The sequence below is a fragment of the Acinetobacter sp. YH12136 genome, from assembly GCF_013418545.1.
GTDB classification, from domain to species: domain Bacteria; phylum Pseudomonadota; class Gammaproteobacteria; order Pseudomonadales; family Moraxellaceae; genus Acinetobacter; species Acinetobacter towneri.
Genome location: NZ_VPBV01000001.1, coordinates 115344 through 230686, shown reverse-complemented (window position 1 = coordinate 230686; position 115343 = coordinate 115344). Strand labels below are relative to the sequence as shown.

Below are 115343 nucleotides of genomic sequence, written 5' to 3'. Positions count from 1 at the left end.
TATGGGCAGTGAATGGTTGCCTGAAGATGATGACAAACTCACCATGCCTGAAATTTTTAGCTATCCTGCTTCACCGCATTTGGCTACACAAATTGATGGTCGTGAGATTGACTTTGCTAAAATTGAGGCTGCGACTGCGCAACTGGCAGCAAAGTATGATGCAGTATTATTAGAAGGTGCGGGTGGACTCATGGTGCCGCTGACCACAGACCTACTCACCATCGACTATATTGAGCAAAAACAATATCCTGTTATTTTGGTGAGTTCTGGGCGTTTGGGCAGTATTAACCACACTTTGCTCAGTTTGGAAGCTTTAAAAACACGTGGTTTGAATTTACATGCATTGGCATATAATTTGAACGATGAATCACAAGACCCTTTAATTTCGCAGGATACTGCCAAATATTTAAAAAATTATTTGGCAAAAAGCTTTCCAAAAGCACAGTGGATTGAAATTCCTGTATTGCCAAATATTTAATTTTTATTATTTTTTGTCCAACCAATTTGCCCAATAAAAAAGCCACACATGAACGTGTGGCTTTTTATCAATTTGGCGTATTTCAGCTTTTAGAATTTTTTAAAGCTTTTATTGCCAAACGGTTTGCGTGGTGCATTTTCGTCACGACGTTCACGGTTGCCGTAGCTGTTGCCATCCTGACGTGGTTCACGGCTGCTGTAGCTGTTACCATCCTGACGTGGTTCGCGGTTGCCATAGCTGTTACCGTCTTGGCGACGCTCACGGTTGCCATAGCTATTGCCGTCTTGGCGACGTTCGCGGTTGCCATAGCTGTTACCATCTTGACGACGCTCACGGTTGCCGTAACTGTTACCGTCTTGGCGTGGTTCGCGGTTGCCGTAACTGTTACCGTCTTGGCGTGGTTCGCGGTTGCCGTAACTGTTACCGTCCTGACGACGTTCACGCGGTGCAAAACCTGTGTTTTGTGCAGCTTCTTCGGTGTCACGACGTTGCTGACGCAAGAAACCACCACGACGTGCTGCCAATGGTTTTTCTTGCATACGCTCATTGCGACGTTTTGCCATGCCGTACAAACCTGTGCCTTGACGTGGTTTTAATTCAACTGCTTTGGCAAGGTTGTCGATGTCATTTTTATCCAATTCCATCCAGCGACCTGTACGCAATTCACGCGGTAAAATTACCGTGCCGTAACGGGTACGCAATAGACGGCTGACTTTCAGACCTTGTGATTCAAAAATACGACGAACTTCGCGGTTACGACCTTCTTTTACCACCACTTGATACCAGCGGTTAATACCATCACCGCCAATTTCAGAGAAAGATTCAAACTTGGCAGGGCCATCATCTAGCACTACGCCGCGCAGCATGTTGTTTTTCAGTTGTGGTGTCACTTCACCCATCACACGAACTGCATATTCACGTTCAATTTCGTTCGATGGGTGCATTAAACGGTTGGCTAATTCACCATCGTTGGTGAATAGCAATAAACCTGTCGAGTTAATGTCCAGACGACCAACCATTACCCAACGATCATTGGCAATTGCAGGCAGGTTATCAAATACAGTTGGGCGCTGTTCAGGGTCGTTGCGTGAGCAAATTTCGCCTTCTGGTTTGTAGTAAATCAGAACGCGACGACGAATTTCATCTTCAATTTGGAACTGAACTTTACGACCATCGATGCGAAGCTCATCACCTGGTTCGATACGTTCACCCACTTGGGCAACTTGGCCGTTGACACTCACACGACCAGCGGCAATGACTTCTTCCATATAACGGCGAGAACCCAAGCCTACTCGTGCGAGTACCTTTTGCAACTTTTCACTCATGACAGCATAACCTTAGAAATGATCATCAACAGTTTACCTATTCAAGACACAGACGCAGATGCATCGAGTGCCATGAAAGCTTCCTTGGCATCCTGTAGGGGAGGCAATTGACTTAAGGAATTCAAGCCAAACGCATTTAAAAATTGAGGCGTTGTAACCAACAACGCAGGTCTTCCTGGGAGTTCTCGGAAACCTGATTCTTTAATCCAGTTCCAATCAAACAATGTGCGTAAAATTTGACTATTGTTTGATACTCCGCGAATTTGTTCAATATCTGCTCGGGTCACAGGTTGGTGGTAGGCAATCACCGCCAGTATTTCTAGCAGTGAGGGCGAAAGTCGGGTCGGACGTTCAGGCCACACCTGTGTAATAATTGTACGATACTTTGCCCGCACCTGAAAACGGAAACCTTGTGCGGTTTCGATCAGTTCAATCGAGCGACCATGTTGTAACATGGCCAATTGTTGTAAAAACTGGCGTAATTGCGCTTTGCTATATTTATCTTGAAAAGCTTCTTTCAGACGCGCTAAAGACACAGCACTGTCACTGGCAAAAATAATTGCTTCGAGTTGCATCAGCACTTCATGCTGTTGTTCGCCTTCAGACAAGCTCGAAATTATGGGTTCTGGATTCATGCCTGCGCCCCTTGAATGCTCAATGGTGCTTCAATCCCACTGCTGATAATGCACACTTTTTGCTGGCGAGTCAGTTCTAAAATCGCCATAAAGGTCACAACCATGCCCATGCGTCCCTGACTTGGTTTTAGCAACGCATCAAAACTCAGTACTTCACCCGATGCGAGTTTGGCTTCAATAAATGCAATCCGTTCTTCAAGTAAAACAGGTTCTTGCAAAATTTGATGGGTGACAGGTTCAGGACGATTAAAAATACAGAACAAGGCATCACGTAATTGATCGGCTGCATAGCCGACATTATTGACTGCGGTATGCCCTAAGCTAACATTGGTAGCAAAAGTATCGCGTTCTAAAACAGGCATTTGCCCCAAGCGTTCAGCCGCTTGTTTGACTCTTAAATAGGTTTCTAAACGGTCAATCAGCTCTTGTTTTGGGTCTTTTTCAATACTGCTGATACTAGCAGGTTTAGGCAACAATAGGCGAGATTTTAAATCGGCCAGTAATGCCGCCATCACCATATAATCGGCAGTCAGTTCAATATTTAGCGATTTCATGGCATCCATATACGACAAATATTGCGATGCAATCGGGGCAATATCTAACTGAAGTAAATCGAAGCCATTTTTTTGAATCAAGTAAATTAAAAAGTCGAGTGGTCCTTCGAAATGCTCTAACAGAATTTCAAATGCTGCAGGAGGAATATATAAATCCTCTGGAATCGACTCTTGCCATTCATCTAACACACGAATGTGTTGGGCAGGTTCCATCGCATTGTGGAGGGATTGATTCATTACAGTATTGGGCCACGCGAATTTTCAAAAGCATGCAAACGCTATTTCCGCTTTAGATAGGAGGAGCGGTAGAGAAATAGCACAAAATTAATAGCGGCTAGTCTAAAGGATATCGTGGTTGAAATAAATCTGTTCTACAACCAAATGTCAAAAAAAAGCCAAAAATAAATAGGGGTATTTTCTTGGGTGATGATGTTACAAAGATAACAAATACAGCGTGAATAAAAGGAGTGCTTATTCAAAAGCACTCACATCACCCACACCACGACGTACAATTTGCGGGCTGTCACCCGACAAGTCCACAATACTGGTGGTGCTGAGTGTGCCTAAGCCACCATCAATCAGTACGTCTATGCGTTTGCTGAGCTGTAAATCAATCTCGTAAGGATCATCTAAAGGGTCTTCCTGACCTGGTAAAATCAGGGTGCTGGTCAGTAAAGGTTCACCCAGCTCTTTAAGCAGCATGCGACAAATGGGGTTGCTTGGAATGCGCAAACCAATGGTTTTTTTATTGGGATGCATTAAGCGGCGTGGTACTTCACTGGTCGCAGGTAAAATAAAGGTCGTGACAGCAGGGGTATTGTTTTTCAGTAGACGATACATAGCATTGTCGACTTTGGCGTAAGTGGCAATATCCGATAAATCGGCACAAATAATGGCGTATTGATGTTTTGCGCTTAAACCACGAATTTGTGAAATGCGCTCCATCGCGTTTTTATTACCAATCTGGCAACCAATTGCATAGGCAGCATCGGTTGGATAAACCACCACATCGCCTGCGCGTATGCGTTCAACCGCTTGGCTGATGAGACGCGGCTGTGGATTTTCAGGATGTACTCTTAAATGCAACATGCGAATTCCTCAGTAGCGTAAGTGTGACGTTAGGCTCATTATGAAAGGGGATTGATGTCACTTGCAATCATTGTCTTGTGCTTTATTGCATTTAATCTAGATTTTTACGTTCAAATTCTTCAATTTGTAATGTTTTGCCACCTCGGGTGCAGTAACAAATACATTCAATCAAGCGTTTTGCATCGCGTGGTAATTTGGCTTCGCCATTAAAATAACGCTGCACTTGTGCAAAGACATTGTCTTTAAAAGTGCTGCCATCTCCACCTTCACCCGTCAGGTTGTCTAAAGACACGCGGAATTTACGCCCAAACGCTTGAGCAAACAGCCATTCAATGGCTTGAGGTTTAATTTCAACCTGTTCAAATAAGGCTTGTTGTTCCTGAGTACGACCATCGGGAGCATACCAATAGCCTAAGTCTGGCAGTAAACGTCGTTGTTCGCCTGCGATGCTCCAATGGCTAATTTCATGTAAAGCGCTATTAAAGAAACCATGTGCAAATTGAATACGTGCAGGCTGTGTTGCCGTGGCAGGAAAGTACTCAGGTTCAAAGTCACCTTTGACCAAGTTCACATTTAGGTGGGAAAACCAGTGATTAAAGTGTAAGATGAGCCAGTCCACCTGTTCCGCTTCTGTATTCAGTTTGGCCCAGTCCGAGAGTTGCACTTGGGGGGGCGAAGTGTCAGAATTGGTGGTTGGAAGTGTGCTCACAAGTGATGAAAAATTCACTTCTGTTTGCGGCTGCAACAGATGCATGACTGTGTTACCCAAAATTGGTCTGTCTAAATAAGTACAAAATTGTATCTTAATCTTTGACAGAGTACTGATGAATTTGTAGAATTGCCGCCTTAATTATGTCAGCAAATACCTTTCCGGCACAGATTGAGCCGTTTAAATGGGCTGAACAGGGCTTTACATGGTCAGGTAACCTGCCATTGTCTCGCTTTGCTCGTATCGCCCGTGAAGCTGTTGGATCAATTGATGATCAATTGGTTAACATAGACTGTAAGCTATCAATGGATGCGTATCATCGCATTGCATGGCTAGATGGTCATATTGAAACGAAAGTTCCAATGGAATGCCAGCGTTGCTTGGGTTCTGTAGAAATAGACCTCGTTTCAGATTTTCATCTAGCTCTTGTGGATGATGAGTCACTGATAGAGCGCTTGGATGAGGATGCTGATTTCATTGTTTTAGGTGAAAGTGAAGCCACCTGCAAAGGCGATTATGACTCGCCAGCGACGGCTAATTTACTGACACTTATAGAAGATGAATTGTTATTGTTGTTGCCTTTATCTCCTAAGCATGATGCTTGCGAGCATAAGCATCAACCTGCCATTCAGAACATTGCTGAAGAAAAACGTGATAATCCGTTTGATGTTTTGGCAAGTTTGAAAGGTAAACTTAACTGAAAATTATGTTATAATTTCCAGTTAAGACAACTCAATTTGTTCTGATCCATTTTTTCGATCTTTGTAAGGAGCCATCATGGCCGTTCAGCAAAACCGTAAAAGTCGCTCTCGCCGTGACATGCGCCGTTCACATGACGCTTTAACCGAGAATGCATTAACTGTAGACCAAGCTACTGGTGAAACTCATCGTCGTCACCACGTAACTAAAGATGGTTTCTACCGTGGTCGTCAATTATTCGCTAAAGCAGCAGATGCTGAATAATTGGTGATGTATTAAGCGTCAAGCTTAGTAGAAAAAATGGGAGCGTAAGCTCCCTTTTTTTGTGCCCGATTTTTGTTGTATTTGGCAATTACTAAAAGCAAAATTAAGTGTTAAATTTTCGCTCCATAACTGAGCTTACATGAGAAGGTGTGGATTGTAGCTGCTAAAAACTACAATTTGCGCATCTTAATTAAAGGATTTTTTATGTCTGCTAAACGACTCGAGCAAGCAGCTCAAGCCACTAAAACTGCATTTGTCTTTCCTGGTCAAGGCTCACAAAAAGCCGGTATGTTGGCTGAGCTTGCAGAACAGTTTAGCGGTGTGCGCGAAACATTTGCAGAAGCCTCTGAAGCAATTGGCTTTGACTTATGGCACATTGCACAAAGTGGTGAAGGTTTAGACCAAACAGAATTTACTCAGCCGGTATTACTCACTGCAAGTATCGCATTATGGCGTGTGTGGTTAGAGCTGGGTGGTGTTGCACCAAAATACTTGGCAGGGCACTCATTAGGCGAATACAGCGCATTGGTTGCAGCAGGCAGCCTAAGCTTGGGCGATGCAGTCAAATTGGTGAACTTACGTGGTAAGTTAATGCAAAATGCTGTACCACAAGGGCAGGGCGCTATGGCGGCTATTTTGGGTCTTGAAGATGCCAAAGTGCTAGAGCTATGTGAACAAGTCAATGTGCAAGGTCGTGGCTCGGTAGAAGCAGCGAACTACAACGCGCAAGGCCAAGTCGTGATTGCAGGCGATAAAACTTTAGTCGAAGCTGTGATGGCATTGGCTAAAGAAAATGGTGGCAAAGCTATTGCACTGCCTGTATCTGTACCTTCGCACTGTTCATTGATGAAACCTGCGGCAGAACAGTTTGCACAAGCTTTGGAACAAACTGCCATTGAGCTACCGCGTATTCCTGTAATACAAAATGTCAACGCTGGAATCGCGGCAGATGTTGCGCAATTAGGTCAGGCACTTACTGCGCAATTGTATCAATCGGTGCAGTGGACACAAACTATGCAATACCTACAAGATCAAGGTATTGAATATATCGTGGAATGTGGCCCAGGCAACGTATTGGCGAATCTTGCGAAGCGTTTACCGAATATCGAAAAAGCATTCCCACTCGACACACAAAGTCGTATGGAAGATGCGCTAAATGCCATTTTGGTGGCAGAAGGGAAAATTGCATGACACAAGAACGTAAAGTTGCATTAGTCACAGGTGCAAGCCGAGGGATTGGTGCAGCCATCGCTCAGCAACTTATTCAAGACGGTTTTTTTGTGGTAGGTACTGCCACTTCTGAAGCGGGCGCAGAAAAATTATCGGCAAGTTTTGCAGAAAACGGTGCAGGTAAAGTATTGGATGTCCGTGATGGTGCAGCCATTGATGCATTGGTTTCTGAAATTGAACAAAGCTATGGTTCAGTTTTGGTTTTAGTTAACAATGCGGGCATTACCAAAGATAATTTGTTACTGCGTATGTCAGAAGATGATTGGGATGACATTCTCAACATTCACTTAAAGGCAGTTTACCGTTTATCTAAACGTGTCTTGAAGGGCATGACCAAAGCACGTTTTGGACGCATTATTAATATTAGTTCTGTGGTAGCACATTTTGCGAACCCAGGACAAGCCAACTATTCTGCGGCAAAAGCCGGTATTGAAGCATTCAGCCGTAGCCTTGCCAAAGAAATGGGCAGTCGTCAAATTACAGTAAACTCGGTTGCTCCGGGCTTTATTGCAACTGAAATGACAGATCAGCTAAGTGAAGAAATTCGCAAAAAAATGAGTGAGCAAGTGGCATTAAACCGTTTAGGTGATCCACAAGATATCGCAAATGCAGTGAGTTTCTTGGCTTCTGACAAAGCTGGTTACATCACTGGTACAGTGTTACACGTAAATGGTGGTTTATACATGAGCTAAGCTCAACTATAAACTTTCAAAATTTTATAGATTCAATTAAACTAACGGCATTAAAAACGCCACAAGCAATGAGGAGAATTCCTGTGAGCGATATCGAACAACGCATTAAACAAGCGGTTGCAGAACAACTTGGTCTTAAAGCTGAAGAAATCAAAAACGAAGCATCTTTTATGGATGACTTAGGTGCTGACTCTTTAGACTTAGTAGAGCTTGTAATGTCTTTCGAAAACGATTTTGACATCACAATCCCAGACGAAGATTCTAACGAAATCACAACAGTTCAATCAGCAATCGACTACGTAACTAAAAAACTTGGTTAATTGTTGATTTCAGCTCTGCTGAAATGAAAGCCACCGTAAGGTGGCTTTTTTATGCGCTGTCATTTTTGCAAATTTGCACGCGATCATGAAAAAAATGCATCTTTTTGAATGTGTGATGTGATTTACACTTTGTTACCAAGCTCGTGTCTAATCACAACCGAAGTCGCTTATTTTTTAGTTATAAATAAATCAGAACAGCAACGTGCTTATGTAAATGAGCAACGCTTTATAACAGCAGAAAAATAGGAGTATCTCATGGGTCTTTTTGATTTTGTAAAAGGGATTGGTAAGAAAAATACAGCACCTGCAGAGCCACAAGCTGCACCAAGCACACCAGTAGAACCTTCAGCACAAGAAATTGCAAATAAGCTTTTGGGGCATGTGAAAAGTTTAGGCTTACCTGTGACAGGTTTATCGGTGAGTTATAACGCAACCACTGACTTAGCGACAGTGCGTGGGCAGGTCAATAGTCAGGCAGATCGTGAAAAAATTATTCTTGCAGTGGGTAATATTGACCATGTTGCACAAGTGGATGATCAACTCACAGTTGCAACTCCTGAACCAGAAAGCAAGTTCTATACAGTAAAATCAGGCGATACCTTATCTAAAATTTCTAAAGAATTTTATGGGGATGCCAACCAATACAACAAAATCTTTGAAGCTAACCGTCCATTATTGAAAAATGCCGATGACATTTTCCCAGGGCAAGTGTTACGTATTCCTGCTTAATTTTCAGTGGTTTGAATAAAAAAAGGCGCGCGATGCGCCTTTCTTTATTTTGTTTATAGCACTGTTCTGTCTGTAGTTGTTCTGCTGCGGGATATTCAGGCGCAGTGGTCTGGTACTCCAATCCATCTTCAGGCTGCATATATGACAACATGGCTTTATAAATTTGACGTCCAAACTGTAAAGCGGTGACTTGTATGGTGCTAAAACTTGTGCTGTCACGTAAAAGTTCTGTGTGATACAGAATAGGTGCGGTGGCATCGCCAGTATAGAGAAATAAGCATGCAGGTTATACAGAGACTTAGCTGTCAAGTTTGCTGCAGCCATAATACTTTACGCCAGTAATTGCCTGCCATATACACGCGTGCCAAAGTGCGTTTGGCTTTGTCCAATAAAGTAATGTTCACTTTTTTGTTCTAACTGTAATAAGGCCAGTAAATTTTGGGTGAGGGTGGTCATATTGAGTGGTGCTTTTTATAGATTAAAATTGGGTTTTAGGGTGTTGAGTGGCTTTTTAAGTTGCTGTTTTTATGCCAATATGTGGCTATATTGTGACCACTATTATGTTAAATGATCCATCATATTAGGGTAGCTAATCCATCTGTAGCTCTTAATTTTAAACTCTCTGACATTTGTAAAATCAGACCAAATTAATTTACTGCCCTTAGTCCATTTTAGCGATTGGATACGTCGATTAACTTTTAATTTTTCTTCTTGTGTTGCAGGTCTCAAGTCCCCAAGTTCCCCATAGAGCCTTACACCAGGATAAGAACTAAATTGACCTTGAATAAATGAAGACAACCAAAATAGCTTGCTTGAATTTACAGCACTGATGCAAATATTGTTGGCTCTAGACTAGCAGAATAGATATGTTAGTCTAGAATCATGATAGAAAACAGTAAATTAAGTCACTATAAGATTAAAAAAATTATTCAGTGCTTTTGCATTGATATTCCTGCTTCTAAAACAGCCTTATTGCTTAACTTGAACCGTAATACCATCAACTATTGGTACATGCTTTTTAGAGAAGCAATCTACGATCATCAAACAGATTTAAGAGCAAAGTTTGTAGGTTCTATTGAAGTTGATGAGAGCTATTTTGGAGCAAAAAGACAACGTGGTTTTCATGGGAAATTGAAGCGAGGTCGAGGTACTTTAAAACAACCTGTATTTGGAATATTTGAAAGGAATGGTCGAGTTTATACAGAAATAGTCCCTGATTGTAAAAAGACTACATTACAACAAGTTATCTTAGGTAAAGTTGCACTTGAAAGTGTAATTTATAGTGATGGTTGGCGTGGATACAATGGTTTGGTAGATGTTGGTTACTCAAAGCATTTTAGAGTAAATCATGGAGCGAATGAATTTGCCAGAGGACAATGTCATATAAATGGAATAGAATCATTCTGGAGCTTTTGTAAAAGAAGGCTAGCAAAGTTCAACGGTATATCAAAAGAGTATTTTGATTATCATCTTAAAGAAACAGAATGGTGTTGGATGAGGGAGCCTAATGAGCTAGCAACAGAGTTGTGGGACCTCATTAGGTAAAACTAAGTGCAAATCTGCTAGTCTAGAGCCAAAACATTTTTAACTAGACTCCATTTACTTAAGTCAAGATTCATTTTTATAACCCCTTATTCTATTTATTTTTAACTTACATCTAATTTTAGTTCATTGATCAATAGAACTAATTTTATATTTTATAGAGTTTTTAAATTTAACATAATACAGCTTTAACTCCAAAAGCTGTTGGATATTATCCTTTTTGATTTTTTAAAGTAAATAAAAAATAGAGCCATTAGGCTCTATTTTTTTATTTAGCATCATCTGTCATTCAAGTTTTGCTTTCGAGTGACACGGATGTGTTGCAAATGTCATTGGATGTGTCGTTTACCGCGGTAATTATTACCAGCTCAACGCACCGCCCGTCTGATAATCAGTCACACGCGTTTCAAAGAAGTTCTTCTCTTTACGCAAGTCCATCATTTCAGACATCCATTGGAACGGGTTGTTTACGCCAACAAACTGTTCAGGTAAACCGAGCTGACTTAAACGGCGGTTACAGATGAATTTCAAATATTCTTCCATCATACCTGCGTTCATGCCCAATACACCACGTGGCATAGTGTCACGCGCATATTCAATTTCAAGCATCGTGCCTTCGAGAATCATTTGAATCACTTCTTGCTGGAATTCTGCAGTCCATAAGTGCGGGTTCTCAATCTTGATTTGGTTAATCATGTCGATACCAAAGTTCAAGTGCATAGATTCATCACGTAAAATGTACTGGAATTGCTCTGCAACACCATTCATTTTGTTACGACGACCCATCGACAAAATTTGGCTGAAACCGCAGTAGAAGAAAATACCTTCAAGTACACAATAGAATGCGATTAAGTTGCGTAGCAAAATTTGGTCGTTTTCAGGTGTACCTGTTTTGAAAGTAGGATCGCTTAAAGATTGCGTGTACTTCAAGCCCCATGCTGCTTTACGCGCAACCGATGGTACTTCGCGGTACATATTGAAGACTTCGCCTTCATCCATACCTAACGATTCGATACAGTACTGGTAAGCGTGAGTGTGAATCGCTTCTTCAAAGGCTTGACGCAAAATGTACTGGCGGCATTCAGGGTTGGTAATGTGGCGATAAATTGCCAATACCAAGTTGTTAGCAACCAATGAGTCTGCAGTAGAGAAGAAACCAAGTGAACGCATAACAATGGTGCGCTCATCTTCAGTTAAGCCATTTTCAGACTTCCACAACGCGATGTCGTGGTTCATGTTGACTTCTTGCGGCATCCAGTGGTTTGCACAACCATCTAGATATTTTTGCCATGCCCATTCGTATTTGAACGGTACAAGCTGGTTTAAGTCTGCACGACAGTTGATCATGGCTTTATCATCAACCTGTACGCGCGATGCACCCATTTCCAGTTCTTCAAGACCAGGAGCAACGTCCAATTGATCTAGAGCGTTAGATGCTCTTGCCAACGGATCGGTTGAATCTGTTGCTCCACTTCTAGGGGCTGCAGCGGGTTGTGCAGTTGCCACAGGCGTCTGTGGTTGCTCTGCATCAGATACCATCTGCGTATCATGCGCTTTTTGCGGCTCGACGGGCGCAGACTTGTGTTCAGGAGCAGCCGGTTTTTGCGAATCATCTTCGAAATCGTCCCAACTTAGGATAGACATATCAATTCTCTCTTCGTTGCTTTATATCTTTTATGGACATCCAGCTACGCTGAGATGTCTTAATATACGCTTAATTTGTGAAAGCAAAATTAAGTTTTGCTCATCTTGGTCTGAAAAATGTACATTCCGACCAATTTGCTCACGACTTATTTTGCTTTCGCTGTTGTTTTGCCGCTTGCACCCAAAAGTAAGCAATGGGTGCATAAAACAATACAACAAAGGAAATCAGCAAGACCGCAAGTCCTAACATATAGTTGTGGGTCATGTGTGGCATGGTGATTTCCTTGGTTATTCATCTGGATTGGTTGCCCTAAGTTTTAAGACAACCAAAAAATCTTATAAATTAAAAGTTGAACTCAATAATTTTGTTACTAACTCATTCTCTAACAGAATATTAATCGCTAGTAAAAGGCTTGATGTTGCTTCTACTAAATTTGCAAAACTGTTTAAAATATCAGCTAAAGCTAGTAAAAATGTAATGATTAATAAGCTCATGGTAGCTCCATTTATATTGTAAGAAGCTACTTTCATGGCGATGTGCTAGTAAAAACATCTACTAGAGTCACATTATTTGCCACGTAGGTAGCTAATAATGTTTTCTGACTTCTAGTTATTTATTTTACTGACATGCCTCACAATCAGGGTTGTCAATTGAACATGCCATTGGCACTGGCGCTGCTTGAGCAAAATCTTCATCAACTGCTGCAGCTGCTTCTGGTGCAACGGCTGCCACAGGAGCTGCAGTTACGGTTGCAGGTTTTACTGCGTTCAATGCACCTGTGTTAATGGTCGATTTCTCTGCAGAAGTCGCACCCAATGCACGTAGGTAATAAGTCGTTTTCAGACCACGTAACCATGCCATTTTATAAGTCAGGTCAAGTTTCTTACCGTTTGCACCTGCAATATACAAGTTCAACGATTGCGCCTGATCAATCCATTTTTGACGACGTGATGCTGCATCTACAATCCAACGTGGCTCAACTTCAAATGCAGTCGCGAAGATTGCTTTTAACTCTTCAGGAATACGTGAAATTTTTTGTACTGAACCTTCAAAGTGTTTCAGGTCGTTAACCATCACAGAATCCCACAAATCACGCGCTTTCAATGCACGAACGAGGTAAGGGTTGATTACTGTAAATTCACCAGACAAGTTCGACTTCACATATAAGTTTTGGAATGTCGGCTCAATAGACTGAGAAACACCACAAATATTTGAAATGGTTGCAGTCGGTGCAATCGCCATCACATTTGAGTTACGCATACCGTCTTTTTGAACTTTGGCACGTAAGCTGTCCCAATCTAAACGCTGTGTACGATCTACTTCAAACATACGTTCTGGACGTGATTTCGCCACAATGTCTAAAGAGTCAATTGGTAAGATGCCTTGATCCCACAATGAACCTTTAAATGTTTCGTAAGTACCACGCTCAACCGCCAAGTCGCTTGACGTTTGAATTGCGTAGTAGCTAATTACTTCCATAGACTCATCGGCAAAATCAACCGCAGCATCTGAACCATAAGCCAAGTTCATTTCATATAGCGCATCTTGGAAGCCCATGATGCCCATACCCACAGGGCGATGCTTCAAGTTTGAATTTTTCGCTTGTGGCACTGCGTAGTAGTTGATGTCGATGACGTTATCGAGCATACGTACCGCAGTTTTAATGGTGCGTGCTAGTTTTTCACGATCTAACACACCGCCTTGAACGTGTTGCACAAGGTTGATTGAACCTAGGTTACATACTGCAATTTCATCTTGGTTTGTGTTTAGGGTGATTTCTGTACATAAGTTAGATGAGTGCACTACACCAACGTGTTGTTGTGGTGAACGTAGGTTACATACGTCTTTGAACGTGATCCATGGGTGACCAGTTTCAAACAGCATAGATAACATTTTGCGCCATAAGTCCTTCGCACGAAGTTTCTTATGCAGCATGTTAGTTTCTTTGGCAATGCTTTCGTAGTACGCATAACGCTCAGCAAAAGCTTCGCCCGTCAAGTCGTGCAAGTCTGGTGTTTCAGATGGCGTAAACAATGTCCATTCTGCATCTTCAAAGACACGTTGCATGAACAAGTCAGGTACCCAGTTGGCTGTGTTCATATCATGGGTACGACGACGGTCATCCCCTGTGTTTTTACGCAGCTCTAGGAATTCTTCGATGTCTAAGTGCCAAGTTTCTAAGTACGCACATACCGCACCTTTACGCTTACCACCTTGGTTGACCGCAACAGCTGTATCGTTAGCAACTTTAAGGAACGGAACAACACCTTGAGATTTACCGTTAGTTCCTTTGATATATGAGTTCAAGGCACGTACTGGCGTCCAGTCATTACCTAAACCACCGGCCCATTTAGACAGCATCGCATTGTCACGCATTGCGCCATAAATGTTGTAAAGGTCATCGGAAATTGTAGTTAAGTAACAGCTTGATAACTGTGGACGTAGCGTACCTGAGTTAAACAGGGTGGGCGTAGATGCCATGTAGTCGAAGCTAGACAATAAGTTATAGAACTCGATTGCACGTGCTTCACGGTCATCTTCATTGAGCGCCAGACCCATTGATACACGCATAAAGAACAATTGTGGAAGTTCAAAGCGTACGCCATTTGAGTGAATGAAATAACGGTCAAATAAGGTTTGCAGACCTAAATAGGTAAACTGGTTTGAGCGCTCAGGTTGAATCGCTGCAGCAAGTTTGGCAAGGTCAAACTCAAGTAAGTCTGCAGAAAGCAAATCAAGCTCAACACCTTTTTTCAGGAAAGTTTCTAATGCTTCGCCTTCAGGTGTATCTGTTGCTAAACCTAAAAATTCTAAGCCTGTTGCGACCAAGTCATTACGCAATAAACGCGCAGTCACATAGGTATAGTTCGGCTCTTGCTCAATACGGGTACGAGTCGCCATCATCATGGTGGTTGAGATGTCTGACTCTTTTACGCCGTTGTAAAGATTCTTTACGGTTTCATCAATGATGGCATCTACATCAATGCCTTCTAAACCTTCAGCAGCTTTATTTACTGTCGCTTTTAACGCACCTAAGTCGAGTGGTTTAAGCTGACCATTGGCATCGGTCACTTGTAAGGTTGGGTGATGATTTTCACCTGCTTGCTTACGTGCTTCAGAGCGTTGTTCACGGTAGATGACATAAGCACGGGCAACTTTTTGTTCGCCAGTACGCATCAGCGCAAGTTCAACTTGGTCTTGAATTTCTTCAATGTGAATAGTTCCGCCAGACGGTAAACGGCGATTGAACGTGTTCAGCACCATTTCTGTCAGTTGTTCGATACGATCATGAATACGGCTTGAGTCTGCGCTTTGTTGACCTTCTACAGCCAAAAACGCTTTGCCAATTGCAACCGCAATTTTTTCAGCATCGAAAGCGGCAACATCACCAGTGCGTTTAATCACTTGTAATTGACCGGGGGTTGATGTGATTACGCTCATGTCAGCATAGCTCCATTGTCATCTATTGTTATGTTTATGGACCATTTAAACTGGGCAAAATTTAGGCCACAGCGTTTGAGGAATAAACACAAGACTTAGTGGTTTAAAATTGAATTGAACACAAGATACGGGAAAATTGAGGGTAGATCAATATTGACTTTTTTTTAAATTTTGACTTTTTCTGAATTAAAATTTATCTCAAAAATACCGAATTTTGTCCTATTGGCTATAAGCCTTATCAGACAAGGGCATAGCATAGCAAAGCTCGGAAAAACTGCTTATAGATAACCTTGTGGATAACTTGGAAAGTTAGGAGATAATTTTTCTAAATCAAGCAAGGGCTTGATCTAGTGCAAAAAATACCCATTTTGTAACTTAATATTTCTTAAATGTGCCCAAAAATCACTAAAACTAGAAAAATACTATAAATTCAATGCTTAATAAAAATACAACAAAATACTACGCAGATGTATCATTTTGGTGAACAGTATCTTGTTTACAATGTAAACGTGTGTATATTGCAAACTATATCAAGCCCTATCTCTCAGATTTTAAAAGGATAGGTTGAATCCAATAAAGGGACAGACTATGAGTCAAGAAGAAAAGTTAACAAAAATTTTAATTGTTGAAGATGATGAACGTCTTGCACGACTTACGCAGGAATACTTAATTCGTAATGGTTTAGAAGTTGGGGTAGAACCAGATGGCAACCGCGCGATTCGCCGTATTATTGCCGAGCAACCCGATCTTGTGGTGCTCGATGTGATGTTACCAGGTGCCGATGGTTTAACTATTTGCCGTGAAGTTCGTCCACATTATCACCAACCGATTTTGATGTTGACTGCACGTACCGAAGATATGGATCAGGTGCTAGGTTTGGAAATGGGTGCCGATGACTATGTTGCAAAACCTGTGCAGCCGCGCGTATTGTTGGCGCGTATTCGTGCTTTATTACGCCGTACCGACAATGTGACTGAAGATGAAGTCGCACAGCGCATTGAATTTGATGATTTAGTGATTGATAACGGTGGCCGTTCTGTGACTTTAAATGGTGAATTGGTTGATTTCACCAGCGCAGAATATGACTTATTATGGTTATTGGCTTCGAATGCAGGGCGTATTTTATCTCGTGAAGATATTTTTGAGCGTCTGCGCGGCATTGAATATGATGGTCAAGACCGTTCAATTGATGTGCGTATTTCGCGTATTCGTCCAAAAATTGGCGATGATCCTGAAAATCCAAAACGTATTAAAACGGTACGCAGTAAAGGTTATTTGTTCGTTAAAGAAACCAACGGCATGTAATACGCTTTTTTCTGAGTTTAATACCGACTCAAATATAAAATAAGTCACATAGGACGGGTTTTGTGCTTAAACACAGTATATTCTTGCGCATCTATGCAGGATTGGTGATCTTAGTTGCGGTAGTTGCCATTTTGGCTTACTTATTGGTGCAAATCATCAACTATCAGCGTGCGCAAGAATATCGTGAGTCTTTAACTGATGGTATGGCTTATATTATTAGTGAAGGGATTGCACGACAACAAAACGAACAGCAAAAGAAAGACTGGATTTCTGATGCATCGGATTTGCTAGAATTGCCCATGTATTATGTGCAGGCAGACAAAGTAGATTTGTCGCGCACAGAGCTTCGACGGATTAAAGAACGTAAAGCCGCTGTGCGCTTTGATGCCAAAAATATGATTGCCTATATTATTTTGGGCATGAAAGATGATCCAAGTCATTATTTATATATCAAGGCAGATAAAATCACAGAACGGCAAATGAAAGCATTGCCGATTTTTGTTTTAGATTATTTGGTGTATTACCCAGGTCAGGAAAAAGAATATCTGGCCAAAATTCAGCAGCACTTTTCTTATCCAGTCAATATTAAAAATATTCAGGAACTTCCACTCGATTCAGAACAGATTGGTAGTTTAAGACTCGATCAAAGCATTATTTTATATCGTGACAATGCCACTGTGCGTGGTACAACCATCTCGATTGTGTCACCGATGCCAAACTCCCCCTCAGAAGTTTTGGTTTTAGGGCCTGTGCCGTTATTTGACTGGATGCCATTCCAGTTGGCAGCAGGTATTACCTTGCTCAGTATGTTTATGTTGAGTTTAGGGGTTTACGGTCTGATCTTGCCTATGCAGCGTAAAATTCGCCAAGTGAACTATGCCTTAGACCGTACCAAATCGGGCGATTTAAACATGCGTTTGCCTGTAGATGGCACAGATGAAATGGCAAGTTTAGCATCGAGCTATAACAGCATGTCCGACCATATTCAGCGTTTGATTGAGGCGCAGCGTGAACTGATGCGTGCTGTTTCGCATGAGCTGCGCACGCCTGTGGCACGTATCCGTTTTGGTATGGAAATGCTGGCAGAAGAAGATGATTATGAATACCGCTTACAGCAAGTCGAAATGATTGATAAAGATATCGAGGCTTTAAACACCTTGATTGATGAGATCCTGACCTATGCCAAGCTTGAACAGGGCATGCCATCTTTAGAGATTGAAAAAATTGTTTTGGTTGAAGTGCTAGAGCAGGTGGTTACGGAAACCGAAGCGCTGAAAACTCAAAAAGATATTCAGTTGCTTGCACCACCTGTAACGTTGGAAGTGGAAGCTGAACGCCGTTACCTGCACCGTGTGGTACAGAATTTGGTGGGCAATGCAGTCCGTTACTGTGAGCATAAAATTTTGATCAGTGGCGGCATTAACGAGCAAGGCATGGCCTATGTTTGTGTGGAAGATGATGGGCCAGGGATTCCTGAACAAGACCGTGCACGTGTATTTGAAGTCTTTGCCCGTTTGGATGACAGCCGTACCCGCGCTTCAGGTGGTTACGGTTTAGGATTACCTATTGTGAGCCGCATTGCTTATTGGTTTGGTGGGAAGGTTGAAGTCGATCAGAGTCCGAACTTGGGCGGTGCACGTTTTACGATGGTTTGGCCGGCCAAACGGTTTCGTAAGCCAAGAAAAAAAGCCGCAGCAGAGAAAGAAAAAACCACCGATTCATTGACTTGATTTGAGTGCATCAAAACTAATTTTAGACATAAAAAAACCAGTGCAATTCAAGGCACTGGTTTTTTTTATTGCTTTTTTATCTCTATGCAGATCAATCTACAGCTGATTGCGATTCTTTATATTGCTGATCGGCCTGTTCAAAACGGTCTGTCACTTCATGACTTGGTGCTTTGCCCAATAAACTCACCACCACAATCGCAATCCAAGAACACACAAAACCTGGAATAATTTCATAAATACCCGTATCTGCCCAAAGGTTTTTCCAAAGTATCACCATTAGTGCGCCAACAACCATCCCCGCCAATGCACCATTTAAAGTCATGCGTTTCCAGAACAAAGACAGAATAATCAGCGGGCCAAATGCTGCACCGAAGCCTGCCCAAGCATAAGAAACCAATCCCAAGACTTTCGATTCAGGATTACCCGCCATACAAATAGCAAGCAGTGCAATCATGAGAACCATGCCACGTCCGACCCAGACCAATTCATTTTGTGAAGCATTTTTGCGTAAGAAAGATTTGTAAAAATCTTCAGTTAAAGTACTTGAGCAGACCAAAAGTTGACAGCTTAGGGTACTCATCACAGCAGCTAAAATTGCCGCCAGTACCACACCTGCTACCCACGGGTTAAACAGAATTTTGGTAAGTTCCATAAATACTGTTTCAGGGTTGGCATTGACCACACCTGCCAGTTCAGGATGTTGTTGGAAGTAGGCGATACCAAAAAAGCCTGCAGCCACCGCACCGCCTAAACATAAGGTCATCCATGTCATGCCAATACGACGTGCATTCGGAATAGACTTGACTGAATCAACCGCCATAAAACGCACTAAAATATGTGGTTGTCCAAAATAGCCTAAGCCCCATGCCATGAGGGAAATGATCGCCACCCAGCTTAAATCACCGACTAAATTCAGCGCTTGCGGGCGAGCTGCTTCTAAAGCAAGTGTAACTTGGCTGAGGTCAGAAAAGCTGAGTAGGGTAATGATTGGGGTCAGCAAGAGCGCAAAAATCATCAAGCCAGCTTGAATGGTGTCCGTCCAGCTGACTGCCAAGAAACCACCAATAAACACATAGCTAATGGTCGCAATGGCACTAATCCACAATGCAGTGCTGTAAGGCAAATCAAACATACTTTCAAATAAGCGCGCCCCTGCGACCATGCCCGAAGCACAATAAATTGCAAAGAAAACTAGAATTACGCAGGCAGATACAATTCTTAAGATTTTTCTTTGATCATTAAAACGATTTGAAAAATAGTCAGGCAAAGTCAGAGCATTGTGCTGTACTTCGGTGTGTACGCGTAAACGGCCTGCCACCAAAAGCCAGTTTAACCATGCGCCAATAACCAGACCAATCGCAATCCAAATTTCAGACAAACCTGAAAGATAAATGGCACCAGGCAAGCCCATCAGCAACCAACCACTCATATCGGATGCGCCTGCAGAAAGTGCGGTAACAAAACTGCCAAGACGGCGACCACCTAAAATGTAGTCCGAGAAGTTTTGAGTCGCGCGATAAGCCAATAAACCAATGACAATCATGGCGACAATATAGAACAGGAAAGTAATAATGGTGGGATTGAGTGCGCTCATACAGTATCCATTTGGGTTTTGGACAGTCGACTAAAATACTGGCCGCTGCTAGATGTAAGTCACTCAATTTGGTGAGTGCAGACACTCATTTGCGGTGCTGATTTCATCAATAAACGCGAAATTTAAACATACATTAAAAAATATTTCAGATTTTTTTCTGAATGTGCATAAAAATAGGCAGCTTGAAAGCTGCCTATCATCTTGATGTTTATCTGATTTGCTTATGGATTATTACGTCCCATAACACCACGAATGGTGTTCAAGACATCTGCAGGTAAGACCACAGTTTTGGCATTGTTCGATTTCGCCATATCTTGCATGGCTTTCACGTATTGCTCACCCAATAAGTACGCCACAGGAATTTCTTTATCACCTACCGCAGAGCTGACCATTTCAATAGCGCGTTGTGAAGATTCTGCCAATACAACTTGTGCTTCAGCATCACGACGCGAAGCTTCTAAACGACCATCGGCTTCTAAAATAGCTGCTTGTTTTTCACCATCGGCTTTGGTTACGGTAGCACGACGCTGACGCTCTGCTGCAGCTTGTTCTTCCATCGCTGCCTGCATGGTATGCGATGGTTTAATATCCTGAATTTCTACAGTTTTAAGGGTAATTCCCCAGTCTGAAATATCATCAGAAATGGCTGCTTTGAGTTTGGCTTTGATGTGATCGCGCGAAGACAAGGCATCATCCAAATCCATTTCACCCACAATAGAACGCAATGAGGTTTGAACAAGGTTTTGAATCGCCCAAGTATAGTTTTCAATGCCATACACTGCTTTTTCAGGAGTCGTGAGATTAATGTACGCTACCGCATTCATGAGCAGAACTGCGTTGTCACGGGTAATGACTTCCTGAGATGGAATATCTAATACAATATCTTTGGTGGTGACTTTATAGGCCACTTCATCGACATAAGGAATGACGAAGTTAAGTCCCGGTGCAAGTGTGGTGTGGTATTTACCCAGACGTTGCACAATCCACTTATAACCTTGCGGAACAATTCGCACGCCTTTAAAAATGGTAATTCCAACAAAGGCTAAAATCGCTAAAACAATAATAGATCCACCAGACATTTTAATTTCTCACTTTTTCGTTGTCATGTGCGCTGTGATGCGGCTGCACCACCAAATCATTACCCAAAATATCAATCACGCGAATACGATCTCCCACTTGCACAGGGCTTGTGGTGCGGCAGTTCCATTCGTCTGAACCAAGTACGGGCATCGGGAAACGGACTTTAATTTGATCATGTTCCAAGTTGGTTTGAATAACCATGCCAATTTGTCCAATAGTGGCTTCGCGTGACAAGCCTGCTTTGGTTTTATCGGTAGATAAGGGTTTGATAAATTTAAACCACGCCAAGGTACACAGTACCGACAAGATAATCCACATCACCAATTGGGTGGTGGTACCCATCATGGGGAACATCCAGTATAAAATACCGACCATGACTGCCCCAATACCAAACCATAAAGCGGCAAACGCAGGCAAGACCAGTTCTGAAAGCATTAACAGAACGCCTAGTACAAACCAGTGCCAAGGTTCAAGAACGAATTCCATACATCTACTCGCGTATTTTTACGATTGGTTAATTCTAATTGCTTAGAGAAACGCATCGACTTAAAAAGATGCGCTCTCATCACTTTAACAGATCAATAAGTTTATGAATATTAAAAAAATCACTGAATCCTAAAATTTCGGACGCGGTGCAGGTTTCAGCGCGGCAGGTGATTTTTTAAAGTTATTGATGGCTTGCAGAATTGCTTTGACCTGTAATTGTGCGGCTTTTTCACCTTCTAAAATGGTTTGGTTACTGGCTTTTAAATCTAGAGTACCAATATGTCCAACTTTAGGTTGAATCACGATATTGGCCTGCGCCAATTCCTGATTGATGCTTTGCTGCCCCATAATATTGAGGGTTTGATCGAGTAAGCCCCACATGCTGACAGGTTGATTGCCTGTCGGACGTGCAGAAATATCCACTGCAATGACTAAGTCGGCACCCATCGCTTTAGCCGTCTGTACGGGAATTGGGCTGACCAAGCCGCCATCCACATATTGTGTTCCGCCAATGGTGGCAGGTACAAAAACATTCGGAATACTGCAAGAGGCACGTACGGCTTGACCAGCATTGCCTTTAATAAAGTCGGCTTTACGTCCATTATCTAAACGTGTGGCAACGGCAGCAAAACGAATTGGAAATTTTTCAATCGGTTTATTTGCCACGTGTTGATTGACAAAGTCTTGTAACTTTTGACCTGCAATAAAACCCTGACGGTTTAAGGTTAAATCACGAATGTCGGATTCTTTAAAGGTTAGGGCAATATGTTGGAGCTGATAAGGACTTTTACCACTGGCGTATAAACTGCCGACAAAGCTGCCTGCACTGGTGCCTGTGACAATTTTTGGTTTAATCCCGTGAGACTCTAAAACTTTAATGACGCCAATATGTGCAAAACCTTTAGCACCACCGCCACCCAGCGCCAGTGCAATTACAGGTTCACGTGCTTGGATAGGTGTGGTGCTTGGCGGTGTTTTTGTTGTTTTGTCGCAGCCAGCCAAAGTTAGAGCTAGTACGCCCACTAAAGAATAACGAATCAGTTGCATATCAAATCTAAATTTAGATCAAAGAATATTGCGCCCATCTGAACAAAAAATAGAAACTTTGACTAGCCCTTTTTCAAAAGCTTTTGTAACGGTTTTGCCAACCAATGTGGATTTTTAGCCGAAAACTTGCCGTGATATTGCGTATAAATTGCATCTAAATCTTGAGCATAATCGCCCGTAGGATGAAACACGCCCAAAATATGAATGGTTTTGTGTGCATAATCAAAAGAGAACATCACAATTGGGATATTGGCGCCGTAGGCAATATGGTAAAAGCCACTGCGGATATTTTCGGCTTGTTTACGTGTGCCTTCGGGCGCCATACCAATCCAGATTTTTTCTTTTTTTCGTACAATATCAATAATATCTTGGGTATGTCCTTGAGGAGAATGGCGCACCACAGGAATTACCCCAATCCAGTTTAAAAGTGGCTTGAGTGGGGTTTCAAATAAAGTGTGCTTACCAAAAATAGTAATTTGAATACCTAAACCGAGTAGGGCGGTAAAACCATGCCACGCATCAATATTTGACGTATGCGGTGAGATAATAGCAACTGCTTTGGGCAAGTTGGGAAATTCGCCCACCATTTGCCAGCCTTGCGCCAAAAAAATATTTTTAAATAAAGCACGACTGCTGGCTGTTCCACGTTGTGGAACTTGGTCGGGTAACTGTGGAAATTGCCGTGCACTGCGTGCAAAAGGATTGGTGATTTTCATGAATGCGATGTCATCCTGACGTGCGTGATTAACAACAATAAATACCCAATATCATGACGCATGAATCTAAATCTATTCAAGATATTAGACTTTCGCTTTGTCTGATTCATTGGCAAAATAGTCGAAATCTGAATGTGAAAGTGATGAAAAATAACAATCCATTATTCAAAATTTTAGTGTAGTACTGCGTTTTTTTGATCTTTTGCCCATATCTAAATTGAGATGCTATGCCCAATTTGCGCCAAACTTATTTGTTGTTATTTTCTCTGTATTGGGCGCAGGGCTTGCCTGTTGGTTTTATGACCCATGCCTTGCCTGTGATTTTACGTGCGCAAGGTGTGTCTTTGGCACATATTGGCGGTTTCGGTTTGTTAATGCTGCCATGGTCAATCAAAGTGTTTTGGGCACCTTTGGTGGATCGCTTTGGACATTCATATTTTGGGCATTATCGTAGCTGGATTTTGCCGTGCCAGTGGCTGAGTGTTTTGGTGCTGATTGGGCTGTCCTTTTTACCGATTGAGTCCTTAAATCATCCTATCTATTTGTGGGTGTTTTTTGTGGCTTTGCTCGGTATGAACTTGGTCGGTGCAACCCAAGATATTGCCACCGATGGTTTGGCGGTCAATATTTTACAAGCCAAACAGCAACATTGGGGTAATATCTTTCAGGTGGTTGGTTCACGACTGGGCTTTATTGTGGGTGGTGGTGCAATGCTGTGGGCATTGGATTGGCTAGATTGGCAAAAAACTTTCTTAATTTTAGCGGGATTGGTGTTTTTAAATACCTTGCCAATTGTAATGTTTAAAGAGCCACAACATGCTGCTAAACAAGTGCTTGTTCAAGCTCAAAGTAAAATGTCATTTCACGCACGTCTTGCTGCGATTCGTGAATATCTGCGCTATTTTGTGGAAACGCCTGTACTGTACGCATGGCTATGGGTGTTACTCAGCTTTAAAATTGCCGATGGTTTGGCTGGCCCTTTATTAAAACCTTTAATGGTAGATTTAGGCTTAAGCTTTTCTCAAATTGGCATTTATGTGACCATGTTGGGAGCCATGGCCGCTTTGTTAGGTGCAGGCATCGCAGGGTTGATGCTGAAATGGTGGTCTAGAGCGCATGCCCTCATCATTTTTTCTGTGCTTAAAATTTTGAGTTTAGTGGCCTATGCTTATTTGGCTGAATTGTATGAACAGCAAGTTGATGTTGCACACTGGCTGATTTATAGCATTAATGCTGCAGAAGATTTGTGCTCTGCCATGTTACTTGTGGTGATGCTGACCTTGATTATGCAGTACAGCCGTAAACAATACGCAGGGACCGACTTTACATTTCAGGTTGCGATTATGGCGACTGTGAGCGGGGTACTCTATACCCTGAGTGGAATGTTGGGCGATGCTTTAGGCTATGCGAATTACTTGCTGTTGATTTGTGTTGTTGCGATTTTATGCCTTGTCACGATCTGGAAATGGGCAAAGCTTGCGAAAAGCGCTCACTCATCCACGCTCGAATAAGAAGATAGATCATCAAGACAGAATGACAGGCTTAAACCACTTTAAAAAATTCATTGAGTGGAAAAAATAAAAGCGACCTTTAAAGAGTCGCTGGAGTATAAAAGGTATCCACATTGAAGCAGATACCGATCTCGTTTTTGTGATTTTCAAAAATTATTATTTGCGCTTTCAGTGCTTCACTTCGGCAGCGCAGGCAGTATAACGTTAAATTATGACAATCCTGCGACAGTTTAAGTCGCATAGAGATGTGTTGCAGGTAAAATCAGCATATTCTAGCTGCGGTATGGGGTATTGATTGCCTGTGTCCATTGTTGGTGATTACAACGCGGGCAGACTTCATTGGCATGTTTAAGTAAACGGACATGCCCGCAATACATGCAGGCATAATAAGTGTGTGGAACTATGCGGTACGCGAGTTGGCAAGCTTTAGGAAATAAGGGTAAACCATAGCGTGTGGCATCGCCATGAAAAAACAACATGCTGAATTTTCCATCACTTTCTAGTAAGCCAACACGTACTTGCCCTAAATGCTCCACGCCTTGTTGGCGCATTTCGGCAAAGAATTCATCATGCGACATTTTACCGTACTTAATTTTTTCTAAGACCAATTCACCATCTTCTACAATATATAGCGATTTACCTTCAATCAAATCTTCAAAGGGTTGGTATTTCATCATGAGCCATGTGGTCAGGCGATACATCCCAATCACCACTGTCATCACCACCAAGGCATGTACCAAGGGTAAATCTTCAGTGAACATAGGGTCGCCCGCAATAGAACCGAGCGATAAAATAATGGCCAATTCAAAAATAGAAAGCTGGCGTACTCCGCGTTTTCCTGTGAGGCGTAAAAATAGAATAATCATGCCAAACATGAGTGCAGCACGAATCATTAATTCTGCAACAAATGTCCATGTGGTGTCGTGAATGAAGATGGTGAACCAATCCATAGATTGTCTATTTTGTTATTTTGATGCTTGATACTATGCTTAAATTGAGTGGGTAAAATAGTGGTTTTGAGTAAAGAACTGCAATTATTTTAGTGGTTTAGAAACATAGAAATTTGTTATATTGCCTAAAAACTATAAATACAAAAATAATGAATCAGAAGATGAATTCACAACTATTACAATTTGCCAAATCTATGCGTCATGCTGCTACGGATGCTGAAAATTTGCTGTGGCAACTACTTAGTGCAAACGCTTTATGGTGCTCAAATTTAGACGTCCGTAGATGATTGAACCGTATATTGTAGATTTTTACTGTCATGAGATTGGCTTGGTCATTGAGTTGAATGGCGGTCAGCACAATACGGAAAATGGTCAGGCTTATGATGTCGAGCGCACTCAGTTTTTAGAGACTTTGGGCTTAACTGTCGTGCAGTATTGGAATTCTGATGTGTTGGGAAGGGTGGATGTGGTGTTGGAGGATTTGTGGCAGGTGTGTTCTGAATTGAAAAATACCTCTTTTATTAAAGAGGTATTTTGAAAATTATCGACGATTGCTTGATTCAAAATCTACACGGGGATCAGCACTTTCCGTAGTTACTCTGTAATTTGACGGTAAATTAACAGAATCTTTAACCCATGTAGGTCTAGGACGGCTAGAAGCTGTTAGGGTTGTTAAAGTATTTTGATTATTTCTTGATGTAGAGTTTTGAGAGTTCTGTGTATGTCTGGACATTGCATTCTCCCGTTAACCATAAAATTAATAGATATAGACATAATATGCTAAAAATAGCTGCTGCACAATTAATCTCTGAATAAGCTTTTTCTAAAGCAATAACTTTGTCTTCAAGCATTTGGGCATTTCGAGAAATTAAATCCTGATAAATTTCTCCCATATACCACAGGCATGTTCTTTCGTCATTATCCATAAAAGTGTTAATTAAATTGGTGTCATCCAACGGAACTTTTTCTAGTGCAGAAAGACTAAGTACTTTTGCAATTTTATACCAACAGCTTAGAATTGCTATAAACAAGATTACACATAAAATATATAAAATCCATTTAGTTAATGAAGTGCAAGCATAAGCAGTAAAAGTTTCTAACTTGGTTAGTGCTGCTGAGTAGGCAACTATCACAATACCAACCATTGTTGAATATTTAATTGCTTTATCATCCAGTGATTTACTTCTATCGATCTCTAGTTGATATTCATGCTTGGAAACTTCAAATAGAATTTTATATTTATTGATGTCATCTTGGCTCATATTGAAAAACAAAGGGCTGAATAATCAGCCCTTTATACACAAATTAGATCAAACTAACAACACATTAAAGCGCTGCAATCTGCTCCATATTCGCTTTAATTTTCGCTAACTGATCTGCAAATTCAGCAAGTTTCACTTTCTCGCCTTCAACCACAGCCGCAGGGGCTTTCGCCACAAAACCTTCATTTGCAAGTTTAGTTGCAATTTGGTCATGCTGCTTTTGAACCTTGTCTAAGTCTTTTTGTAGACGACCCAATTCTGCTTTCGGGTCAATCAAACCCTTCATTGGAACGAATACAGACACGTGACCGACTACAGAAGAAGAAGACAATGGTGGTTGTTCACCATCTGCCAAGAAGGTAATGCTTTCAACTTTCGCCAATGCTTTAAACAACGGTTCAATACGAGAAATTTGTGCTTTTTCTGCTTCAGTCGTGTTCTGTAAAAGTACAGGCAATAAACGTGCATTACCTAGACCCATTTCACCACGAATGTTACGCACCGCACCAATCAAACCTTGTAGCCATTGCATATCTGCTTCGGCTTGTTCGTTGATTTTGGCTTCATCTGCAACAGGGTAGTTTGCCAACATAATGGTTTCGCCACCCAAGCCAATCATTGGCGCAAGGGTTTGCCAAATTTCTTCAGTTAAGTACGGCATGATTGGATGAGCAAGACGTAAAGAAGCTTCCATCACCGCAAGCAATACACGACGAACTTCGGCTTTGCGTTCTTCAGAAACAGACTCATCATTCAGAACAGGTTTGGTTAGCTCTACATACCAGTCGCAGTATTCATTCCAAATAAAGTCATAAATCGCTTGCGCAGCCAAGTCTAAACGGTAAGTTGCAAACGCTTGATGAACAGCTTGCTCTGCCTTTTGTAAACGGCTCACAATCCACTGTTCAGGCAATTCCCAAAGGTCTTGACGTGCCTCTTGACCAACCGTTTGACCTTCAACATTCATCAATACAAAACGGGTAGCATTCCAAATTTTGTTGGCAAAGTTACGATAACCTTCCACACGTTTCATATCAAACTTGATGTCACGACCTGTATTTGCCAATGCGCAGAAGGTAAAACGAACCGCGTCTGTGCCATAAGCCTGAATCCCTTCTGGGAATTCTTTGCGGGTCGATTTTTCAATTTTCGCTGCTTGTTTCGGGTTCATCAAACCCGTCGTACGTTTCTGTACTAAAGTTTCAAGATCTACACCGTCAATCAAGTCTAATGGGTCAAGCACGTTGCCCTTAGACTTCGACATTTTTTGACCTTCGCTGTCACGTACCAAACCGTGAACGTAAACTGTTTTGAACGGTACTTGTGGCGTGCCATCTTCATTCTTCATGAAGTGCATGGTCATCATGATCATACGCGCCACCCAGAAGAAGATGATGTCAAAACCTGTCACCAATACATCAGTGGAGTGGAAGGTATTTAAGAAGTAGTTTTCTGCATCTTTCTTGGCATCACCCGTCCAACCTAAGGTCGAGAATGTCCAAAGTGCAGAGGAGAACCATGTATCCAGTACGTCTTCGTCTTGGTTTAATTGAACATCGGCAGGGATATTATTTTTCGTACGAACTTCTTCTTCGTTACGACCTACATAAACATTGCCTTCAGCATCGTACCAAGCAGGAATACGGTGACCCCACCACAATTGACGCGAGATACACCAGTCTTGAATGTTGTTCATCCACGCCATATACATATTGCTGTATTGTTCAGGCACGAACTTGATGCGACCATCTTTCACTGCTTCAATTGCAGGCTGCGCCAACGGTGCAATTTTGACATACCATTGATCTGTCAATAATGGCTCAACAATTACGCCCGAACGGTCACCGCGAGGTGGTTTCAAGGTGTACGGTTGGATTTGATCTAACCAACCTTCGCTTTCCGCTTGTTCAACTAATTTTTTACGTGCTTCAAAACGCTCTAAACCAATGTAGTCTGCAGGTGCAGGAATGGTTTTAGAAATTTGTTCGCCTGCTTTCGCAATATATTCAAACTCAGCCAATACTTCAGCATTTTTGTTGAAGATGTTGATGATTGGTAATTCGCAGCGTTTACCGACTTCATAGTCATTGAAGTCGTGTGCAGGGGTAATTTTCACACAGCCTGTACCGAATTCTTTGTCGACATATTCATCTTTAACGATTGGAACCGCACGACCAGTAATTGGGAGGATGATGTTTTGACCAACAAGGTGCGAATAACGCTCATCATCAAGGGCAACCGCAACCGCTGTATCACCTAACAATGTTTCAGGACGAGTGGTTGCCACCACAATATGATCTTTACCATCGTGTGTGCGTAGTGATTTATCTTCAAAGAAGTATTTGAAGTGCCAGAGTGAACCTTGTTCTTCTTTATCCGACTCAACTTCTAGGTCAGATAGGGCAGTTTGTAATTTTGGATCCCAGTTTACAAGGCGTTTACCACGGTAAATTAAACCTTCTTCGTGTAGTTTCACGAAAACTTCTTTCACTGCATTCGATAAGCCTTCGTCCATAGTGAAGCGTTCACGTGACCAATCTACCGAAGAACCTAAACGGCGGATTTGACGGGTAATGTTACCGCCAGATTGTTCTTTCCATTCCCAGACTTTTTCGATGAATTTTTCACGACCTAAGTCATGGCGGCTGATATTTTGCGCGCCCAATTGACGCTCTACTACCATTTGTGTGGCAATACCCGCGTGGTCTGTACCCGGTTGCCATAAAGTATTTTTACCCGACATACGGTTAAAGCGCGTGAGGGCATCCATAATGGCGTTGTTAAAACCATGACCCATGTGCAAGCTACCTGTGACGTTTGGTGGCGGAATCATGATACAGAATGATTCGCCTTTTTCAGACGGCTTAAAGTAGCCGTTTTCTTCCCAAGTCTTGTACCATTTTTTCTCGATCTCGGTAGGATCGTAGGTTGTAGCAATATTTTGCGCTGAATCAGTCATAGTAAGAACAGGTTAAAAGTGAATAAAAAATTGCAACTATTGTAGCAAAAAAATTGCCCGCTAAGCGAGATTCAACTCAGCCAAACTTATCGCAATTGGCAGTTGGGCAAACTCATCGTATGATGGGCGACAAGTATGATAAAAACTTCAAGTTCTCCGTTGCCTGTAACACTGTTTTAAACTGGGTTTAAGCAATGGATTTTAAAATAGATGAAAACACATCAATACGGTCAAAATAGGCAAGTTCAGTTATGACTTATGCTGTATCTTTAAAATTAAAACCAGAAACATATCAAAGATTTCAACACATTCATCAACAACTCAATGCAGGTGAATCGGAAAGTTTATCTAAAGCTTTGGGGGCGGTACTGACCGATATTTCTTGTGAAATTATTGAGCAACTTTTTGGTGAATTGTCACGTTCTAGTCATTCACTGGATGGTGAATCTGAAAAAATTATTCAGCAAGTCATACAAACCATGCAAAAATATATGCCATGGTCGGTGTCGTTTTTTGGCAATGAACGCTTAACGCCTATGGTGAATTATCTGGCAAGCATGATGTATCAGCAGGAAGGGCAAGGTTTTGTGACTTATCCTGTCGATAGTATTGTTATGAAAGAAACGTTGGGTTGTATTGAGCAAATTCGGCAGGGCAACAGTGCATGTATTGCGCCTGCATTTAAAGGGTTTACTCAAATTATTGATCAGGGCGTGGGTTATTTAATTCGTGATCCGAAAAAAATGCTGAAATTTAATTTGGTGGTCGATAAAACTTTAAACGGCGTGATTCATTTGACTACGCAACTGGGGTATAAACGCCTAGAAAAAATGGGTGCGCAATTCGATTTGGAAAGTGCAGAAATTTATTTGAACCATTTTCTTGGTTTTTTACAGCATCCTGCACAGCTGAAAGCTTAAATTTTAATGACTTAGATTCTTCAATAACGCGGACAAACGGTTATGGCAAAACGAGAAAACTTAGAACATAAAGTGGTGTGGATTACAGGCGCATCTTCAGGAATTGGTAAAGCACTGGCCAAAGAATGTGCTTTACAGGGTGCGCAAGTCATTTTAACCGCACGCCGTTATGAAGAGTTGGAAAAAGTACGTGTGAGTTTGTTGAACCCTGAACGCCATCTTTCAGTCTGTGCAGACATCACCAATGAAAGTCAGGTTTTACATGCTTATGAGCAAGTTTTGGCGCGTAAAGGACGCATTGACTGGCTAATTAATAATGCAGGTTTAAGTCAGCGTGCTTTAATTGCCGATACCACTATGCAGACTGAACGCACCATTATGGAAGTGGATTATTTTTCTCAGGTCTTTCTGACCAAAACTGTCTTGCCGACCTTTTTACAGCAAAAACATGGTCGCATTATTTTTGTATCTAGTGTTGCAGCATTATTGGGTACGCAATATCGCGCGTCATATTCTGCAGCGAAAAGTGCCATTCACATGTGGGCGAATAGTTTGCGTGCCGAAGTAGCGGAGCAGGGCGTACAGGTTTCAGTTGTTTTCCCAGGATTTGTGAATACCAATGTGTCTTTTAATGCGTTGAATGGTGAAGGCAAACCACAAGGGCATCAAGATGAAGCCATTGAAAATGGTTTAGATGCAGATGAATTTGCCAAAACCACAGTAAAAGCCTTGATGGCAGGGGAAGAATATATTGTGGTGGGTGGTGCTAAAGAAAAACTGGGCGTGTTGGTGTCGCGTTTATCGCCAAGTACTTTATATAAAATGATTCGTAAAACCAAAGTGAAGTAATTTTTAATCAAAGTGACTTCAAAATAAAATAATAAAAACAAAAAGAAGGATGAGCCATGCGTTTAATGATGAATGGTATTTTTTTATTTATCAGCGCGTGGCTTTTCGCTTTCTTAGGGATGACTCAAACGACATTTGCCAAATTACAAACAAACGATGATTCGTTGTGTAAACAACCTGAATATATTGAAAAGATTTTACGACAGCACACAAATACAACCACAGTGAATGAGGACTTTTTGGCTTGTGCGGATTTCCCCAATGTTCCTGAACAAACTTTAATTGCTTATGCTGAAACTCAGACAAAAGATGATCAACCTGTAGATGATTATCAGCTGACTTTTTTAACCGTAAATAGTAAAACGCAAAAGCTTCATTCAATCTATCACGTGAAAGAGCTTTTGCCTTCAGATGCAATTGAACTGCGTTCTATCCAATTAGATTTGGCGCCGTATCAAGTTTCTGAAAGCTTAAGGGCAATTGGTTTAAGAAGGAATTATGCAGGACGTTCAAGTGCCAATCCATTTTCGGCGCAAGTACTCGATTTATATGATTTACAACATAACAAGAAAATTTTAAACGGCTTAATCGTAGCGCGCTATCAGGCAGAAACCGATACACGTTGTAATGCCAAAGTAATAGAAAGCAAAGCTATTTTAATGATCTTGCGAAATACAACTCGACAATATTTTGATATGCAATTACGTGATCGTATTCAACATTATGAAATGTCGGGCGATTTAGAAAATTGCAAAGAAACTAAACGAGTGTCTACTCAACAGCGTTTCACTTTAAAATTTGATGGTCGGCAATATCAAATTCCTCAGCCTTATCGAGATCAGTATTTATACTAAATTCTTTACAAACGCTGAAAGATGTACTCAGCGTTTTGCAGAGAATTGACTAACGCTATTTTGAACCGCCGTTCCATAAGCAAAGACTTCGACCATGCCGCCTTGCATCCCCAATTCTGTGGTGCTTAAACGCAGCCCCATAATATGATTTGCGCCCATTTTTTCAGCTTCTAATTTTAAACGGACGATGGCTTCACGACGCGCCCGCTCGACAATACTTTCATAACTGGTCAAGCGCCCGCCAAAGAAGTTCTGAATATTGGCAATCACAAACTTAAAATAATCGTGAGAAATGACCACATTGCTGTGTATCAATTGCCCAAAATTGGGACTGGTCTGGAAGCGGTTATTATCAATCTGAATATAACTTAAACGCAGTTCTTGCTCGGCTAAATATTTGAAATGTTTGCGTTCGTTGTGTCGCCCAAAACCAAAGCCTACGGCAAATAAAATCGCAAAGACAACAATTTGCAGAATTAAATTATCCATGTGATGTTATTCCTGTTCAATAATCTTTGCTTTAGTGTGATGCTGGAAATGGGTCTGGAAGTTTAGGAATATCTGCCTCGACCACCACTGCTGTACCATAAACAAACAATTCCGAAGCACCTTGAGCGATATTTGAAGTAGAAAAGCGAATCCCAACAATAGCATTGGCACCTAAACCACGTGCTTTAGCAATCATACGATCCATCGCTTCTTGGCGTGATTCTTCTAGTAATTCGGTATAAGCCGTTAATTCACCACCGACAATATTTTTGAGTCCTGCCAAGAAGTCACGCCCCACATGCTTACTGCGTACGGTGCTGCCATAGACCACATCAATTTGCCGTGAAATACGATGACCTGGTACAGATTCAAGATTACTAAGCAACATAAGATTCTAATATTTAAAAACAAGACGTATTGAAGATATGAAATGTGCTTGCAAAAAGCAATAAAAAAGCCCACCGAAGTGAGCTGATTTAGTCTTTATATCTGAGCTGTTAAGCAGCAAATTTAAGGTAGACGCAAAGACTTATTGCGCTTTACGTTCTGCCGATGATGCAGGTTGTGATGTGGCATCTGAAGTATTGGCTTTCACACCGCCACCCAAAGATTTATACAACTCCACCTGATTGTTCAAATTGGCTTGTTCCAACAACAATAAACCTTGTTCTGCTGCATAAGACGTACGCTGTGCATCCAACACGGTTAAATAGTTGTCAATGCCTGCGCGGAAGCGTGCATTAGATAATTTATAAGTGGTATTGGTCGCATCAACCAAGCGTTTTTGTGCCGCTAAACGATCACCAATATTTTGACGAACTGCCAAAGCATCATTCACTTCACGGAATGCAGACTGAATTGATTTTTCATAGTCAGCCAAAGCAATTTGTTGATCCGTTTCTGAAATTTTGATGTTGGCTTGGCGTGTGCCCCAATCAAAAATTGGCAAGTCGATGCTCGGGCCCACTGCCCAAACAAAACTGCCTGATTTAAACAAATCACTCAAGTCAGTTGATGCATAGCCTGCATTGCCCGTGAGGCTAATGCTTGGGAATAAACGTGCTTTTGCTGCACCAATATTGGCACCCGCAGCCGATAGTCGATACTCTGCAGTACGAATATCAGGACGGTTATTCAGCAAGTCACTTGGTAAGCCAGCGCCAATTGCGGTAGTTTTGGTAATGTGCGTCACACGCTGCGTTGGCAATAACGCACTTGGAACTTGTTCGCCCACCAACAAGTTCAGCAAGTTTTGTGCTTGCGCGACTTGGGTTTTGTAGTTGGCGACATCATTACGTGCAGTTTCAACTGAAATTTGTGCCTGACGGACAGGTAATTCACTATCAATGCCGACATCAAAACGCTTTTTGTTGAGGTTATAAGACTCAAGCTGTGTTTTTAAGGTTTGGTCTGCCAGTTTTAAATTGGCATTGGCAAAAGAATAGTTGAGCCATGCTTGCGCCACCTGACCAATCAAGGCAATTTGTGTGGCATCACGCGAGCTTTGAGTTGCCAAGAAGTTATCTAATGCATTGTCTTTTAAGCTGCGTACACGACCCCAAAAATCTAGTTCGTAGGCAGTTACACCTAAACCAACGTTATAGCGTGTGTGTGTGCCTAAAGCAGTACCTTGGTCTTGACGCAGTACGCCACCGCTAGCACCAATGGTAGGTAACTGGTTGTTTTCGGTAATTTGATAGGCTTGTTGGGCACGTTGGATATTCAGCGTCGCTGTGCGTAAATCACGGTTATTGTTCAATGCCATATCCAAAACTTGTAATAAGCGTTGATCGGCAAAGAAATCTTTATAACCTTGTTCAGCAACTGAAGTACCCGATGCAGCAGCAGTATAGCTGCTTGGAATACTTGCCTGAGCGACGGGCTCTGGCCCACGCATACTTTGACAAGCTGTCAAAGCAAGCGCGAGGGCAGAAACCGCAATACCACGGCCTGTATGCGACCATAAGTTTTGCATCACGATACATGCTCCTGATTATTTTGTTGTTTTGGTTTGTATTTAAAGATACTTCTAATCCAGACATAGAATACAGGAATAAAGAAGATCCCTAACAAGGTTGAGCTAATCACACCACCTAACACACCATAACCTACTGAGTGTTGGCTACCTGCACCCGCACCTGATGAAAGTGCAAGCGGCAATACACCAAAACCAAAGGCCAAAGTGGTCATAATGATTGGGCGTAAACGCATTTTTGCAGCATGCAAGGTCGCTTCAAACAGGTCTTCACCTTTTTCTTGTAGCTCTTTGGCAAATTCCACAATCAAAATCGCGTTTTTGGCTGATAAACCAATCACGGCAATAATCGCCACTTGGAAGTAAATGTTGTTGGATAGGTTCGGGTTTTTGAACAAGATCATGCCCCCGAAGGTGAGCAATAATGCTCCGACAATACCCAACGGTACCACCAACAGCACCGAGAATGGAATAGACCAGCTTTCATACAAGGCTGCCAAACACAAGAATACAATCAGTAATGACAGTGCATAGAGGAATGGTGCCTGATCGCCCGATTCACGTTCTTCAAGTGATAAACCTGTCCATTCATAGTCAAAGCCGTTTAAGCCCATAGATGGAAGTTTTGCGACAATTTCTTCCATCGCTTGCATGGCTTCACCAGAGCTGACACCTGGCGCAGGTGCACCCTGAATGTTCTTGGCAGATACGCCGTTATAGCGTTCCAAACGAGGTGAACCATAAATCCATTCACCTGTTGCAAAGGCAGAGAATGGCACCATTTCACCACGGTTGTTGCGGACATACCACTTGTTCAGGTCTTCAGGCATCATGCGTGAATCAGATTCGGCTTGCACATAGACTTTTTTCACGCGACCACGGTCAATAAAGTCATTGATGTACGAACCACCCCAAGCCATGCCCATGGTGCTGTTGATTTCAGCAATGCTGACACCTGCCGCACCTGCTTGCGCTTGGTCAATAATAATACGGTACTGTGGTGTATCTTCTTGACCATTTGGACGTACGCCCATTAAGCGAGGGTCTTTAGATGCTTCACCCAACACAATATTACGTGCCATGGTGAGTTTTTCATGACCATTGCCCGCAGCATCTTTCAGTTGCAAGTTAAAGCCTGAGCTGACACCTAATTCTGGCATCGCAGGAAGCTGTAATGGCATGATGTAAGTGGCATCTTTCACAATCATGTTCAGTGCCATACCACGCTGGATAATTGCACCAACTTGAGATTCAGGGCTTGTACGCTCACTCCAGTCTTTTAACTTAATGAACGCCATACCTGCGTTTTGACCAACGCCTGAGAAAGAGAAGCCTGAAACACTAAATACCGATTGCACATGCTCTTTTTCATTTTCTCTGAAAAAGTTGGTCATGCTGGTCATGGTGGCGTCAGTACGTTCCAAAGTTGCATTTGGTGGGAGTTGTACCAATGTCATCACCACGCCCTGATCTTCATCAGGCAAGAATGATGATGGTAGTTTTTGGAACACTAACACAATAATGCCCAGTACCACTGCATATAAAACCCCCGAGAAGATTTTATGATGCGTCATGCGGTTAACACCACCTTGATATTTAACCGAGAGCTTATCGAAACTGCGGTTAAACCAGCGGAAGAAACGCGCAAAAATACCGTTGCTTTCAGGCTTGTTTGGATCGTGTTGTTTAAGAATCGTGGCACATAGGGCAGGGGTAAAGGTCAACGCTACGACCAGTGACAACACCATTGCAGTCACAAGCGTAATTGAGAATTGACGATAAATAACGCCTGTAGTCCCACCAAAGAATGCCATAGGTACGAATACCGCAGACAATACCGAGGTAATCCCGATCAGTGCGCCTGAAATCTGTTTCATCGACTTTTCAGTCGCCGCCACAGGGTCAAGATGTTCTTCGACCATGACACGTTCTACGTTTTCCACCACGACAATTGCGTCATCGACCAATAGACCAATCGCCAGTACCATGGCAAACATGGTCAGGGTGTTAATCGAGAAGCCAAACATGTTGATCACGGCAAAGGTACCCAGTACCACTACAGGCACGGCCATGGTTGGAATAATTGTGGCGCGCCAGTTCTGCAAGAACAGGAACATCACAATAAAGACCAAAATGATCGCTTCAATTAAGGTTTTAACAACACTCTTAATTGAAAGTTCAATAAATGGCGTGGTATCAAAAGCCAACTCATCCTTTAAACCCGCAGGGTAGTTAGGACGTAATTGCTTAAGGCGTTCTTCTACAGCAGCAGCGGTATCTAGGGCGTTAGCACCTGTAGATAATTTAATTGCGACACCGCCCGCAGGCTTGCCGTTGTATTTAGAAATAAACTGATAGTTGTCTGCACCAAGTTCAATTCGTGCGACATCACCCAAGCGCACTTGAGCGCCCGAAGCGGTATTTTTTAGGAAAATATTGCTGAATTGTTCAGGTGTTTGGAGCAAGCTTTGTGCAGTTACCGTAGCATTCAAAGCCTGACCTTGAATTGCAGGCGCACCGCCCAATTGACCTACCGCAACCTGTGCGTTTTGGGTACGAATCGCTTGAGCAATATCACTTGGTGTGACTTGCAAGCTTGCCATTTTGGCAGGATCCATCCAAATACGCATTGCGTATGAGCCACCAAAGACTTGTACTTCACCCACACCTGCAACACGGCTCAGCGGTTCAGAAATGTTAGAGTTAACATAGTCTTTAATATCATCGGCAGACAGGCTTTCATCAGGTGAATAAAAAGCGAGAACCTGTAAGAAGCTCGCTCCTGATTTGGTCACTTTCACGCCTTGACGTTGCACATCATCAGGCAAGAGCGCCGTAGCAGATTGCAATTTGTTCTGTACTTGAACCTGTGCAATATCTGGGTCGATACCTTGTTCAAAGTTTAACGTAATGGATGCAGAACCGTTCCCCGCACTGTTGGATGAAATATAGCGCAGACCATCCAAGCCGTTCATTTGTTGTTCAATAATTTGCGTTACTGTGTTTTCCACAGTTTCAGCAGATGCACCCGGATAGGTTGCAGCAATGGTGACCGTTGGCGGTGCAATGGTCGGATATTGGGCAATTGGCATATTGGTGAGGGTAATAATCCCCGCCAACATGATTACCAATGAAATCACCCATGCAAAAATGGGGCGATGAATAAAAAAGTGAGCCATTAACGTCTACTCCTTATGTATTTGAAGTAGCTTTTGATTCAGTTGCTTGGGCTTCTGAGGCTGGTTTGGCATCCCCCGATTTTGCTGGTGCAGCAGGTGCAGCTTGAGGAGCAGCGCCTTGCGGTTGATACGGCTTAGCGACCACTTGCTGTTCAGGTTTTACTTTGGCAATACCTTCGACAATCACTTTATCGCCAGTTTGCAAACCTTCAGTCACAATCCAGTTGCTGCCTTGCGTACCAACTGTGGTCACAGGACGCGGTTCAACAATACCTTTGGCATTCACAATCATTGCCATTGCCTGACCTGTTGGGGTACGGCTAATCGCAGCTTGTGGAATTAAGATTGCGTTAGGAATCACACCTTGCACAATTTGCGCAGTGGCAAACATACCCGGCAATAATAAATGATTTGAATTTGGGAACACGGCGCGTAAAGTCACGGTGCCTGTTTCTGGGTTCACGCTGGCATCAGAAAAAGCCAAACGACCTTCAAGAGGGTAGTAGCTGCCATCTTCAAGTTTTAATTTTACTTTGGTGTTGTTGCTGCTATTTAAACTACCTTGACTCAATTGCTGACGTAAACGTAGTAACTCTGCGCTGGACTGATTGATGTCTACATAAATTGGGTCTAAGCGTTGAATCGTCACCAACGGTTCCGCCTGACTAGCCGTAACCAATGCACCTGCAGTCACAGTAGAGCGGTTAGTTTGCCCTGAAATTGGGGCACGTACAGTCGAATAGCCTAGGTTAATTTCGGCATTGCGTACTTCTGCTTGAGTCGCAGCAACATCGGCTTCGGCAAGTTTTACCTGTGCCACAATGTCATCATATTCTTGTTTAGAGATTGCATTGCTGCCTACCAACTGACGGTAACGACCTTCTTTAATGCGTAACACATTCAATTGCGCTTGCTGGCGGGTGAGTGCTGCACGGCTACTGTCTAGACTGGCACGGTTGGTACGTGAGTCAATTTCATAAAGCGCCTGACCCTCACGCACGTAGCTGCCTTCGGTAAATAAACGTTTCAGAACCACACCACTGGTTTGTGGGCGAACTTCTGAAATTTCAAAGGCTGTGGTACGTCCAGACAGCTCTACAGACTGTTCCACGCTTTGTGGCTGTGCCACCAGTACGCCAACCTCAGTCGGTGGCATTTGCTGAGCTGCACCTGCTTGCTGTGCATCTTTTGGATCTTTGCTACAACCCACAAGTGCTAAACTTGTGGCTAATGCGCAAGCAGTCAGGGCAGGAGCCCAAAGCTTTGCAGACATCATTCTTTCACCTCTATTAGATTTTTATCTAAACTTATGTATTGGTTTGTCTTGCAGATATTGAGCGCAAAACAGATACCACAATGTGATCCAAATAAAACTTATGCTCCAACCAGAGAGGACATCTGAAGGATAGTGCACTCCCAGATACACACGGGAAATGCCCATCAGCAACATCCATAACCACGCGCACACAGACAAAATTTTATGCGCTGGATGTTGCAAACTCAGGTAAATCACCAAACAACCTAAAGTTGCAGCATAAAAACTATGAGCGCTTGGAAATGATGCGCCAAAAGTTTCCACCAAATGCAATGCTTCAGGCGGGCGAGGTCGCGCGAATAGGTATTTGAGCAGCCATGAAAGCGCAATACTTACGACCAGTCCTACACTGATAAAAACAATTTTTGTGTATTTTTTATACCATGCCAAATAGAAACACCATAGGCAGGTTAAAAATAATACAAATGGCATGCCACCTAATACAGAAAGTGTGATTGCCAATTGATTCAAATGTGCGGTGCGCTGGGTACTTAAAAACTCCACACTGGCAACATCAAATTGTTGCCAACTTGGAATATTTAGCACTAACACACTGATTATAAATAGTAAACTACCGAGATAAAGCAGTATTTTAGGCATGCTAAAAATCCCTGTAAGTTTAACCGATTTGAGCACGGTTGATGAATGGAATAAAGTGTACTAGTCAGTACACTTTATTTCAAGCCAATGTAAATGAGAAGAATTTCTTTTTTTGTTACTTTGTGCGCAATGTAAATGTGCACTAAATTTTAGCATTTCGTTCAGTATTTGAGGATGAATCGTCATCCACTGTAATTGGTTGTTTCGGTGGCCAAAAGAAATCACTTGGACGGGTTAAGAAGTGAGTAAGCACCAATTTTGCCAAAGGTTTCCACTGTTCAAAACGTACCCGACGCGCACGCAATGCCACAATAATGGTTAAAGTAAAGCTGACAAATAAGTTGGTTAAACCAATTAGCAGCACGCCTAAAAAGGACACAATAATCAGGCCAATTTCAGGTGAGCCATTAATATTCATTAAACCCTGAATAAAGTTGGCAGAAGCGAAGGCAATGTGGCGAATATCAATCGGTAAACCCAAAATATAACCCAGCGTAGCGGTACTGCCGAGCATAATCCCGAACAGGAAATTACCTGCCAAAGCCCCTAAGTTTCGTTCTATATAATTGGCAAATATATTGAGACGTTCTTGTCCGAGTAACTTCTTTAAATGCAGATGAGCTTTTAAGCGCGGCCCGACTTTACGATACACCGCCATGTTATCGAAATAACCTGCAATCAAACCAGACAGAAATAAAAATACCCCAGCAATAGCGGCATGCGGAATGGCAAGTGACGTAAACGGATTCAAGTCGTGTAGCAAATGGGATGCTTTGGTGTGTGACATCAACGGTTCATGCAATATGGCATCCCAACTAAACGCAATTAAGGCTGCAACTGGAATCGCAATCGAAATATTGCCCAAAATAGCGACGAATTGCGTACGGATAATATTAATAATTAAGGCTGCAAGTTCGGCGATTTGCGCCATCTTAGAGCCTTTGCGGTGTTGAACCGTCGAGGCGAGTGCTGCTGCTGTCATTGCGGGTTGTTTAGTGGCAACGGTAAAGTGCAAGACATGAATTAGCATAAAACCAAATGAATAAATCATGCTGTTGATGATAGCCTGCATCATCGGGGCAAGGACTAAACGCGAGGCGAGGGTTTTTAAAGTCGCCATCATGGCAATTAAAACACCTGCACCTGCTGCAGCTTTATACATGCTCCAAAAACCGTCTTTATCGGTACTTACATAATGCTCACCCGTTTTACTGGCATTTTCAGTAACTTGTAAGGCAATTAACTCACTATTTTCTGCAAGCAAGGAGCGTACACTGCGTTCGCTATACAATGCCGCAGTTACATCTACCAGTAATTGTCCTGCCGAAACATAACGGACTTTGTCTTGCGCCACGATTAAATTCAGCAACAGTTCAATCCGCTCTAAACATTGTTCAAGTAAAGACAATAAGTAGGTCAGACTGATGCTGACGCCAGTTCGTTTGGTGGCACGACGAATTTTACTGCTGACATCATGACATTGGTCAATCATCACCAAAGCTTGAGAGGCATCGGGTGGTTGAATGGCACTGATTTGATCGTGTTGTTGATCGGCAACTTTATAAAGCTGAATAAACTCGTTGATTTCGCGGTTTTGTGCCAAAAAAGGTGAATCATATTCACTTAGTTCAGGATAGGCACTAATAAATTCAGGATATAAACCAATGCCGCTGACCCGATACGACAACACTGTCAGGGCTTTAATAATTTCACTGCGAATCAGGCGTTTTTGCGTTTGTCCACCATGTCCGCGATTCAGTAAAGTAAATAATTGCTGCCATTCGGTATCTTCAATATTGTCGAGCCAGTATTTATCACTACGTAGTGGAAAAACTCGACGGACTAAATCTTGCAGTTGGCTTTCATCATTAATCAGCGGTAAAAAGTGCGCGCCCAAACGCTGAAACAACTGATTCCAAAAACCATCGAGCGATAAAATTCCCGTGTCGGCATATAAACTGGTTTGTTTGTATTGATTGATTAGACGTAAAACAAAATGTTGCAAGGTTGAGCTGGCATCGGGTGTCAGCAGCAAGGCTTGTAAGAAAGCTTGAAACTTTTGATGAGTTTCTTCTAAATCTTGAGTGTCACTTGGACGGATACGATTGACCAGTTCAATCAGCAGATTTTCATCCAGAACAGCTTTGGGTGTATCCAGCTGTTCTTGCATTTTTCTAAATAAATCGTTGAGTTTTATATGCATAAGCTGCTTAAATTATTGAATGCGATGTAAAGCCAATAAGGCTAAATTCTTTAAGGCCTGACGATACTCCGAGTCTGGCAGTGCTTCTAAAGCGGCAATAGCGGCTTCTGTTTCTTCTGTGGCACGTTGGCGGCAATAATCGAGAGCGCCAGAGGACTGCACAATGGCAATAACCTGATCGAGGTCAGAAGTACCACCTGTCGCAATACTGCGACGAATAATTTGATGTTGTTCGCCAGTGGTATTTCTTAATGCAGAGATTAAAGGCAAAGTTGGTTTGCCTTCCATTAAATCATCGCCAATATTTTTACCTAATGTTTCAGCGTCTGATGTGTAATCTAAAATATCATCAATAATTTGGAAGGCATTGCCAAAGTGTCCTGCAAATAAACGCAACGGCTCACGGTACTGTGGCGTGCCTGTTAAAATTGCTGCACCTTCAGTGGCAAGTTCAAATAAACGTGAAGTTTTGCCGTGAATAATGTCTAAATAAATTTGTTCTGTAGTGTCAGGTTGATGCTGTGCCTGTAATTGTAAAACTTCACCTTCGGCAATTTCACAAGTCCCTGTAGAAAAGTCTTTTAGCAAGACCAAATCGTTTAAATCGACCAATAAGTCAAAGGCGCGGGAGATTAAAAAGTCACCGACTAAAACCGCTGTTTGGTTATTCCAAGTGGCGTTAGCAGTAGGTCGACCACGACGTAAACCAGACTCATCCACCACATCATCATGCACCAAAGTTGCGGTATGCAGCATTTCAATAATTGCAGCCAGTTTACGTTGACGCTCTAAATCTTCTGCACCACAAGCTTTGGCAGCAAGTAAGCACATAATTGGACGCATGCGCTTACCGCCAGCTTCGACCACATGCTTACTAACCGCCATCACTAACGCGACTTTAGAGGTAATCCCTTCATTAATAAATGTATCCATCGCGGCAAAATCAGAAGCAACAGGGGCGAGAATGTCTTGCTTAAAGTCGATGGTCATGTGAAGAGAAACCTCAATAATATTGAATGACAACTTAGTTGAATCAGTTGTAACTTATGTTACAGCCAAGAAAACTGCTTAAGTCTGCGAAAATAACGCAATGAATGCAATAGTTAGGCAACTGCCAAATGCTGTAATTGTTAATTCTACTAGAAAATGAAGTCAATAACTTTGTGGGTAAATTCAGTTATTTGCTCAAGTTGGGCCTGATTTTAACAAGCACAGCAGTTTACGCCAACACAATCTGTCTATATTGATTGATCCATTGAAGATGGATAAGGCTACAAAAGTCATTTACGCGGCTGGGTATTAAACAATCAACCTTGTTGTGCAATAATTGCCGTAAATGGCTTGTTGTTTGTGCGAATATCGCTTAAAATCCTTGCCCTTGAATAACCCCCAGTGGCGTTCGTTTTAAGATCGATATATCCCTTTATCGGCACGACGACACGGGCATGTTTGGAGTACATTATGTACGCAGTAATCCAAAGCGGTGGTAAACAGCACCGTGTTGTTGAGGGTGAAACCCTTAAAGTTGAATTATTGAAAGCTGAAACTGGCGCAACTATTACGTTTGATGACGTATTAATGGTTGTAAACGGTGACAACGTTCAAATCGGTGCTCCAGTTGTTGCTGGCGCTAAAGTAACTGCAGAAGTGGTTGGTCATGGTCGTCACGACAAAATCCGTATTGTTAAAATGCGTCGTCGTAAACACTACCGTAAGCAACAAGGTCACCGTCAATGGTTTACCGAGTTGAAAATTACTGGTATTGCAGGCTAATCACTAGGAGTAAATAGACATGGCAACTAAAAAAGCCGGTGGATCGACTAAGAACGGTCGTGATTCGAATCCTAAGATGTTAGGTGTTAAAGTTTACGGTGGTCAAACTGTAACTGCTGGTAACATCATCGTTCGTCAACGTGGTACAGAATTCCACGCTGGTGCAAACGTAGGTATGGGCCGTGACCATACTTTATTTGCTACTGCTGACGGCGTAGTAAAATTCGAAGTGAAAGGTCAATTTGGCCGTCGCTACGTATCTGTTGAAGCGTAAGCTGAAATAGTGAAAAAACCCACAAGTGATTGTGGGTTTTTTTATGCTTGTATGATGGAAAATTAGGGTCAAAGGATAACTTTTAGTTCTTCATCATGATGGATAAATTTCTACATTTTATATTAATAAGCATACAAAACTTCTTATTTTCTATCATATTAGCGCCAGAAATTGGTTTAAGATGGGACATCCAAAACATTGCGATTGAGCAAATATAAAAAGGTGAATCTATGAATATGCTTCGTAAAACGATGTGTGCTGTGGCATTAGGTGCAACCACTTTAGCGCCAATCATGAGTACTACAGTGTTTGCTGCGCCAGTGGCAGCATCGGAGCAACAAGCGACAGCAAACCTTGTTAAACAATTGAATGGTATTAAAAGTTTTACCGCCAATTTTGAGCAAACCACCAAAGTCAGCAATAATGGCAAGGCTTTGCCAAACCGTGGTTTATCGGCACAACACATGAACCAGAATTTTAAAGGGGTTATGAAAGTTGAACGTCCGGGTAAATTCTTTTGGGAAACCACCAGTCCAGCCAAACAAACAATTGTGACTACGGGTAAAACCGTATGGATTTATGACCCAGACTTACAACAAGCTGTACGCCAAAGCCTAGATGATCAAGTGGCAAATACGCCTGCATTGTTGCTTTCGGGTAATACTAATCAAATCATGCAGTCGTATCGTGTGACCCAGCCGAATAAGTCAAAAACCTATTACACCTTATATCCAAAAAGTGATGATGGCGTATTTCAAAGTTTAACCATTAGTTTTGGTGCACGTAACGCGCCAACCTTAATGATTTTGCAGGATTCATTGGGACAAACCACGCATGTGCGTTTTAACAATGTGAAAGTCAATGCCAAAATTCCTGCATCGACTTTTAATTTCACGCCGCCAAAAGGCACGGACATTATTGATCAATAATTGAATGTTTTCATACATTCTTTTAAAAGCATAATTTGTTATTCCTTATCCTAGCCTTCTCCCACAGGGAGAAGGTTTTCAGCTTCAGCATAGCGGAAATTTATTTGAATATTCTTCCCGAGAAATCCACAATTTCTGTGGATAAATCTTGGGATAATTCACATTTTGCAGTATGCAGGATATAGACTGAGTTATCACAGATCATCATTTTGCACTAATGATGTGTTATCAATATTTTGATTTATAATGAAAAAATAAAAATAATCATACAAAAATATGAGCATTAATTTTAAGCAACTTTATCCCCCGATTATTCCGTTACACAACTGCTCTAGGATTGAACAGCGAGAGTTATCTATAGTCTTGACTAATTCAATTGAAGCAATTTTATCGCAAGATTTGTGCAGGTTTGCATTTCTAATCATTGGACTTTATGAATCGTGGTAGAAGGGGAATTTAATGCAATATTTAAAATCACAGGTGTTTTTGGGTGCTGTCGCTTTAAGTTCGGTTCTGTTGTTGACTGCATGTCAGCCAAAGAGTGAGGCAACTTCTAAAACCGAAACTGAGCAAGCTGCGCCTGCATCTGTCACAGCCGAGATTCCTGTGATTCAAGCTAAAGTGGTGGCGCTTAAATTGCCACAACAGCAAATTTGTGATGAAGAAGGCTGTACTGCTTACGATATTCAGACAGTAAAAACCAATGTGGCGTGGATTGATGAATATTTTATGCAGCGTTTGCAAAAGGCAGACCCAATTGCATTTTCTGAAGCTGCGGCATCAACTGCAACGCCAAAGGTAGAAGAAACCGATCCTATGCGACTGAGTCAGAGTTCGAGCTATGTGCGTTATATCGGGCAACATGCCAATTTAGCGACGTTTAGTTTGCAAAGCTATAGTTACCCTGCGGGTGCAGCACATGGTATTCATCACCAAGAATTTGTGACTTTTGATTTAAAACAGAAAAAGCGTTTGGCGTTGCAAGATATTATGCTGCCCAATACGGAAGCCAAAATGACAGAAGAATTATTTAACCATAATTATAACTGGCTAGATGAACATGATATTTCCCGTGAAAAGTTTAAACTGAGCGATAATTTTTATTATGGCGCCAATGGTTTGGTCTTTGTCTACCCGTTGTATGAATTGGCATCTTATGCAGAAGGTATGCCTGAGTTGATTCTGCCTTACTATGCGACGGAAAAATTAATTAAGCCTGAATATTTGCCAAGTTTGCCGCAGTATCCTCGCCAATAAAATTAGGGTCTGTTGACATTTCATAAATGGCTTGCGCTGTAGGCTAAAACTGAGCAGATCAGGCATGCAACGCAGGGAATAGTGGGTCTATTTCCAAGTTTCATAACGCAATCTGAGAAAGTTTTAGCCACAGCCTGAGCAAAAACAAGCACTGCTTTGTTTGCAACGCAAGGCGCAGCGAAGGACAAGCATATTTTTTGCTGCTATTGCGTTATGTGCCAGTCATTTAGAATGACTAAATTTCCTGTCTCATGCCTTATATCAGCTAAAAAATATGCGTTGTCGCAAACATAGACGAATTGTCAACAGACCCTACACAAAAATACGCAGAGATTGCTGTAATAAGGTGCAGCCGTGAATCGGGTTACTGTATTTTTTAACCCGAAGCGCTTACACTATAGCCAGTTTTTTTCTTATTCCAAGATTGGCTATGATTGACCCGAAATTACTCAGAAATAATATTGAGGCTGTAAATTTAGCCTTGGCAAAACGTGGTGTGCAATTAGATGTGGCAGAGTGGGCAGCACTTGAAGCACGTCGTAAAGAATTGCAATCTAAAACCGAAGCATTACAGGCAGAGCGTAATTCGGGCGCAAAACAAGTCGGTCAGATTAAAAAAGCAGGTGGTGATGCTTCTGAAATTATGGCGCGTATGGCTGCTATTGGCGATGAAATCAAAGCCGCTGAAGTGGCTTTGGCAGAGTTGCAAGATGAGTTAGAAGCTAAATCATTGTCTATTCCAAACTTGCCAGATGAGTCTGTGCCTGAAGGTAAAGACGAAGCTGATAATGTAGAAGTATTGAAATGGGGCACACCACGCCAGTTTGATTTTGAAATTAAAGATCATACCGACCTTGGCGAAATAATGGGTGGTTTGGAATTTGAAACTGCAACCAAATTAACAGGTTCTCGTTTTAGTGTTTTAAAAGGGCCATTGGCACGTTTACAACGTGCAATTACACAGTTCATGTTAGATACACATACTGTTCAAAATGGTTATACCGAAGCGTATGTGCCGTATTTGGTCAATGCAGATTCATTGCGTGGTACAGGTCAGCTGCCTAAATTTGAAGAAGATTTGTTCAAATTACAAGGTGAAAAAGAATACTATCTAATTCCAACTGCCGAAGTTCCAGTAACCAACTTTGTGCGTGATGAAATCATTGACCCTGAACGCTTGCCATTAAAATATGCAGCGCATACCCCTTGTTTCCGTAGCGAAGCAGGCTCTTATGGTCGCGATACTCGTGGTTTAATTCGTCAGCACCAATTTGATAAAGTCGAAATGGTGCAGATTGTAAAACCAGAAACCTCAATGCAGGCTTTAGAAGAATTGACTGGACATGCAGAAGGTATTTTGCAGGCACTTGGTTTACCGTACCGTAAAATTATTCTATGTGGTGGCGATATGGGCTTTGGCGCAACCAAAACCTATGACTTAGAAGTTTGGGTGCCAAGTCAAAACACTTACCGTGAAATTTCATCATGCTCAAACATGGGGGATTTCCAAGCGCGTCGTATGAAAGCACGCTACCGTGCCGACCAAAAGAAAACTGAATTTGTGCATACATTAAACGGTTCAGGTTTGGCGGTAGGACGTACTTTATTGGCTGTTATGGAAAACTATCAACGTGCCGATGGTTCGATTGAAATTCCTGCAGTATTACGTCCGTACATGGGCGGTTTAGAGTTTATTGACTAAGTTGAGTGCAGGTCGACTTAGGATGAAATTGCTTACAATCAGATTTAAATATTGAGGTTTAGTGTGGATATTTTTCCAATCTCGTTAAAGTTGCAGCAGCAACCTTGTCTGATTGTGGGCGGTGGGCATATTGCTTATCGCAAAGCGGTGTTACTGGCTAAAGCGGGCGCAAAAGTTGATGTGCTTGCCCCTGAAATTGATGTCAATTTATTGCAACTGGTGCAACAAAGTCAGGGGCAGTATGTACAGGATGTTTTTAGTCCATCTACTGCGTTACGTCACTATCGTTTGGTGATTGCTGCAACGGATAACAATTTGGTCAATCAGCAAGTTTTTGCAGCTTGCGAAGCCGAAAATGTGCTGGTCAATAGTGTTGATGATCCACCACATTGCCGTTTTATGGTGCCTGCCATCATTGACCGTTCGCCTTTGGTGATTTCAGTCGCGAGTAATGGCACATCGCCTGTATTGTCACGTCAAATTCGTACACAACTGGAAAGTACCATTCCGCATGGTATGGGCAAACTGGCAGAGTTTTCAGGTCAGTGGCGTGCCGCAGTAAAACAGAAAATTGTAAATCCAGATGAGCGCCGTATTTTTTGGGAGGAGCTATATGCTAGTCCTCTTAAAGAGCAGGTGTTCAATGACAATCTTGAAGCGGCAAACCAAAGTATCCAACAGGCTTTAGCGGAATGGCAAACGCCGAAAGGCGAGGTGTATTTGGTTGGTGCAGGGCCAGGTGATCCTGAGTTACTGACTTTAAAAGCCTTGCGTTTAATGCAGCAAGCTGACGTGGTGATTTATGACCGTTTGGTGTCTGCACCCATTTTAGAATTGTGCCGCCGTGATGCAGAAAAAGTCTATGTCGGAAAAGCACGTTCTAACCATGCTGTGCCGCAAGAAGGCATTAATGCGTTATTGGTGAAATATGCGCAAGCAGGTAAGCGAGTTTGCCGTTTAAAAGGGGGCGATCCGTTTATTTTTGGGCGTGGCGGTGAAGAAATTCAAGAGTTGTATGAAGCAGGTGTGTCATTTCAAGTCGTGCCGGGCATCACCGCAGCCTCGGGCTGTTCGGCTTATGCAGGTATTCCACTGACTCATCGAGATTATGCGCAAAGTGTGCGTTTTCTTACTGGACATTTAAAAGAAGGTTCGCCTGAATTGCCGTGGTCAGAATTGGTGTATGAACAGCAAACTTTGGTGCTGTATATGGGCTTGGTTGGCTTAGAAAGCATTTGTGAAAAACTGATTGCACATGGACAACGGGCGGATATGCCTGTCGCCTTAATTTCTAAAGGCACGACACCTGAACAAAAAGTGGTGGTGGGGACGTTGGCGGATATTGCCAGTAAAGTCGCACAGCATCACATTCAGGCACCTACCTTGACCATTATTGGTGAAGTGGTCAATTTACGTGAACAGTTGAAATGGTAATGAATCTCCCCCAACCCCTCTTTTAAAAAGAGGGGAGTTCCCACATTTTCTAAAGGGAGCTGAGGAGGGATTGTGAAAAGTAGAGAAAATTTGTGATCCACGTTGTTTTATATGAGCCTGAAATTCCAGCCAATACAGGCAATATCATTCGTTTGTGTGCCAATACAGGTGCGCAATTGCATTTGATTAAGCCATTGGGTTTTGAGCTGGATGATAAAAAGCTGAAACGTGCAGGTTTGGATTATCACGAATGGGCACGTATGCAAATTTGGGACAATCTTGAGCAATGCTTGGCTAATTTAGACAGCAAAGGCGTGGGGTTGGATGCGATTTATCCATTAACCACCAAAGGCACAGAAACACCACATACTTCGGATTTAAACCGACCTGTTGCCTTGTTGATGGGGCCTGAAACACGTGGTTTGCCAGAAGCAGTACGCATGTTGTTTCCGCAGCAGCACTGGATTCGTTTACCCATGGCAGAAAACTCACGCAGTTTAAACTTGTCTAATGCAACGGCTGTGATTGTGTATGAGGCATGGCGTCAGCAAGGTTTTAAAGCATTGCTCTAATTTGAGCATCAATTCATTTCAAATTTAATGCGATCTTTAGCATCAATGCGTACAATTGATAGATAAAAAGCTGAGACAAAACTGTACTCAGCTTTTTTGTTTTCGCTATTTTGCTGATTTAACGCTGCAATCCATTTGAGGCATAAGAAAAGGCGCATAAAGCGCCTGATCTTAAAGTTGTGATGCTATTTGTCTTAGCGATCATCAAACTCATTGTGCTGCGGAGCAGGGTGTTTAAAGCCTTTGGTTTTATAACCGAGGTATAAAACCCCAAACATTGCCCACCATAAGCCATACTTCAATGAAGTTTCATCGACTTCGAGCCATAAAGCAAAGACTGCAATAAAGCCGCACAACGGTACGATCACAAAATTGAGAAGGTCTTTAAAGCCTTTGGTACGACCATCACGTAGCGCGTAACGTGAAATCACCGATAAATTCACAAAGCTAAATGCGGTGAGGGCACCAAAACTGATTAATGAAATGACAAAATCCAAGTTCATAAAACCAGCAGTTAACGCCACAGCACCTACAATTAAAATATTGTATGAAGGTGTATAGCTACGTGGGCTGATATGACCAAAGATTTTTTTGTTAATCACGCCATCACGACCCATCACGTACATTAAACGCGAAACGCCTGCATGAGCCGAAATACCAGATGCCATTACCGTTACAATAGCAAAGGCAAGCACATAAGACTGGAACAGCGAGCCGCCGACCAAGAGCAGAATTTCTGGCTGCGTTTCTGCAATATTTTTAAAGTAGCTGCCCGGTTCATTTGGGAAGAAAATCTGCATGAAATAGGTGCTGACAATAAAAATTACACCCGCAATTAGCGCAGTTAAGAACATTGCCTTCGGTAAGGTTTTTTCAGTGTCTTTGGTTTCTTCTGCAAGTGAGCTGAGTGAGTCAAAACCTGTAAATGAGAAGCAGAGTAGGGTTGCACCTGTAATCAATGCGCCTACCGAAGTCAGTTCATTCCAGAAAGGTTCTAAGCTCCATAACTGATAACGTTGCTCGGCAGTAATTGGACCATCGGCATTGAAGCCTGCCTGAAGTTTGGTGTACATCATCCATGTAAATACGCCAATGACCACCAACTGTACCAAAACGATCATACTGTTAAAGTTGGCGACAAAACGCGCGCCACGCAAGTTGACACCCGTCATAAATGCCGTGAGTACCACCACCCAAATCCAGTGATTCACATCAGGGAATAAGGCTTCCAGATAAATCACCGCCAAGATGATGTTGACCATTGGTGAGAGTAAATAATCTAGCCAAGATGACCAACCCACCATAAAACCAACGTTGGGATGAATCGATTTTTGTGCATAGGTATACGCCGACCCAGAAGAAGGATAACGACGAATCATGTGACCATAACTTAAAGAAGTTAAAAGAATGGCAACCAGTGCAAAAATATAAGATGTGGGTACGTGAAAATGACTTTCTTCCGATACTAAGCCGAAAGTGTCGAATAACGTCATCGGTTGAATGTAGGCTAAACCAATAATAATAATGTGCCAGAGTCCTAGCGTTTTTTGCAGTTTAGCTGCCGATTGAGTCCCAGAGATATTTGTCAACGGCGTTATCCTCTTAATCGTTGATCAAGGATCAGTCATGTTTGTTCAGGATTGTTTGAGACGAACAATCCCCCCTACATAAAAAGTAAAAACGCGCCAATCTACTCCATAATGACGCGCTTTGTCAGTATCTTTGCTTTCTTTTTTAGCAGAAAAAACGCCATATTGATGAAAAAACATCAGACGCAGCAGTCTACCAATGAAAAGCCCGATGTTTAGAAAAACATCAGGCTAGATTTTCGGCTATGTTCGCCTATTTTGTAGGAATTACCAAGCCTTTTTTAAGATGGCTTTGAGTTCTTCTAAATTGGCTTCTTTCGGGTTGTAAATAATCGAACCATCGTTCAGGGCTTTTTCAGCGACTTCATCTAATTGTGCTTCGCTGACTTTACCAGTTTCTTGTAAAGTGCGTGGCAATTTGGTCAGTGCATATAAGCGGTCACGAATGGCTAAGAGTGTCGCAATGGTTTTATCGGCACGTAAATGTGCAGGGGTTTGCGCATAGACGTCTGCGCCTGCCAACGGTAATAGCAGCTCGGCAATTTTATCGGCATTGACGTCTTTGTTGTATTCCAACACGTATGGCAAGAATAAATTCATGCACAGTCCATGTGGCAAATGTGCCACAGCACCCAACGCATGACCTAGGGAATGCACTAAACCAACCATGGAATTTGAAAATGCAATGCCCGCCATAGTAGATGCTTGTGCCAGTTCCAAACGGCCTTGTTCATCGCTTGGGTTGTCTAATACATTGAACAGGTTATTGCTGATTTTTTTAATTGCTGCAGTAGCATAAGCATCAGAAATTGGGTTGGCTGCCATGCAACTATAAGCCTCAATGGCGTGCGTCATGGCATCCATAGCCGTCATTGCTGTTAAATGTGGTGGCAAAGTTTGCGTCATACGCGGGTCTAAAATGGCTGCATGTGGCATTAAGTAATACGATGCAAATGGCATTTTGACGTTCTTTTCTGTGTCGGATACCACCGCAACCATAGTCACTTCTGAACCTGTGCCTGATGTGGTTGGAATCACAAAAAAAGGTTTCAGTGGACGTGGTAAGTTATGCGCACCTGAATATTGCAATAAGTCATCACCACCTTCACTGACTAAAATATTGGTGGCTTTAGAGGTGTCAATGACTGAACCGCCACCCACTGCGATAATGGCATCACAGTTGTTTTCGCGGTACAACTGCGCAGCACGGCGAACTGTCGCCACACTTGAATCTTGCGGGACATCATCAAAAACATAGCCAATCACGGCATCGGTAGATTCAAAAGCCGCTTCAATCGGTGCAAGCAAATTGTTGGAACGCACGCCTTTGTCGGTAATGATCATTGGGCGCTGCGAACCGAGTGTCGCCAATTCAAACGGAATATGTTCAAGCGCTGCATGACCTGCAATGACTTTGACTGGGCAAAAAAATTCGTAATAAGGCTTCGCCATGTTATGCACTCCGTTTGAAATAAGATTGGGCAACTTTTAGATAGATATTGGCTGCACCTGATAGTTTTTCTTTTAAGCTGAGTTCAGTCGGATATTGTTTTACCGCCAGTTCTGCCAGTAATTTAGGCAAGATCAGTGCTTCCATTTTGTTTAGGCAACGTACCAAGCGAATTGCATAAGACACATCACCATCGGCAATCATGCGGTCATGCGCAAAGGCCTGTGCGGTACTTTCCTGAAATGAAAACACTAAAAATGCATGATTTAAGTGTTTAAAGGTAATGGTTAAATCGGGTTTTTGTGCCGTATTCTGTAACAGTTCTAATTGATGATCTGCAGTGACTTTGGCAACAAAGGCTGGACCATTCGGAAAAACTTTCATAGACAACACAAAGTTGCTGGGAAATTTGGCAACTTCTTGTTTAATTTCTTCATCGACCTGACTTGCCATGACTAAACCTCTGCCAATCACATCCATCATGAGTTTGACATAGGCCAGTTGCAAAGCGGGTTTCACAGATTTAGTTGAAATCACGCGCTGAATCCCTGTGTTATAAATCATTATTTAGAGTAAATACTCTATTTTATTTCTTATTGAAAAGAAAGCCATTTATACGTGAATGACTTGAACGTCATTAAAGTAACCGCTGTTTTGTAAAGTTTCAATGATATCTGCGCAGAAGTTTTCAAAATGTGGATAGTCATTGACTAAATCCATCACACGTACCATTTCCAAACCTGCATAGCCGCAAGGGTTGATACTTTGAAAACCAGTCAAGTCACAATCAATATTGAGGGCTAAACCGTGATAACTACGGCCTTTACGAATTTTAAAACCGAGTGAGCCAATTTTTCGTTCATTGACATATACCCCTGGTGCATCTGCTTTGGCATAGGCTTCAATGCCGTATTTTTTAAGCAGCTCAATCATCAAGTTTTCAGCATAAGATACCAAAGTACGGACATTCCAGCCTAAACGGTTCAGGTCAAACATGAAGTAGGCGACCAATTGGCCTGGGCCATGCCATGTGACTTGACCACCACGATCAGTCTGTACCACAGGAATATCTGTCGCCATTAAAATATGTTCGGCTTTGCCTGCTTGCCCTTGGGTCAGTACATTGGGATGTTGCAAAATCCAGAGTTGGTCAGGGCTGTCTGCATCACGTTGTTCAGTCCACTCTTTCATTTCCTGAAAGCGTGCTTGATAGTCAGTCAGGTCATGATATTGACGAATAATCAGGTTTGGCCGTTGTGCAGTATCCACAGTGATGCAGTCCTATCCATAAAAGCAAGAAATTGATTTTATTATACGAAAATGTGGCGGCTGTAGGGGATTTGTGGATTGAATAAGATTTTGGCAGCGCAGAAACAAAAAACACGCCCGAAAGCGTGTTATTTGAAAATCAATCTACAAAATTACAATGCAGTTTTAATCAGTGGGCAAGCTGCCAAATCTGCATAAATGGCATGCACTTGTTCCAATTCTTCAAAACGCAATTGTGCTGTAATTGAATGATACTTGCCTGTGCGTGATGGGGTAATGCTGATGCTTTGTGCATCAAACTCAGGGAAGTGCTTCACTAAAATTTCAAGCACAGCAATACGCAGTTCATCACCCGCGTCTCCAATGAGTTTAATTGGGTAATCCATTGGAAATACCCAAAGATGCTCTTGTAGTTCACGAGATGGGGTACGGTTGAATAACGTCATAAGCGTGATCTCTATCTCTATAGCAAACGCCTGCATCGAAGCAGGCGTGTTGGTCTTGTATAAATAAATGAGGCTGAATTTAAAAATTTCAATAGCTCATTTATGCAGCAATCTTAGTCATTTTCCAAGAACGAGCGTAAGTGTTCAGAACGAGAAGGGTGACGAAGTTTACGTAAGGCTTTGGCTTCAATCTGACGGATACGTTCACGGGTCACATCAAACTGCTTCCCAACTTCTTCCAAAGTATGATCGGTTGGCATATCAATACCAAAACGCATTTTCAGAACTTTGGCTTCACGTTCAGTCAAGTTTTCAAGCACTTCACGGGTCGCTTCTTTTAAGCCTTCAGAGGTTGCCGCATCAACAGGTGAGGTGATGTTGCTGTCCTCAATGAAGTCACCCAAATGTGAATCTTCATCATCACCAATTGGCGTTTCCATAGAAATCGGCTCTTTGGCAATTTTCAGAACTTTACGAACTTTAACTTCATCCATTTCCAAGCGTTCGCCTAATTCTTCTGGAGTCGGTTCACGACCCATTTCCTGAAGCAATTGACGCGATACACGGTTGATCTTGTTAATGGTTTCGATCATGTGTACTGGAATACGAATGGTACGCGCTTGGTCGGCAATAGAACGGGTAATCGCCTGACGAATCCACCATGTTGCATAAGTCGAGAACTTATAACCACGACGGTATTCGAACTTGTCTACCGCTTTCATCAAGCCGATGTTACCTTCCTGAATCAAGTCTAGGAATTGTAAACCACGGTTGGTGTATTTTTTTGCAATCGAAATAACCAGACGCAAGTTGGCTTCAACCATTTCTTTTTTCGCACGACGGGCTTTGGCTTCGCCTACTGCCATACGCTTAGAAATTTCTTTGATGCCTTTAACATCTAAGCCTAACTCTTTTTCAATGTCGGCAATTTTTTGTTGGAACGCCAAAATATCTGGACGTACTTTTTCCAAATAGCCTTTTTGGTCGGCAGGTGCTTTGGCAATGTGCTCGTCTAACCAAGCAAAGTTAGATTCCTGACCTGGGAATGAGGTACGGAATTGAGTACGATCCATACGACCACGACGCACCGCATAACGCATCACTTCACGTTCAGCAGTACGAATTTGTTCATGTGTACCACGAATCATTTCCGAAATAATATCGAATAAACGTGGCGTAAATTTAAACATCATGAATACAGTCGCTAAAGCTTCTAAAGCCTCTTGAGCTTCGGCACTTTCACGACCATGTTTTTCAATGGCAGCAATTTTTGCAAGATAAGCCTGTTCCAATTCACCAAAACGCATTCTTGCAATTTCTGGGTCTGGACCTGAATCTGCTTCAGATTCTTCTTCGGCTTCAGCTTCTTCTTCCTCATCGTCATCATCAAGTTTGACGTCTTTGGTTGGTTTGTTGCTGGTGTCTTCTTCTTTGTCTAAATCGGCTTCGTCTTCTAAAACTTCTGGAATTTCTTCATCGGTTTCAGGGTCTAAATAACCTGATAAAATATCGGCAAGGCGACGTTCGCCTGCTTCATAATCTTTATATTCTTGCAGTACCACTTGCACTGCGTTTGGCCAGTAGGCAATCGAGTGAAGTACATCGCGAATCCCTTCTTCAATACGTTTCGCAATGCTAATTTCACCTTCACGCGTTAACAGCTCAACCGTACCCATTTCACGCATATACATACGCACAGGGTCTGTGGTGCGACCAGGCTCATTTTCTACAGAGGCAAGTACCGCTGCAGCTTCTTCTTCAGCAACTTCGTCGGCAGCTTCCGCATTATCCTCGAACATTGCATCATCAGATTCAGGCGCACGTTCATGCACAGGAATACCGACGTCTTGAAGCATTTGAATAATGTCTTCAATCTGCTCGCTTTCTGTGATTGAGTCCGGGAGATGATCGTTAACCTCAGCGTAAGTTAGGTAACCTTGCTCTTTGCCTCGGCTAATCAGAGCCGCTACTTGCGAAGTAGGGGAATTCATATCGCTCATCTTTGCTTACTCTTCGTTGAATCTGTGGCAGTGAAAAACCGTGCATGATAGCACAATTCGCTTTAAATAGGGGGTGAATTGATCAATCAAGCATGATTTTAAAATGATGTTTGAATGAAGAATGTGATAGGAATATGGGGCTTCATTACTGTTTTTCAAGTCAATTTCCTTTTTGCCCGCAAAATATTTTTATGATTGGGGCGAATCTCAAATAATGATACTAACTTGTTCATAAATACACAAATTTGCCGCAATGTTGCAAGCTGTCTATGTTGCAGTTTTTTGAAAAAAATAAATAAAACTTGACAATATTTATAAAGGCAGATAAATAGCGGCTAGACCCTTCACATTTTTTCATTCTGAGGTAGTTTTAGTGTCTTCTACAGATTTTGAACTAGATGATAACTACGGTGATGATGATGTTAATTTCGATGAGGCATCAAACAAAATAAGCGCGAAAGAATCTTTAGAAAAGCGCCGTTTGATTGATGATTTACTCGCACAACGTCGTTTGGAACGTGAGCTCAAAGATTTTGATTATGATTTTGACGATGACGACGATTTTGACGATGAAGATGACTAAAATCAGGTACTGTATCTGGCATTGAAAATGCTATGCTACACCCCTAAATTGACACCGATGGATTTGAAATGACTGCTTTAGATTTAGACCTGTTAAGTGAATATCTAGATGGTGACCAAAACGAGTATGGTCTAGACTTCGCTGCAACGCATGGTTTCTTGTGTGCCATTGCAGTTGGACCTCAATTTGACCCATGGTTAAATGAATTGTTTGAAGGCAACCAAAAGAAAGTGCCTGCTGAAATTATTGCGCAAATTCAGGCTTGGTTAGAAAGCATTCGCCAAAGTTTAGCCAATGAAGAAGGCATTGAGTTTCCATTTGAAATTGAAGAAGCAGAAGTTGATTCAAGTTTGGGTGATTGGAGCGTTGGCTTTGTCGATGCGATGTTCTTAAACGAAGAAGCATGGTTTACGCCTGAATTTGAAGAGCAATTGGTTGATTTAACTTTGCCAATGATGGTGTTTAGCGGCATTGATGAAGAAGATCCACAAATGGAATCTTTCCGTCGCAATGGTCAGTTAATGGACGAAATTGCAGAAGAAATTCCTGAAAACCTGAATGAATTATATTTGATGTACCACACGCCTGATTAATGGCTTGGTTTACATATTGTGTAATATGTAATCCTCATAAAAAAAACGCACTGCGCAAATCGCAGTGCGTTTTTTATTATGGCGCTTCAATGATCATGTTACCAATTAGCGTGTCGCACGATCCCAAGCATCTTTGACAGCAAATTTAGCTTGTTCCCACGTTAAGCGTGAACTGCCTTTAATTTGCCCCCATTTGCTTCTTAGATCGGGCTCAACATCTTCGAAACGTGTGTGCGTATCATAATGTGGGCGGTTTTCATAACCAATGCGATAGGCATTTTGATAGTCACGATCATAATCTAAATCATGATAATGGTTGCGTGTTTCTGTAAAGTAGGTTGTATTTAAGCTATTGGTACGCCAGTAAGCTTCTTCTTCGGTAGGGTTCACAACTTCTGCTGCACCTTTACCTGTCAAACCACCCACTACAGCGCCTACAGCACCACCGACCACAGCACCTACTGGACCACCCAGCGCACCTACTGTTGCACCAGTAGCCGCACCGCCAACAGCACCTAAACCAGTACCGACAGGGTGTGCACCAGGTTCTCCTGTAATTGGATCGGCATTTAAGCGATCACGTTCTTCTTTTGGTAAGTTCTTAACCACATCACGGTCAATTTTTTCATTGCGTTCAAAATCTGACATTCGAATCACCTTTTTATCTTTGTATGCGTTATAGCGTTCCTATATTCATAAATCGCTATGAATAGGCTTAATCTACGCTGCTACAATGTAGGCTTATAGCCTATTCAGAATGCATTTCAGTTACAGCGCATGTCAGACGTAAATTTATGTGTGATATATCAGCCTGATGTTGATTTTAAGTGTTTGATGTTGCGGTTCAGTGTGAAATACGTACTTTAGGTAAGCTTATAAGTACTTTTTTTGATAATAACGGTTCGCATACCAACCATAGGCAACATGAAAAACTGCACCATGAATCGCAATCAAACACAGCATCACCACCGCAGCCAGTGCTAGTCCTGCTTTATCTGCAGCTTTTAAAATGGCTTCTGCATTCGGATTCATCAGCACCAAGAAAAACACAAAGAAGCTACCAATAATAATTGCCACCGCACTTGAGCCCCAAACCAGTTGAATTTTTTCATCACTGCTCGGTAAGCGTTGTTCTTTTTTGACAAAATGTCCTGCGCTAATGAATGCTGCGGCAATTAATGCAGGGAGCAAGGTCAAGCCACCTAAGTTCAGACCAAAAATCAATACGGTAATGAGTAAGACCAGCGTAATACTGTAAACCGCAGCAAAAAATAATAAATATTGTTTCATGTCTGATTTTCCCCAAAAAATTGATTCAATTGCGCAGCAACACAAGCATTAGTCACGCATTTTACGGCGATGCCTACGGTATAAAATAATTGCGATGACTAAGAGCACCAAGCCTATAATGACATGGCTGACCTGACTGAAAATTTGCTGCATCAATTGTTGGTTTTCACCAAAATAATAACCCACGCAAGCTAAAAAAGTGGTCCAAATAATTGTGCCTAAACCACTATAAAACATAAATTTCCAAAATGGCATGTGGCTCATGCCTGCAGGAATACTGATGAGAGAACGAATAGCGGGAATCATGCGCCCAAAAAATACAATCCGATGTCCATATTGTTCAAACCAATGCAGGGAGTTTCGGACGTCTTGTTCTTTAATCCATAGATATTTACCGTAGCGATTGACCCAGTGGTAAATACTTTCATGTTTGCAGCGATAACCTACCCAATATAACACTGCCGCTGCGAACAACGAGCCGATACAGCCTGCAATGATGACACCCAATAGCAGTAATTGCCCTTGCGATGCAGAATAGCCTGCAGAGGGCATAATAATTTCAGAAGGAACGGGGGGAAAAACATTATCCAGAAACATTAACAGGGCAATACCAAGGTAGCCCAGTTGTTCCATAATGGAAATAATCCATTCAGTTAAGTTCATGCAAGTTGTGCTTTAGAAAAGTGCTTCTATCCTAAGCAGTATTGGACGAACAGTAAAGTCTTGCGCAATTTAGACTTAATCAAGCTCTGCATGGGTCAGGGTATAGATATATACACGTCTTAAGCTATATGCCACAAGTATAGGAATGGCACAGAGCAGGGCGTAATTCAAGAAATGCGCTTGTAGATGATAGCCAACAAATGCCGCAATAATACCGCCTAAAATTGCACCTAAAGCCACAATAAAAGTATGAGATTCATGTTCCAAACCATCTTGCATTGTTGCGCTATGCGTAGCAGTCACAGATTTTACAGGCGTAAAACGTAGTGTGTGCATTGAATTTGAAATTGTTGTTTTAGGCATAGCGTCACTCCTGATTGCGGCATATAAATTTAGGAATACATAACGATCCTTGAATTTTGGGTTATGGGAGATGTTGAGTTTGTGCTGAACATCTGCACCAATATAGCCACAGATTTTGTGGCTTATTTTGATTGAATGCTATCACCTAATCTGGGGATATTGCGCAATGCTTGGTAAACAAGCGTTGTATTTTTATGTTCTATGTAATCTTGCGTGAAGCATATATGTAGACATAAAAAATCCCCATACTGGATGAGGACTTTTTCAATATGATTAGAGTGGTCGATACAACATCAACATGGCTTTTGTTAGACCTTGTTGATGTGTATGAGCCTGTACGGATTACAGACGTTTACGTTTAGCTGCGGCAATTTGTGATTGGCGCATACGGAAACCTTCTTTTTGTTTCTCACTGGTTTTATCAATACAGTACACACAAGATACACCGTGTTCATAGCTTGGTAATTCAACTTCTTCAGGCAGTAATGGCCAACCGCAAGCATGACATTTGGTGTTTTGACCTTCTTGCATACCATGTGTCACCGCAGTACGGCCATCAAATACGAAACATTCACCTTCCCATAAGCTTTCATCTGCTGGTGTTTCTTCTAAGTATTTAAGTACGCCACCTTTTAAGTGATAAACCTCGGTAAAACCTTCTTGCAACAATAACGAGGTCGATTTCTCACAACGAATCCCGCCTGTGCAGAACATCGCAATTTTTTTATCTTTATGCTGTTCTAGGTTTTGTTTCACATATTCTGGAAATTCACGGAACGTTTCAGTTTTCGGGTCAATTGCGCCCTTAAACGTTCCTGCTTTGTATTCATAGTCATTACGGGTATCAATCAGAATGACATCGTCACGGGCAATCAGTTCATTCCATTCTTTCGGGTCTAGGTAGTGACCGACTAAATCACGTGGTTTTACTTCTACACCCAAAGTCACAATTTCTTTTTTCAGCTTGATTTTCATTTTACGGAATGGCTTTTCAGAGCTGTGCGACTCTTTGTATTCCATTGTAGTAAAGCCTTCATTCAACAGAAATTGGTGAACTTGATCAATCGCGGCACGATCACCCGCTACAGTTCCATTAATGCCTTCACCTGCCACAATAAGAGTACCGCAAAGGTTGATTGAATTTACCAAATCTAATAAGCGTTGTTGAAGATCGGCAGGATCTGCAACTTCTTTGAATTGATAAAGTGCGGCAACAACCCAAGTCGTGGTCGCTGGCTGTTCTACAGGTGCAAGCTGTTCTACAGTAGCGTTCATGGAGTACTCCAATAGATGAAAGACAAAAATTTAAGGCGCATATTCTAACCTGCTTTGTGTGAATATGCGAGAAAACCGAGTGCGGTACATGGTTTTAAAGCACGACACAACATTTTAAAAATGTAGCAGAACGGGGTATGATGCCACTCGTTTCAAAGAAGAATGTTGTGTTCATGTTGATGCGCCAACAGGTGTTGTTAAATATTGGAGTGTTGTGTTGAGTAAGGATCGTCAAATTGCCACTTTAACCCCGTGTGCAGGTCGTTGTTCTACGGTGTTTGGTGATGCTGTCTGTCGAGGTTGCCGTCGCTTTAACCATGAAGTGATTCAATGGAACAGTTATACGTCTGAACAACACACTGCCGTTTGGCGTCGTTTAGATGCACAGCTCGATCAGATTTTAGTGCCTATGTTGCCTTTTGCTGACTTGCGTCATGTCGAAGGGTTTATCCGCTCTAAGCGGGTGCGTTTACGTGATGATGCTTCAAAAGGGCGTAAGTTGTATCATGCACTGAAAATTTGTGAAAAAAATCGACATTTTACCGATGAAAGTGGCTTGGGCATTCACTACAAAGAAGTGCGACCTTTGTGGCAGGAATTTGAGCGTCGCGTGTTGGCGCTTGCAACCGCAAGTTATGATTTTGCATTTTTAAGGGCTGATGGTATTAGCCATAGCTTATTGCATAGCTTGCACGATGACTAATTTGTAATTCTTGCGATTAAAGACTAGAAAGACTTTTATTGAGCCATAAAAAAACTCGCAAAATTTGCGAGTTTTTTATTTTATACAGGAATGGCTTAAGCCACTTGTACAGGAATACAGTTTGCAGTGTGGCTTACGGTATTGTCTGGGTTTGCATAGACCAAACGTGGTTCGTGCGCATTGGCTTCTGCTTCAGTGAAGTCACCAAAGGTTGCAATAATAATAATATCGCCTACATCGGCTTGGTGTGCAGCACCACCATTGACTGAAATGATGCCTGAGTTGTCTTCACCACGAATTGCATAAGTTGTGAAGCGCTTACCATTGGTCACGTTCCATACGTGGATTTCTTCATATTCACGAATGCCAGCCAAATCCATGAGTGTTCCGTCAATTGCACATGAACCTTCGTAGTGAAGTTCTGCATGAGTTACAAAAGCACGGTGGATTTTGCATTTTAATAAACGAGATAGCATGGTGAGCGTCTCCTTAGTGGACCTAAGATTTTATCTTATGGTTGAATTCAAACACTGCTTGCTGGATGTCAGTTCCGAGCAGAAAGCGCATTTTGCTCTGAAAATTGCGACATGGCAAGTGTGATTGTTCAACAATTGTGGATTCATCAGTTCGGTTTATAGGCATTGATTTGATTCATGGCTTGTTGTACTTCGCCATTGACCAGTAACTTGATACGACCTAATGCATGTGCAAGTGCATCATCCATTAAAGTTTGCTCGCTACTTGGTGCTTTGCTCAGTACATGACCAGACACGCGTTCTTTTGAACCCGGATGCCCAATACCAATGCGTAAACGATGGAAGTTTGGACCTGTGTGCGGCACGATGTCACGTAAACCATTATGTCCACCATGACCACCACCCGTTTTTAGGCGAATGATCCCTGGGTTCATATCCAGTTCATCATGAGCAATCAGCATTGCTTCAGGTGCAATTTGATAGAATTTGGCGAAGGGAACAACACTTTGACCAGAACGATTCATAAAGGTTGTGGGTAATAACAGACGAACGTCTTGACCTTCGATATTACCACGTCCGCTGATCCCGTGAAATTTAGGATCGGCTTTTAATGTAATGCCATATTGATCTGCAAGGCGTTCTACAAACCAGAAGCCTGCATTATGGCGGGTTTGGGCATACTCTTTACCAGGGTTGCCCAAACCAACAATCAGTGAAATATTAGCCACTAATTATACCATGAACACTTATGCGCGTTTGAAGTCAGCGTGCATAGGTGTGTTTTTAGCAGGGTGACGTTGTAACGCTTGGATTTTCACGTTTTCAACTTTGTCGCCTACTTTGATTTCTACAACTTCTTCAAAGAAAGCATTGCTTTCTAAAGCTTTTACAAGCTCACGAAGTTCTAAAGTGATTGTTACAGGCTCAGCGTCGCCACCATAAATGATAGCTGGAACTAATGCAGCGTGACGAAGGCGGCGGCTCGCACCTTTCCCTTGGTTAGCTGCTTCACGCGCTTGAGCGTTTAATACGAAGTTTGCCATGATAGACATCCTTATTTTGAGTTTAAATAAACTAGATCTGCGACCAATCTAGTGATAGAAAACCCTGCCAAGTGGCAGGGCTTTGAAAATTTAGCGCTCTATTATAGATAAGAATCGAACATTGCGCTAATAGATTCTTCGTTGTTAATACGGCGAATTGTTTCTGCAACCATACTTGCTACAGATACTTGGCGAATTTTACCAAGTGCTTGAGCTTCTTCTGAAAGAGGAATGGTGTCTGTAACAACCAGTTCATCAATCACAGAATTTTTCAGGTTTTCAATCGCTTTGCCTGAAAGTACAGGGTGGGTAGCATAAGCAACAACGCGGCGAGCACCAAAAGTTTTAAGTGCATCGGCAGCTTTGCATAATGTACCTGCAGTATCCACCATGTCATCTACAATGACACAGTCACGATCTTTTACATCACCAATCAAATGCATCACTTGTGATTCATTCGCTTTTTGACGACGTTTATCGATAATTGCAAGATCGATATCACCCATTTGTTTTGCAACAGCGCGCGCACGAACCACACCACCAACGTCTGGTGAAACTACCATGAGATTGTCGTGTGACTGTTGACGCAGGTCAGCCAATAGCGCAGGCGTACCATAAATGTTGTCTACAGGGATGTCGAAGAAACCTTGAATTTGGTCTGCGTGCAAGTCAATCATCACTACACGGTCAATCCCTACAGTGGTGAGCATATCTGCAACCACTTTAGCGGTAATTGGAACACGTGTAGAACGAGGACGACGGTCTTGGCGGGCATAACCGAAGTAAGGAATAACGGCAGTAATACGACCTGCACTTGCACGACGCAACGCGTCAGCCATCACCAAGATTTCCATGAGGTTGTCATTGGTTGGCGCACAAGTAGGTTGTACGATAAATACGTCTTTACCACGGACATTCTCGGTAATCTCTACAGCAATCTCACCATCAGAGAAGGTAGAAACTGATGCAGCACCTAAAGGAATGTGCAAGTGGCTTACGACTTTTTGAGCGAATTGTGGATGCGCGGTTCCACTAAAAACGACAAGATTGGGCATGAAGCACCCTTGGCGGTTGGTGTATGTAAGAATAGATGGCAGGGGTAGCTGGATTCGAACCAACGGATGCCGATATCAAAAACCGGTGCCTTACCACTTGGCGATACCCCTAATGCGGCAGAACTTTAATATTTTTACTGCGTTCTGTCAAGGTAAATTAACAGGATAGCGCTAATATTGGGGGTTCTGTCTAATGCGAGAAAATGGCAGGGGTAGCTGGATTCGAACCAACGGATGCCGATATCAAAAACCGGTGCCTTACCACTTGGCGATACCCCTAGATTTGATCACTGTAAGATGGCAGGGGTAGCTGGATTCGAACCAACGGATGCCGATATCAAAAACCGGTGCCTTACCACTTGGCGATACCCCTAATACAGTAATCTACAGGTGAAAGAGATGGCAGGGGTAGCTGGATTCGAACCAACGGATGCCGATATCAAAAACCGGTGCCTTACCACTTGGCGATACCCCTATTGTACTGTGAAATGTCGTAATGGAGATTCATCTAAGCTGTTCACAACGTACGCAGTACATGGTGAGTGTGCCAAAATGTCGTCTACATTCATTTCTGCAGTCACTTCAGTAAAGACACAAGCACCTGTACCTGTAAGCTTTGCTTGACCAAATTGGTCTAAATAACGCATTGCTTCATCAACTTCGGGGTATAAATTTCGTGCCACAGGCTCAAAATTATTTCCAAAGTCAGATGGCTTTATCTGATAGCCGCAGAATTTAGTGGGCTTCGTGTTTCTTGTCAATGTTTTTTGTGAAAAAAGTAGTTGAGTGCTGATAAAACAGTCAGGTTTTAACACAATATATTGTTTTGGGGCTAAGTCTATGAATGTTAACTGTTCACCAATGCCTTCTGCCCATGCATTACGACCATGCACAAAGATCGGTACATCTGCTCCGAGCTGTAAACCAAGTTCAGCTAGTTTTTGAGTATCCAAGCCACATTGCCAAAGTTGATTGACTACAATTAAGGTGGTTGCGGCATTGGATGAACCTCCGCCAAGCCCTGCACCCATAGGGATGTGCTTCTCAATTTTAATATTTAAACCTGTGGCTTGTTTCGCGTAGGGTTTTAAAATTTGCGTGGCTTTGTAAATCAGGTTTTGCTCTAAATTGACACTGTTTAAACCCTGAATTTGAATGCTTTGAGTATCATTGACTTCAAATTCTAGCCAGTCGTATAAATCAATCAGTTGAAAAATAGTCTGCAATTCATGGTAGCCGTTGTCACGACGCCCAGTAATGTGCAAAAACAGATTTAATTTGGCAGGTGAGGGTACACGAATCATGGCGAAACTTGGCAAGTGATTAACGATTTTGGATGAGCATTGTAATACGGTTTTCTTGCCCTGATTCAAGTGCTTGTTTCAAAATCAGACGGTTTGGCAAACTGGCACTGTCGTTATAGCTCAAATCGACCGTCCAACCATCTTCAATAAATTGAGTCGGGCGCTGTTGGGGGTCTTTTTGAATTTGGGCATTGACCGTTGCAGGTCGGGCTTGTACCCAATCGACCAAGTGGGTGATGGGCGCTTGCCAACCTGTGGCTTGTTCTAACAGTTCTTCAGGACTTTCGGCATAAATTATCCCTGTTTTGGCACTGTTGAGGGTGACTTGTCCTGGTTGTCCGCTAATTTGCGTTTTACCAACGCCCAAAATGCCGCTCAGTTCAATATCAAACTGCTGTTGCTGCTGTACCCAAGTAAAAAAGGCACTGCCAGATTGCTGCGGAGTGCGCACACCAATTTTGCCTTGTAGGTTAAACTGATTTTCGGCTTCAACTTGCTGTGAAACATGGGCAGGAGATTGCACAAAAGGCTGACAACCTGTGATGAACAGACTGGTACTGACAAACAGGGTAAGACCTAATTTTGAGAATAAACGCATAAAATCACTTAACACTTTTTTTAACGGGCTGCGCTAACAATAGCGAATTTAATTGTTGCAATTGCGGATCATTCGGATGATTTTGTTGTAATTGTTGTAACACTTGGCTGAATTTTTGAATATCTCCTTGCATATACAACGATTTTGCATAACGTGAGCCAATCGCGGCACTATGACTCAGCGCGTAGGCTTTTTCCAAAGCCTGTGCCGAAGCAGTGTAGTCATTTTGCAAATAGCTGACATAACCTAAAGTATCTAAAATAGAGGCTTGTTCAGGTGCAAACTCAAGTGCTTGCTCTACATAGCGACGCGCTTCATCCAAACGACGATTTTGCAGTGCAAGAGTATAGGCGTAGGCATTTAAATAGGTTGGGCTGTTCGGCTCAATTTCCAGTAACTTGGTGAGCAGTTGATCCAGTTTGTCTTTTTCCTGATGTGCATCCAATAGTAAGACTTCTGAATAGATCAGGTCAGGATCATCGGGCAGGTTTTTGATGGCTTCATCTAACAAACGCAGTGCTGCTTTTTTATTGTCCATGCGTTTTAAAATATCGGCCTGTGCCTGATATAAAAAACTGGCGTGCTGCGGATAGTTGACCCGTTCCTGCGTTAAAAAGCGCAGGGCATCGTTCAGTTTATCTTGCTGGGCAAAAATACTGATCATGTTGCGACGTGAAACCGTATAAAGGCTACCATCGACCAAACGATAATAGGCTTTGGCTGTTTCAAAGTGCTGTTTACGCTCGGCATTGACTGCCAAATAGAAATAGGCTTCGTTTTGATATTGGGCTGAATAGCGCAACTCTACTAAATATTTTTCGGCTTTTTCGTATTGTTTCAAGTCAATACTGGTCAAACCTGCAATAAATAAGGCTTCATCTTCCGTAGGCCATTTTTTTAAAATAGCTTCTAGCTTTGTTAGCGCCAAAGTTGCTTCATTTTTTTTGACCAAATATTTGGCTTCGGCTAAACGGACTTCAAAATTATTTTTGTGTTTACGGCTGGATTTTGCATACCAAGCTGCCGTTTCTTCTTCATTGCCAAGTACGCTCAACAAATTGGCTTTCATTAAAATATAGCCAGTGACTTTCGGGCGTTTGCGCAACGCTCTGTTAATGGTGTCGAGCGCGGCTTGATATTGTCCATTTTGCGCTTTTAAACCTGCAATCAATACCAAAATAGATGGATTGTCTTTGGCTTTGCTGGTGCGCAGGGCTTGAATCAGAAATTCACGGTCTTCTACAGATTCAGGGGAAATTCCCGCCAAAATTTGTTCTAAGTCAGCCGTGGCATCAATATTTAGAATTTTATCTAAGGTTTCTGCAGCCAAGTCATATTCATGCGCTTTGAGTGCAATGTGCGCCAAATAAAACAGTGCAGGGACATCGGATGGTTCTTGTACCACCCAATGTGTTGCAATATCTAATGCGGCACGTAGGTCATTTTGTTCAATGGCAATATTCAGGGCGCGTTGTTTAATGGAAGTCGAATTGTTCTTAATTGCCAAGACCGTGTAGTTGTGTAATGCAGTTGGAATATCGCCATAAGCCAAGGCAAATTCTGCCACCATGGTTTGTTTTACCGCATTATAATTTGAATTTGCATGATAAATTTCTTCAGATGCTCTAAGATGAGCAACTGAAGCCATGCTACCGACCAGTAAGAATGTGGTAGAATATTGCTTAATTGTCGCGCCGTATGGTCGGCTATTTGTTTGACGCAATTTTTCTTGATCCAAGTAATGCTTTTTATGACACCGTTATTGCACAATAGCATAAATTTAGCGAAATGATGATCTGATATGTCTTTCTTTGCATTGGGTGTCAACCATCAAACCGCCTCTGTAGAGTTGCGCGAGCAAATTGCATTTAACCCAGAAAAGTTAAGTGCCTTACTTGCTGAGCAAAGCCAACATCCCGAACTGAATGATTTGGTGGTGGTGTCTACCTGCAACCGTACCGAAGTCTACGCCATGTCTGAACATCCAGAACAGGTGTTGGATTGGCTTGCACACGTCAATGGTATTGATGCGAAGCAATTGAGTCGTCATGTTTATCGTTATGAAAATGCACAGGCGGTGTCGCATTTAATGCGCGTAGCCAGTGGGCTAGATTCACTCATGTTGGGTGAGCCGCAAATTTTAGGTCAGGTCAAAACTGCGCTGTCTTTAGCCAAAGACTCACATACGGTTTCGCAACAACTCAACCGAATTTTTGAATATGCGTTTTATGCTGCCAAACGGGTACGTTCAGAAACTGCCGTAGGCAGCCATGCCGTGTCTATGGGTTATGCGGTAGCGCAACTGGCGTTACAAGTATTTAGCCATCCTGAAAAACTAACAGTGATGGTGGTGGCTGCAGGCGAAATGAATAGCCTTGTGGCGAAGCATTTGGCCGAGATGGGCGTCGCTAAAATTTTAATTTGTAACCGTACCCGCGCTCGTGCCGAAGCTTTGGCACAAGAAATTGCGCATCGGGTTGAAGTTGAAATTATTGAATTTGATCAGTTAGCGGCCAATTTACACCGCGCTGATGTAATTTCAAGCTGTACGGGTAGTTTGCATCAGGTGATTGCTTATCCTGAAGTGAAAGCAGCGTTAAAGAAACGTCGCTATCAGCAAATGTTGTTGGTCGATTTGGCCGTACCACGTGATATTGATCCTAAAATTGAAAATTTGGATGGCGTGTATTTGTACGGGGTCGATGACCTGCAAAGCGTGATTGATGAAAACTTGGCGCAGCGTCGTCAGGCGGCTGTGGAAGCAGAGCTAATGGTCAATCAGCTTGTGACTGAGTTGGTGACCCATCAAAAAGTTCAGCAAGCAGGTGCGACCATTCATGCTTACCGTGAACATGGCGAAAGCTTGCGTCAGGAAGAATTAAATTTGGCGATGGCGCGTATTGCCAAAGGTGAAGATGCTGCACAGGTTCTGCAGGAATTTTCCTATCGTTTAACCCAAAAACTGCTGCATCCAACTTCTATTTTATTGCGTGAAGCAGCCAAAGGTGATGAGCCTGAATGTTTTGAGTTTATGCAGGAAAATTTAGCAGCGACTGCCAAACATCGTCGCAAATAAGCAAGATTAACGTGATTTACAAAAAAGATTTTTGACGATACAAACTTAATCTAATCAGACCAGATCGCTTATTCCTCTAACAAGGTCAGCGATCTTTTTTTATCAATTTCATAAATTTGATGTTTCAAGCGCTTCATTTCTTCAATACTGCTGAATTTTTTGGAGCGAATTTTTTGCTGTAAACAGTCGTATTGCAATTTGGTCGAAAAATCCTGCGCCAATTTATCGACGTGTTCAGGAGAAGTCGTGTAATCACTGACATTGGCTTGTTGTAAAATGCGCTGTAATTCATAGTGATACGCTGAGCATGCACCCAAAATATAATATTTGGCTTGTTCAGGATCATCGGGTAGATCATCAAAAATAGTATTTAAAATATTTAAGATTTGGTGTAGCAGATGATCATTTGGAATCAGCGCACGTAACGGTTCAAAGTGAATATACAAATACGGGTGATTGATTAGAATCGCAATCACATATTCTTCGGCATCGACTTTGGTGCTAAAACTCAAAGATGCATCGTTATTGGTCTGTGCCTGCCATTTACGGTTAAAGCCTAACTTTTCACGGAAAAACTGTTGCAGCAAATAGCGATAAGAACCCGTTTTGGGCAAAAGTTCGGTCAACTGCCGCAGTTCACCCATGACCTGACTTTTGCCTTCAGGGGTACTGATATTATGGTTTTGGGTGAGATGCGCAAAGACAAAATCTGATAGCAAAGGTGCTTGATCTAATAAACGTCGGAAATTTTCGATGCCTTCACGACGAATAAGTGAGTCAGGGTCGTGCTCATTGGGTAAAACAAAGAACTTCAGTTCACGTCCATCATTGAGCAAAGGCAGTGCAATTTCCAGTGTACGACGTGCGGCTTTTTGACCTGCGGCATCGCCATCAAACGCGATGGTAATGCGGTTGTTTTGGCGGAATAGAATGTTTAAATGATCGGTATTACTGGCTGTACCGAGTGTCGCTACAGCACCATGAATGCCGTATTGCTGCAAGGCAATCACATCCATATAGCCTTCGACCATTAAATAATCTTGGGCTTTTTGTTTGCGTCCTTCATATAAACCATAGAGCAATTGGTTTTTATGAAACACTTCCGAATCGGGCGAGTTGATGTATTTGGGTTTGATTTCATCATTAAGTGCGCGACCACCAAAGCCGACCACACGTCCTTTGCTGTCACGGATTGGAAAAATCACCCGATCACGTAATAAATCGAAGTCACGTCCCTTGTCACTGGTACGAATTAAGCCTAGCAGTTTTAAACCTGCAATGTCTTGCGGAAAGGCTTTTTCTAAATGCTGCCAATCTTCGGGTGCGTAACCCAAGCGCCAAAACTGCAAGGTTTGTGCGGTTAAACCACGTTTTTGAAAATACTGTTGCGCGGCAGGGCTGTGCGGCAATTGCTGCTCATAATATTGCGCTATATTTTCTAGCAAGTCGTATAAGTTGCCTTCTTGTGCAGGTGTGTCCTGCATGGTGTCCCATTGCTCAAAACCTGCAAACGGGTCGGCATTGTTTTGAAATTCCGAGTTCTGAAATTCCGAGTTTGCGTATTCAGCACTTTGAAACTCGGCAAAAGGATCAAAGTCGATGCCAGAAGCTTCAAAAGTATGTTCGCTTGATGTGGTTTGAGCTGCAGAAGTTTCATTCTGGTCTTTTGCTGTTGGTTTGGGTTGAGCTATCGGTGTTGGCTTTTTGGCTTCACGTTTATAAGAGAGTTTTTTATTGTCGTGCTGATCTTTTGGGAGTTCGATGCCTGTTTGACTGGCCAAGTCTTTCATGACATCTACAAAATTGCGGTTATCAATATCCATTAAAAAACGGATGGCGTTACCATTTGCCTGACAGCCAAAGCAATGATAGTACTGCTTGTCACGGTAAACGTGAAAAGACGGGGTTTTTTCCTGATGGAACGGGCAGCAGCCCGAATAGGTACGACCAGTTTTTTTTAATTTCACACGCTGACTAATCAGATCGACAATATCAGTGCGATCTAAAATTTGATCAATCGTGTGCTGTGGAATGGCCATACGGTTTTGTCTGTTATCTCTTGGTAGTGAAAGGTTCGCCGAACAGGTTGAATACATCAGACTGTGCTGATTGACTCAATGAGTATTCTCTTTTGTATCTTTTTCTAGGACAGGAAACAAGCCCATAAAAGAACAAAGGGCAAGTATCATAACTTGCCCTTTGCATTTTTCAAAACTGAAAAATCAGTCGGAATGGTTTTATTCAGTGCTGTCGTTTTGAGATTTTGGACGATCGAGCAAGCCAAAACTCAAACGGTTGGTGAGGCTGCGTGATGGCTCTGCTTGTGCTTTAGTATCTGACTGTTGTGCTTCGGTGCTGCTTTGCGCTTCACGTCCGAAAATACCCAAAGTTGCACGGTTAATCCAGCTTGCGTCATGACGGGCAGCACGTAAATTCACGCTACCATCTGCTTTAACCAAATTTGGATAGTTCAGTTTCAACACATCAATATATTGCTGAGCTGTGGCTTGATCGCCCAGTTTGCCATAACCATAAGCCACCGTTGCCAATGCTTCTGGAATTTGTGGAGTTTGCGGATAATGCTCAACTACCCACAATGAACGCTCTACTGCAGCCACCCATGCTTTACGTTTAATGTTATAACGTGCTGCATTCATTTCGGCTTCTGCCAGTTCCTGACCAATAAACTGCATACGCTGTGCAGCATCTACCGCATAAGTGCTCGATGGATAGCGACGGATAAAATCGACAAAGTTTTGATACGCTAGTTTTAAATAGCTGACATCACGGTGCGCTTGCTTGAGCGAGGTATAACGCAACAAACCATCATAGTTTTGTTCCATATTCGCTACGCCACGTACATAGTAGGCATAATCGGCTTTAGGATGCTGCGGGTTCATGCGGATAAAACGATCTGCAACAGCAATTGCGCCTTCATAATCTTTTTGCTGGAATTTTGCATACAACAATTCAAGCTGCGCTTGCTGCGCATAATCACCCGTTGGATAATAGGTTTCTAAAGCTTCAAGATGCTTAACGGCATCGGTGTATTGACCACGATCCAGTGCTTTTTCTGCTTTTTCAATATAAACCTGTTCGCTAGATTGCGGACCAGTATCGACCACTTCTTTTTTTGGATTGCTGCTACAGCCCACAATTGCAGACGCAACGCCGAGTGAAAGAGCAAGCATTGTTATTTTATAACGTGGTAGCGACATAAAAATTCCTCTGTTAATACGGGCAATGAGCTACAATTGCGCTATTAAACCACTTTTGTCTGAATGAGCAAATGAGTCAAGCACAATCTACCCATTCCAATTTACCTGAAACTGAGTTCAATTTACTTGAAGATGCTGAGGATGCAGATAACCATACTTCAGACTCAACTGCAACACGTTTATCGTTGCAATTTCAATTGGATGACAGCCACTTAGGACTACGCATCGACCAAGTTGCAGCCATCATTTGGAGTGAATTTTCACGTGAAAAGCTAAAACAGTGGCTCAAAGACGGTCATTTGTTGGTAAATGGTAACACGGTCAAACCTAAATATAAGTGTGAAGGTGATGAGCTTCTTACCCTAGAAGTCGAGCTTGAAGCGCAAACCCGCAGCCTGCCTGAAGATATTCCACTGGATATTATTTATGAAGATGATGACATCATGGTGATTAATAAACCTGTGGGCATGGTGGTGCATCCGGGGGCGGGAAATAGCTCTGGAACTCTGGTGAATGCCTTGCTGCATCATTATCCTAAATCTGCCGAATTGACCCGTGCAGGCTTGGTGCATCGTATTGATAAAGACACTTCAGGCTTGTTGGTCGTAGCGAAGAACTTAGAATCACAGTTTGCTTTAACCAAACAACTGGCGAAGAAATCAGTTTATCGTTTATACGACTTGGTGGTGTATGGCAACATGATTGCTGGTGGAACGGTCGATGAACCGATTAAACGCCATCCTGTAGATCGAATTAAAATGGCGGTCTTGCCAGGCGGTAAAGAGGCCGTGACGCATTACAATGTGAAAGAACGTTTTCAGCACTTCACTCGCGTTCAGGCACGTTTGGAAACAGGGCGTACCCATCAAATTCGTGTGCATTTAAGTTATATTGGTTTTGGTTTGGTAGGCGATCCTGTCTATACCCCACGTGTACGTGTCCCCGCGGGTGCATCGGCATTGTTAAATGATACATTGCGTAACTTTAAACGTCAGGCCTTACATGCCGTCAAACTCGGTTTGGTGCATCCACGTACTCAAGAAGAAATGATGTTTGAAGCGCCGTGGCCTGAAGACTTTAAACAATTGGTAGATGTATTACGCAGCGAAAATGCCGCGTACTGATGCCATTCAACATCTGTCAGCTCAGATGGGCCGTTATATGCAGTTAAAAGGATAGAGGCATGCAATTTGTTCAAGGACTCCCTGCAGGAGTATATGTCGGACAAACCCGCATACAACATGCGCAGGCACTGGCAACAAGTTCAACAGAACTGTCTGGGTTTAATTTGGCACTGCATGTGCAGGATGATGCATGGCGTGTGCAGCAGCATCGTATGCGTTTGCTGGCAGAGTTTGCTGAATATGGGGTCGATAAACTGACTTGGATGACACAGACGCATAGTGTGTTGTGTCAGACCATTAATGAGCAAATCACTTTTGAAGCCTTAGAGGGTGATGGCTTGGTCACGCAGCGTAAAGCACATGCTTTAATGATGATGACTGCGGACTGCTTACCTGTGGTTTTAGGTAATGCAGAAGGCACAGAAGTGGCCAACTTGCATGCGGGCTGGCGAGGTTTAGCTAACGGTATTATTGAAAACACCATTGCTGAAATGCAAAGTGCACCAACATGGGCGTGGTTAGGTGCTGCCATCAGTCAGCCACGTTTTGAGGTTGGAGCAGAAGTAAAACAGGCCTTTTGTGATAAATATCCTGAACTGGGTACGGCCTTTATAGATGGGCAACAATCTGGTAAATACTTTGCCGACTTGTATGCGATTGCACGCTATATTTTGCAGCAACATGGTGTCGCAACGGTATTGGGTGGTGATCAGTGCTCATATTCGCAGGCCGATCAGTACTATTCTTACCGCCGTCAGCCACGTACAGGCCGCATGGCAACATTCGTGTTTATGCAGGCTTAGTGTTAAACTTGACTTAATTATTTGGTTTTAAACATTCTCATGTCAGTGTCTCATTCAACATCTTCTTGCGCTGCAATTCGTGTGGCGGTGGTTTATCACAGTCCTTATGGCCATACTGCTAAGGTGGCACAGCATATTGCGCAAGGTGCTACACAAATGGGCGCACAAGTTGAGTTGATGGCGGTCACTGAGATTAAATGGGACAGCTTAGACCAAGCCGATATTATTATTATGGGCTGTCCAACGTATATGGGAAGCATCACCTCTGCCTTAAAACAGTTTATGGAAGAATCTTCCAAGCGCTGGTTGGCCAGAACTTGGCAAGGCAAACTTGCCGCAGGCTTTACCAATGGCGGTGGGTTAAGTGGCGATAAACTGGCTGTCTTGCAACAAATAAATTTATTTGCAATGCAGCACGGCATGTTGTGGTCAGGTTTACCGTTTATGCCTACAGGCCGTAGCCCACATGACATTAATCGTATGTCGAGCTTTTTGGGTTTAATGACGCAATCGGATAATGCCAGTGTAGAAGTTACACCACCAGAAGGTGATTTAGAAACTGCGGTCAAATTTGGCAAGTATTTGGTGGAATTAAAACTTAAAGCTTAAGTTTGATTCGATTTTTACAAATGCCATAAAAATGCTCGATATTTAATCGAGCATTTTTATTGGTGATGCTAATTTTTAAATGATGGTAATTTATTAAATTACTTGTGCATCAAACGTGCTTTATCACGCTGCCAGTCACGGTCTTTCTCTGAAGCACGTTTATCATGCAATTGTTTACCTTTAACCAAGGCAATTTCCAGTTTTGCCAAAGGGCCTTTCCAATAGCAAGCCAAAGGTACACAGGAATAGCCTTTTTGATTCACAGCACCCATCAACTTTTCAATTTCACGACGTGACAATAAAAGTTTACGGGTACGGGTTGCTTCAGGTACAACGTGAGTAGATGCAGACAGTAGCGGCTGAATTTGTGCACCAAATAAATAAGCTTCATTGTCACGAAATAAAATATAACTTTCGGTGATGGTCATGCGCCCAGCACGTAAAGATTTGACTTCCCAGCCTTGCAGTGAAAGTCCAGCCTCAAATTTTTCTTCAATAAAATAATCGTGGCGTGCACGTTTATTCTGTGCAATTGTGCCGCCCGTATTTTTTTTAACTACAGTTACCTTCGCCATAATCAATTACTTCCAAACTTATGACTATTGTGCCTCAAACCAAGGCTTGCTGACAAATCAAAATCATCACAACTGTTGGCTAAACTGCTTTGATATTTCATAATTTGGTAGACTTTAGTTCACTAAAATTTTTTGTATTTGTTAAACTAACTTTGACAAAACCAACTAGAGCATAATGGATGTCTAAAACTCGCGTAATTTATCCGGGCACCTTTGACCCGATTACTAATGGTCATATTGACTTGGTGACACGTGCTGCAAAAATGTTTGATGAAGTCGTGGTCGCAATTGCCATTGGACATCATAAAAATCCAATTTTTACTTTGGAAGAACGTGTGGAATTGGCACAGGCATCTTTAAAGCATTTGCCTAATGTTGAATTTGTCGGATTTGATGGTTTATTGGTTAATTTTTTCCGTGAGCAAAATGCGACTGCAGTTTTGCGTGGTTTGCGTGCTGTTTCAGATTTTGAATACGAATTTCAGTTGGCAAATATGAACCGTCAATTAGATGCGAAATATGAAGCGGTATTTCTGACTCCTTCAGAGCAATATTCATTTATTTCTTCTACATTAGTTCGTGAAATTGCACGCTTAAAAGGTGATGTGACTAAATTTGTTGCACCTGTTGTGGTCGAAGCCTTTGAGCGTAAATTACGACAAGGTTGGTAGCGTGTCTTTATATATTACCGATGAATGTATTAACTGTGATGTCTGTGAACCTGTATGCCCAAATGAGGCAATTTATATGGGTGAGCTGATTTATGAGATTAATCCAGCATTATGTACTGAATGTGTAGGACATCACGAGCAGCCGCAGTGTCAGTTATTTTGCCCAGTCGATTGTATTCCGCTCGATCCAGAGCATGTAGAAACACAGGAACAATTGCTGGAAAAATATAAAAAACTGATTGCTCAAAAAAGCGCAAGCAATTAACTTATAATTTTGCTAAGATGCGCCTTCGAAGTGAACCAGACGATCGCTGCTGTGGAGGTCTCCGTGACTGAAACAGGGGAGGAAAGTCCGGGCTTCATAGGGCAGGGTGCCAGGTAACGCCTGGGCGGCGTGAGCCGACGGAAAGTGCAGCAGAGAGTAGACCGCCTTCGTATGGTTTCTTTTTCGGAAGAAATTGAAGGTAAGGGTGAAAGGGTGCGGTAAGAGCGCACCGCATGGCTGGTAACAGTTCATGGCATGGTAAACCCCACCAGAAGCAAGACCAAATAGGAATCCTGAGGTACGGCCCGTACTGGATTCGGGTAGGTCGCTTGAGCGTATGAGTGATTGTACGCCTAGAGGAATGATCGTTCTCGACAGAACCCGGCTTATCGGTTCACTTCACCAAATTTTAAGCAATTGATGCGTGATAAGGCTTGACGTTACCTAGATTACAGCAGATAATGCGCGCACAGTTTTTGGCTATGTAGCTCAGTTGGTTAGAGCACCGCACTCATAATGCGGGGGTCACAGGTTCAAGTCCCGTCATAGCCACCATTTTTCAGACCACGTTCACTAACGTGGTCTTTTTTTTGTTTAAAATTTGTCTGTGCAATCTATTTGAGCTGTATCCAGTTGAATCTGCATTTGTAGGTTTTGAATCTGTTGCCAATTGGCTTGTTGATCAGAGTGAGCAAAAATTTTGGCATCGACCTGATTTAATTTTTTTAGCGAAATGTGTTGTGATGCACAATAACGCCCTACAGCACGCTCATAAGCCAGTTGTTGCTGCGCTGCAGCATTGAGTTGATGTGCCGTTAAAATCTTTTGCTGCCCTTTGGCATAAGCAACCAAGACACGTCGGTCTGCGATGCTATAACTCATTTTAGAATTAATAAATTGCGCAACATCACGCCGTACACCGTTGTAATCTACAAAAATAGGTGAAACCAAAGCACAGGAACTTAAGCCAACAACAAGGCTACTCAGTATTATAGACTTCAAGATCATGGTTGAATTTATTCTCTTTTTTCTGTGTGACTTGATATAGATTTTGCTGCAAATATTTAAGAATCTCCGTAAGAAAATAGTAATTTGATTAAAATTAAACAAATCTCCCTGTTTTTGCTTAAACTGTGAGCGTTTGTAAATTAAAATGCTTGACGATGCAGAGCTAAGTTTAGATAATGCGCACACAGTTTACGGCTATGTAGCTCAGTTGGTTAGAGCACCGCACTCATAATGCGGGGGTCACAGGTTCAAGTCCCGTCATAGCCACCATTTTAATAGACCAAGCTCTCAGCTTGGTCTTTTTTTATGTCTAAAATTTAAGTTGAGCTTTATTGACCTATTCTTAAAATACAGACAATAAAAAACCAAGCCTTCGCTTGGTTTTTTACGCTTCTGTTTAAGCCATAGTTTTGCTTAAATTCCAGGTTTCCAGCCATTCACCAATGGGTAACGACGTTCACGGCCAAATGCGCGTGAACTGATACGTGGTCCTAGGGCACCTTGACGGCGCTTATATTCATTGCGATCAACCAATTGAATCACTTTCTCAACCATTGCACGTTCAAAGCCTTTGCCAATAATATCTTCTTGGCTTTGATCTTCTTCAATGTAGGCATACAAAATTGCATCCAAAATTTCGTACGGTGGTAAAGAGTCTTGGTCTTTCTGATCTGGGCGCAATTCTGCAGAAGGTGGGCGAGTAATCACGCGTTCTGGAATAACAGGCGTATCAGCAATACTGTTACGGTATTTTGCCAGTTCAAATACAATGGTTTTATACACGTCTTTGAGTACGGCATAACCACCGACCATATCTCCGTATAAGGTGCAATAGCCAACAGCCAGCTCAGATTTGTTGCCTGTAGACAGGACTAAATTACCAAATTTATTGGAAAGCCCCATCAAAATTGTACCGCGTGCACGGGCTTGTAAATTTTCTTCAGTAGTGTCACTTGGGCTATTACCAAAGAATGGATACAGGGTTTGCATGAAGCTATTCACTACAGGATGAATTTCGGCAATGCCGAAGGTAACACCTAATGCTTTGGCTTGCTCTGCCGCATCTTCAACACTGATTTGTGCTGTATAAGTATATGGCATCATCACCGCTTGTACTTTGTCTGCACCAATGGCATCGACTGCAATTGCAAGTGTCAGCGCAGAGTCAATACCACCCGATAAACCTAAAATAACCCCAGGGAAGCCTGAACGTTGTACATAGTCACGTGTAGCTAAAACCAAGCCTTGGTAAATTTCTGCCAACGTATCTAAAGCGGGGCTAATCTCTGCAGTTTTAAAGTGTTTCTGAGCAGCGTCATATTCAACGAAGAATACACCTTCCTGATACGTCGGCGCTTGTAGTGCAACATCGCCCGCTTGGTTGATCACGAAGCTAGTGCCATCGAAGATTAAATCATCTTGACCGCCCACTTGGTTCACATATACAACATTTAAGTGGAGCTGCTTAGCCAACTCAGTCATGGTTTGTACACGATGTTGTGGCTTGCCCACTTCATAAGGGGATGCATTGAGCACCAATGCTGTTTCAACATTGAGTTGTGCGAGTTGCTGTACCGTTGGCAGTGCCCATAAGTCTTCGCAAATCAATACGCCAAATTTATGTCCAAGGTATTCAAATACCAGATGTTGATGACCCTCATCGAAATAACGCTTCTCATCAAATACGGCATAATTTGGTAAATTTTGTTTGTTATAAATACCAAGAATATTGCCATCTTTCATGACTGCAGCAGAGTTGAAACGTTGACCATCTTCAGTTTCATTCACAAAACCGAAAACTAAAACGATATCTTTAATTTCACGTAATTGTTCAAATGCTTGTTGAGTGCGTTTGTTCAAGCTTGGGCGCAGTAATAAATCTTCTGCTGGGTAACCCAAGAGAGAAAGTTCAGGGAAAATAATCAGATCTGCGTGTTGTTTTTTCGCTTCATTTGCCTGTTCAAGCATTTTTTGCGCATTTGCTTCGAGATTGCCGATGTGTGGAGAGAACTGTGCAAGGGCAATTTTAAAAGATTTCATTTAAATTAAGTCCTATTCCTATAGGTTTAAAATACACATAAACGACTGATTATTATTGTTATAAAAATTTCAGCGCAGTGTATTGTGGATTAAACGACTGCCGAAAGGCACAAATAAAAACCATTTATTATCTAACAGATAAAGATCTTATTTTGCGGTGCAAAAATAGAGACTTTTGCTATTTTATCGTAATTTAGAATAGATGCTAGCATCGAATACACTTTATTCTTGTATGCTGCAGAATATCACTGAAATATGACAGAATTTTTATGCTATTTATTTGAAATTATTATATTTTAAGATTGGGCTTGTCTGTGGTTTTAAGTCGGATCGCTCAAGTTAAAGAATATTCAGTTAAGCAATTGGTTTTGGTGGATTCAGAATAATATTGTCAATTTTTTTCAGGAAAATATCTTTAGCGATGTCGCCTTGTTGTTCAATGTTATAGGCAAAAAAAGGCTTGTTTGTAGTCAATTGATAGCGATATGGATTGTACTGTTTAAAGCTTAAATAATATGCCGTTTGTAAGAGTGCGCCATGTAGCAAGACATTGATTTTCTGTTGATATTGCAAGACATGCGCCATTTCGTGAATAAAAATGGCTTGATAGCCTAAATGTGCTTGAGTGTAGTCTGAACGGTAATGCAAATTACGCACATGAATATCACCACAGGGTGCCATAAATATGTGTTGTGGTTGCCAAGGTAAATAGGGGTGATTCATGACTCTGACTTTGCTGTAGTCAATTAAATGACCGAACACAGACTGGCATAGCTGTATTTCTGCAGGTGTTAAGTAGCGATATTTAAACTGCGCAAGTTTTAAAAAACGCATGAGCAGACTTAAAAATAAGAAATGCAGTTGCAGCATGTAAATTGATCATGAAAGGCTGATATCAAAAATATAGCGTAAATTGGCTGATGACCCAATCTAATTATCTTGTTTAAGTCAAACTACCAAGGCTTTACATTATGGCGAAACAAATATTCAAAAATAAAAAAACCACCCGAAGGTGGTTTTTTGAGTCGTACTCGTTTTATAAGGTACAACGCAAACCGAATTAACGGTTGATGTCGCGTTGAGTGTAACCTGTGTAAAGCTGACGTGGACGACCGATTTTGTAAGGACCGCTGTGCATTTCTAACCAGTGGCTGATCCAGCCTACAGTACGTGCAAGAGCGAAAATTACAGTAAACATTTCTGTTGGGATACCAATCGCTTTAAGGATGATACCTGAGTAGAAGTCTACGTTAGGGTATAAGTTACGCTTGATGAAGTATTCATCAGATAACGCAATACGCTCAAGTTCCATTGCAAGTGCAAGTTGTGGATCGTTGATACCTAAGTCGTTAAGAACTTCGTCACAAGTTTGCTTCATTACTGTTGCACGTGGGTCGAAGTTTTTATAAACGCGGTGACCGAAGCCCATAAGCTTCACTTCTTTAGTCTTCACTTTTTCCATGAAGTCTGCAACGTTTTCTACAGAGCCGATTTCATCAAGCATCTTAAGAACAGCTTCGTTCGCACCACCGTGAGCAGGACCCCAAAGTGCAGAAATACCTGCAGAGATACATGCGTATGGGTTAGCGCCAGTAGAACCAGCTAAACGTACAGTTGAAGTGGACGCGTTTTGTTCGTGGTCAGCGTGAAGCGTGAAAATACGATCCATAGCGCGTGCATGAACAGGGTTAACTTTGTAGTCACGGTCTGCTGGTGTAGCAAACATCATGTACAAGAAGTTTTCTGCGTAGCTTAAGTCGTTACGTGGGTAAACGAATGGTTGACCAACTGTGTACTTGTAGCTCCAAGCCGCTAAAGTAGGAATCTTCGCGATTAAACGAATCGCTGTGATTTCACGGTGGTTAACATCTTCGATGTCCAAATTGTTGTGATAGAACGCAGATAACGCACCAACAACACCAACCATGATTGCCATAGGGTGAGCATCACGACGGAAACCGTTATAGAAACGCTTAACTTGGTCGTGAACCATAGTGTGGTTGCGAACTTTAGCGTCAAAATCAGCTTTTTGTTCTGCAGTTGGAAGCTCACCATTTAATAATAAGTAGCAAGTTTCTAAGTAGTCAGCTTTAGTCGCTAATTGGTCAATTGGGTAACCACGGTGTAAAAGAATACCTTTGTTACCATCAATGAACGTAATTTTAGACTCGCAAGACGCTGTTGCCATAAAACCAGGATCAAAAGTAAAGTGACCTGCCGCCAACACATCCTTAACGTCAATTACATCTGGGCCTAATGTGCCGCTGTAAATTGGTAATTCAATTTCTTTTCCATCAAGCTGTAATACGGCTTTTTTGCCAGTTGCTTCAGACATTCAATAGATCTCCTGTCCTGGTGAATGTTGATCTGACTCGAAGTATCAATCTTTTAATGCGCAAGTCAGACGGATTAAAAATTAGCTCTAAGATTAGAGAGTACTGAAATTTTGTCAATTATACTTATGGATTAAGCAGACGACTATTTATAGAAAAAGTCGAAAAAATTCCAGTAAAAAAATCAATAAAATCACAGCACAGCCGCCGTATCATAAGTCAAAATTTGTCGGATGTGCAGAAAAAAATCATCAATACGGATTAATTGTAAGCAATTTTAAATACTGGTTTTGATGTGCTATTTCTTTAGCAGGATTCAGTCCAATACTTAAATTTATCTAATTCTCATAACTTACACGTTTTTACATACACGGTAGGGTGGTCAGATTGGTTGTAATAGGCAGTAAGTCTGGTATTTAAATTCGATATTGATTGATCAAAAAATGACTGATTAAACTCCTGAAAATAGCCATGATCCATCATATTTTGAGTGGGAAATGATGAAATCTTTGTGAATAAAGCGCGGTTATTTATCCATACAGATACAAAAAATACTGGATAAGTCATTCATTCGCATGATGATTATCATTTTTAATATTTATTTAGGTGTGGTGTTTAAAGTAAATATAAGTTGTATAAATAGATTGAGGTATGTGCCGACATTAAAGTTTAATCCATGATCAGGTGTACCTTGACCAAAGCAAAGTGATGGGCTGTCTGGATCTAAGAGTCTTGTGTTGTGGTTGTAAATTGCTGCAAACAGTGGAGTACACACATATATAGTGCTGCTACTTATATATAAGTATGTGAAAACCCGAAGAACATCTGAAAAACAAAGTACAAATTTATCTTTAGTCTAAATATTCTAAAGCCACTGATTGTGTCATCAAGAGTTTTCACTTTAATAATTTATTTAAAAACATAGATTTATGTTTGATTGTGTGGTTGTGGATGGTAATTGGTTTGTCTTTATACTTGTTAATGATTCTTATTTAAGGGTTTTTTAGCCAAAAAGCCGAGTAGAGTTGTTTGTATTTTAACAGTTGACGTTTTATAATTCAGTGTCGTTTTAAGGTTAGGCATGAATTTGCCTAACAATGCCAGCTTTCCTTCGAATTTATTCCAACAAACTCCGGATGGAGTTTTTACTTACAGGATGCCCGCTGTGAAAAGCAACAGACCTGTCAATTTGTCCATGGGTCAAGTTTTAGAAGTAAACTTAAAATCGCCCGTGGCTATTGCATCAATTCTACACCGTCTTTCTGGTGTCATCGTATTTTTACTCGTACCGGTACTTTTATGGTTGTTAGACAAGTCTTTGTCTTCACCTGAAGGTTTTGCTCAAGTTCAAGAAATTTTTAACGGTTTCTTTGTGCGCTTTATCGTATGGGTATTTGTAGCCGGCTTAATCTATCACTTCATTGCTGGTGTTAAGCACTTACTTGCTGACCTTGGTTTTGCAGAAGAACTGCAAAGTGGTCGCATTGCAGCTACTATTTCATTGATCTTGTCTGCTATCGGTATCGTTGCAGCATTTGTATGGATTGTAATCTAATGAAAAGTGCTACAGGTTTAACGGGTTCAGGTTCTCGCGATTGGTTTATCCAACGTATTAGTGCTGTTGTTCTTGCTGTTTATACCGTTGTGGTATTTGGTTGGATTCTTCTTAACGGTGGATTCAACTTTGAACAGTGGTACGGCTTTATGATGACATTACCAATGAAGATTATGTCTTTATTGGCAGTCTTATCTCTTGTTGCACATGCTTGGATCGGTATGTGGCAAGTATTCACTGACTATGTGACTACTCGTCAAATGGGTCCTTCAGCTTCAGGTTTACGCCTAGTGCTGACTTCAGCAGTGATTATTGCTGTTTTTGCATACGCAATCTGGGCAATCCAGATTTTTTGGGCGAATTGATAGGAAAATATCATGGGCGCGATTAACCCTAAAGAAGATTATACAAATATTCCACACCAATTCTTTGACGCAGTCATCGTTGGTGGTGGTGGTTCAGGTATGCGTGCATCTTACCAACTTGCTCAAGCAGGTTTGAAAGTTGCGGTATTGACCAAAGTATTCCCTACACGTTCACACACTGTTGCAGCGCAAGGTGGTATTGGTGCATCTCTTGGTAATATGCAAGAAGATAACTGGCACTACCACTTTTATGACACAGTAAAAGGTTCTGACTGGTTGGGCGACCAAGACGCGATTGAATTCATGACGCGTGAAGCGCCACAAGTGGTTTATGAATTAGAACACTTGGGTATGCCATTTGACCGTAACGCAGACGGTACAATTTACCAACGTCCATTCGGTGGTCACTCTGCAAACTACGGTGAAAAAGCAGTTCCACGTGCATGTGCTGCAGCTGACCGTACAGGTCACGCACTTCTTCACACGCTTTATCAAAGCAACGTGAAAATGGGCACTCAATTCTTCGTAGAATGGATTGCTCTTGATTTGATCCGTAACGAAGCTGGCGATGTACTAGGTGTGACTGCAATTGACCAAGAAACAGGTAAAATCGCAGTATTCCAAGCGAAAGCGACATTGTTTGCTACAGGTGGTGCAGGTCGTGTGTACCGTGCATCTACAAACGCATATATCAACACTGGTGACGGTCTTGGTATGGCTGCGCGTGCAGGTATTCCATTACAAGATATGGAATTCTGGCAGTTCCACCCAACAGGTGTTGCGGGCGCGGGCGTATTGTTAACGGAAGGCTGTCGTGGTGAGGGTGGTATCCTTCGTAACGATTCAGGCGAACCGTTCATGGAGCGTTATGCACCAACTTTGAAAGACTTGGCGCCACGTGACTTCGTATCACGTTCTATGGACCAAGAAATTAAAGAAGGTCGTGGTTGTGGTCCAAACAAAGACTACATCTTGCTTGATATGACGCACTTAGGTGCAGACACAATCATGAAGCGTCTTCCATCTGTATTTGAGATTGGTAAGAAATTCGCGAACGTTGACTGTACTAAAGAGCCAATTCCTGTTGTGCCTACAATCCATTACCAAATGGGTGGTATTCCAACCAATATTCATGGTCAAGTGGTTGTTCCAGAAAGCCGTGAAACTCAAGAGTTGGTTGCGAACTACAACGCAGAAACTGATACATATACAACCAACGCGGGTGACCGTGACTTTGCTAAACCAGTAAAAGGTTTCTATGCAATTGGTGAGTGTTCATGTGTATCTGTACACGGTGCAAACCGTTTAGGTACAAACTCATTGCTTGACTTGGTTGTATTTGGTAAGGCTGCTGGTCAACACATCATTGAGTATGTGACTAAGCAACATGATGGTGAGTACGAACCACTTCCAACAACTGTACTTGAAAATACTGTGAACCGTATTCGTAAACTTGACGAATCGACTTCAGGTGAAAACGCTCAAGAAGTTGCTGATGCAATTCGTAACATCGTTCAAGACCACGCAGGTGTATTCCGTACTTCAGCATTGCTTGATGAAGGTGTGAAACAAATTCTTGCGCTTGAGCCACGTGTTCGCAACATTCATTTGAAAGACAAATCTAAAGTATTCAACACTGCACGTGTAGAAGCATTAGAAGTTGAAAACTTGTATGAAGTTGCTAAAGCGACACTAATCTCAGCTGCTGCACGTAAAGAATGTCGTGGTGCGCATACGGTTGTAGACTTTGAGTTACCACCAGATCACCCAACTTATTCTTATGGTCGTCGTGATGATGAGTGGATGAAGCATACTTTATGGTTCTCTACAGATAACCGTCTTGAGTACAAACCAGTACGTTACAAGCCGCTTACTGTAGCTGCTATTCCACCTAAACCACGTACATTCTAATTGGGAGAAGTAAGATGAGTAGAGGTACTCGTACATTTAATATCTACCGCTACGATCCTGATAAGGATAAAGCACCGTACATGCAAACTTTTAAGCTTGAATTGACTGATAAGCACCGTATGTTGCTTGATGCACTTCTTGAATTGAAGGTACAAGACGAATCTTTGACATTCCGTCGTTCATGTCGTGAAGGTATTTGTGGTTCTGATGGTGTAAACATCAATGGTAAAAATGGTTTAGCGTGTCTTTGGAACCTAAACGATTTACCAGAAGTGATCACAATTCGTCCGCTTCCAGGTCTTCCTGTAATTAAAGACTTGGTTGTAGACATGAATCAGTTCTACGATCAGTATAACAAGATTCATCCGTTCTTGATCAACAACCAACCTGCGCCACCAAAAGAGCGTTTACAATCTCAAGAAGAGCGTGAGCATCTTGATGGTTTGTATGAATGTATTCTTTGTGCATGTTGTTCAACTTCATGCCCATCATTCTGGTGGAACCCAGACAAGTTCTTGGGTCCTTCAGCGTTGTTGAATGCATATCGTTTCATTATCGATTCGCGTGATACTGCAACTCAAGAGCGTTTGGCTCGTCTTGACGATCCATTCTCTTTGTTCCGTTGTAAAGGTATTATGAACTGTGTATCTGTATGTCCTAAAGGCTTGAACCCAACTAAAGCAATCGGTCACATCCGTAACATGCTTTTAGATATGGCTGGCTAATAGACTGCGTGATCAGTTGAGAAAAGCACACCTAGGTGTGCTTTTTTTTGTGCCAAAATTACGATAAAAGTCGTGTGATAAGTTGCTTGTTTTTGATGAGTACGTAAATAAAAAAATGTTGCATGCAAAGAAGTGATTAAAAAGTGAGTATTTGATATTTTTTAGGTATAACTGTTGGATAAATAGACAAAAACAGCATTTAGCCGACTAAAGTTGCACACAATTGTAATCCAGTGCTGCTATTTTGTTGTAAAGCATGGGCAAATGCCAAGTTTAGCTGCAATATTTATTTTTAGATGTTATCATGTAACGTGTAAGTGAGAGGGCAGATTGAGAGATGTGCTCTCTTTTATTTTATCTGAAATAGCGGTGTTGGACTTTGGTCTAAATTGCATCTGTTTTTTAAATAAAGCACCATATGTTAGATGAAAATAGAATCAGTGTATTTCGCCAATTTATAGGAGGTATGTGTCAAAAAAATCAATTGCATTTCTGAGATCATGTTACGATTAACAAATGACTATATCTGAAAAATGTTGAATTTTTGTACATTTTATCAACATTTTAAGTGCAAATGATGTGTTATTAAATCAGGACTATTGCAGAAAAGTCGTATTAGAAAAGCTAAGACTGAGCACTTATTTTTTCTAAAACGATTTTGCAAAAAATTGCTCGGCTTGGGTCGAGTATATAAATGAGTGATGATGCCAATGAGGGCGTTATGATTCATAAATGACATTGGGTTTTCCTAATGTAGTGATAACGCCTCATGACATATGTCAACTGGGGACTAATGTCATGTTACCAATTTGACATTATCAATCATGGGTTTTGCTTAAAAAGCATCCTGGAAAATGTTTTTGCAATAGGAAATGGGTCCACAAATGCAAGAAGTTGCTGACGCACTGCGTCTTGACACTGAACTTTCCGCTGATAGTGCAGCGTATATTGAAGAACTTTACGAGCATTATTTGACGTCACCGGAATCAGTCGGTGCTGATTGGCGCGAATATTTCGATAAATTCCCGAAGGGTGATCAACCACACAGTAATGTACGTGAGCAATTCCTTTTATTAGGTCGTAATTCAAATCGCGTTCAAGCCATTGTTCAAGGTTCAGTGAGTTCTGAACATGAACAACGTCAAATTGGCGTGTTGCAACTGATTGCTGCTTACCGTAACCGTGGTCACCAAAAAGCAAAATTAGATCCACTAGGTTTGGCAAAACGTGAAGACGTGCCAGATCTTGATCTTGCTGCACATGGTTTAACCAAGTCTGATTTAGATACTGTTTTCCATACAGGTAATTTGGAAATTGGTAAGTCTGAAGCAACACTAGGCGAAATGGTTGATGCCATGCAGGCGATCTACTGCGGTTCAATTGGTGCAGAATACATGCACATTGTTGATACCAAAGAAAGACGCTGGATTCAACAACGCTTAGAAAGCGCACGTGGTAAGTTCACATTTACTGCAGATCAAAAGAAACACGTTCTTGAACGCTTAACAGCAGCTGAGGGTCTAGAAAAATATCTAGGTAATAAATACGTTGGTGCGAAACGCTTTGGTGTAGAAGGCGGTGAATCATTTATCCCGATGGTGAATGAAATCATTCAACGTGCGGGTGCTGTTGGCTGTAAAGAAGTCGTGATTGGCATGCCACACCGTGGTCGTTTGAACCTGCTTGTGAACATCATGGGTAAAAACCCTGCAGACCTATTTGGTGAGTTCGAAGGTAAGAGCTTGCATAAAAAAGGTTCTGGCGACGTAAAATATCACCAAGGTTTCTCATCTAACGTGATGACTCCGGGTGGTGAAGTGCACTTGGCACTTGCGTTTAACCCATCGCACTTAGAAATTGTTGGACCTGTGGTTGAAGGTTCTGTACGTGCGCGCCAAGTACGTCGTAAAGACATTGGTGGTGATGATGTATTGCCATTAATCGTTCACGGTGATGCCGCATTTGCAGGTCAAGGTGTTAACCAAGAAACCTTCCAAATGTCACAAACTCGCGGTTATACCGTAGGTGGTACAGTTCACATTGTGATTAACAACCAAGTTGGTTTCACAACATCTGACCCACGTGACGCACGTTCTACTGAATACTGTACTGACATTGCAAAAATGATTCAGGCGCCAATTTTCCACGTGAATGGCGATGATCCTGAAGCGGTGATTTTTGTATCTCAATTGGCACACGATTTCCGTCATACATTCCGTAAAGACGTTGTGATTGATTTGTTCTGCTACCGTCGTCGTGGTCACAACGAAGCGGATGAACCTGCAGCAACTCAGCCAATGATGTATCAAGTGATCAACAAAAAGACCACTACACGTACTTTGTATGCTGACCAATTGGTGCAAGAAGGTGTGTTGGATCGCGCAGCAGCAGATCAAATGATTGAAGATTACCGCGCAGATTTAGAAGCGGGTAATCACGTTGCGAACGCATTGGTACTTGAGCCAAATACTAAAATGTTTGTAGATTGGTCGCCATACTTGGGTCACGACTATACAGACGTTTGGGATACAACTTTCCCTATCGAGCGTTTGAAAGAACTTGGTCAAACCATGCGTAAACTTCCAGAAGGTTTCGTGATGCAGCGCCAAGTTGCCAAAGTGATTGACGATCGCTTGAAAATGCAAACAGGTGAAATGCCACTAAACTGGGGTGCAGCTGAAACTTTAGCTTACGCATCTTTGTTGGATGAGGGTTACCTTGTTCGTTTGACTGGTGAAGACGTTGGTCGTGGTACTTTCTCGCACCGTCATGCAAAACTGCATAACCAAGTCGATGGTAAAACTTATATTCCACTTTGCCACATCAAAGAGAACCAACCACGCGTTGCAATCTACGACTCATTATTGTCTGAAATGGCAGTATTGGCATTTGAATATGGTTATGCGACGACCCTTCCAAAGAGCTTGATTATTTGGGAAGCACAATTCGGTGACTTTGCCAACTGTGCTCAAGTGGTAATCGACCAGTTCATTTCATCTGGCGAAACCAAGTGGGAGCGTGTGTGTGGTTTAACGATGCTTCTTCCACACGGTTTTGAAGGTCAAGGTCCTGAGCACTCATCTGCACGTTTAGAGCGTTTCTTACAGCTTTGTGCGGAAGAAAACATGCAAGTGATGACACCAACAACACCTGCACAGATTTTCCACGCTTTACGTCGTCAGGCGATTCGTCCAATCCGTAAGCCAATGATCATCATGTCGCCGAAGTCTTTACTTCGTCACAAGTTAGCAGTGTCTAACCTTGATGAGCTTGCAACTGGTACATTCCAGACTGTGATTGATGAAATTGACAACATCAACAAATCAGACGTGACGCGTTTGGTATTGTGTGGTGGTAAAGTGTATTACGACTTGCTTGAAAAGCGTCGTGAATTAGAATTGAACAATACTGCAATTGTTCGTATTGAACAGTTGTACCCATATCCAGAACAACGTCTTGCTGAAGTTCTTGCTTCTTATCCAAACGTAAAAGAATTAGTTTGGACTCAAGAAGAGCCGAAGAACCAAGGTGCTTGGTTATTCATCGCGCCACGTTTATATGATGACGTAATGAAAACTGGTAAACAGATTCGCATTAGTTATGCGGGTCGTGAAGCATCTGCAGCACCAGCGTGTGGTTCACCATATTTGCATGCAAAACAACAAGCTCAGCTCATCAATGACGCGCTTGCGATCGTAGCTGAATAACAGGAGATTCGAAGTAATGGCAACCGAAATTAAAGCACCGGTATTTCCAGAGTCAGTTGCAGACGGTACGATTGCAACTTGGCACAAACAACCAGGTGAAGCAGTTTCACGTGATGAAGTGATCTGTGATATTGAAACCGATAAAGTTGTTTTGGAAGTAGTCGCTCCTGCTGATGGCACAATCTCTGCAATCATCAAAAACGAAGGCGATACAGTTCTTTCTGACGAAGTAATTGCTCAATTTGAAGCGGGTGCTGTTTCTGGCGCTGCTCAAACTCAAGCAGTTCAGTCTGAAGCACAAGTAGAGCAAGCTGCGGCGAAAACTGAAGCAGGCGCTGCGCCAGTTGTTGAGCGTGCACAACCAGTTGCTGACCAAGCACCAGCAGTACGTAAAGCGTTGACTGAAACAGGTATCAATGCTGCAGACGTTTCTGGTACAGGTCGTGGTGGTCGTATCACTAAAGAAGATGTTGCAAATCATCAAGCTAAACCTGCTGCTGCAGCTGCGCCATTAAGCGTTGCGGTAGGTGAGCGTATCGAGAAACGTGTTCCTATGACACGTTTACGTAAGCGTGTTGCAGAGCGTTTACTTGCAGCGACTCAAGAAACTGCAATGTTGACAACATTCAACGAAGTGAACATGAAGCCAATCATGGAAATGCGTGCACAATACAAAGACGCATTTGAAAAACGTCATGGTGCACGTTTAGGCTTTATGTCTTTCTTCGTGAAAGCTGCAACTGAAGCATTGAAACGTTACCCAGCAGTAAACGCTTCTATTGATGGCGAAGACATCGTATATCACGGTTACTACGACATCGGTGTTGCGGTTTCTTCTGACCGTGGTTTAGTGGTTCCTGTATTACGTGATACAGACCGCATGAACTACGCTGAAGTAGAAAACGGTATTCGTGACTATGCTTATAAAGCACGTGACGGTAAGCTAGGTATTGAAGATATGACTGGCGGTACATTCACCATTACTAACGGTGGTACTTTCGGTTCATTGTTATCTACACCAATTCTAAACACGCCACAAACTGCAATTTTGGGCATGCACAAAATCCAAGAGCGTCCTATGGCGGTAAATGGTCAAGTTGAAATCTTGCCAATGATGTACTTAGCGCTTTCTTATGACCACCGTTTAATTGATGGTAAAGAAGCTGTAGGTTTCGTTGTAACAATCAAAGAATTGTTAGAAGAGCCAGCTAAACTCATCCTTGACCTTTAATTCTAAAGAATAAATCAGTGGGCTTGGAGCGATCCTCTAAGCCCATTTTTGGAGATAAAAATGTCTCAACAATTTGATCTTGTTGTTATTGGCGGTGGCCCAGGTGGTTATGAAGCGGCAATTCGTGCGGCTCAACTTGGCTTTAAAGTTGCGTGTATCGAAAAACGTATTCACAAAGGTAAACCATCTTTGGGTGGTACATGCTTAAACGTGGGCTGTATCCCATCTAAAGCATTACTTGATTCTTCACATCGTTATGAAGATACGGTTCATCACTTGGCAGATCATGGTATCACTACAGGTGAAGTACAGTTTGACCTTGCGAAGCTATTAGCACGTAAAGACAAAATCGTTGACCAATTAACTGGCGGTATTGATCAGTTATTAAAAGGTAACGGTGTTGAGTGGTTAAAAGGTACGGGTAAATTGCTTGCAGGTAAAAAAGTTGAGTTCGTTTCTCATGAAGGCGAAACTCAAGTTTTAGAGCCTAAGTATGTGATTCTTGCGACTGGTTCAGTTCCTGTAAATATTCCTGTTGCTCCTGTAGATCAAGACATTATTGTTGATTCTACTGGTGCATTAGAATTCCCAGAAGTGCCTAAGCGTTTAGGTGTGATTGGTGCAGGCGTAATTGGTCTTGAACTTGGTTCAGTATGGCGTCGTCTAGGTGCAGAAGTTGTTGTATTTGAAGCAATGGATGCATTCTTACCAATGGCTGACAAAGCTTTGGCAAAAGACTACCAAAAACTATTGACCAAGCAAGGTATGGATATCCGTATCGGTGCGAAAGTTTCAGGTACTGAAGTTAATGGTCGTGAAGTGACTGTTAAATATACCCAAGGCGGCGAAGACAAAGAACAAACTTTCGATAAATTGATCGTTTGTGTAGGTCGTCGTGCTTATGCTGAAGGTTTATTGGCAGATGACTGCGGTATTAAACTGACTGAACGTGGTTTGGTTGAAGTAAACGATTGGTGTGCAACTTCTGTTGAAGGTGTATATGCAATTGGTGACTTAGTACGTGGTCCAATGCTTGCACACAAAGCAATGGAAGAAGGCGTAATGGCAGTTGAGCGTATTCACGGTCATGCTGCACAAGTTAACTACGACACAATCATTTCAGTAATCTACACACACCCTGAAGCGGCGTGGGTTGGTTTAACTGAAGAGCAAGCGAAAGAAAAAGGCCACGAAGTGAAAACTGGTCAATTCGGTTTCGCGGTAAATGGTCGTGCTTTAGCTGCAGGCGAAGGTGCTGGTTTCGTGAAGTTTGTTGCAGATGCAAAAACAGATCGTTTATTGGGTATGCACGTGATTGGACCTGCTGCGTCTGACATCGTTCACCAAGGTATGATTGCACTTGAGTTTGTATCTTCAGTTGAAGATTTACAATTAATGACATTTGGTCACCCAACCTTCTCTGAAGTGGTGCATGAAGCCGCTTTAGCTGTAGATGGGCGTGCGATTCACGCGATTCAGCGTAAACGCAAATAACACTAAAAAGAGCGGCTTAGGCCGCTCTTTTTGCATTTGATGGTTGTATTTATGGGAATAATCATCTAAAAGTAAAGAGCATAGGAAAAACACCACACAAGGAAAGCAATATTAAAACGCAGGTTTGATATTGGTGGTGATAACTGAATAAAAGAAGTAGTAAAAGGTTAGTCAATGAATCTACATGAGTATCAAGCAAAAGCGCTATTAAAAAAATATGGTATGCCAGTACAAGAAGGCATTTTGGCAACTACAGCCGTAGAAGCTGTGCAAGCTTTCGAGCAACTGGGCGGTAAATTTGCAGTGATGAAAGCTCAGGTGCATGCAGGTGGTCGCGGTAAAGCGGGCGGCGTGAAGGTCGTAAAATCTGCACAAGAAGCAGCAGACTATGCCAACCAAATTCTTGGAACACGTTTGGTCACCTATCAAACTGATGCCTATGGTCAGCCTGTAAACAGTATTTTAGTGGCTGAAGATGTTTATCCTGTAGAGCGTGAACTGTATTTGGGTGCAGTGGTAGATCGTTCTAGCCGTCGCGTCACTTTTATGGCATCTACTGAAGGTGGTGTTGAAATTGAGAAAGTGGCAGAAGAAACCCCAGAAAAAATTATTAAAGTAGAAGTTGATCCTTTAGTGGGTTTATTGCCATTTCAGGCACGTGAAGTGGCTTTTGCATTAAAACTCAAAGACAGTCAAATCACGCAGTTTGTGAAGATTATGACAGCGGCTTATCAGGCATTTATCGACAATGATTTTGCCTTATTTGAAATTAACCCATTGTCTGTACGTGAAAATGGCGACATTTTATGTGTCGATGCCAAAGTCGGTATTGATTCCAATGCGCTGTATCGTTTGCCTGAAGTCTTGGCACTGCGCGATAAAACACAAGAAAATGAACGTGAATTGCGTGCATCAGAATTTGACCTGAACTATGTTGCTTTAGAAGGCAATATCGGTTGTATGGTGAATGGTGCAGGTTTAGCAATGGCAACTATGGATATTATTAAACTCTATGGTGGTCAGCCTGCGAACTTCTTGGATGTAGGTGGTGGTGCAACCAAAGAACGCGTAATTGAAGCCTTTAAAATTATTTTGGCAGATCACTCGGTTAAAGGCGTACTGATTAATATTTTTGGTGGAATTGTACGTTGTGACATGATTGCGGAAGCAATTATTGCAGCGGTTCAGGAAGTAAATGTGACAGTACCTGTAGTGGTTCGCCTAGAAGGGAACAACTCGGAACTTGGTGCAAAATTACTCGATGAATCAGGATTAAAACTTATTTCTGCAAACGGCTTGTCTGATGCCGCAGAAAAAATTGTTGCTGCAGTGAAAGCTTAAGGAGAATCAGGATGAGCGTATTAATTAATAAAGACACCAAAGTATTGGTACAAGGTTTCACTGGTAAAAATGGTACTTTTCACTCAGCACAAGCACTTGATTATGGAACTAAAGTGGTGGGTGGGGTAACGCCAGGAAAAGGTGGTCAAACCCATTTGGAATTACCTGTATTTAACACCATGAAAGAAGCTGTACGTGAAACAGGTGCAGATGCATCGGTGATTTATGTGCCTGCACCGTTTGTTTTAGATTCGATTGTAGAAGCAGTCGATTCTGGAGTAGGTTTGATTGTGGTGATTACGGAAGGTGTGCCAACCATCGACATGCTCAAAGCCAAGCGTTATTTAGAAACCAATGGCAATGGTACACGTTTGGTGGGACCAAACTGCCCAGGTGTGATTACACCAGGTGAATGTAAAATTGGCATCATGCCAGGGCATATTCATCAACCAGGACGAATTGGCATTATTTCACGTTCAGGTACTTTGACCTATGAAGCTGTGGCACAAACCACCAAATTAGGCTTAGGGCAATCGACCTGTATCGGGATTGGTGGTGACCCAATTCCAGGTATGAACCAAATTGATGCTTTAAAATTGTTCCAAGACGACCCAGACACCGATGCGATTATTATGATTGGTGAAATTGGTGGTACGGCAGAAGAAGAAGCTGCGGAATATATCCAGTCGAATGTTAGCAAACCTGTGGTGGGTTATATTGCAGGAGTGACAGCACCTAAAGGTAAGCGTATGGGACATGCGGGTGCAATTATTTCAGGCGGTAAAGGCACTGCGGAAGAAAAATTTGCAGCCTTTGAGCGTGCTGGAATTGCTTATACGCGTAGCCCTGCTGAATTGGGTTCTACCATGTGGCAAGTATTAAAAGATCAAGGTTTGCTTAAATAACAAATTTTGAAGATCTTGATTTTATTCAGTACTCAATCCCCAATTTTGGGGATTTTTTATGTTGAAAAATTAGCCACATTTGAGAGATAAAGTATATGATAAGAGTTAATTTGGTATTGCTTTGTTGCATAAATATGTAAGCATCTGATTTAAATAAATTTAATTTTGTATCAAAAAATAATCAAAACTTTTAAATCATATAGTTATGAAATCTTTGTGCGACAAAGCCGTTCAAGTAATTTTTTGCATCTCGGGAAATTATTTTTATTGTTGTACAAGCTGTATAAACAGCTGATTCAAATAAAAAAATACGCAATGATTGGGGTGATCATTGCGTATGAAAAACGAATCTGCTTTCACAGCTTCGATAACGGAGAAATGTTATGAAATTAGGATTGCTCCTAAAGCATGTAAGTATACTAAACTGAGAATGAATACTATTCCGCAGTATTCAGGTTACGTGATGTTAAATCACGTAAGTAATAAGTGTTTTTTGTGAGTCGAGTCAGCTTGTGTTGATTTTTCACTCAAATAAAAAGTCTCTTATTCATGTGAATAAGAGACTTTAAAATATTTGTATCTACAAAATGCTTAGAAGCGGAATACACCCAAGCCAGCTTTCACTTCATCTAAAGTTTGCTGGGTAATATCACGGCATTTGTCGGTGCCTGTTTTCAAAATATCCATAATGTAGTCAGGATCTTTAGCAAGTTCGATACGACGTTCACGGATCGGCCCAATCAATTCTTTTAGAATGCCTTCCAAACGCTTTTTCACCGTACCATCGCCCAAACCACCACGACGATAATGCGCTTTCAGTTCTTCAAGTTCTTCTTTGTTGGTATCGAAGGCATCTAAATAAGTAAATACTACGTTGCCTTCAACCTGACCTGGGTCTTCGATACGCAGGTGATTTGGGTCGGTGTACATTGCATTGACAGCTTTTTTAATGTCTTTGTCTGTGGCATCTAACACAATGGTATTGCCCAGTGATTTTGACATTTTCGCTTTACCATCAAAACCAGGTAAACGTCCGACATTTGACAACAATGCCTGACATTCAGGTAGCAAGTCATGACCAATTTGACGATTCACCCGACGCACAATTTCATTGGTCTGTTCAATCATTGGAATTTGGTCTTCACCTACAGGAACGACCGTTGCTTTAAATGCAGTAATATCGGCTGCTTGAGCTACAGGGTAGCACAGGAAACCTGCAGGAATATCACGCTCAAAACCACGCATCTGAATTTCAGATTTAATGGTTGGGTTACGCTCCAAACGTGCCACAGTCACGAAGTTTAAATACAACATGGTGAGTTCGTTTAATGCAGGCAGGCAAGATTGCACGCAAATGGTGGTTTTTGTTGGATCAATCCCCACCGCTAAATAATCGGTTGCTACCTCAATAATATTACGACGGACTTTTTCAAAGTTATCGGCATTGTCAGTTAAGGCTTGAGCATCGGCAAGTAACAGGTGTTGATGATGTGAGTCTTGTAAACCTACACGTGAACGTAAAGAACCCACAAAGTGACCTAAATGTAGTTGTCCAGTTGGACGATCGCCTGTCAAAATCACAGGACGATTATCTTGATTACTCATTTTTTATTCCAAGTCGTATCTACGACATCTATGTACCGATGAATTGCTACATTGTAAGGCATAACATTTTTCAATGTCACTTCCTTAAGTGAGTTGAATAGAATTTGCTGTAAAAAATTTTGCTGTAAAAATTAATGAAGTAAATACAGACCCTATATAAATTCAGTTTTAAAATAACTTGAAAATCATATAAGGATAACAACGCAATGGCGAGCAGCTTATTACTTTTATTAGATGACATTGCAACAGTTTTAGATGATGTGGCAGTTATGAGCAAAATGGCTGCAAAAAAAACCGCAGGGGTTTTGGGCGATGATTTGGCGTTGAATGCGCAGCAAGTCAGTGGTGTACGTGCAGAGCGTGAGTTGCCTGTGGTATGGCGTGTGGCTAAAGGTTCATTCATCAATAAGCTAATTTTAGTACCGCTCGCGTTATTAATTAGTGTCGTTGCGCCGTGGTTAATCAATCCTTTATTGGTGGTTGGTGGTCTATTTTTAAGTTATGAAGGTGTGGAAAAAATCATGCACACCTTACAACACAAAAAAGCCCAAACGGCTAAAGAAGCGCAACTTGAGCTAATTCAAACTGAGCAAGACCTTGCGGCTTATGAAACCGAAAAAATTAAAGGTGCTGTGCGTACTGACTTTATTTTATCGGCGGAAATTGTGGTGATTTCTTTGGGGACTGTGGCTGCGGCAGGCTTTCTAACCAAAGTGACAGTATTAAGTTTAATTGCGATTGCCATGACGGTGGGTGTCTATGGGTTCGTTGCGTTAATTGTCAAAATTGATGACATTGGTTTATATCTCACAGAACAAGCTGCCAATTTTAAACAACGTATTGGGCATGGTTTACTGGCATTTGCTCCAGTTTTAATGAAGACATTATCTGTAGTTGGCACTGCAGCGATGTTCTTGGTTGGTGGGGGAATTATCAATCATGCTATTCCTTTTGTGCACCATTTCACAGAAGATACGGTAGAGTATGTACAAGACATCCCAACGATGGGCAGTATTGTAGGTTCAGTCACGCCAATGTTGATGAACCTTGTCGTGGGTATTTTGGCAGGCATCTTGGTGGTGATTGTGGTCGCACTTGTTCAAAAAGTGTGGTCAAAGTCTAAATCGGCTTAATCTATTATCAGAGTTTAAGAGAAGGATAAGAATAATGCGTTGGAAAGGTCGTCGAGTTAGCACGAATGTAGAAGACCGCCGTGGTGGCGGTGGAGCAAAAGCGGGCGGTATCAGTATTTTGGGCTTAGTGGTGGCCTTTGTTGCATGGAAGTTCTTTGGCATCGATCCGCAATCGGCTTATCAAGCGACCAAGCAAGTCACCTCACATGCGCAAAGTGCTGAAACTAAAGGTTTAGATAATCCAAGTCCTGAACAACAAGAGGCGATGGAGTTTGTGGGCACTGTTTTGGCCGATACAGAAGATACGTGGTCACAAGTGTTTCAGCAGCAGTTAAATAGCCAATATATACCACCTAAACTGGTGTTATTTACAGGTGTGGTCAATTCTGGCTGTGGTACGGCACAATCGGCAATGGGGCCATTTTATTGTCCTGCCGATCAAAAAGTATATATTGATACTTCATTCTTCCAAGCCATGCGTCAGCAAATGGGCATTGGTGGTGAACAAAATCAGACTGAATTAAGCCGAAATGATCAGGCGGGCGATTTTGCTCAAGCCTATGTGGTGGCGCATGAAGTTGGGCATCATATTCAGACCATTTTAGGGATTTCAGAACAAGTGCATAAAGCACGTCAGCAAGTCAGCGAAGTACAGGGTAATCAGCTTTCGGTACGTCAGGAATTACAAGCGGACTGTTTATCGGGAGTGTGGGCGCATCATAACCATCAACGTACTCAATTCCTCGAACAAGGTGATATTGAAGAAGCAATGGATGCGGCACATAAAATTGGCGATGACTATTTACAAAAACGTGCACGTGGGCAAGTCGTGCCTGATAGCTTTACGCATGGTACCAGTGCACAGCGCGTACAATGGTTCCAGACTGGCTTAAAATCAGGCTTGATCAGTGATTGTGATACATTCAATGCCGCAATTTAACTGACTTAAAAATCAAGTTTTATAAACAAAAGGAGTGCTGCCAGTCGCTCCTTTTTTATAGGCTAAATGAATGCGAGTGGATAGATGCAAACAACGTTAAGCCGTAAACCGAGTGATGAATTAGCACACATGATTTTGAACGTGGTGTGTTTGATTCCAGCAGGTCAGGTTGCGACCTATGGGCAAGTGGCACGCCTAGCGGGTCTGCCCAAACATGCACGTTTGGTCGGTTATGTCCTCAGGCATTTATCGGCAGAACATACTGTGCCGTGGCATCGGGTGATTAATGCGCAAGGAAAAATTAGCCTAAGCAAACTAAACGCCCAAGGAGAAAATATACAAACTTTAAAATTACAGGAAGAAGGGATTGTGGTAATTGCAGAAAAGGTGAATTTAAAACAATACCAATGGCAGAATTAAACTGAGCTGCTAAATCGAGCGTTTAATATTGAGATATAGTGATACTGAGAAAATTTGCTGAATAGAGTGCTGCAAATAAAAATTTTAGAACAAACAAAGAAATCTAAATGAGAGGGGAAGTTCCTCACTTCCGTAGAAATGAGGAACACGCAATCTTATTGACGTACAACCAATACAGGTGTTGTACCTTCACTTAGGATGCTTTGCGCAACGCTACCTAAGAATAATTTTTTCAAGCCAGTGCGGCCATGTGAACCAATCACGATAAGGTCAGCATTTAAGTCTTTTGCAGCATTGGTAATTTCGCGTGCAATTACTTGACCTTCAAGTAGTTTAGTTTCAGCTTCAACACCTTGTTCAGTGAATTTTTGCTTTGCTTCTTCTAAAGTTTTTACGATAGAAGCGCGAGCGCGTTCAATCAAGTCATTGGTTTGGTTTGCAGTGATGTATTCTGCAGCAATATACGGGTCAAGTGTAAGTACTTGTACCACAGTGATTTTACTACCAAATGCTTTTGCAAGTTCAGCAGCTTTTGCAACAGCGGCAAAAGAAGTTTCAGAACCGTCCACTGGTACGAGGATGTTTTGGTAAGCCATGAGTGTTTCTCCTTATTGTAATTTCAATACTTTAATAAAATATTCGCTCTGAGTCCTGTCTTATCTTACGCTGAATTCATATAGAATAAAACCCAGTAATTTCATAAAGATAATTGAGTGCTGTAAGTCCTTATTTCACCTTAATTTAGCATGAAATTATGAAGCTGTGCTTTCAATTCAACTAAAGTTTTAGTCATTTTTTGTTTGCGTGTTTGTCAAAAAATCGATCAGTTGATTGACATCATTACTCTGCAATTGTTCGCGGATTTTCAGTAAATATTTTTCATCAAAATCATACAGTTTTAGCGCCAAAAGTTGAGCAATCTCTGTTTCACTAAAGCGGTATTTAATTACTTTGGCAGGTACACCTGCCACAATAGCGTAAGGCGGTACATCTTGCGTAACCACTGTACCTGTCGCCACAATTGCACCTTCGCCTAGTTCAACACCTTGCATAATCATGGCGCGACTGCCAATCCAGCAGCCATCGCCAATTGTGGTATCACCTGCCGCAACAAAACTGCGAGTATCAAACGGAAAAGCCGAAACCCAGTCACTGCGATGCAATTGATTGCCACCCATCATAATCACGCATTCCGCACCAAAACAGACAAAATTGCCAATATGTAATTGATCAATTGGCTTGTCTGCTGTTGCAGGTTTGTCATGTAAATAACGCACAACACAACGTTCAAAACCCTGATCCCAATAGGCTGAATAATAAGAGTAATTGCCTTTGATGTGGATGTTGGGGTTTTTCACAGTTTTGGAGATGAACTCAAATTCGCACCAGTGTTTAACAGGGGAATTAATCAGCGTTTCGGACATGGTTTTTTCGTGTGGAGAGATGAGGGGATTATATCTGAAATTTTGAACCTCTCCCTAGCCCTTTCCTAGAAGGAGAGGGAATGTTCAAAATATTAGTTGACCACTACACTTTAGTGATTTGAAAGCTTAAGTATCTATCTTAAAAAATTCCACAAATACATAAAAACATTTTTAACACTGTTTGGAAATAAGAATCCCCAAATAGCAAAAAAGAGTGATGATGCCAATACGATACTGACAGGACTGGTTTGTGTATTGATAAAGAGTCCCCAGACTGGAATTAAAATCAGTCCTAACACAGCCCCAGAAAGCGCATAAACAAATGCATGAATGATGCGATTTTCCATCTTATTTTCCTCTATTTTTATCGCAGTATAATCTATAAGCTCGGCTGTATGATTTATAGGCAAAAAAAACCCCTCAAAGAGGGGCATCGCGTGTAGTCATCTTTATTAAAACTTAAAGATATTCTACATTCACAATTTCATATTCCACTTCGCCTTGCGGAGTGACAATTTTGGCTTCATCGCCTTCATTTTTGCCCAACAAACCGCGTGCAATAGGCGAATTCACTGAAATTTTATTGATTTTAAAATCAGCTTCATCATCACCTACAATTTTGTAGGTTTTTTGCTCTTCGGTGTCTAGGTTTTCAATGGTCACAGTCACACCAAAAACCACACGTCCGTTTTGTTCCAATTCTTTAACATCAATTACTTGGCAAGCGCCTAATTTACCTTCGATGTCTTGGATACGACCTTCGCAGAAACCTTGCTGTTCACGTGCGGCATGGTATTCAGCATTTTCTTTTAAATCGCCATGTTCACGCGCTTCTGCAATCGCTGCAGTAATACGTGGACGTTCAACCGATTTAAGTTGTTGTAATTCTTGCTCTAAAGCGTGTTTACCTTCAGGCGTCATAGGATAACGTTGCATGTTGTCCCTCTTTAAAAATATTGAAGTCTATAAATGAAAAAAGCCCGCCACCCGAAAGGTGACGGGACTTTATTGAAATGTATTAACCTACAGTAAGATCTTGCAGGCGATATACATCCATTGGTAATTTAATCGCTAAGGCTTGGCATACAGCATCTGCGCCATTCAAGGTCGTGGTGTAATACACTTTACCTTGCAATGCAGAACGACGGATTGAGAATGAATCCTGCTGAGCTTGTTTGCCTTCAGAAGTATTGATGATGAGGTGAATCTCACCATTTTTCAAGCGGTCTACAATGTGTGGGCGACCTTCAGTCACTTTATTCACACGTTCACACTCAATACCTGCATCGGTGATGACTTTATGCGTACCACCCGTTGCAACAAGTTTGAAGCCAAAATCAGCCAATTGTTTTGCAATACGCGCCACATGCGGTTTATCTGACTCACGTACAGATAAGAATGCATGTTTTACTTCGCCTTCAGTTGGGATTCCTGGTAAGCGATCATTCGAGCCTAACACAGCTTTATAGAATGCTTCACCAAAAGTTTTGCCCACACCCATCACTTCACCTGTAGATTTCATCTCAGGCCCAAGCACAGGGTCTACACCAGGGAACTTGTTGAATGGGAACACAGCTTCTTTCACAGAGAAGTGTTGCGGAATAATTTCTTTAGTAAAGCCTTGTGCTTCTAAAGATTGACCTGCCATACAACGTGCTGCAACTTTAGCCAATGATTCGCCAATACACTTAGAAACGAACGGAACAGTACGTGATGCACGTGGGTTCACTTCCAAGATATAAACGTCATTGCCTTTCACTGCAAACTGTACGTTCATTAGACCAATAACGCCCAACTCTTTTGCCATTGCAACAGTTTGACGACGCATTTCGTCCTGTACTTCATCTGACAATGAATAAGGTGGAATTGAACATGCTGAGTCGCCAGAGTGAATACCTGCTTGTTCGATGTGCTGCATAATACCGCCAATCACCACATCTTTACCGTCAGATACGCAGTCTACGTCAACTTCAATCGCATCATCCAAGAAACGGTCTAACAGTACAGGTGCATCGTTAGATGCTTGAACTGCATCACGCAAGTAGCGTTTCAATTCTTCTTCGTTATACACGATTTCCATTGCACGACCACCCAATACATAAGATGGACGAACAACGAGCGGGTAACCCACTTTCGCTGCTTCTGCGATACCTTCTTCAGCAGATTTTACAATGCTGTTGTTAGGCTGACGCAATTGCAGACGTTGAATCATTTGCTGGAAACGCTCACGGTCTTCTGCACGGTCAATTGCATCTGGTGATGTACCAATAATTGGCGCACCTGCCTCTTCTAAAGCGCGTGCCAATTTAAGTGGAGTTTGACCACCGTACTGTACGATAATGCCTTTTGGCTTTTCAGTACGTACGATTTCAAGTACATCTTCCAAAGTAATTGGTTCAAAGTACAAACGGTCTGAAGTGTCGTAATCGGTAGATACTGTTTCAGGGTTACAGTTCACCATGATGGTCTCAAAACCATCTTCACGCATTGCAAGCGCAGCGTGTACACAGCAGTAATCGAATTCGATACCTTGACCAATACGGTTTGGACCACCGCCAATCACCATGATCTTGTCTTTCGCTGAAGGATTTGATTCACACTCTTCATCGTAAGTTGAATACATATATGCTGTGTCAGATTCAAACTCTGCAGCACAGGTATCCACACGTTTGTAAACTGGGGTTACGCCCAAGTTCCAACGGTGTTTACGGAATTGCTTTTGTGAAATTCCCATCAAGTTCGCAATACGCAAGTCAGATAAACCTTTACGTTTGAACGAACGGATGTTGTCAGCGTTTAGATCGCCAAAACCTAAAGTTTTGATTTCATTTTCAGTGTTAACGATGTCTTGAATTTGAATTAAGAACCAACGGTCAATTTTGGTCGCTTCAAAAACTTCGTCCAAGCTAAAGCCGTGACGGAATGCGTCTGCCACGTACCAAATACGCTCAGGACCTGGAACTTTCAATTCAACTAAAATCTTGTCGCGTGCGCCTTCAGCACCCACTTCAATTTGTTCGTCAAAACCACAAGCGCCAGTTTCTAAACCACGAAGGGCTTTGTTTACAGATTCTTGGAAGTTACGACCAATCGCCATGACTTCACCTACAGATTTCATCTGCGTGGTTAAAGTCGCGTCTGCTTGAGGGAACTTTTCAAAGTTGAAACGTGGAACTTTAGTGACAACGTAGTCAATTGATGGTTCAAATGCCGCAGGAGTGGTACCGCCTGTGATGTCATTTTTCAGTTCATCAAGGGTATAACCCACAGCCAATTTCGCTGCAACTTTTGCAATTGGGAAACCAGTGGCTTTAGATGCAAGTGCAGATGAACGAGATACACGTGGGTTCATCTCAATCACAACCATACGACCAGTATTCGGGCAAATACCGAACTGAACGTTAGAACCACCTGTTTCTACACCAATTTCACGAAGTACCGCTAAAGATGCATTACGCATCAATTGGTATTCTTTGTCCGTCAAAGTTTGCGCAGGAGCAACGGTGATTGAGTCACCAGTGTGCACGCCCATTGGGTCAAAGTTTTCGATTGAACATACGATGATACAGTTGTCGTTTTTATCACGTACAACTTCCATCTCATATTCTTTCCAACCAATAAGTGATTCATCAATCAATAATTGTTTGGTTGGAGAAAGATCGAAACCGCGTTCACAGATTTCAAGGAATTCTTCTTTGTTATATGCGATACCGCCACCAGAACCACCCATGGTGAATGATGGACGAATAATCACAGGGAAGCCAAAGCGAGATTGAATCTCAAGTGCTTCTTCCATAGATTCAGCAATTGCTGCTTTTGGACACTCAAGACCAATTTTGCGCATTGCTTCATCAAACAATTTACGGTCTTCGGCTTTTTCAATCGCGTCTTTGGTTGCACCAATTAATTCAACATTGTATTTGGCTAAAATACCGTTGGCATCTAATGCAAGCGCACAGTTCAATGCAGTTTGACCACCCATGGTCGGAAGTACTGCATCTGGACGTTCTTTTTCAATGATTGCTGCAACAGTCTGCCAAGTGATTGGCTCGATATAAGTTGCATCTGCCATTGCAGGGTCAGTCATGATGGTCGCAGGGTTCGAGTTTACCAAAATAACGCGGTAACCTTCTTCACGCAGCGCTTTACATGCTTGAGCACCAGAATAGTCAAACTCACAAGCCTGACCAATAACAATAGGACCAGCACCAATAATTAAGATGCTTTTAATATCCGTACGTTTAGGCATTATTTCGCTCCTTAATTACTTCTTAGCGGCTTCAATAAGTTCGATGAAATGATCGAACAAGAGTGCGCAGTCATGTGGACCTGAACTTGCTTCTGGGTGACCTTGGAAGCTAAATGCAGGCTTGTCTGTACGATGAATACCTTGGTTTGTGCCATCGAACAATGAACGATGCGTTGAACATACATTGCTTGGTAAGGTGCTTTCATCTACCGCGAAGCCGTGGTTCTGAGAAGTAATCATCACTGTACTAGTTTCTAAGTTCTGTACAGGATGGTTTGCGCCGTGGTGACCGTGCGGCATTTTCATTGTTTTTGCACCTGATGCAAGTGCAAGAATTTGGTGACCTAAACAGATACCAAATACAGGAGTATTCGTGGTTTCTACAATTGTTTTTACAGCTTCAATTGCGTAGTCACATGCAGCAGGATCGCCAGGGCCATTTGACAAGAAAATGCCATCTGGGTTTAACGCAAGGACTTTTTCAGCAGGGGTTTGTGCAGGAACAACGGTTAATTTGCAACCGCGGTCTGCGAGCATACGCAGGATGTTGGTTTTGACACCGTAATCGTATGCAACCACATGATATTTAAGTTCAGGTTGAGTAAAGCCTTTGCCAAGTTCCCATGAACCTTCAGTCCATTCAAAACCTTCAGGGTCGCAGCATACTTTTGCAAGATCTAAGCCGTTTAAGCCGCCAAATGCACGTGCTTTTGCAATTGCTTCTTCTTCAGTGATATTTTCACCAGCAAGAATACAACCGTTTTGCGCACCTTTGGAACGTAAAATACGGGTCAATTTACGGGTATCAATATCGGCAATTGCAACAACATTGTGTTGTTGTAAGTATTCGCCTAAAGATTGAGTAGAACGGAAGTTACTGTGTAATAAAGGCAAATCACGGATAATTAAACCGTTTGCCCATACTTTATGAATTCGACCTGACTCAACATCTTCATCATTGCAACCAGTGTTCCCAATATGTGGGTAAGTTAAAGTCACAAGTTGTTGTGCATAACTCGGGTCGGTCAAAATTTCTTGATAGCCAGTCATGGCAGTGTTAAAAACGACTTCACCAGTCGTGCTTCCCGTTGCACCGATAGACGTACCTTTAAAGATTGTACCGTCGGCGAGGGCTAAAATGGCGGGGGTGCTCAAACCAAAGCTCCTGAACTAAAACCACAAAAATAGGGCTGTAAAAAAGCGAGTAGACGAAAAAAAAGGAAGGTCAATATTTAAACCTACCCTCCTATGTCTGCTCGCTTGAACTTAACATTGCATTATACGCATGAGCTCGCCAAAAGTCCATTGTGAATCTGACGAATATGTAAGATAAAAGACTTGCTTTTTTTGCTAGGTTTATGTTTTAGCGTGTAGTCCAAATGTAAGCAATCTACGATTGTTAGACAATCCAAAACCCATTTTAGTCTAAATTGCCTTATGCTTAATTTATAAACAACAACGACCTTGGGTAAAAGCGAATGACTGAACAAGATAAATCAGCCACTGAACCACAAAACAGTGCAATCAAAGCAGTAAGTGAAGGCGCTGAAAGGCTTGAAAAAGTAACGCATGATGCCAAAGAGCAGGTGCTTGATGTAGTTGCGGAAACGCAAGAAAAACTTCAAGCCGAAGCAAAACAACTCAATGCCAGCGTGCAAGAGCAATTGGGTCAGTTAAAGCAAGATGTGTTGCAAAAAATTGAAGCTTTAAAAGCACAATTTGGTAGTTCACCTAAAGATTTAGGCGAATTAAAAGACTTTGTAAAAACTGAATTTAGCGCAATTATTGAAGATCTTTCTAAACTTGGTAAAGAGTTGAAAGAAGATGTCAGCAGCATTTCAGTAAAACACAAAGATCAATTGGCTGAAACTTTTAAGCGTTCTAAAGAGCACACACTAGAAGCGTGGAAAAAAGTAAATCCATCAAAAACTGAAACTAATGATGAAACTGATCAAGCATAATCCAGTTTAATCTGTTGCTGATTCAGCCATAAAAAAAAGTGAGGTCATGCGCCTCACTTTTTTATTTAAATTTCTTGCTCAAACCAAAAACTAGTTGTTTCAATCTAAACTACTATTAATCACAGTTAGAACTGATGTAGCCAATCGCGCTTATTGTGAAAATCGGCGGCAGGGCTGCTGTGTTGCATGGCATAAAACTGCTCGCCCTGACTGGTTTTTAATACAGCTGTGAGCCCAATAAACAAATCTGTCCATTTCAGTTTATGTTTCAGTATAAATTCGGTTAAATCCAAACTGACATTTAAACCGTAATGCGTACGTTTTAGCTGATTCAACTCAATATCATAAGCGGCCACAGGTGGCATTTGCTCAGGATAACGATATTCTTCAAAGGCATAGGCTTGCCAAGCTTGAGAAGGGGAGAGATTGATTTCACGATAAAAATCTTCGCCCTTAACGCCAATGAAAATTTCAAAGCAGGTCTGTTCCCACAAAAAGTCATGACGTGGATGTGAAGTCACCAATGCAGGCCATTCGACCCACTGATTCGGATCACGCAGCCAATAACCTACATTTAAGCTAAACGGACTTTGTTGTTCAATTGCACCGACCAAAGAAATCGCTTGAAACTGACGATCAAAGGCGCTGAGTTCGTAACTTGCCATATAAGCTTAGTTAGACAAATGAGCGTGACGAACTAAATTTGACAACTTGGCATTTTGTTTTGCTGCTTTTTTATAAAGTAAAGCAATTTTACCAATTGTTTGTACCACTTCAGAACCTGTTGCTGCAGCAATTTCAGTAATTACAGCTGCACGTACTTCACGGTCTTCACCACCAATTTTAACTTTAATCAATTCGTGATCGTTTAAAGCACGGTTGGTTTCTTCAATTACATTTTCAGTCAAACCTTGACCGCCAATCATCACTACAGGGTTAAGTGCATGACCAATTTGACGTAAACGCTTGCGTTCCTGAATAGAGAGAGCCGCCATAAAGATAACCTAATTTTAAAAACGGCTTAGTATAACAAAAGCCAATTTGAAACGCTGTAAATTCTATGCAAATAATCCGCGATCTTGCAGCAGTACAAAAATATCAAAATTGAACATTTGCTTAGGTTTATCCATTAGTGATGAGAGAGGTTTTTTATGCCACAGTACAGAAATAAGCGATGGATTTAATAGAAAAAACTTGTTAGTTATTGGCATTTAGATACAGATGTCTACTGCAAGCTTGCTAATTTTCACGTACAATCGCAATTTAGATGGCTATTCGTTACTAAGAGAGTTATGGCAACACGCATTACCAACCAAAAGTTATCCAAAAGTAGTCGTGCGTGGATGAGAGAGCACCTAGATGATCCCTTTGTGAAAAGAGCGCAAAAAGAAGGGTATCGTGCACGTGCTGCATACAAACTACTTGAGATTCAAGAAAAATATAAACTGATCAAACCGGGCATGACGGTGGTGGACTTAGGTGCAGCACCGGGTAGTTGGTCGCAAATCGCAGGGAAACTTGTCGGCGACAAAGGTTTGGTGATCGCTTCCGATATTTTGGAAATGGACGCACTACCAGATGTGACCTTTTTACAAGGTGACTTCCGCGAAGAAGAAGTTTTCGAAAAATTGTTAAATATTTTAAACGGACGCACGGTAGACGTTGTAATTTCCGATATGGCCCCCAATACATCAGGTAATAAAGCTGTAGATCAACCGCGTCAAATTTACTTATGTGAGTTGGCTCTCGATTTTGCCAATCGCGTATTGGGATCTAATGGTCAGTTTGTGGTCAAAGTGTTCCAAGGTTCGGGATTTGACGAATTTCGTAAACAGGTCGTGGACAGTTTTGATGTGTTAAAGACAGCAAAACCCGCTGCTTCACGCGCGCGTTCCAAAGAAGTATTCCTTATTGGACAAGGACGTAAAAAAGCGTCTAAATAAAGTTTACTTGCCAAGCCGTTAAAAATTGTGCATTTTGTACGTTTTTAATGAATTGTCTAGCTGATCTTCAGCTTTTTGAATGAAAGGTCACCCAGTAACGGGCATGATCAAATTAGATTGATATGGGAATAAAGCTTTGAGCGATCTCTTCAAGAATGCCGTATTGTGGCTGATTATACTTGGTGTGCTGATTCTAATTTTCAGCAACATCAATAACAGTGAAAAGCCAACTGCAATGAACTATTCAGAGTTCGTTACAGCGGTGAATGCTGGTCAAATTAAGCAAGTCACAATTGATGGCGAAAGAATTAGTGGCGAAAAAGTCAACGGCTCGTCCTTTGAAAGCATTCGTCCAGCAGTTCAAGACCCTGAACTGATGCCGAATCTGATTAAAAACAACGTTGTTGTTGAAGGTACTGCACCTCAACGTCAAGGTTTGTTAATGCAACTATTGATCGCAAGTTTCCCTGTACTTTTAATCATTTTGTTATTCATGTTCTTTATGCGCAACATGGGTGGCGGTGCAGGTGGTAAAAACGGCCCGATGAGCTTTGGTAAATCTAAAGCCAAAATGTTGTCTGAAGACCAAATTAAAGTCACATTTGCCGATGTAGCAGGTTGTGACGAAGCAAAACAAGAAGTGGTTGAAATTGTAGATTTCTTAAAAGACCCTGCTAAATTCAAGCGTTTAGGTGCAACTATTCCTAAAGGTGTGTTGATGGTAGGTCCACCGGGTACAGGTAAAACCTTATTGGCCAAAGCCATTGCAGGCGAAGCCAAAGTTCCATTCTTCAGCATTTCTGGTTCTGACTTCGTTGAAATGTTCGTGGGTGTAGGTGCTTCTCGTGTCCGTGATATGTTTGAGCAAGCTAAACGCCATGCACCATGTATCATCTTTATTGATGAGATTGATGCAGTGGGTCGTCACCGTGGTTCAGGTACAGGTGGTGGTCACGATGAACGTGAGCAAACACTTAACCAAATGCTTGTTGAAATGGACGGTTTTGAAGGCAATGAAGGCATTATTGTCATCGCTGCGACAAACCGTGCTGATGTACTAGATAAAGCTTTATTGCGCCCAGGTCGTTTTGACCGTCAAGTAATGGTTGGCTTGCCAGACATTAAAGGTCGTGAGCAAATTCTGAATGTTCACTTGAAAAAGTTGCCTTCAGTTACAGGTGTAGATGTCAAAGTCTTGGCACGTGGTACACCAGGCTTCTCAGGTGCGCAGTTGGCAAACCTTGTGAATGAAGCTGCATTGTTTGCTGCCCGTCGTAATAAAAATACGGTGGATATGCACGACTTTGAAGATGCTAAAGACAAGTTGTATATGGGCCCTGAACGTAAGTCGATGGTGCTGCGTGAAGAAGAACGTCGTGCAACGGCTTATCATGAAGCAGGTCATGCGATTGTTGCTGAAATGCTGCCGGGTACAGACCCTGTGCATAAAGTAACGATTATGCCGCGTGGCTGGGCATTGGGTGTGACATGGCAATTGCCTGAACATGACCAAACTAGCCATTATAAAGACAAAATGCTGAACGACTTGTCTATCTTGTTTGGTGGTCGTATTGCAGAAGAAGTCTTTATTAATCAAATGTCGACAGGTGCATCGAATGACTTTGAGCGTGCGACTAAATTAGCACGTGCGATGGTGACCAAATACGGTATGTCTGACAAGTTAGGCGTAATGGTCTATGAAGACGATACACAACAATCATTCATGGGTAGTTTAGGCAGCCGTACGATTTCTGAAGCCACCCAGCAACAAGTGGATGCTGAAGTTCGTCGTATTATTGATGAGCAATATAAAGTTGCCCGCGATATTTTGGAAAATAACCAAGATATTGCCCACGCAATGGTAAAAGCATTGTTGGAATGGGAAACTATTGATCGTGACCAAATCCGTGACATTATGGAAGGTCGTGAGCCACAGCCACCGAAAGTGTATATTGCAGACAATCCTGTGATTGATGTAACACCAACTGATGGTCCAAGCACACCGCCACCATTACCAGCGAGCTAATCAGTTCACATAATGTTAAAAAGAGTCTTTGTATAAAGGCTCTTTTTTTATTCGTGTGGTTTATGCGTCGTTGCAACAGGAATATTGGTAATGTTGAAGCGCACTGAAAAGAATTCAACATCTTCAAAATTACCCTTGTTAAAATAAGCTTTTCAAATTGAAAGGAAGACCAGCATGCAGCTAATGCCATTACCCAAGCGCGTATTGCAATGTGGACGTTTGCGTTTAGATTTATCTCAGCCGCATGTGATGGGAATTCTAAATGTGACACCAGACTCGGTTAGTGATGGTGGGCGACATAATGAAAAAGATGCTGCTGTGGCGCGTGCTTTGGAAATGATAGCCGAAGGTGCAACCGTGATTGATATTGGCGGAGAGTCAACACGTCCGGGAGCTAGTCCTGTGAGTGTAGAAGAAGAAATTCGTCGTGTGGTTCCTGTGGCGGAAGCCTTATCTACTTATGATGTAGTGCTTTCGATTGATACGTCACAGCCCGAAGTGATTCGTGCTGCCGTAGCTGCGGGGGCGCATATCTGGAATGATGTACGTGCGCTGACCCGTCCAAATGCGTTGCAAACAGCTGCTGAGTTAAATATCCCCGTGATTATTATGCACATGCGTGGTGAACCGACCACCATGAACAATTTAGATCAATATGATGATGTCACTGCAGATGTGATTGCAGAATTGCAGCAACGTGTCGCTGATGCTTTGGCGGTAGGGGTCAAGCCTGAAAATATCATGATTGATCCGGGTTTTGGTTTTGCGAAAAATGCACAACAGAATCTGAAATTGTTAAATGAGTTGCATCAACTTAATGGTATGGGGTATCCAATTTTATCGGCATTGTCTCGTAAACGCTTTATTGGTGAAGCTTTGGGTGGGGCAGAGCCAACACAGCGTGCAGTTGGTTCTGTAGCGGCACATTTACTCAGTATTCAGCAAGGTGCTTGTATGGTGCGTGCGCATGATGTGAAAGCCATGTCTGACGCCATTAAAGTCTGGCAAGCAATGCAGTTGGCAAATTAATCGCAATATGCAAATTGGGGCGAAGCTAGAATTAAAGCCCTGCTTATGCTATATAGGCACGCTTGAATCTCTGTATTTTTGAGTGCTTGTATGTTTGCAGATTTACTTCTCCCGATGTTTGATGATGAGTTTTATCCTGATATTTTAGTTGCTGAGTTAAAACAACTGATTCAACAGTTTGCAAAACACGTGTCTAAATCCAATTTATCTGAAACGGATATTTATCATTTTGCTGATCAGACCGTGCAAGCCATTAATAAAATGAAACCACAATTTGAAGATTTGGATTCAGATTTGGACGATACCGCAGCAGATTATATTGCTGAGGCGATGATGATGGTGTTGCAAGATCAAGGTTATTTCGAGATTGAAACGGAAGAGTTGATTGCAACGAGAGAGTGGTGATAGGTCACTCTCTTTCAGCTTTAATTTATGGGTGATTCAATAAATCATCTAAAACATCATCCAAATGGCAACTTTGCTGTGTATGTAGTTCTGCAATTTCCCGAACATTCAACGTATATAGCCCATTATGTTCATTCGGCTGTGCAATTAAATTGACCCAAAACTTTGTATTTTGTTGCAGCAAAGTTTTGAGTTGCTTTTTATCTTCAGGATTTTGGAAATTTAATAAATATAAATTGTTGCCTAAGCTGCAACGACGTAATTGTAATTCTTGATTTTTATATTGCACTGTTCCTGCAAAAACATCATAAAATTCTGCATCAGTTTCAATTGGGTTTACGGATTCGGTTGCTGACTCAAGGCTGGGATTTTGTGCATGGCTTGCAAAACTGAGCAAGCAGCATAAACAGATCATCCATTTGAAAGAGAAGATAAAGCGCTGTAGAAACATTTTAAATCATCAGTACATAAATGTTATTGTTTTAAATATTATATTTTTTAGGCATAAAAAAACCAGCTTAATGCTGGAGTTCTTTATTCGCACCATTTGAATGATTTGATTCATTAAAATGGTGCCCGAGGCCAGACTCGAACTGGCACGCTTTGAGGGCGGGGGATTTTAAATCCCCTGTGTCTACCGATTTCACCACTCGGGCATGTGCGCAATAATAGAGGACGAAATAAATCTTGGCAAGTAAATTTATTTACAATTGCTTTCTTTTCAATCAATTCAACTTATTAGCTTGAAAAAAGTTCGGTTTGCAGTATATTTCTGCTATTTGTCATCAATATTTCATGAATTTGAGATCAAAGCGAAATCATAAATTTCTATGTTGAGCGCTCAAGAAAAATAAAAGGAATATTCATGAACATTCGCTTAACTCGCCGAGAGCTGATTCAAAAAAGTTTGGCTGGTTTTGGGGCGTTGTCATTGCCAGTCGCATTAACTGCATGTGGTGATGACAATGAAAATACAGCAGAAAATGCATTAAAGGTGCAGTTTTTGCATGGTGTCGCCAGTGGTGATCCGCTGCATGATCGTATCATTTTATGGACACGTGTAACGCCAAGTGACATGGCAGCATGCATTGAAGTGGTTTGGGAAATTGCCAGCGATGAGGCGTTTAAGCAATTGGTAAATACTGGCAAAGTACAAACCAGCGCAGCGCAAGATTTTACTGTTAAAGTGGACGCAGATCGTTTACAGGCAGGGACTAAATATTATTACCGTTTCCGCTTTGGTAATACGGTTTCTGCTATAGGACAGACCAAAACCTTGCCACAACGCAGCGATCAAGTGAAATTTGCGGTCTGTTCTTGCTCGAACTATCCCGCAGGTTATTTTCATGTGTATAAAGAAATGGCACAGGAAAACAATCTGGATATGATTATTCACTTGGGTGATTATATTTATGAATATGGACAAGGTGGCTACGCGACTGACGATGCAAAACAGTTAGGACGTACCTTTGCTGCAGACAATGATAAAGAAATTATCAAGTTAGATGATTATCGTAAACGTTATGCTTTATATCGTACCGATGCTGATTTGCAGACTGCTCACCAACGCCATCCATTTATTGTCATTTGGGATGACCATGAACTCAGTAATGATACTTGGGAAGCGGGTGCAGATAATCATCAAGAAGGTGAAGGCAGCTTTATAGAACGTAAAATTGCCGCATTACAGGCTTATTTCGAGTGGATGCCAATTCGTCCAGTTGCAGAAAATGATCATTTGAATATTTATCGCCAGTTTGATTTTGGTGGTTTGGTGAATTTGATGATGCTGGATACGCGTATTTTGGCGCGTCATAAGCAATTAGATTATGCTAACTATATGACGGCAGAAGGTATTGATGCTGCTAAATTTCAGGCAGATTTATTTAGTGATCAACGCACATTGATGGGTGGAGTTCAACGAGAATGGTTGCAAAAGCAGTTGGGGCAGTCTAAGGCTACTTGGAATGTTTTGGCTCAACAAGTGTTGATGGCGAAAATACTGATTCCACAAGAACTGTTATTGCCTTTAGCGAAAATCACCAATGGTGATCAGCAACCTGAAACACTTGCACAAATGAAGCAGAAAATTACAGAATTGGTCACGCTGAAATTGCGTTTAAAAGCGAATGATCCAACTTTGACAGCAGTAGATAAGGCACGTTTGTATGCGGTTGCACCTTATAACCTCGATGCTTGGGATGGTTATGCCTACGAGCGAGAAGTTGTGTATGG

107 protein-coding genes, 7 tRNA genes, 1 other RNA gene and 3 pseudogenes (2 of these 118 cut by a window edge) are annotated in these 115343 nt (G+C 42.0%); 52 read left to right on the top strand and 66 right to left on the bottom strand.

Features of this window, described 5'->3' with window-relative positions:
* Nucleotides 1–478 carry the 3' portion of a dethiobiotin synthase gene (gene bioD / locus FTU71_RS01130; RefSeq protein ID WP_178319274.1) on the top strand. Its footprint begins 173 nt before the window's first position, so only the last 478 of its 651 coding nucleotides appear in the window; its start codon lies beyond the left edge, outside the window; its stop codon occupies nucleotides 476–478.
* Nucleotides 479–882: 404 nt separating this feature from the next.
* On the opposite strand, the pseudogene rluB reads toward bioD, so the two are convergent.
* From rluB to FTU71_RS01105, 5 genes and pseudogenes are all read right to left on the bottom strand, one after another.
* Nucleotides 883–1803: pseudogene (gene rluB / locus FTU71_RS01125) on the bottom strand (23S rRNA pseudouridine(2605) synthase RluB); the annotation flags it as partial.
* Between the two features lie 41 nt (nucleotides 1804–1844).
* Entirely contained in the window at nucleotides 1845–2438 is a 594-nt protein-coding gene (gene scpB, locus FTU71_RS01120) for an SMC-Scp complex subunit ScpB (RefSeq protein ID WP_004972340.1), read from the bottom strand.
* Nucleotides 2435–3229, bottom strand: coding sequence for a ScpA family protein (locus FTU71_RS01115; RefSeq protein ID WP_096902076.1), 795 nt, complete (start codon nucleotides 3227–3229; stop codon nucleotides 2435–2437). The genes scpB and FTU71_RS01115 overlap by 4 nt, the downstream gene beginning before the upstream one ends.
* A gap of 234 nt (nucleotides 3230–3463) precedes the next feature.
* Nucleotides 3464–4081, bottom strand: a complete 618-nt coding sequence (locus FTU71_RS01110) for an L-threonylcarbamoyladenylate synthase (protein WP_179993630.1) — start codon at nucleotides 4079–4081, stop codon at nucleotides 3464–3466.
* Nucleotides 4082–4172: 91 nt separating this feature from the next.
* The gene (locus FTU71_RS01105; protein ID WP_179993628.1) at nucleotides 4173–4835 is read right to left on the bottom strand and encodes an elongation factor P hydroxylase; all 663 of its coding nucleotides are present in this window, start codon (nucleotides 4833–4835) and stop codon (nucleotides 4173–4175) included.
* Nucleotides 4836–4933: 98 nt separating this feature from the next.
* Here FTU71_RS01105 and FTU71_RS01100 point away from each other — a divergent pair, with 98 nt between their 5' ends.
* The 6 genes from FTU71_RS01100 to lysM all read left to right on the top strand — a co-directional run bounded on the left by FTU71_RS01100 (nucleotide 4934) and on the right by lysM (nucleotide 8724).
* Nucleotides 4934–5491: a DUF177 domain-containing protein gene (locus tag FTU71_RS01100; RefSeq protein WP_179993626.1), complete on the top strand. Its 558-nt coding sequence runs from the start codon at nucleotides 4934–4936 to the stop codon at nucleotides 5489–5491.
* Nucleotides 5492–5567: 76 nt separating this feature from the next.
* Nucleotides 5568–5753 carry a 50S ribosomal protein L32 gene (rpmF, locus tag FTU71_RS01095; RefSeq protein ID WP_000290730.1) on the top strand — a complete coding sequence of 62 codons (186 nt, stop codon included), beginning with the start codon at nucleotides 5568–5570 and terminating at the stop codon, nucleotides 5751–5753.
* 204 nt (nucleotides 5754–5957) lie between these two features.
* Nucleotides 5958–6944: an ACP S-malonyltransferase gene (gene fabD / locus FTU71_RS01090; protein WP_096902067.1), complete on the top strand. Its 987-nt coding sequence runs from the start codon at nucleotides 5958–5960 to the stop codon at nucleotides 6942–6944.
* Nucleotides 6941–7675, top strand: a complete 735-nt coding sequence (gene fabG, locus FTU71_RS01085) for a 3-oxoacyl-ACP reductase FabG (protein ID WP_004972328.1) — start codon at nucleotides 6941–6943, stop codon at nucleotides 7673–7675. Before fabD ends, fabG begins: the two co-directional genes overlap by 4 nt.
* An 83-nt stretch (nucleotides 7676–7758) precedes the next feature.
* Nucleotides 7759–7995 carry an acyl carrier protein gene (acpP, locus tag FTU71_RS01080; protein ID WP_179993624.1) on the top strand — a complete coding sequence of 79 codons (237 nt, stop codon included), beginning with the start codon at nucleotides 7759–7761 and terminating at the stop codon, nucleotides 7993–7995.
* Between the two features lie 255 nt (nucleotides 7996–8250).
* Nucleotides 8251–8724, top strand: coding sequence for a peptidoglycan-binding protein LysM (gene lysM / locus FTU71_RS01075; protein WP_180111170.1), 474 nt, complete (start codon nucleotides 8251–8253; stop codon nucleotides 8722–8724).
* Nucleotides 8725–9282: 558 nt separating this feature from the next.
* On the opposite strand, the pseudogene FTU71_RS14560 reads toward lysM, so the two are convergent.
* A pseudogene (locus FTU71_RS14560) lies at nucleotides 9283–9558 on the bottom strand (pyridoxamine 5'-phosphate oxidase family protein); the annotation flags it as partial.
* 48 nt (nucleotides 9559–9606) lie between these two features.
* Between FTU71_RS14560 and FTU71_RS01065 the strand changes: the two are divergent.
* Nucleotides 9607–10269, top strand: coding sequence for an IS1595 family transposase (locus tag FTU71_RS01065; RefSeq protein WP_179991293.1), 663 nt, complete (start codon nucleotides 9607–9609; stop codon nucleotides 10267–10269).
* Nucleotides 10270–10626: 357 nt separating this feature from the next.
* Here FTU71_RS01065 and FTU71_RS01060 read toward each other — a convergent pair whose 3' ends face one another.
* The 4 genes from FTU71_RS01060 to FTU71_RS01050 all read right to left on the bottom strand — a co-directional run bounded on the left by FTU71_RS01060 (nucleotide 10627) and on the right by FTU71_RS01050 (nucleotide 15352).
* Complete coding sequence (locus tag FTU71_RS01060) at nucleotides 10627–11910, bottom strand: ribonucleotide-diphosphate reductase subunit beta (RefSeq protein WP_180005762.1); 1284 nt, start codon at nucleotides 11908–11910, stop codon at nucleotides 10627–10629.
* Nucleotides 11911–12049: 139 nt separating this feature from the next.
* Nucleotides 12050–12184 (bottom strand): hypothetical protein, encoded by a 135-nt coding sequence (locus FTU71_RS14555; RefSeq protein ID WP_256733927.1) that lies wholly within the window; start codon nucleotides 12182–12184, stop codon nucleotides 12050–12052.
* Nucleotides 12185–12246: 62 nt separating this feature from the next.
* On the bottom strand, nucleotides 12247–12405 hold the full coding sequence (locus FTU71_RS01055) for a hypothetical protein (protein ID WP_178866203.1): 159 nt from the start codon (nucleotides 12403–12405) through the stop codon (nucleotides 12247–12249).
* 124 nt (nucleotides 12406–12529) lie between these two features.
* Complete coding sequence (locus tag FTU71_RS01050) at nucleotides 12530–15352, bottom strand: ribonucleoside-diphosphate reductase subunit alpha (RefSeq protein ID WP_180111168.1); 2823 nt, start codon at nucleotides 15350–15352, stop codon at nucleotides 12530–12532.
* 588 nt (nucleotides 15353–15940) lie between these two features.
* Here FTU71_RS01050 and bfmR point away from each other — a divergent pair.
* Together bfmR and bfmS are read left to right on the top strand one after the other, a co-directional pair.
* Nucleotides 15941–16657, top strand: coding sequence for a response regulator transcription factor BfmR (gene bfmR, locus FTU71_RS01045; protein ID WP_070152993.1), 717 nt, complete (start codon nucleotides 15941–15943; stop codon nucleotides 16655–16657).
* A gap of 62 nt (nucleotides 16658–16719) precedes the next feature.
* Nucleotides 16720–18387 carry a sensor histidine kinase BfmS gene (bfmS, locus tag FTU71_RS01040; protein ID WP_208011914.1) on the top strand — a complete coding sequence of 556 codons (1668 nt, stop codon included), beginning with the start codon at nucleotides 16720–16722 and terminating at the stop codon, nucleotides 18385–18387.
* A gap of 91 nt (nucleotides 18388–18478) precedes the next feature.
* Here bfmS and putP read toward each other — a convergent pair whose 3' ends face one another.
* The 5 genes from putP to FTU71_RS01015 all read right to left on the bottom strand — a co-directional run bounded on the left by putP (nucleotide 18479) and on the right by FTU71_RS01015 (nucleotide 23310).
* A complete protein-coding gene (gene putP, locus FTU71_RS01035; protein ID WP_180111166.1) occupies nucleotides 18479–19981 on the bottom strand; it encodes a sodium/proline symporter PutP in 1503 nt (500 codons plus the stop codon).
* A 221-nt stretch (nucleotides 19982–20202) separates the two neighbouring features.
* On the bottom strand, nucleotides 20203–21060 hold the full coding sequence (locus tag FTU71_RS01030) for an SPFH domain-containing protein (protein WP_004972306.1): 858 nt from the start codon (nucleotides 21058–21060) through the stop codon (nucleotides 20203–20205).
* A gap of 1 nt (nucleotide 21061) precedes the next feature.
* The gene (locus FTU71_RS01025; RefSeq protein WP_096902094.1) at nucleotides 21062–21547 is read right to left on the bottom strand and encodes an NfeD family protein; all 486 of its coding nucleotides are present in this window, start codon (nucleotides 21545–21547) and stop codon (nucleotides 21062–21064) included.
* A 129-nt stretch (nucleotides 21548–21676) separates the two neighbouring features.
* The gene (locus FTU71_RS01020; protein ID WP_096902052.1) at nucleotides 21677–22594 is read right to left on the bottom strand and encodes a patatin-like phospholipase family protein; all 918 of its coding nucleotides are present in this window, start codon (nucleotides 22592–22594) and stop codon (nucleotides 21677–21679) included.
* 62 nt (nucleotides 22595–22656) lie between these two features.
* Nucleotides 22657–23310, bottom strand: coding sequence for a 1-acyl-sn-glycerol-3-phosphate acyltransferase (locus tag FTU71_RS01015; RefSeq protein WP_178319243.1), 654 nt, complete (start codon nucleotides 23308–23310; stop codon nucleotides 22657–22659).
* Between the two features lie 227 nt (nucleotides 23311–23537).
* Here FTU71_RS01015 and FTU71_RS01010 point away from each other — a divergent pair, with 227 nt between their 5' ends.
* A complete protein-coding gene (locus FTU71_RS01010; RefSeq protein WP_180111164.1) occupies nucleotides 23538–24821 on the top strand; it encodes an MFS transporter in 1284 nt (427 codons plus the stop codon).
* 272 nt (nucleotides 24822–25093) lie between these two features.
* On the opposite strand, the gene FTU71_RS01005 is transcribed toward FTU71_RS01010, so the two are convergent.
* Nucleotides 25094–25771 carry a YetF domain-containing protein gene (locus FTU71_RS01005; protein ID WP_178866190.1) on the bottom strand — a complete coding sequence of 226 codons (678 nt, stop codon included), beginning with the start codon at nucleotides 25769–25771 and terminating at the stop codon, nucleotides 25094–25096.
* Between the two features lie 149 nt (nucleotides 25772–25920).
* On the opposite strand from FTU71_RS01005, the pseudogene FTU71_RS01000 reads away from it, so the two are divergent.
* A pseudogene (locus tag FTU71_RS01000) lies at nucleotides 25921–26309 on the top strand (endonuclease domain-containing protein).
* Nucleotides 26310–26457: 148 nt separating this feature from the next.
* Here the strand turns inward: FTU71_RS01000 and FTU71_RS00995 are convergent.
* Complete coding sequence (locus FTU71_RS00995; protein ID WP_136144609.1) at nucleotides 26458–27033, bottom strand: hypothetical protein; 576 nt, start codon at nucleotides 27031–27033, stop codon at nucleotides 26458–26460.
* Nucleotides 27034–27097: 64 nt separating this feature from the next.
* Complete coding sequence (locus tag FTU71_RS00990) at nucleotides 27098–29992, bottom strand: valine--tRNA ligase (protein WP_179996903.1); 2895 nt, start codon at nucleotides 29990–29992, stop codon at nucleotides 27098–27100.
* 251 nt (nucleotides 29993–30243) lie between these two features.
* On the opposite strand from FTU71_RS00990, the gene FTU71_RS00985 reads away from it, so the two are divergent.
* The 3 genes from FTU71_RS00985 to FTU71_RS00975 are packed head-to-tail and all read left to right on the top strand — an operon-like array spanning nucleotide 30244 to nucleotide 32615.
* Nucleotides 30244–30912, top strand: a complete 669-nt coding sequence (locus tag FTU71_RS00985) for a hypothetical protein (RefSeq protein ID WP_179993607.1) — start codon at nucleotides 30244–30246, stop codon at nucleotides 30910–30912.
* 42 nt (nucleotides 30913–30954) lie between these two features.
* Nucleotides 30955–31761, top strand: coding sequence for an SDR family NAD(P)-dependent oxidoreductase (locus FTU71_RS00980; RefSeq protein WP_179993606.1), 807 nt, complete (start codon nucleotides 30955–30957; stop codon nucleotides 31759–31761).
* Between the two features lie 56 nt (nucleotides 31762–31817).
* On the top strand, nucleotides 31818–32615 hold the full coding sequence (locus tag FTU71_RS00975) for a hypothetical protein (protein ID WP_179993605.1): 798 nt from the start codon (nucleotides 31818–31820) through the stop codon (nucleotides 32613–32615).
* Nucleotides 32616–32642: 27 nt separating this feature from the next.
* On the opposite strand, the gene FTU71_RS00970 is transcribed toward FTU71_RS00975, so the two are convergent.
* The 8 genes from FTU71_RS00970 to sdsA all read right to left on the bottom strand — a co-directional run bounded on the left by FTU71_RS00970 (nucleotide 32643) and on the right by sdsA (nucleotide 43366).
* Nucleotides 32643–33104, bottom strand: a complete 462-nt coding sequence (locus FTU71_RS00970) for a YbjQ family protein (protein WP_004972286.1) — start codon at nucleotides 33102–33104, stop codon at nucleotides 32643–32645.
* 31 nt (nucleotides 33105–33135) lie between these two features.
* On the bottom strand, nucleotides 33136–33492 hold the full coding sequence (locus tag FTU71_RS00965; RefSeq protein ID WP_004972285.1) for a YbjQ family protein: 357 nt from the start codon (nucleotides 33490–33492) through the stop codon (nucleotides 33136–33138).
* Nucleotides 33493–33633: 141 nt separating this feature from the next.
* A complete protein-coding gene (gene adeK, locus FTU71_RS00960) occupies nucleotides 33634–35079 on the bottom strand; it encodes a multidrug efflux RND transporter AdeIJK outer membrane channel subunit AdeK (RefSeq protein WP_178319252.1) in 1446 nt (481 codons plus the stop codon).
* On the bottom strand, nucleotides 35079–38258 hold the full coding sequence (locus FTU71_RS00955; RefSeq protein ID WP_179993604.1) for an efflux RND transporter permease subunit: 3180 nt from the start codon (nucleotides 38256–38258) through the stop codon (nucleotides 35079–35081). Before FTU71_RS00955 ends, adeK begins: the two co-directional genes overlap by 1 nt.
* A 13-nt stretch (nucleotides 38259–38271) precedes the next feature.
* Nucleotides 38272–39534 carry an efflux RND transporter periplasmic adaptor subunit gene (locus tag FTU71_RS00950; RefSeq protein WP_179993603.1) on the bottom strand — a complete coding sequence of 421 codons (1263 nt, stop codon included), beginning with the start codon at nucleotides 39532–39534 and terminating at the stop codon, nucleotides 38272–38274.
* A gap of 21 nt (nucleotides 39535–39555) precedes the next feature.
* Nucleotides 39556–40173: a phosphatase PAP2 family protein gene (locus FTU71_RS00945; RefSeq protein WP_004972280.1), complete on the bottom strand. Its 618-nt coding sequence runs from the start codon at nucleotides 40171–40173 to the stop codon at nucleotides 39556–39558.
* A gap of 142 nt (nucleotides 40174–40315) precedes the next feature.
* Nucleotides 40316–42376, bottom strand: coding sequence for a site-specific recombinase (locus tag FTU71_RS00940; RefSeq protein WP_179993602.1), 2061 nt, complete (start codon nucleotides 42374–42376; stop codon nucleotides 40316–40318).
* Between the two features lie 12 nt (nucleotides 42377–42388).
* Nucleotides 42389–43366: an All-trans-nonaprenyl-diphosphate synthase gene (gene sdsA, locus FTU71_RS00935; RefSeq protein WP_104853134.1), complete on the bottom strand. Its 978-nt coding sequence runs from the start codon at nucleotides 43364–43366 to the stop codon at nucleotides 42389–42391.
* A gap of 471 nt (nucleotides 43367–43837) precedes the next feature.
* Between sdsA and rplU the strand changes: the two genes are divergently transcribed.
* The 7 genes from rplU (at nucleotide 43838) to FTU71_RS00900 (ending at nucleotide 50317) form a co-directional block, all read left to right on the top strand.
* Complete coding sequence (rplU, locus tag FTU71_RS00930) at nucleotides 43838–44149, top strand: 50S ribosomal protein L21 (RefSeq protein ID WP_004972275.1); 312 nt, start codon at nucleotides 43838–43840, stop codon at nucleotides 44147–44149.
* Nucleotides 44150–44168: 19 nt separating this feature from the next.
* The gene (gene rpmA, locus FTU71_RS00925; protein WP_004760935.1) at nucleotides 44169–44423 is read left to right on the top strand and encodes a 50S ribosomal protein L27; all 255 of its coding nucleotides are present in this window, start codon (nucleotides 44169–44171) and stop codon (nucleotides 44421–44423) included.
* A 230-nt stretch (nucleotides 44424–44653) separates the two neighbouring features.
* On the top strand, nucleotides 44654–45352 hold the full coding sequence (lolA, locus tag FTU71_RS00920) for an outer membrane lipoprotein chaperone LolA (protein ID WP_179990204.1): 699 nt from the start codon (nucleotides 44654–44656) through the stop codon (nucleotides 45350–45352).
* 459 nt (nucleotides 45353–45811) lie between these two features.
* On the top strand, nucleotides 45812–46609 hold the full coding sequence (locus FTU71_RS00915) for an RsiV family protein (RefSeq protein ID WP_180111162.1): 798 nt from the start codon (nucleotides 45812–45814) through the stop codon (nucleotides 46607–46609).
* Between the two features lie 430 nt (nucleotides 46610–47039).
* Complete coding sequence (gene serS / locus FTU71_RS00910) at nucleotides 47040–48311, top strand: serine--tRNA ligase (protein ID WP_004972265.1); 1272 nt, start codon at nucleotides 47040–47042, stop codon at nucleotides 48309–48311.
* A gap of 63 nt (nucleotides 48312–48374) precedes the next feature.
* On the top strand, nucleotides 48375–49745 hold the full coding sequence (cysG, locus tag FTU71_RS00905; RefSeq protein WP_179993599.1) for a siroheme synthase CysG: 1371 nt from the start codon (nucleotides 48375–48377) through the stop codon (nucleotides 49743–49745).
* A gap of 92 nt (nucleotides 49746–49837) precedes the next feature.
* On the top strand, nucleotides 49838–50317 hold the full coding sequence (locus tag FTU71_RS00900; protein WP_136144597.1) for a tRNA (cytidine(34)-2'-O)-methyltransferase: 480 nt from the start codon (nucleotides 49838–49840) through the stop codon (nucleotides 50315–50317).
* Nucleotides 50318–50511: 194 nt separating this feature from the next.
* On the opposite strand, the gene FTU71_RS00895 is transcribed toward FTU71_RS00900, so the two are convergent.
* From FTU71_RS00895 to rpoD, 6 genes are all read right to left on the bottom strand, one after another.
* Nucleotides 50512–51906 carry an APC family permease gene (locus FTU71_RS00895; RefSeq protein ID WP_004972258.1) on the bottom strand — a complete coding sequence of 465 codons (1395 nt, stop codon included), beginning with the start codon at nucleotides 51904–51906 and terminating at the stop codon, nucleotides 50512–50514.
* A gap of 267 nt (nucleotides 51907–52173) precedes the next feature.
* Complete coding sequence (locus FTU71_RS00890) at nucleotides 52174–53358, bottom strand: iron-containing alcohol dehydrogenase (RefSeq protein ID WP_104853139.1); 1185 nt, start codon at nucleotides 53356–53358, stop codon at nucleotides 52174–52176.
* A gap of 1 nt (nucleotide 53359) precedes the next feature.
* Entirely contained in the window at nucleotides 53360–53893 is a 534-nt protein-coding gene (locus tag FTU71_RS00885; protein WP_026438100.1) for a hypothetical protein, read from the bottom strand.
* Nucleotides 53894–53968: 75 nt separating this feature from the next.
* On the bottom strand, nucleotides 53969–54625 hold the full coding sequence (gene lipB, locus FTU71_RS00880; RefSeq protein ID WP_131260686.1) for a lipoyl(octanoyl) transferase LipB: 657 nt from the start codon (nucleotides 54623–54625) through the stop codon (nucleotides 53969–53971).
* A 152-nt stretch (nucleotides 54626–54777) separates the two neighbouring features.
* Nucleotides 54778–55071, bottom strand: coding sequence for a YbeD family protein (locus FTU71_RS00875; RefSeq protein ID WP_004972250.1), 294 nt, complete (start codon nucleotides 55069–55071; stop codon nucleotides 54778–54780).
* A gap of 113 nt (nucleotides 55072–55184) precedes the next feature.
* A complete protein-coding gene (gene rpoD / locus FTU71_RS00870; protein WP_004972247.1) occupies nucleotides 55185–57071 on the bottom strand; it encodes an RNA polymerase sigma factor RpoD in 1887 nt (628 codons plus the stop codon).
* Between the two features lie 373 nt (nucleotides 57072–57444).
* On the opposite strand from rpoD, the gene FTU71_RS00865 reads away from it, so the two are divergent.
* Both FTU71_RS00865 and FTU71_RS00860 read left to right on the top strand, forming a co-directional pair.
* Nucleotides 57445–57654 (top strand): PA3496 family putative envelope integrity protein, encoded by a 210-nt coding sequence (locus FTU71_RS00865; protein WP_004972246.1) that lies wholly within the window; start codon nucleotides 57445–57447, stop codon nucleotides 57652–57654.
* Nucleotides 57655–57722: 68 nt separating this feature from the next.
* Nucleotides 57723–58247, top strand: coding sequence for a YecA family protein (locus FTU71_RS00860; RefSeq protein WP_004972244.1), 525 nt, complete (start codon nucleotides 57723–57725; stop codon nucleotides 58245–58247).
* Between the two features lie 105 nt (nucleotides 58248–58352).
* Here the strand turns inward: FTU71_RS00860 and FTU71_RS00855 are convergent, their stop codons facing one another.
* The 5 genes from FTU71_RS00855 to FTU71_RS00835 form a co-directional block, all read right to left on the bottom strand.
* Nucleotides 58353–58895: a hypothetical protein gene (locus FTU71_RS00855; RefSeq protein ID WP_179993598.1), complete on the bottom strand. Its 543-nt coding sequence runs from the start codon at nucleotides 58893–58895 to the stop codon at nucleotides 58353–58355.
* 225 nt (nucleotides 58896–59120) lie between these two features.
* Nucleotides 59121–59537, bottom strand: coding sequence for an ABZJ_00895 family protein (locus FTU71_RS00850; protein WP_179993597.1), 417 nt, complete (start codon nucleotides 59535–59537; stop codon nucleotides 59121–59123).
* Between the two features lie 48 nt (nucleotides 59538–59585).
* Nucleotides 59586–60200 (bottom strand): DedA family protein, encoded by a 615-nt coding sequence (locus FTU71_RS00845; RefSeq protein WP_004972240.1) that lies wholly within the window; start codon nucleotides 60198–60200, stop codon nucleotides 59586–59588.
* Between the two features lie 75 nt (nucleotides 60201–60275).
* Nucleotides 60276–60563: a hypothetical protein gene (locus FTU71_RS00840; protein WP_096901025.1), complete on the bottom strand. Its 288-nt coding sequence runs from the start codon at nucleotides 60561–60563 to the stop codon at nucleotides 60276–60278.
* A gap of 342 nt (nucleotides 60564–60905) precedes the next feature.
* The gene (locus tag FTU71_RS00835) at nucleotides 60906–61838 is read right to left on the bottom strand and encodes a rhodanese-related sulfurtransferase (RefSeq protein WP_104853141.1); all 933 of its coding nucleotides are present in this window, start codon (nucleotides 61836–61838) and stop codon (nucleotides 60906–60908) included.
* A 217-nt stretch (nucleotides 61839–62055) separates the two neighbouring features.
* Between FTU71_RS00835 and FTU71_RS00830 the strand changes: the two genes are divergently transcribed.
* Complete coding sequence (locus FTU71_RS00830; protein WP_004972234.1) at nucleotides 62056–62541, top strand: DUF1289 domain-containing protein; 486 nt, start codon at nucleotides 62056–62058, stop codon at nucleotides 62539–62541.
* 95 nt (nucleotides 62542–62636) lie between these two features.
* On the opposite strand, the gene panD is transcribed toward FTU71_RS00830, so the two are convergent.
* The 11 genes from panD to FTU71_RS00775 form a co-directional block, all read right to left on the bottom strand.
* A complete protein-coding gene (gene panD / locus FTU71_RS00825) occupies nucleotides 62637–63017 on the bottom strand; it encodes an aspartate 1-decarboxylase (RefSeq protein WP_004972232.1) in 381 nt (126 codons plus the stop codon).
* 146 nt (nucleotides 63018–63163) lie between these two features.
* Nucleotides 63164–63745, bottom strand: a complete 582-nt coding sequence (gene pth / locus FTU71_RS00820; protein ID WP_004972230.1) for an aminoacyl-tRNA hydrolase — start codon at nucleotides 63743–63745, stop codon at nucleotides 63164–63166.
* 18 nt (nucleotides 63746–63763) lie between these two features.
* Nucleotides 63764–64060, bottom strand: coding sequence for a 50S ribosomal protein L25 (gene rplY, locus FTU71_RS00815; protein WP_004972228.1), 297 nt, complete (start codon nucleotides 64058–64060; stop codon nucleotides 63764–63766).
* Nucleotides 64061–64161: 101 nt separating this feature from the next.
* Nucleotides 64162–65115 (bottom strand): ribose-phosphate pyrophosphokinase, encoded by a 954-nt coding sequence (locus tag FTU71_RS00810; RefSeq protein ID WP_004972226.1) that lies wholly within the window; start codon nucleotides 65113–65115, stop codon nucleotides 64162–64164.
* Nucleotides 65116–65151: 36 nt separating this feature from the next.
* Nucleotides 65152–65226: transfer RNA gene (locus FTU71_RS00805), tRNA-Gln, on the bottom strand.
* A 93-nt stretch (nucleotides 65227–65319) separates the two neighbouring features.
* Nucleotides 65320–65394: transfer RNA gene (locus FTU71_RS00800), tRNA-Gln, on the bottom strand.
* 19 nt (nucleotides 65395–65413) lie between these two features.
* A tRNA-Gln gene (locus tag FTU71_RS00795) sits at nucleotides 65414–65488 on the bottom strand.
* Between the two features lie 27 nt (nucleotides 65489–65515).
* Nucleotides 65516–65590 (bottom strand) — tRNA-Gln (locus tag FTU71_RS00790).
* Complete coding sequence (ispE, locus tag FTU71_RS00785; protein ID WP_131260682.1) at nucleotides 65589–66419, bottom strand: 4-(cytidine 5'-diphospho)-2-C-methyl-D-erythritol kinase; 831 nt, start codon at nucleotides 66417–66419, stop codon at nucleotides 65589–65591. The genes FTU71_RS00790 and ispE overlap by 2 nt, the downstream gene beginning before the upstream one ends.
* 19 nt (nucleotides 66420–66438) lie before the next feature.
* A complete protein-coding gene (gene lolB, locus FTU71_RS00780) occupies nucleotides 66439–67017 on the bottom strand; it encodes a lipoprotein insertase outer membrane protein LolB (RefSeq protein WP_154320977.1) in 579 nt (192 codons plus the stop codon).
* Between the two features lie 4 nt (nucleotides 67018–67021).
* Nucleotides 67022–68740, bottom strand: coding sequence for a tetratricopeptide repeat protein (locus tag FTU71_RS00775; RefSeq protein ID WP_179993596.1), 1719 nt, complete (start codon nucleotides 68738–68740; stop codon nucleotides 67022–67024).
* 78 nt (nucleotides 68741–68818) lie between these two features.
* Between FTU71_RS00775 and hemA the strand changes: the two genes are divergently transcribed.
* Complete coding sequence (gene hemA / locus FTU71_RS00770; protein WP_131260679.1) at nucleotides 68819–70093, top strand: glutamyl-tRNA reductase; 1275 nt, start codon at nucleotides 68819–68821, stop codon at nucleotides 70091–70093.
* A 68-nt stretch (nucleotides 70094–70161) separates the two neighbouring features.
* Here hemA and FTU71_RS00765 read toward each other — a convergent pair whose 3' ends face one another.
* Together FTU71_RS00765 and FTU71_RS00760 are read right to left on the bottom strand one after the other, a co-directional pair.
* Nucleotides 70162–72132: a DNA primase gene (locus FTU71_RS00765; RefSeq protein WP_096901021.1), complete on the bottom strand. Its 1971-nt coding sequence runs from the start codon at nucleotides 72130–72132 to the stop codon at nucleotides 70162–70164.
* A 198-nt stretch (nucleotides 72133–72330) separates the two neighbouring features.
* The gene (locus FTU71_RS00760; protein WP_178866169.1) at nucleotides 72331–73311 is read right to left on the bottom strand and encodes an outer membrane protein assembly factor BamD; all 981 of its coding nucleotides are present in this window, start codon (nucleotides 73309–73311) and stop codon (nucleotides 72331–72333) included.
* Nucleotides 73312–73382: 71 nt separating this feature from the next.
* On the opposite strand from FTU71_RS00760, the gene rluD reads away from it, so the two are divergent.
* From rluD to FTU71_RS00745, 3 genes are read left to right on the top strand one after another with little or no spacing between them, the layout of a single operon-like run.
* Nucleotides 73383–74435 carry a 23S rRNA pseudouridine(1911/1915/1917) synthase RluD gene (gene rluD, locus FTU71_RS00755; protein ID WP_180037576.1) on the top strand — a complete coding sequence of 351 codons (1053 nt, stop codon included), beginning with the start codon at nucleotides 73383–73385 and terminating at the stop codon, nucleotides 74433–74435.
* 59 nt (nucleotides 74436–74494) lie between these two features.
* Nucleotides 74495–75238 carry a peptidoglycan editing factor PgeF gene (pgeF, locus tag FTU71_RS00750; protein ID WP_179993594.1) on the top strand — a complete coding sequence of 248 codons (744 nt, stop codon included), beginning with the start codon at nucleotides 74495–74497 and terminating at the stop codon, nucleotides 75236–75238.
* Between the two features lie 39 nt (nucleotides 75239–75277).
* Nucleotides 75278–75847: a flavodoxin family protein gene (locus tag FTU71_RS00745; RefSeq protein WP_179993593.1), complete on the top strand. Its 570-nt coding sequence runs from the start codon at nucleotides 75278–75280 to the stop codon at nucleotides 75845–75847.
* A 98-nt stretch (nucleotides 75848–75945) separates the two neighbouring features.
* Here the strand turns inward: FTU71_RS00745 and smpB are convergent, their stop codons facing one another.
* On the bottom strand, nucleotides 75946–76422 hold the full coding sequence (smpB, locus tag FTU71_RS00740) for an SsrA-binding protein SmpB (protein WP_168418034.1): 477 nt from the start codon (nucleotides 76420–76422) through the stop codon (nucleotides 75946–75948).
* Nucleotides 76423–76601: 179 nt separating this feature from the next.
* Here smpB and coaD point away from each other — a divergent pair, with 179 nt between their 5' ends.
* From coaD to FTU71_RS00720, 4 genes are all read left to right on the top strand, one after another.
* Nucleotides 76602–77093 (top strand): pantetheine-phosphate adenylyltransferase, encoded by a 492-nt coding sequence (coaD, locus tag FTU71_RS00735; protein ID WP_004972207.1) that lies wholly within the window; start codon nucleotides 76602–76604, stop codon nucleotides 77091–77093.
* A 1-nt stretch (nucleotide 77094) separates the two neighbouring features.
* The gene (locus tag FTU71_RS00730; protein WP_004972206.1) at nucleotides 77095–77358 is read left to right on the top strand and encodes a YfhL family 4Fe-4S dicluster ferredoxin; all 264 of its coding nucleotides are present in this window, start codon (nucleotides 77095–77097) and stop codon (nucleotides 77356–77358) included.
* Nucleotides 77359–77385: 27 nt separating this feature from the next.
* Nucleotides 77386–77763, top strand: an RNA gene (gene rnpB / locus FTU71_RS00725) — RNase P RNA component class A.
* Between the two features lie 73 nt (nucleotides 77764–77836).
* Nucleotides 77837–77913, top strand: a tRNA-Met gene (locus FTU71_RS00720).
* A gap of 39 nt (nucleotides 77914–77952) precedes the next feature.
* Here FTU71_RS00720 and FTU71_RS00715 read toward each other — a convergent pair.
* The gene (locus tag FTU71_RS00715) at nucleotides 77953–78366 is read right to left on the bottom strand and encodes a hypothetical protein (RefSeq protein WP_096901016.1); all 414 of its coding nucleotides are present in this window, start codon (nucleotides 78364–78366) and stop codon (nucleotides 77953–77955) included.
* Nucleotides 78367–78559: 193 nt separating this feature from the next.
* Between FTU71_RS00715 and FTU71_RS00710 the strand changes: the two genes are divergently transcribed.
* Nucleotides 78560–78636 (top strand) — tRNA-Met (locus FTU71_RS00710).
* A gap of 144 nt (nucleotides 78637–78780) precedes the next feature.
* Here FTU71_RS00710 and FTU71_RS00705 read toward each other — a convergent pair.
* From FTU71_RS00705 to gltA, 3 genes are all read right to left on the bottom strand, one after another.
* On the bottom strand, nucleotides 78781–80406 hold the full coding sequence (locus FTU71_RS00705; protein ID WP_168460910.1) for an NAD+ synthase: 1626 nt from the start codon (nucleotides 80404–80406) through the stop codon (nucleotides 78781–78783).
* Between the two features lie 354 nt (nucleotides 80407–80760).
* Entirely contained in the window at nucleotides 80761–81276 is a 516-nt protein-coding gene (locus tag FTU71_RS00700) for a hypothetical protein (RefSeq protein ID WP_178318539.1), read from the bottom strand.
* 190 nt (nucleotides 81277–81466) lie between these two features.
* Nucleotides 81467–82741, bottom strand: a complete 1275-nt coding sequence (gltA, locus tag FTU71_RS00695) for a citrate synthase (RefSeq protein ID WP_096901013.1) — start codon at nucleotides 82739–82741, stop codon at nucleotides 81467–81469.
* Between the two features lie 1154 nt (nucleotides 82742–83895).
* Here gltA and sdhC point away from each other — a divergent pair.
* The 9 genes from sdhC (at nucleotide 83896) to sucD (ending at nucleotide 95973) form a co-directional block, all read left to right on the top strand.
* A complete protein-coding gene (sdhC, locus tag FTU71_RS00690; RefSeq protein WP_026438062.1) occupies nucleotides 83896–84294 on the top strand; it encodes a succinate dehydrogenase, cytochrome b556 subunit in 399 nt (132 codons plus the stop codon).
* Nucleotides 84294–84659, top strand: coding sequence for a succinate dehydrogenase, hydrophobic membrane anchor protein (gene sdhD, locus FTU71_RS00685; protein WP_004972200.1), 366 nt, complete (start codon nucleotides 84294–84296; stop codon nucleotides 84657–84659). Before sdhC ends, sdhD begins: the two co-directional genes overlap by 1 nt.
* A gap of 12 nt (nucleotides 84660–84671) precedes the next feature.
* The gene (locus FTU71_RS00680) at nucleotides 84672–86570 is read left to right on the top strand and encodes an FAD-binding protein (protein WP_004972199.1); all 1899 of its coding nucleotides are present in this window, start codon (nucleotides 84672–84674) and stop codon (nucleotides 86568–86570) included.
* Nucleotides 86571–86584: 14 nt separating this feature from the next.
* The gene (locus tag FTU71_RS00675) at nucleotides 86585–87295 is read left to right on the top strand and encodes a succinate dehydrogenase iron-sulfur subunit (RefSeq protein ID WP_004972196.1); all 711 of its coding nucleotides are present in this window, start codon (nucleotides 86585–86587) and stop codon (nucleotides 87293–87295) included.
* A gap of 884 nt (nucleotides 87296–88179) precedes the next feature.
* A complete protein-coding gene (locus tag FTU71_RS00670; protein ID WP_096901045.1) occupies nucleotides 88180–91002 on the top strand; it encodes a 2-oxoglutarate dehydrogenase E1 component in 2823 nt (940 codons plus the stop codon).
* Nucleotides 91003–91018: 16 nt separating this feature from the next.
* Nucleotides 91019–92233, top strand: a complete 1215-nt coding sequence (gene odhB / locus FTU71_RS00665; RefSeq protein ID WP_180111160.1) for a 2-oxoglutarate dehydrogenase complex dihydrolipoyllysine-residue succinyltransferase — start codon at nucleotides 91019–91021, stop codon at nucleotides 92231–92233.
* Between the two features lie 60 nt (nucleotides 92234–92293).
* Nucleotides 92294–93727 carry a dihydrolipoyl dehydrogenase gene (gene lpdA / locus FTU71_RS00660; protein ID WP_004972188.1) on the top strand — a complete coding sequence of 478 codons (1434 nt, stop codon included), beginning with the start codon at nucleotides 92294–92296 and terminating at the stop codon, nucleotides 93725–93727.
* 174 nt (nucleotides 93728–93901) lie between these two features.
* Nucleotides 93902–95068 carry an ADP-forming succinate--CoA ligase subunit beta gene (gene sucC, locus FTU71_RS00655; RefSeq protein ID WP_070153939.1) on the top strand — a complete coding sequence of 389 codons (1167 nt, stop codon included), beginning with the start codon at nucleotides 93902–93904 and terminating at the stop codon, nucleotides 95066–95068.
* An 11-nt stretch (nucleotides 95069–95079) separates the two neighbouring features.
* A complete protein-coding gene (gene sucD / locus FTU71_RS00650; RefSeq protein ID WP_096901008.1) occupies nucleotides 95080–95973 on the top strand; it encodes a succinate--CoA ligase subunit alpha in 894 nt (297 codons plus the stop codon).
* Nucleotides 95974–96564: 591 nt separating this feature from the next.
* On the opposite strand, the gene trpS is transcribed toward sucD, so the two are convergent.
* Nucleotides 96565–97578, bottom strand: a complete 1014-nt coding sequence (gene trpS, locus FTU71_RS00645; protein ID WP_004972183.1) for a tryptophan--tRNA ligase — start codon at nucleotides 97576–97578, stop codon at nucleotides 96565–96567.
* A gap of 206 nt (nucleotides 97579–97784) precedes the next feature.
* On the opposite strand from trpS, the gene FTU71_RS00640 reads away from it, so the two are divergent.
* The 3 genes from FTU71_RS00640 to FTU71_RS00630 all read left to right on the top strand — a co-directional run bounded on the left by FTU71_RS00640 (nucleotide 97785) and on the right by FTU71_RS00630 (nucleotide 100071).
* On the top strand, nucleotides 97785–98711 hold the full coding sequence (locus tag FTU71_RS00640) for a DUF808 domain-containing protein (protein WP_131260671.1): 927 nt from the start codon (nucleotides 97785–97787) through the stop codon (nucleotides 98709–98711).
* A 34-nt stretch (nucleotides 98712–98745) separates the two neighbouring features.
* The gene (locus tag FTU71_RS00635; protein ID WP_136144278.1) at nucleotides 98746–99651 is read left to right on the top strand and encodes a neutral zinc metallopeptidase; all 906 of its coding nucleotides are present in this window, start codon (nucleotides 98746–98748) and stop codon (nucleotides 99649–99651) included.
* An 84-nt stretch (nucleotides 99652–99735) separates the two neighbouring features.
* Entirely contained in the window at nucleotides 99736–100071 is a 336-nt protein-coding gene (locus FTU71_RS00630) for an MGMT family protein (protein ID WP_004972177.1), read from the top strand.
* A gap of 155 nt (nucleotides 100072–100226) precedes the next feature.
* Here the strand turns inward: FTU71_RS00630 and FTU71_RS00625 are convergent, their stop codons facing one another.
* From FTU71_RS00625 to carA, 6 genes are all read right to left on the bottom strand, one after another.
* Nucleotides 100227–100667: a universal stress protein gene (locus FTU71_RS00625; protein ID WP_004972175.1), complete on the bottom strand. Its 441-nt coding sequence runs from the start codon at nucleotides 100665–100667 to the stop codon at nucleotides 100227–100229.
* A gap of 189 nt (nucleotides 100668–100856) precedes the next feature.
* A complete protein-coding gene (locus tag FTU71_RS00620; protein ID WP_167845851.1) occupies nucleotides 100857–101495 on the bottom strand; it encodes a CatB-related O-acetyltransferase in 639 nt (212 codons plus the stop codon).
* Nucleotides 101496–101629: 134 nt separating this feature from the next.
* On the bottom strand, nucleotides 101630–101842 hold the full coding sequence (locus tag FTU71_RS00615) for a hypothetical protein (protein WP_004972171.1): 213 nt from the start codon (nucleotides 101840–101842) through the stop codon (nucleotides 101630–101632).
* A gap of 112 nt (nucleotides 101843–101954) precedes the next feature.
* Nucleotides 101955–102431 carry a transcription elongation factor GreA gene (gene greA, locus FTU71_RS00610; protein ID WP_004972169.1) on the bottom strand — a complete coding sequence of 159 codons (477 nt, stop codon included), beginning with the start codon at nucleotides 102429–102431 and terminating at the stop codon, nucleotides 101955–101957.
* Between the two features lie 82 nt (nucleotides 102432–102513).
* Nucleotides 102514–105744, bottom strand: a complete 3231-nt coding sequence (gene carB, locus FTU71_RS00605; protein WP_004972166.1) for a carbamoyl-phosphate synthase large subunit — start codon at nucleotides 105742–105744, stop codon at nucleotides 102514–102516.
* Between the two features lie 15 nt (nucleotides 105745–105759).
* Nucleotides 105760–106899 (bottom strand): glutamine-hydrolyzing carbamoyl-phosphate synthase small subunit, encoded by a 1140-nt coding sequence (gene carA, locus FTU71_RS00600; RefSeq protein WP_179993588.1) that lies wholly within the window; start codon nucleotides 106897–106899, stop codon nucleotides 105760–105762.
* 323 nt (nucleotides 106900–107222) lie between these two features.
* Between carA and FTU71_RS00595 the strand changes: the two genes are divergently transcribed.
* Nucleotides 107223–107705 carry a hypothetical protein gene (locus tag FTU71_RS00595; RefSeq protein ID WP_167845852.1) on the top strand — a complete coding sequence of 161 codons (483 nt, stop codon included), beginning with the start codon at nucleotides 107223–107225 and terminating at the stop codon, nucleotides 107703–107705.
* Nucleotides 107706–107830: 125 nt separating this feature from the next.
* On the opposite strand, the gene FTU71_RS00590 is transcribed toward FTU71_RS00595, so the two are convergent.
* Nucleotides 107831–108370, bottom strand: a complete 540-nt coding sequence (locus FTU71_RS00590) for a DOMON-like domain-containing protein (protein ID WP_004972160.1) — start codon at nucleotides 108368–108370, stop codon at nucleotides 107831–107833.
* A 6-nt stretch (nucleotides 108371–108376) separates the two neighbouring features.
* Nucleotides 108377–108700, bottom strand: coding sequence for a ribosome assembly RNA-binding protein YhbY (yhbY, locus tag FTU71_RS00585; RefSeq protein WP_179993587.1), 324 nt, complete (start codon nucleotides 108698–108700; stop codon nucleotides 108377–108379).
* A gap of 297 nt (nucleotides 108701–108997) precedes the next feature.
* Between yhbY and rlmE the strand changes: the two genes are divergently transcribed.
* The 4 genes from rlmE (at nucleotide 108998) to FTU71_RS00565 (ending at nucleotide 113108) form a co-directional block, all read left to right on the top strand.
* Nucleotides 108998–109648 (top strand): 23S rRNA (uridine(2552)-2'-O)-methyltransferase RlmE, encoded by a 651-nt coding sequence (rlmE, locus tag FTU71_RS00580; RefSeq protein ID WP_179993586.1) that lies wholly within the window; start codon nucleotides 108998–109000, stop codon nucleotides 109646–109648.
* A 136-nt stretch (nucleotides 109649–109784) separates the two neighbouring features.
* Complete coding sequence (gene ftsH / locus FTU71_RS00575; protein ID WP_004972155.1) at nucleotides 109785–111674, top strand: ATP-dependent zinc metalloprotease FtsH; 1890 nt, start codon at nucleotides 109785–109787, stop codon at nucleotides 111672–111674.
* 174 nt (nucleotides 111675–111848) lie between these two features.
* Nucleotides 111849–112703 carry a dihydropteroate synthase gene (folP, locus tag FTU71_RS00570; RefSeq protein WP_218945587.1) on the top strand — a complete coding sequence of 285 codons (855 nt, stop codon included), beginning with the start codon at nucleotides 111849–111851 and terminating at the stop codon, nucleotides 112701–112703.
* A 90-nt stretch (nucleotides 112704–112793) separates the two neighbouring features.
* Nucleotides 112794–113108, top strand: coding sequence for a DUF5713 family protein (locus tag FTU71_RS00565; protein ID WP_096900998.1), 315 nt, complete (start codon nucleotides 112794–112796; stop codon nucleotides 113106–113108).
* Nucleotides 113109–113133: 25 nt separating this feature from the next.
* Here the strand turns inward: FTU71_RS00565 and FTU71_RS14550 are convergent, their stop codons facing one another.
* Complete coding sequence (locus FTU71_RS14550) at nucleotides 113134–113397, bottom strand: hypothetical protein (protein WP_257222408.1); 264 nt, start codon at nucleotides 113395–113397, stop codon at nucleotides 113134–113136.
* A 281-nt stretch (nucleotides 113398–113678) separates the two neighbouring features.
* Nucleotides 113679–113764 (bottom strand) — tRNA-Leu (locus FTU71_RS00555).
* 209 nt (nucleotides 113765–113973) lie between these two features.
* On the opposite strand from FTU71_RS00555, the gene FTU71_RS00550 reads away from it, so the two are divergent.
* Nucleotides 113974–115343 carry the 5' portion of an alkaline phosphatase gene (locus FTU71_RS00550; protein WP_180111158.1) on the top strand. It continues 403 nt past the right edge of the window, so 1370 of the gene's 1773 nt are visible here — the first part of the coding sequence; it begins with the start codon at nucleotides 113974–113976; its stop codon lies beyond the right edge, outside the window.

Coding starts and splice junctions, on each gene's coding strand:
- scpB (WP_004972340.1), bottom strand. CDS start 2,438: ATGAATCCAGAACCCATAATTTCGAGCTTGTCTGAAGGCGAACAACAG.
- FTU71_RS01115 (WP_096902076.1), bottom strand. CDS start 3,229: ATGAATCAATCCCTCCACAATGCGATGGAACCTGCCCAACACATTCGT.
- FTU71_RS01110 (WP_179993630.1), bottom strand. CDS start 4,081: ATGTTGCATTTAAGAGTACATCCTGAAAATCCACAGCCGCGTCTCATC.
- FTU71_RS01105 (WP_179993628.1), bottom strand. CDS start 4,835: ATGCATCTGTTGCAGCCGCAAACAGAAGTGAATTTTTCATCACTTGTG.
- FTU71_RS01100 (WP_179993626.1), top strand. CDS start 4,934: ATGTCAGCAAATACCTTTCCGGCACAGATTGAGCCGTTTAAATGGGCT.
- rpmF (WP_000290730.1), top strand. CDS start 5,568: ATGGCCGTTCAGCAAAACCGTAAAAGTCGCTCTCGCCGTGACATGCGC.
- fabD (WP_096902067.1), top strand. CDS start 5,958: ATGTCTGCTAAACGACTCGAGCAAGCAGCTCAAGCCACTAAAACTGCA.
- fabG (WP_004972328.1), top strand. CDS start 6,941: ATGACACAAGAACGTAAAGTTGCATTAGTCACAGGTGCAAGCCGAGGG.
- lysM (WP_180111170.1), top strand. CDS start 8,251: ATGGGTCTTTTTGATTTTGTAAAAGGGATTGGTAAGAAAAATACAGCA.
- FTU71_RS01065 (WP_179991293.1), top strand. CDS start 9,607: ATGATAGAAAACAGTAAATTAAGTCACTATAAGATTAAAAAAATTATT.
- FTU71_RS01060 (WP_180005762.1), bottom strand. CDS start 11,910: ATGTCTATCCTAAGTTGGGACGATTTCGAAGATGATTCGCAAAAACCG.
- FTU71_RS14555 (WP_256733927.1), bottom strand. CDS start 12,184: ATGCCACACATGACCCACAACTATATGTTAGGACTTGCGGTCTTGCTG.
- FTU71_RS01055 (WP_178866203.1), bottom strand. CDS start 12,405: ATGAGCTTATTAATCATTACATTTTTACTAGCTTTAGCTGATATTTTA.
- FTU71_RS01050 (WP_180111168.1), bottom strand. CDS start 15,352: ATGAGCGTAATCACATCAACCCCCGGTCAATTACAAGTGATTAAACGC.
- bfmR (WP_070152993.1), top strand. CDS start 15,941: ATGAGTCAAGAAGAAAAGTTAACAAAAATTTTAATTGTTGAAGATGAT.
- putP (WP_180111166.1), bottom strand. CDS start 19,981: ATGAGCGCACTCAATCCCACCATTATTACTTTCCTGTTCTATATTGTC.
- FTU71_RS01030 (WP_004972306.1), bottom strand. CDS start 21,060: ATGTCTGGTGGATCTATTATTGTTTTAGCGATTTTAGCCTTTGTTGGA.
- FTU71_RS01025 (WP_096902094.1), bottom strand. CDS start 21,547: ATGGAATTCGTTCTTGAACCTTGGCACTGGTTTGTACTAGGCGTTCTG.
- FTU71_RS01020 (WP_096902052.1), bottom strand. CDS start 22,594: ATGCAACTGATTCGTTATTCTTTAGTGGGCGTACTAGCTCTAACTTTG.
- FTU71_RS01015 (WP_178319243.1), bottom strand. CDS start 23,310: ATGAAAATCACCAATCCTTTTGCACGCAGTGCACGGCAATTTCCACAG.
- FTU71_RS01010 (WP_180111164.1), top strand. CDS start 23,538: ATGCCCAATTTGCGCCAAACTTATTTGTTGTTATTTTCTCTGTATTGG.
- FTU71_RS01005 (WP_178866190.1), bottom strand. CDS start 25,771: ATGGATTGGTTCACCATCTTCATTCACGACACCACATGGACATTTGTT.
- FTU71_RS00995 (WP_136144609.1), bottom strand. CDS start 27,033: ATGAGCCAAGATGACATCAATAAATATAAAATTCTATTTGAAGTTTCC.
- FTU71_RS00990 (WP_179996903.1), bottom strand. CDS start 29,992: ATGACTGATTCAGCGCAAAATATTGCTACAACCTACGATCCTACCGAG.
- FTU71_RS00985 (WP_179993607.1), top strand. CDS start 30,244: ATGACTTATGCTGTATCTTTAAAATTAAAACCAGAAACATATCAAAGA.
- FTU71_RS00980 (WP_179993606.1), top strand. CDS start 30,955: ATGGCAAAACGAGAAAACTTAGAACATAAAGTGGTGTGGATTACAGGC.
- FTU71_RS00975 (WP_179993605.1), top strand. CDS start 31,818: ATGCGTTTAATGATGAATGGTATTTTTTTATTTATCAGCGCGTGGCTT.
- FTU71_RS00970 (WP_004972286.1), bottom strand. CDS start 33,104: ATGGATAATTTAATTCTGCAAATTGTTGTCTTTGCGATTTTATTTGCC.
- FTU71_RS00965 (WP_004972285.1), bottom strand. CDS start 33,492: ATGTTGCTTAGTAATCTTGAATCTGTACCAGGTCATCGTATTTCACGG.
- adeK (WP_178319252.1), bottom strand. CDS start 35,079: ATGCAAAACTTATGGTCGCATACAGGCCGTGGTATTGCGGTTTCTGCC.
- FTU71_RS00955 (WP_179993604.1), bottom strand. CDS start 38,258: ATGGCTCACTTTTTTATTCATCGCCCCATTTTTGCATGGGTGATTTCA.
- FTU71_RS00950 (WP_179993603.1), bottom strand. CDS start 39,534: ATGATGTCTGCAAAGCTTTGGGCTCCTGCCCTGACTGCTTGCGCATTA.
- FTU71_RS00945 (WP_004972280.1), bottom strand. CDS start 40,173: ATGCCTAAAATACTGCTTTATCTCGGTAGTTTACTATTTATAATCAGT.
- FTU71_RS00940 (WP_179993602.1), bottom strand. CDS start 42,376: ATGCATATAAAACTCAACGATTTATTTAGAAAAATGCAAGAACAGCTG.
- sdsA (WP_104853134.1), bottom strand. CDS start 43,366: ATGACCATCGACTTTAAGCAAGACATTCTCGCCCCTGTTGCTTCTGAT.
- rplU (WP_004972275.1), top strand. CDS start 43,838: ATGTACGCAGTAATCCAAAGCGGTGGTAAACAGCACCGTGTTGTTGAG.
- rpmA (WP_004760935.1), top strand. CDS start 44,169: ATGGCAACTAAAAAAGCCGGTGGATCGACTAAGAACGGTCGTGATTCG.
- lolA (WP_179990204.1), top strand. CDS start 44,654: ATGAATATGCTTCGTAAAACGATGTGTGCTGTGGCATTAGGTGCAACC.
- FTU71_RS00915 (WP_180111162.1), top strand. CDS start 45,812: ATGCAATATTTAAAATCACAGGTGTTTTTGGGTGCTGTCGCTTTAAGT.
- serS (WP_004972265.1), top strand. CDS start 47,040: ATGATTGACCCGAAATTACTCAGAAATAATATTGAGGCTGTAAATTTA.
- FTU71_RS00890 (WP_104853139.1), bottom strand. CDS start 53,358: ATGGCGAAGCCTTATTACGAATTTTTTTGCCCAGTCAAAGTCATTGCA.
- FTU71_RS00875 (WP_004972250.1), bottom strand. CDS start 55,071: ATGACGTTATTCAACCGTACCCCATCTCGTGAACTACAAGAGCATCTT.
- rpoD (WP_004972247.1), bottom strand. CDS start 57,071: ATGAGCGATATGAATTCCCCTACTTCGCAAGTAGCGGCTCTGATTAGC.
- FTU71_RS00860 (WP_004972244.1), top strand. CDS start 57,723: ATGACTGCTTTAGATTTAGACCTGTTAAGTGAATATCTAGATGGTGAC.
- FTU71_RS00855 (WP_179993598.1), bottom strand. CDS start 58,895: ATGTCAGATTTTGAACGCAATGAAAAAATTGACCGTGATGTGGTTAAG.
- FTU71_RS00850 (WP_179993597.1), bottom strand. CDS start 59,537: ATGAAACAATATTTATTATTTTTTGCTGCGGTTTACAGTATTACGCTG.
- FTU71_RS00845 (WP_004972240.1), bottom strand. CDS start 60,200: ATGAACTTAACTGAATGGATTATTTCCATTATGGAACAACTGGGCTAC.
- FTU71_RS00840 (WP_096901025.1), bottom strand. CDS start 60,563: ATGCCTAAAACAACAATTTCAAATTCAATGCACACACTACGTTTTACG.
- FTU71_RS00835 (WP_104853141.1), bottom strand. CDS start 61,838: ATGAACGCTACTGTAGAACAGCTTGCACCTGTAGAACAGCCAGCGACC.
- panD (WP_004972232.1), bottom strand. CDS start 63,017: ATGCTATCTCGTTTATTAAAATGCAAAATCCACCGTGCTTTTGTAACT.
- rplY (WP_004972228.1), bottom strand. CDS start 64,060: ATGGCAAACTTCGTATTAAACGCTCAAGCGCGTGAAGCAGCTAACCAA.
- FTU71_RS00810 (WP_004972226.1), bottom strand. CDS start 65,115: ATGCCCAATCTTGTCGTTTTTAGTGGAACCGCGCATCCACAATTCGCT.
- ispE (WP_131260682.1), bottom strand. CDS start 66,419: ATGATTCGTGTACCCTCACCTGCCAAATTAAATCTGTTTTTGCACATT.
- lolB (WP_154320977.1), bottom strand. CDS start 67,017: ATGCGTTTATTCTCAAAATTAGGTCTTACCCTGTTTGTCAGTACCAGT.
- hemA (WP_131260679.1), top strand. CDS start 68,819: ATGTCTTTCTTTGCATTGGGTGTCAACCATCAAACCGCCTCTGTAGAG.
- FTU71_RS00765 (WP_096901021.1), bottom strand. CDS start 72,132: ATGGCCATTCCACAGCACACGATTGATCAAATTTTAGATCGCACTGAT.
- FTU71_RS00760 (WP_178866169.1), bottom strand. CDS start 73,311: ATGTCGCTACCACGTTATAAAATAACAATGCTTGCTCTTTCACTCGGC.
- rluD (WP_180037576.1), top strand. CDS start 73,383: ATGAGTCAAGCACAATCTACCCATTCCAATTTACCTGAAACTGAGTTC.
- pgeF (WP_179993594.1), top strand. CDS start 74,495: ATGCAATTTGTTCAAGGACTCCCTGCAGGAGTATATGTCGGACAAACC.
- FTU71_RS00745 (WP_179993593.1), top strand. CDS start 75,278: ATGTCAGTGTCTCATTCAACATCTTCTTGCGCTGCAATTCGTGTGGCG.
- smpB (WP_168418034.1), bottom strand. CDS start 76,422: ATGGCGAAGGTAACTGTAGTTAAAAAAAATACGGGCGGCACAATTGCA.
- coaD (WP_004972207.1), top strand. CDS start 76,602: ATGTCTAAAACTCGCGTAATTTATCCGGGCACCTTTGACCCGATTACT.
- FTU71_RS00715 (WP_096901016.1), bottom strand. CDS start 78,366: ATGATCTTGAAGTCTATAATACTGAGTAGCCTTGTTGTTGGCTTAAGT.
- FTU71_RS00705 (WP_168460910.1), bottom strand. CDS start 80,406: ATGAAATCTTTTAAAATTGCCCTTGCACAGTTCTCTCCACACATCGGC.
- FTU71_RS00700 (WP_178318539.1), bottom strand. CDS start 81,276: ATGCTGCAACTGCATTTCTTATTTTTAAGTCTGCTCATGCGTTTTTTA.
- gltA (WP_096901013.1), bottom strand. CDS start 82,741: ATGTCTGAAGCAACTGGCAAAAAAGCCGTATTACAGCTTGATGGAAAA.
- sdhC (WP_026438062.1), top strand. CDS start 83,896: ATGCCCGCTGTGAAAAGCAACAGACCTGTCAATTTGTCCATGGGTCAA.
- sdhD (WP_004972200.1), top strand. CDS start 84,294: ATGAAAAGTGCTACAGGTTTAACGGGTTCAGGTTCTCGCGATTGGTTT.
- FTU71_RS00680 (WP_004972199.1), top strand. CDS start 84,672: ATGGGCGCGATTAACCCTAAAGAAGATTATACAAATATTCCACACCAA.
- FTU71_RS00675 (WP_004972196.1), top strand. CDS start 86,585: ATGAGTAGAGGTACTCGTACATTTAATATCTACCGCTACGATCCTGAT.
- FTU71_RS00670 (WP_096901045.1), top strand. CDS start 88,180: ATGCAAGAAGTTGCTGACGCACTGCGTCTTGACACTGAACTTTCCGCT.
- odhB (WP_180111160.1), top strand. CDS start 91,019: ATGGCAACCGAAATTAAAGCACCGGTATTTCCAGAGTCAGTTGCAGAC.
- lpdA (WP_004972188.1), top strand. CDS start 92,294: ATGTCTCAACAATTTGATCTTGTTGTTATTGGCGGTGGCCCAGGTGGT.
- sucC (WP_070153939.1), top strand. CDS start 93,902: ATGAATCTACATGAGTATCAAGCAAAAGCGCTATTAAAAAAATATGGT.
- sucD (WP_096901008.1), top strand. CDS start 95,080: ATGAGCGTATTAATTAATAAAGACACCAAAGTATTGGTACAAGGTTTC.
- trpS (WP_004972183.1), bottom strand. CDS start 97,578: ATGAGTAATCAAGATAATCGTCCTGTGATTTTGACAGGCGATCGTCCA.
- FTU71_RS00640 (WP_131260671.1), top strand. CDS start 97,785: ATGGCGAGCAGCTTATTACTTTTATTAGATGACATTGCAACAGTTTTA.
- FTU71_RS00635 (WP_136144278.1), top strand. CDS start 98,746: ATGCGTTGGAAAGGTCGTCGAGTTAGCACGAATGTAGAAGACCGCCGT.
- FTU71_RS00630 (WP_004972177.1), top strand. CDS start 99,736: ATGCAAACAACGTTAAGCCGTAAACCGAGTGATGAATTAGCACACATG.
- FTU71_RS00625 (WP_004972175.1), bottom strand. CDS start 100,667: ATGGCTTACCAAAACATCCTCGTACCAGTGGACGGTTCTGAAACTTCT.
- FTU71_RS00620 (WP_167845851.1), bottom strand. CDS start 101,495: ATGTCCGAAACGCTGATTAATTCCCCTGTTAAACACTGGTGCGAATTT.
- FTU71_RS00615 (WP_004972171.1), bottom strand. CDS start 101,842: ATGGAAAATCGCATCATTCATGCATTTGTTTATGCGCTTTCTGGGGCT.
- greA (WP_004972169.1), bottom strand. CDS start 102,431: ATGCAACGTTATCCTATGACGCCTGAAGGTAAACACGCTTTAGAGCAA.
- carB (WP_004972166.1), bottom strand. CDS start 105,744: ATGCCTAAACGTACGGATATTAAAAGCATCTTAATTATTGGTGCTGGT.
- FTU71_RS00595 (WP_167845852.1), top strand. CDS start 107,223: ATGACTGAACAAGATAAATCAGCCACTGAACCACAAAACAGTGCAATC.
- FTU71_RS00590 (WP_004972160.1), bottom strand. CDS start 108,370: ATGGCAAGTTACGAACTCAGCGCCTTTGATCGTCAGTTTCAAGCGATT.
- yhbY (WP_179993587.1), bottom strand. CDS start 108,700: ATGGCGGCTCTCTCTATTCAGGAACGCAAGCGTTTACGTCAAATTGGT.
- rlmE (WP_179993586.1), top strand. CDS start 108,998: ATGGCAACACGCATTACCAACCAAAAGTTATCCAAAAGTAGTCGTGCG.
- folP (WP_218945587.1), top strand. CDS start 111,849: ATGCAGCTAATGCCATTACCCAAGCGCGTATTGCAATGTGGACGTTTG.
- FTU71_RS00565 (WP_096900998.1), top strand. CDS start 112,794: ATGTTTGCAGATTTACTTCTCCCGATGTTTGATGATGAGTTTTATCCT.